At 63.6% G+C, this 113,600-nt stretch carries 107 protein-coding genes, 2 tRNA genes, 3 pseudogenes and 2 riboswitches (2 of these 114 running past the window's edge); of the genes and pseudogenes, 32 read left to right on the top strand and 80 right to left on the bottom strand.

The genetic code is table 11. From position 1 onward, the window contains the following. Positions 1–1,434 carry the 5' portion of a DNA polymerase I gene (gene polA / locus AC1MBU_RS09840; protein WP_479789760.1) on the bottom strand. It extends 1,200 nt beyond the left edge of the window, so the window shows 1,434 of its 2,634 coding nt (coding positions 1–1,434); its start codon is at positions 1,432–1,434; its stop codon lies beyond the left edge, outside the window. 163 nt (positions 1,435–1,597) lie between these two features. On the opposite strand from polA, the gene AC1MBU_RS09835 reads away from it, so the two are divergent. Then, entirely contained in the window at positions 1,598–2,092 is a 495-nt protein-coding gene (locus AC1MBU_RS09835; protein WP_056547511.1) for a PaaI family thioesterase, read from the top strand. Between the two features lie 8 nt (positions 2,093–2,100). On the opposite strand, the gene AC1MBU_RS09830 is transcribed toward AC1MBU_RS09835, so the two are convergent. Together AC1MBU_RS09830 and AC1MBU_RS09825 are read right to left on the bottom strand one after the other, a co-directional pair. Then, complete coding sequence (locus AC1MBU_RS09830) at positions 2,101–2,736, bottom strand: LysE family translocator (protein ID WP_346028300.1); 636 nt, start codon at positions 2,734–2,736, stop codon at positions 2,101–2,103. Positions 2,737–2,807: 71 nt separating this feature from the next. Continuing rightward, positions 2,808–2,889 (bottom strand) — tRNA-Leu (locus AC1MBU_RS09825). Between the two features lie 167 nt (positions 2,890–3,056). Between AC1MBU_RS09825 and AC1MBU_RS09820 the strand changes: the two genes are divergently transcribed. Further along, entirely contained in the window at positions 3,057–3,659 is a 603-nt protein-coding gene (locus AC1MBU_RS09820; RefSeq protein WP_056547505.1) for an ANTAR domain-containing response regulator, read from the top strand. Positions 3,660–3,745: 86 nt separating this feature from the next. Here AC1MBU_RS09820 and pyk read toward each other — a convergent pair whose 3' ends face one another. From pyk to hisI, 11 genes are all read right to left on the bottom strand, one after another. Then, positions 3,746–5,239 (bottom strand): pyruvate kinase, encoded by a 1,494-nt coding sequence (pyk, locus tag AC1MBU_RS09815; RefSeq protein ID WP_277357205.1) that lies wholly within the window; start codon positions 5,237–5,239, stop codon positions 3,746–3,748. Between the two features lie 58 nt (positions 5,240–5,297). Next, on the bottom strand, positions 5,298–6,755 hold the full coding sequence (locus tag AC1MBU_RS09810) for a glutamate synthase subunit beta (RefSeq protein WP_277357206.1): 1,458 nt from the start codon (positions 6,753–6,755) through the stop codon (positions 5,298–5,300). Then, the gene (gene gltB, locus AC1MBU_RS09805) at positions 6,748–11,343 is read right to left on the bottom strand and encodes a glutamate synthase large subunit (protein ID WP_479787114.1); all 4,596 of its coding nucleotides are present in this window, start codon (positions 11,341–11,343) and stop codon (positions 6,748–6,750) included. The genes AC1MBU_RS09810 and gltB overlap by 8 nt, the downstream gene beginning before the upstream one ends. A 268-nt stretch (positions 11,344–11,611) precedes the next feature. Continuing rightward, positions 11,612–12,667 (bottom strand): prolipoprotein diacylglyceryl transferase, encoded by a 1,056-nt coding sequence (gene lgt, locus AC1MBU_RS09800; protein ID WP_277357208.1) that lies wholly within the window; start codon positions 12,665–12,667, stop codon positions 11,612–11,614. Positions 12,668–12,669: 2 nt separating this feature from the next. Beyond that, the gene (trpA, locus tag AC1MBU_RS09795; RefSeq protein WP_277357232.1) at positions 12,670–13,455 is read right to left on the bottom strand and encodes a tryptophan synthase subunit alpha; all 786 of its coding nucleotides are present in this window, start codon (positions 13,453–13,455) and stop codon (positions 12,670–12,672) included. A gap of 11 nt (positions 13,456–13,466) precedes the next feature. Further along, positions 13,467–14,786, bottom strand: a complete 1,320-nt coding sequence (gene trpB / locus AC1MBU_RS09790; RefSeq protein ID WP_479787109.1) for a tryptophan synthase subunit beta — start codon at positions 14,784–14,786, stop codon at positions 13,467–13,469. 70 nt (positions 14,787–14,856) lie between these two features. Continuing rightward, complete coding sequence (trpC, locus tag AC1MBU_RS09785; RefSeq protein WP_479787107.1) at positions 14,857–15,657, bottom strand: indole-3-glycerol phosphate synthase TrpC; 801 nt, start codon at positions 15,655–15,657, stop codon at positions 14,857–14,859. After that, positions 15,658–15,966 carry an HGxxPAAW family protein gene (locus AC1MBU_RS09780; RefSeq protein ID WP_056547493.1) on the bottom strand — a complete coding sequence of 103 codons (309 nt, stop codon included), beginning with the start codon at positions 15,964–15,966 and terminating at the stop codon, positions 15,658–15,660. Positions 15,967–16,072: 106 nt separating this feature from the next. After that, the gene (locus AC1MBU_RS09775) at positions 16,073–16,708 is read right to left on the bottom strand and encodes a Trp biosynthesis-associated membrane protein (protein ID WP_346028305.1); all 636 of its coding nucleotides are present in this window, start codon (positions 16,706–16,708) and stop codon (positions 16,073–16,075) included. After that, positions 16,705–18,267: an anthranilate synthase component I gene (locus tag AC1MBU_RS09770; RefSeq protein ID WP_346028421.1), complete on the bottom strand. Its 1,563-nt coding sequence runs from the start codon at positions 18,265–18,267 to the stop codon at positions 16,705–16,707. The genes AC1MBU_RS09775 and AC1MBU_RS09770 overlap by 4 nt, the downstream gene beginning before the upstream one ends. A gap of 76 nt (positions 18,268–18,343) precedes the next feature. Next, on the bottom strand, positions 18,344–18,745 hold the full coding sequence (hisI, locus tag AC1MBU_RS09765; protein WP_346028306.1) for a phosphoribosyl-AMP cyclohydrolase: 402 nt from the start codon (positions 18,743–18,745) through the stop codon (positions 18,344–18,346). An 83-nt stretch (positions 18,746–18,828) separates the two neighbouring features. Here hisI and AC1MBU_RS09760 point away from each other — a divergent pair, with 83 nt between their 5' ends. Next, complete coding sequence (locus tag AC1MBU_RS09760) at positions 18,829–19,473, top strand: TIGR03085 family metal-binding protein (protein WP_277357233.1); 645 nt, start codon at positions 18,829–18,831, stop codon at positions 19,471–19,473. A 36-nt stretch (positions 19,474–19,509) separates the two neighbouring features. Here the strand turns inward: AC1MBU_RS09760 and hisF are convergent, their stop codons facing one another. The 10 genes and pseudogenes from hisF to aspS all read right to left on the bottom strand — a co-directional run bounded on the left by hisF (position 19,510) and on the right by aspS (position 27,867). Beyond that, the gene (gene hisF / locus AC1MBU_RS09755) at positions 19,510–20,280 is read right to left on the bottom strand and encodes an imidazole glycerol phosphate synthase subunit HisF (protein WP_479787104.1); all 771 of its coding nucleotides are present in this window, start codon (positions 20,278–20,280) and stop codon (positions 19,510–19,512) included. Positions 20,281–20,295: 15 nt separating this feature from the next. Next, positions 20,296–21,138 (bottom strand): ATP phosphoribosyltransferase, encoded by an 843-nt coding sequence (gene hisG / locus AC1MBU_RS09750; RefSeq protein ID WP_056547474.1) that lies wholly within the window; start codon positions 21,136–21,138, stop codon positions 20,296–20,298. Between the two features lie 94 nt (positions 21,139–21,232). Continuing rightward, positions 21,233–21,496, bottom strand: coding sequence for a phosphoribosyl-ATP diphosphatase (locus tag AC1MBU_RS09745; RefSeq protein ID WP_277357215.1), 264 nt, complete (start codon positions 21,494–21,496; stop codon positions 21,233–21,235). Positions 21,497–21,583: 87 nt separating this feature from the next. After that, on the bottom strand, positions 21,584–22,069 hold the full coding sequence (ribH, locus tag AC1MBU_RS09740) for a 6,7-dimethyl-8-ribityllumazine synthase (RefSeq protein ID WP_277357216.1): 486 nt from the start codon (positions 22,067–22,069) through the stop codon (positions 21,584–21,586). Between the two features lie 42 nt (positions 22,070–22,111). Continuing rightward, positions 22,112–22,759 (bottom strand): GTP cyclohydrolase II, encoded by a 648-nt coding sequence (ribA, locus tag AC1MBU_RS09735; protein ID WP_479787100.1) that lies wholly within the window; start codon positions 22,757–22,759, stop codon positions 22,112–22,114. Next, positions 22,756–23,345: pseudogene (gene ribB / locus AC1MBU_RS09730) on the bottom strand (3,4-dihydroxy-2-butanone-4-phosphate synthase). Before ribB ends, ribA begins: the two are co-directional and overlap by 4 nt. A gap of 89 nt (positions 23,346–23,434) precedes the next feature. After that, positions 23,435–24,064, bottom strand: a complete 630-nt coding sequence (locus tag AC1MBU_RS09725) for a riboflavin synthase (protein WP_479787098.1) — start codon at positions 24,062–24,064, stop codon at positions 23,435–23,437. Next, positions 24,065–25,141 carry a bifunctional diaminohydroxyphosphoribosylaminopyrimidine deaminase/5-amino-6-(5-phosphoribosylamino)uracil reductase RibD gene (gene ribD, locus AC1MBU_RS09720; protein ID WP_479787096.1) on the bottom strand — a complete coding sequence of 359 codons (1,077 nt, stop codon included), beginning with the start codon at positions 25,139–25,141 and terminating at the stop codon, positions 24,065–24,067. Further along, a complete protein-coding gene (pnuC, locus tag AC1MBU_RS09715; protein ID WP_471673484.1) occupies positions 25,138–25,827 on the bottom strand; it encodes a nicotinamide riboside transporter PnuC in 690 nt (229 codons plus the stop codon). Before pnuC ends, ribD begins: the two co-directional genes overlap by 4 nt. Before the next feature lie 104 nt (positions 25,828–25,931). Then, positions 25,932–26,068: riboswitch (FMN riboswitch) on the bottom strand. An 8-nt stretch (positions 26,069–26,076) separates the two neighbouring features. Then, complete coding sequence (aspS, locus tag AC1MBU_RS09710; RefSeq protein WP_479787095.1) at positions 26,077–27,867, bottom strand: aspartate--tRNA ligase; 1,791 nt, start codon at positions 27,865–27,867, stop codon at positions 26,077–26,079. A 123-nt stretch (positions 27,868–27,990) separates the two neighbouring features. Between aspS and AC1MBU_RS09705 the strand changes: the two genes are divergently transcribed. After that, positions 27,991–29,223: an APC family permease gene (locus tag AC1MBU_RS09705; protein WP_479787094.1), complete on the top strand. Its 1,233-nt coding sequence runs from the start codon at positions 27,991–27,993 to the stop codon at positions 29,221–29,223. Between the two features lie 28 nt (positions 29,224–29,251). Here AC1MBU_RS09705 and hisS read toward each other — a convergent pair whose 3' ends face one another. Beyond that, a complete protein-coding gene (gene hisS / locus AC1MBU_RS09700; RefSeq protein WP_479787093.1) occupies positions 29,252–30,586 on the bottom strand; it encodes a histidine--tRNA ligase in 1,335 nt (444 codons plus the stop codon). 206 nt (positions 30,587–30,792) lie between these two features. Here hisS and AC1MBU_RS09695 point away from each other — a divergent pair, with 206 nt between their 5' ends. The 3 genes from AC1MBU_RS09695 to AC1MBU_RS09685 all read left to right on the top strand — a co-directional run bounded on the left by AC1MBU_RS09695 (position 30,793) and on the right by AC1MBU_RS09685 (position 33,864). Beyond that, positions 30,793–31,578 (top strand): peptidylprolyl isomerase, encoded by a 786-nt coding sequence (locus AC1MBU_RS09695; RefSeq protein WP_318532995.1) that lies wholly within the window; start codon positions 30,793–30,795, stop codon positions 31,576–31,578. Between the two features lie 51 nt (positions 31,579–31,629). Next, complete coding sequence (locus tag AC1MBU_RS09690; RefSeq protein ID WP_471673480.1) at positions 31,630–33,129, top strand: DUF349 domain-containing protein; 1,500 nt, start codon at positions 31,630–31,632, stop codon at positions 33,127–33,129. Between the two features lie 99 nt (positions 33,130–33,228). After that, positions 33,229–33,864, top strand: coding sequence for a hypothetical protein (locus AC1MBU_RS09685; protein WP_277358372.1), 636 nt, complete (start codon positions 33,229–33,231; stop codon positions 33,862–33,864). Here the strand turns inward: AC1MBU_RS09685 and AC1MBU_RS09680 are convergent. From AC1MBU_RS09680 to pdxT, 9 genes are all read right to left on the bottom strand, one after another. Then, positions 33,861–36,179: a RelA/SpoT family protein gene (locus AC1MBU_RS09680; protein ID WP_277358413.1), complete on the bottom strand. Its 2,319-nt coding sequence runs from the start codon at positions 36,177–36,179 to the stop codon at positions 33,861–33,863. The genes AC1MBU_RS09685 and AC1MBU_RS09680 overlap by 4 nt on opposite strands. Before the next feature lie 320 nt (positions 36,180–36,499). Further along, a complete protein-coding gene (gene secF, locus AC1MBU_RS09675; RefSeq protein ID WP_056547443.1) occupies positions 36,500–37,513 on the bottom strand; it encodes a protein translocase subunit SecF in 1,014 nt (337 codons plus the stop codon). Continuing rightward, positions 37,510–39,270 (bottom strand): protein translocase subunit SecD, encoded by a 1,761-nt coding sequence (secD, locus tag AC1MBU_RS09670; protein ID WP_056547440.1) that lies wholly within the window; start codon positions 39,268–39,270, stop codon positions 37,510–37,512. Before secD ends, secF begins: the two co-directional genes overlap by 4 nt. Positions 39,271–39,339: 69 nt before the next feature. Continuing rightward, complete coding sequence (locus AC1MBU_RS09665; protein ID WP_479787092.1) at positions 39,340–39,807, bottom strand: preprotein translocase subunit YajC; 468 nt, start codon at positions 39,805–39,807, stop codon at positions 39,340–39,342. A gap of 194 nt (positions 39,808–40,001) precedes the next feature. Continuing rightward, a complete protein-coding gene (gene ruvB / locus AC1MBU_RS09660) occupies positions 40,002–41,120 on the bottom strand; it encodes a Holliday junction branch migration DNA helicase RuvB (RefSeq protein WP_277358374.1) in 1,119 nt (372 codons plus the stop codon). After that, entirely contained in the window at positions 41,120–41,749 is a 630-nt protein-coding gene (gene ruvA / locus AC1MBU_RS09655) for a Holliday junction branch migration protein RuvA (protein WP_277358375.1), read from the bottom strand. Before ruvA ends, ruvB begins: the two co-directional genes overlap by 1 nt. 134 nt (positions 41,750–41,883) lie before the next feature. Further along, on the bottom strand, positions 41,884–42,456 hold the full coding sequence (gene ruvC / locus AC1MBU_RS09650; protein ID WP_277358376.1) for a crossover junction endodeoxyribonuclease RuvC: 573 nt from the start codon (positions 42,454–42,456) through the stop codon (positions 41,884–41,886). A gap of 30 nt (positions 42,457–42,486) precedes the next feature. Continuing rightward, on the bottom strand, positions 42,487–43,245 hold the full coding sequence (locus tag AC1MBU_RS09645; RefSeq protein ID WP_056547429.1) for a YebC/PmpR family DNA-binding transcriptional regulator: 759 nt from the start codon (positions 43,243–43,245) through the stop codon (positions 42,487–42,489). Continuing rightward, on the bottom strand, positions 43,229–43,954 hold the full coding sequence (pdxT, locus tag AC1MBU_RS09640; RefSeq protein WP_277358377.1) for a pyridoxal 5'-phosphate synthase glutaminase subunit PdxT: 726 nt from the start codon (positions 43,952–43,954) through the stop codon (positions 43,229–43,231). Before pdxT ends, AC1MBU_RS09645 begins: the two co-directional genes overlap by 17 nt. Before the next feature lie 86 nt (positions 43,955–44,040). On the opposite strand from pdxT, the gene AC1MBU_RS09635 reads away from it, so the two are divergent. Together AC1MBU_RS09635 and AC1MBU_RS09630 are read left to right on the top strand one after the other, a co-directional pair. Next, the gene (locus tag AC1MBU_RS09635; protein ID WP_346028423.1) at positions 44,041–45,312 is read left to right on the top strand and encodes a MurT ligase domain-containing protein; all 1,272 of its coding nucleotides are present in this window, start codon (positions 44,041–44,043) and stop codon (positions 45,310–45,312) included. After that, entirely contained in the window at positions 45,309–46,073 is a 765-nt protein-coding gene (locus tag AC1MBU_RS09630; protein WP_277358378.1) for a type 1 glutamine amidotransferase, read from the top strand. The genes AC1MBU_RS09635 and AC1MBU_RS09630 overlap by 4 nt, the downstream gene beginning before the upstream one ends. Before the next feature lie 11 nt (positions 46,074–46,084). Here the strand turns inward: AC1MBU_RS09630 and AC1MBU_RS09625 are convergent, their stop codons facing one another. Further along, positions 46,085–47,359 carry a CapA family protein gene (locus tag AC1MBU_RS09625; protein WP_479787091.1) on the bottom strand — a complete coding sequence of 425 codons (1,275 nt, stop codon included), beginning with the start codon at positions 47,357–47,359 and terminating at the stop codon, positions 46,085–46,087. Positions 47,360–47,499: 140 nt separating this feature from the next. Between AC1MBU_RS09625 and AC1MBU_RS09620 the strand changes: the two genes are divergently transcribed. After that, on the top strand, positions 47,500–49,518 hold the full coding sequence (locus tag AC1MBU_RS09620) for a M3 family metallopeptidase (RefSeq protein WP_479787090.1): 2,019 nt from the start codon (positions 47,500–47,502) through the stop codon (positions 49,516–49,518). Beyond that, positions 49,515–50,228, top strand: coding sequence for a GNAT family N-acetyltransferase (locus AC1MBU_RS09615; RefSeq protein WP_277358381.1), 714 nt, complete (start codon positions 49,515–49,517; stop codon positions 50,226–50,228). Before AC1MBU_RS09620 ends, AC1MBU_RS09615 begins: the two co-directional genes overlap by 4 nt. A gap of 12 nt (positions 50,229–50,240) precedes the next feature. On the opposite strand, the gene AC1MBU_RS09610 is transcribed toward AC1MBU_RS09615, so the two are convergent. Next, positions 50,241–51,509: a CapA family protein gene (locus AC1MBU_RS09610; protein WP_346028316.1), complete on the bottom strand. Its 1,269-nt coding sequence runs from the start codon at positions 51,507–51,509 to the stop codon at positions 50,241–50,243. Between the two features lie 96 nt (positions 51,510–51,605). After that, positions 51,606–52,454: a pyridoxal 5'-phosphate synthase lyase subunit PdxS gene (pdxS, locus tag AC1MBU_RS09605; protein WP_239548760.1), complete on the bottom strand. Its 849-nt coding sequence runs from the start codon at positions 52,452–52,454 to the stop codon at positions 51,606–51,608. Positions 52,455–52,690: 236 nt separating this feature from the next. On the opposite strand from pdxS, the pseudogene AC1MBU_RS09600 reads away from it, so the two are divergent. Continuing rightward, a pseudogene (locus tag AC1MBU_RS09600) lies at positions 52,691–53,414 on the top strand (transposase); the annotation flags it as partial. Here the strand turns inward: AC1MBU_RS09600 and AC1MBU_RS09595 are convergent. The 10 genes and pseudogenes from AC1MBU_RS09595 to AC1MBU_RS09550 all read right to left on the bottom strand — a co-directional run. Beyond that, positions 53,325–53,558, bottom strand: a pseudogene (locus tag AC1MBU_RS09595) (P-loop nucleotide/nucleoside kinase family protein); the annotation flags it as partial. The pseudogenes AC1MBU_RS09600 and AC1MBU_RS09595 overlap by 90 nt on opposite strands. Positions 53,559–53,596: 38 nt before the next feature. Further along, on the bottom strand, positions 53,597–53,737 hold the full coding sequence (locus AC1MBU_RS09590) for a hypothetical protein (protein WP_277358383.1): 141 nt from the start codon (positions 53,735–53,737) through the stop codon (positions 53,597–53,599). A 192-nt stretch (positions 53,738–53,929) separates the two neighbouring features. Next, entirely contained in the window at positions 53,930–54,928 is a 999-nt protein-coding gene (locus AC1MBU_RS09585; protein ID WP_479787089.1) for a S41 family peptidase, read from the bottom strand. Positions 54,929–54,952: 24 nt separating this feature from the next. Beyond that, a complete protein-coding gene (locus AC1MBU_RS09580) occupies positions 54,953–55,243 on the bottom strand; it encodes a hypothetical protein (RefSeq protein WP_277358385.1) in 291 nt (96 codons plus the stop codon). 673 nt (positions 55,244–55,916) lie between these two features. Beyond that, a complete protein-coding gene (locus AC1MBU_RS09575; protein WP_479787087.1) occupies positions 55,917–56,267 on the bottom strand; it encodes a hypothetical protein in 351 nt (116 codons plus the stop codon). 609 nt (positions 56,268–56,876) lie between these two features. Further along, positions 56,877–57,722, bottom strand: coding sequence for a hypothetical protein (locus tag AC1MBU_RS09570; RefSeq protein ID WP_479787085.1), 846 nt, complete (start codon positions 57,720–57,722; stop codon positions 56,877–56,879). A gap of 136 nt (positions 57,723–57,858) precedes the next feature. Further along, complete coding sequence (gene pgsA, locus AC1MBU_RS09565; protein ID WP_277358389.1) at positions 57,859–58,467, bottom strand: phosphatidylinositol phosphate synthase; 609 nt, start codon at positions 58,465–58,467, stop codon at positions 57,859–57,861. Then, positions 58,457–59,077, bottom strand: a complete 621-nt coding sequence (locus AC1MBU_RS09560) for an HIT family protein (protein WP_277358390.1) — start codon at positions 59,075–59,077, stop codon at positions 58,457–58,459. The genes pgsA and AC1MBU_RS09560 overlap by 11 nt, the downstream gene beginning before the upstream one ends. Positions 59,078–59,083: 6 nt before the next feature. Beyond that, on the bottom strand, positions 59,084–61,099 hold the full coding sequence (gene thrS, locus AC1MBU_RS09555) for a threonine--tRNA ligase (protein WP_277358391.1): 2,016 nt from the start codon (positions 61,097–61,099) through the stop codon (positions 59,084–59,086). Between the two features lie 183 nt (positions 61,100–61,282). Beyond that, complete coding sequence (locus tag AC1MBU_RS09550; RefSeq protein ID WP_082565998.1) at positions 61,283–61,606, bottom strand: chorismate mutase; 324 nt, start codon at positions 61,604–61,606, stop codon at positions 61,283–61,285. A 149-nt stretch (positions 61,607–61,755) separates the two neighbouring features. Between AC1MBU_RS09550 and AC1MBU_RS09545 the strand changes: the two genes are divergently transcribed. From AC1MBU_RS09545 to AC1MBU_RS09535, 3 genes are all read left to right on the top strand, one after another. Then, positions 61,756–62,013 carry a mycoredoxin gene (locus tag AC1MBU_RS09545; RefSeq protein WP_056547398.1) on the top strand — a complete coding sequence of 86 codons (258 nt, stop codon included), beginning with the start codon at positions 61,756–61,758 and terminating at the stop codon, positions 62,011–62,013. 118 nt (positions 62,014–62,131) lie between these two features. Continuing rightward, on the top strand, positions 62,132–63,217 hold the full coding sequence (locus tag AC1MBU_RS09540) for an S-(hydroxymethyl)mycothiol dehydrogenase (RefSeq protein ID WP_479787082.1): 1,086 nt from the start codon (positions 62,132–62,134) through the stop codon (positions 63,215–63,217). Further along, positions 63,217–63,846 (top strand): MBL fold metallo-hydrolase, encoded by a 630-nt coding sequence (locus AC1MBU_RS09535; protein ID WP_479787081.1) that lies wholly within the window; start codon positions 63,217–63,219, stop codon positions 63,844–63,846. The genes AC1MBU_RS09540 and AC1MBU_RS09535 overlap by 1 nt, the downstream gene beginning before the upstream one ends. A 73-nt stretch (positions 63,847–63,919) precedes the next feature. On the opposite strand, the gene AC1MBU_RS09530 is transcribed toward AC1MBU_RS09535, so the two are convergent. The 6 genes from AC1MBU_RS09530 to AC1MBU_RS09505 all read right to left on the bottom strand — a co-directional run bounded on the left by AC1MBU_RS09530 (position 63,920) and on the right by AC1MBU_RS09505 (position 70,207). Then, a complete protein-coding gene (locus AC1MBU_RS09530; RefSeq protein ID WP_471673471.1) occupies positions 63,920–64,633 on the bottom strand; it encodes a lipoate--protein ligase family protein in 714 nt (237 codons plus the stop codon). 14 nt (positions 64,634–64,647) lie between these two features. Further along, positions 64,648–65,676 (bottom strand): aldo/keto reductase, encoded by a 1,029-nt coding sequence (locus tag AC1MBU_RS09525; RefSeq protein WP_277358395.1) that lies wholly within the window; start codon positions 65,674–65,676, stop codon positions 64,648–64,650. Between the two features lie 38 nt (positions 65,677–65,714). Next, entirely contained in the window at positions 65,715–65,999 is a 285-nt protein-coding gene (locus AC1MBU_RS09520) for a DUF427 domain-containing protein (protein ID WP_277358396.1), read from the bottom strand. 102 nt (positions 66,000–66,101) lie between these two features. After that, positions 66,102–66,878 (bottom strand): thioesterase family protein, encoded by a 777-nt coding sequence (locus AC1MBU_RS09515; RefSeq protein ID WP_277358397.1) that lies wholly within the window; start codon positions 66,876–66,878, stop codon positions 66,102–66,104. A 33-nt stretch (positions 66,879–66,911) separates the two neighbouring features. Then, positions 66,912–68,813, bottom strand: coding sequence for a glycoside hydrolase family 15 protein (locus tag AC1MBU_RS09510; protein WP_479787079.1), 1,902 nt, complete (start codon positions 68,811–68,813; stop codon positions 66,912–66,914). Positions 68,814–68,821: 8 nt separating this feature from the next. After that, entirely contained in the window at positions 68,822–70,207 is a 1,386-nt protein-coding gene (locus AC1MBU_RS09505; RefSeq protein WP_471673466.1) for an FAD-dependent oxidoreductase, read from the bottom strand. Positions 70,208–70,354: 147 nt separating this feature from the next. Between AC1MBU_RS09505 and AC1MBU_RS09500 the strand changes: the two genes are divergently transcribed. The 3 genes from AC1MBU_RS09500 (at position 70,355) to ypfJ (ending at position 72,932) form a co-directional block, all read left to right on the top strand. Beyond that, a complete protein-coding gene (locus AC1MBU_RS09500) occupies positions 70,355–71,650 on the top strand; it encodes an MFS transporter (protein WP_346028322.1) in 1,296 nt (431 codons plus the stop codon). After that, complete coding sequence (locus AC1MBU_RS09495; RefSeq protein WP_056547375.1) at positions 71,565–71,954, top strand: ArsR/SmtB family transcription factor; 390 nt, start codon at positions 71,565–71,567, stop codon at positions 71,952–71,954. The genes AC1MBU_RS09500 and AC1MBU_RS09495 overlap by 86 nt, the downstream gene beginning before the upstream one ends. 66 nt (positions 71,955–72,020) lie before the next feature. Further along, complete coding sequence (gene ypfJ, locus AC1MBU_RS09490; protein ID WP_479787077.1) at positions 72,021–72,932, top strand: KPN_02809 family neutral zinc metallopeptidase; 912 nt, start codon at positions 72,021–72,023, stop codon at positions 72,930–72,932. 9 nt (positions 72,933–72,941) lie between these two features. Here ypfJ and AC1MBU_RS09485 read toward each other — a convergent pair whose 3' ends face one another. Next, a complete protein-coding gene (locus tag AC1MBU_RS09485; RefSeq protein ID WP_479787075.1) occupies positions 72,942–74,396 on the bottom strand; it encodes a protein adenylyltransferase SelO in 1,455 nt (484 codons plus the stop codon). 154 nt (positions 74,397–74,550) lie between these two features. Here AC1MBU_RS09485 and AC1MBU_RS09480 point away from each other — a divergent pair, with 154 nt between their 5' ends. After that, positions 74,551–74,751 (top strand): hypothetical protein, encoded by a 201-nt coding sequence (locus AC1MBU_RS09480; RefSeq protein ID WP_277358402.1) that lies wholly within the window; start codon positions 74,551–74,553, stop codon positions 74,749–74,751. A gap of 18 nt (positions 74,752–74,769) precedes the next feature. Here the strand turns inward: AC1MBU_RS09480 and AC1MBU_RS09475 are convergent, their stop codons facing one another. Beyond that, on the bottom strand, positions 74,770–75,033 hold the full coding sequence (locus AC1MBU_RS09475; protein ID WP_479787074.1) for a hypothetical protein: 264 nt from the start codon (positions 75,031–75,033) through the stop codon (positions 74,770–74,772). 83 nt (positions 75,034–75,116) lie between these two features. On the opposite strand from AC1MBU_RS09475, the gene AC1MBU_RS09470 reads away from it, so the two are divergent. The 7 genes from AC1MBU_RS09470 (at position 75,117) to AC1MBU_RS09440 (ending at position 79,289) form a co-directional block, all read left to right on the top strand. Further along, positions 75,117–75,350, top strand: a complete 234-nt coding sequence (locus AC1MBU_RS09470; protein WP_479787073.1) for a hypothetical protein — start codon at positions 75,117–75,119, stop codon at positions 75,348–75,350. Between the two features lie 79 nt (positions 75,351–75,429). After that, positions 75,430–76,143: a histidine phosphatase family protein gene (locus AC1MBU_RS09465; RefSeq protein WP_479787072.1), complete on the top strand. Its 714-nt coding sequence runs from the start codon at positions 75,430–75,432 to the stop codon at positions 76,141–76,143. A gap of 15 nt (positions 76,144–76,158) precedes the next feature. Then, positions 76,159–76,710: a DUF3090 domain-containing protein gene (locus AC1MBU_RS09460; protein ID WP_277358406.1), complete on the top strand. Its 552-nt coding sequence runs from the start codon at positions 76,159–76,161 to the stop codon at positions 76,708–76,710. Further along, positions 76,710–77,477: an SCO1664 family protein gene (locus tag AC1MBU_RS09455; protein ID WP_479787070.1), complete on the top strand. Its 768-nt coding sequence runs from the start codon at positions 76,710–76,712 to the stop codon at positions 77,475–77,477. Before AC1MBU_RS09460 ends, AC1MBU_RS09455 begins: the two co-directional genes overlap by 1 nt. Before the next feature lie 76 nt (positions 77,478–77,553). Beyond that, positions 77,554–78,285: a DinB family protein gene (locus AC1MBU_RS09450; protein WP_277358408.1), complete on the top strand. Its 732-nt coding sequence runs from the start codon at positions 77,554–77,556 to the stop codon at positions 78,283–78,285. Between the two features lie 110 nt (positions 78,286–78,395). Beyond that, positions 78,396–78,737 (top strand): hypothetical protein, encoded by a 342-nt coding sequence (locus tag AC1MBU_RS09445; RefSeq protein WP_479787069.1) that lies wholly within the window; start codon positions 78,396–78,398, stop codon positions 78,735–78,737. A gap of 120 nt (positions 78,738–78,857) precedes the next feature. After that, positions 78,858–79,289: a hypothetical protein gene (locus tag AC1MBU_RS09440; RefSeq protein ID WP_479787068.1), complete on the top strand. Its 432-nt coding sequence runs from the start codon at positions 78,858–78,860 to the stop codon at positions 79,287–79,289. 36 nt (positions 79,290–79,325) lie between these two features. Here the strand turns inward: AC1MBU_RS09440 and AC1MBU_RS09435 are convergent, their stop codons facing one another. Continuing rightward, a complete protein-coding gene (locus AC1MBU_RS09435) occupies positions 79,326–80,276 on the bottom strand; it encodes a LysR family transcriptional regulator (protein WP_479789756.1) in 951 nt (316 codons plus the stop codon). Between the two features lie 71 nt (positions 80,277–80,347). On the opposite strand from AC1MBU_RS09435, the gene AC1MBU_RS09430 reads away from it, so the two are divergent. Then, positions 80,348–82,096 carry an FAD-binding protein gene (locus AC1MBU_RS09430; protein ID WP_479787067.1) on the top strand — a complete coding sequence of 583 codons (1,749 nt, stop codon included), beginning with the start codon at positions 80,348–80,350 and terminating at the stop codon, positions 82,094–82,096. Positions 82,097–82,121: 25 nt separating this feature from the next. On the opposite strand, the gene AC1MBU_RS09425 is transcribed toward AC1MBU_RS09430, so the two are convergent. The 5 genes from AC1MBU_RS09425 to nrdH all read right to left on the bottom strand — a co-directional run bounded on the left by AC1MBU_RS09425 (position 82,122) and on the right by nrdH (position 86,713). Further along, positions 82,122–82,553: a hypothetical protein gene (locus AC1MBU_RS09425; protein ID WP_479787066.1), complete on the bottom strand. Its 432-nt coding sequence runs from the start codon at positions 82,551–82,553 to the stop codon at positions 82,122–82,124. A 157-nt stretch (positions 82,554–82,710) separates the two neighbouring features. Beyond that, entirely contained in the window at positions 82,711–83,685 is a 975-nt protein-coding gene (gene nrdF, locus AC1MBU_RS09420) for a class 1b ribonucleoside-diphosphate reductase subunit beta (RefSeq protein ID WP_056547799.1), read from the bottom strand. A gap of 134 nt (positions 83,686–83,819) precedes the next feature. Next, positions 83,820–85,970: a class 1b ribonucleoside-diphosphate reductase subunit alpha gene (gene nrdE, locus AC1MBU_RS09415; RefSeq protein ID WP_479787065.1), complete on the bottom strand. Its 2,151-nt coding sequence runs from the start codon at positions 85,968–85,970 to the stop codon at positions 83,820–83,822. Continuing rightward, a complete protein-coding gene (nrdI, locus tag AC1MBU_RS09410; protein WP_277358878.1) occupies positions 85,967–86,425 on the bottom strand; it encodes a class Ib ribonucleoside-diphosphate reductase assembly flavoprotein NrdI in 459 nt (152 codons plus the stop codon). Before nrdI ends, nrdE begins: the two co-directional genes overlap by 4 nt. 42 nt (positions 86,426–86,467) lie before the next feature. After that, on the bottom strand, positions 86,468–86,713 hold the full coding sequence (gene nrdH, locus AC1MBU_RS09405) for a glutaredoxin-like protein NrdH (protein ID WP_056547337.1): 246 nt from the start codon (positions 86,711–86,713) through the stop codon (positions 86,468–86,470). Between the two features lie 357 nt (positions 86,714–87,070). Here nrdH and AC1MBU_RS09400 point away from each other — a divergent pair, with 357 nt between their 5' ends. After that, positions 87,071–88,006: a LysR family transcriptional regulator gene (locus tag AC1MBU_RS09400; RefSeq protein WP_471673456.1), complete on the top strand. Its 936-nt coding sequence runs from the start codon at positions 87,071–87,073 to the stop codon at positions 88,004–88,006. Positions 88,007–88,105: 99 nt separating this feature from the next. Here AC1MBU_RS09400 and metE read toward each other — a convergent pair whose 3' ends face one another. Both metE and AC1MBU_RS09390 read right to left on the bottom strand, forming a co-directional pair. Next, positions 88,106–90,433: a 5-methyltetrahydropteroyltriglutamate--homocysteine S-methyltransferase gene (gene metE / locus AC1MBU_RS09395; RefSeq protein ID WP_479787064.1), complete on the bottom strand. Its 2,328-nt coding sequence runs from the start codon at positions 90,431–90,433 to the stop codon at positions 88,106–88,108. Positions 90,434–90,468: 35 nt separating this feature from the next. Further along, entirely contained in the window at positions 90,469–91,413 is a 945-nt protein-coding gene (locus AC1MBU_RS09390) for a methylenetetrahydrofolate reductase (protein WP_277358880.1), read from the bottom strand. Positions 91,414–91,750: 337 nt separating this feature from the next. Between AC1MBU_RS09390 and AC1MBU_RS09385 the strand changes: the two genes are divergently transcribed. Then, a complete protein-coding gene (locus AC1MBU_RS09385; protein WP_346028336.1) occupies positions 91,751–92,866 on the top strand; it encodes an FUSC family protein in 1,116 nt (371 codons plus the stop codon). Here the strand turns inward: AC1MBU_RS09385 and AC1MBU_RS09380 are convergent. Further along, complete coding sequence (locus AC1MBU_RS09380) at positions 92,863–93,993, bottom strand: App1 family protein (protein ID WP_479787063.1); 1,131 nt, start codon at positions 93,991–93,993, stop codon at positions 92,863–92,865. The genes AC1MBU_RS09385 and AC1MBU_RS09380 overlap by 4 nt on opposite strands. 381 nt (positions 93,994–94,374) lie before the next feature. On the opposite strand from AC1MBU_RS09380, the gene AC1MBU_RS09375 reads away from it, so the two are divergent. After that, entirely contained in the window at positions 94,375–95,304 is a 930-nt protein-coding gene (locus AC1MBU_RS09375) for a 5'-3' exonuclease (RefSeq protein ID WP_479787062.1), read from the top strand. Here the strand turns inward: AC1MBU_RS09375 and AC1MBU_RS09370 are convergent. After that, on the bottom strand, positions 95,301–96,503 hold the full coding sequence (locus AC1MBU_RS09370; RefSeq protein WP_479787061.1) for a MalY/PatB family protein: 1,203 nt from the start codon (positions 96,501–96,503) through the stop codon (positions 95,301–95,303). The two genes, AC1MBU_RS09375 and AC1MBU_RS09370, sit on opposite strands and share 4 nt — an antisense overlap. 195 nt (positions 96,504–96,698) lie before the next feature. Then, positions 96,699–97,025 (bottom strand): hypothetical protein, encoded by a 327-nt coding sequence (locus AC1MBU_RS09365; RefSeq protein ID WP_479787059.1) that lies wholly within the window; start codon positions 97,023–97,025, stop codon positions 96,699–96,701. 162 nt (positions 97,026–97,187) lie between these two features. Between AC1MBU_RS09365 and AC1MBU_RS09360 the strand changes: the two genes are divergently transcribed. Continuing rightward, positions 97,188–97,400 (top strand): hypothetical protein, encoded by a 213-nt coding sequence (locus tag AC1MBU_RS09360; protein ID WP_277358885.1) that lies wholly within the window; start codon positions 97,188–97,190, stop codon positions 97,398–97,400. 62 nt (positions 97,401–97,462) lie between these two features. Here AC1MBU_RS09360 and AC1MBU_RS09355 read toward each other — a convergent pair. From AC1MBU_RS09355 to AC1MBU_RS09295, 13 genes are all read right to left on the bottom strand, one after another. Continuing rightward, positions 97,463–97,538: transfer RNA gene (locus AC1MBU_RS09355), tRNA-Ala, on the bottom strand. Between the two features lie 92 nt (positions 97,539–97,630). Then, positions 97,631–98,332: a histidine phosphatase family protein gene (locus AC1MBU_RS09350; protein WP_479787057.1), complete on the bottom strand. Its 702-nt coding sequence runs from the start codon at positions 98,330–98,332 to the stop codon at positions 97,631–97,633. Further along, complete coding sequence (gene rsfS / locus AC1MBU_RS09345; RefSeq protein WP_277358886.1) at positions 98,329–98,736, bottom strand: ribosome silencing factor; 408 nt, start codon at positions 98,734–98,736, stop codon at positions 98,329–98,331. The genes AC1MBU_RS09350 and rsfS overlap by 4 nt, the downstream gene beginning before the upstream one ends. Positions 98,737–98,761: 25 nt before the next feature. Then, positions 98,762–99,742, bottom strand: coding sequence for a hypothetical protein (locus tag AC1MBU_RS09340; RefSeq protein ID WP_346028340.1), 981 nt, complete (start codon positions 99,740–99,742; stop codon positions 98,762–98,764). A gap of 129 nt (positions 99,743–99,871) precedes the next feature. Then, positions 99,872–100,477: a nicotinate-nucleotide adenylyltransferase gene (gene nadD / locus AC1MBU_RS09335; RefSeq protein WP_056547306.1), complete on the bottom strand. Its 606-nt coding sequence runs from the start codon at positions 100,475–100,477 to the stop codon at positions 99,872–99,874. Between the two features lie 95 nt (positions 100,478–100,572). Next, positions 100,573–100,809, bottom strand: a complete 237-nt coding sequence (locus AC1MBU_RS09330) for a hypothetical protein (RefSeq protein ID WP_479787056.1) — start codon at positions 100,807–100,809, stop codon at positions 100,573–100,575. 91 nt (positions 100,810–100,900) lie between these two features. Continuing rightward, complete coding sequence (locus tag AC1MBU_RS09325) at positions 100,901–102,238, bottom strand: glutamate-5-semialdehyde dehydrogenase (RefSeq protein ID WP_479787055.1); 1,338 nt, start codon at positions 102,236–102,238, stop codon at positions 100,901–100,903. A 42-nt stretch (positions 102,239–102,280) separates the two neighbouring features. After that, positions 102,281–103,429 carry a glutamate 5-kinase gene (gene proB / locus AC1MBU_RS09320; protein ID WP_479787053.1) on the bottom strand — a complete coding sequence of 383 codons (1,149 nt, stop codon included), beginning with the start codon at positions 103,427–103,429 and terminating at the stop codon, positions 102,281–102,283. 43 nt (positions 103,430–103,472) lie between these two features. Continuing rightward, a complete protein-coding gene (gene obgE / locus AC1MBU_RS09315) occupies positions 103,473–105,080 on the bottom strand; it encodes a GTPase ObgE (protein ID WP_479787052.1) in 1,608 nt (535 codons plus the stop codon). Positions 105,081–105,211: 131 nt separating this feature from the next. Continuing rightward, complete coding sequence (gene rpmA / locus AC1MBU_RS09310) at positions 105,212–105,472, bottom strand: 50S ribosomal protein L27 (RefSeq protein WP_026545518.1); 261 nt, start codon at positions 105,470–105,472, stop codon at positions 105,212–105,214. Between the two features lie 56 nt (positions 105,473–105,528). Further along, on the bottom strand, positions 105,529–105,837 hold the full coding sequence (gene rplU, locus AC1MBU_RS09305; protein ID WP_056547291.1) for a 50S ribosomal protein L21: 309 nt from the start codon (positions 105,835–105,837) through the stop codon (positions 105,529–105,531). A 153-nt stretch (positions 105,838–105,990) separates the two neighbouring features. After that, positions 105,991–107,571, bottom strand: a complete 1,581-nt coding sequence (locus AC1MBU_RS09300) for a bifunctional hydroxymethylpyrimidine kinase/phosphomethylpyrimidine kinase (RefSeq protein ID WP_479787050.1) — start codon at positions 107,569–107,571, stop codon at positions 105,991–105,993. After that, positions 107,563–107,678: riboswitch (TPP riboswitch) on the bottom strand. It overlaps the preceding gene by 9 nt. Before the next feature lie 93 nt (positions 107,679–107,771). Beyond that, on the bottom strand, positions 107,772–111,149 hold the full coding sequence (locus tag AC1MBU_RS09295; protein ID WP_479787048.1) for an Rne/Rng family ribonuclease: 3,378 nt from the start codon (positions 111,147–111,149) through the stop codon (positions 107,772–107,774). 412 nt (positions 111,150–111,561) lie between these two features. Here AC1MBU_RS09295 and AC1MBU_RS09290 point away from each other — a divergent pair, with 412 nt between their 5' ends. Further along, complete coding sequence (locus AC1MBU_RS09290) at positions 111,562–112,191, top strand: vitamin K epoxide reductase family protein (RefSeq protein WP_277359709.1); 630 nt, start codon at positions 111,562–111,564, stop codon at positions 112,189–112,191. 15 nt (positions 112,192–112,206) lie between these two features. On the opposite strand, the gene dxs is transcribed toward AC1MBU_RS09290, so the two are convergent. Further along, a protein-coding gene (gene dxs / locus AC1MBU_RS09285; protein WP_471673337.1) for a 1-deoxy-D-xylulose-5-phosphate synthase crosses the window boundary here: on the bottom strand, positions 112,207–113,600 show its 3' portion. Its footprint extends 580 nt past the window's final position; 1,394 of the gene's 1,974 nt are visible here — the last part of the coding sequence; its start codon lies beyond the right edge, outside the window — the gene reads right to left on this strand; it ends in the stop codon at positions 112,207–112,209.

Below are 113,600 nucleotides of genomic sequence, written 5' to 3'. Positions count from 1 at the left end.
TTCCAGTCCCGCGAGCAATTGGTTGGCTCCGCGCTCCACCAGCTGGCCCGCGAAATGCCTGCTCAGCTCGAGAGCGGCGTAGGCAGCGGCAACGGCAGGAGTGGCGACGTCCTCTTCCTCAAGCGCCAGCGCCTGCTGACCGCCGGCGGCAGCTGCCGCCGTCGGGAGGGTGAGCTTCAGATGGACCTGGCTGAGGTCAGCGAGTTCGTAGCTTCGTCGGTCGGGCTGGATGAGGTATCCGGAAATCGCAGTGTCATCGACCTCACCCGCAAGGGTGAAACCGCGGGCATGGAGCAGCTTGTAAGCCGCTTTGAAATCATGGACCACCTTGGGTGCATCCAGGTCCTGGAGCCACTGCGCGATGACGTGCTCCGCGTCAGCACCCAGTTCCTCGAACGGAACGTACACGGCTGCCGACGCCGTCACGAGCGCCACCCCGATAGCTTCCTCTCCCCCGCTCGTGGACCGCGTGACAACCTGCACTGCCGCTGTTGCCTGATTGGTTCCGTTGAACCACCCGGTCAGTTCAGCGGCCGCTGTGATGATCTGGTGCTCCGGCGGTGCCATATCATCCCTGGCGATGTCCGGCTCTTCCTCTCCGAAGAGATCGAACAGACGCTTCCTGAGCACATTGAACTGCAGCGCGTCGAACAGATCCTCGACGGCATCACGGTCAGGCCGCTGAGCGGCCGTGGCCTGCAGATCGACAGGGAGTTCCAGATCTGTCAGGAGGCGGTTCAGACGCCGGTTGCGCTTGACGTTCTCGATGTTCTCGCGGAGCGCATCGCCTACCTTGCCTCCGATGGCGTCGAGGTTCTCGATGATGCCCTCGAGGCCGCCATACTTCAGGATCCACTTGGCGGCTGTCTTCGGGCCTACTCCCGGAACGCCGGGGAGGTTGTCCGCCGTCTCCCCCACGAGCGCAGCGAGATCCGAGTACAGGTGAGGGGGAACGAAGTACTTCTCCTCCACGGCCTTGGCATCCATCTGCGGGATGTTGGTAACGCCCTGCTTGGGGTACAGGACCGTGACGCGGTCATTCACCAGCTGGAAAACATCGCGGTCCCCGCTGACTACCTGAACATCCCAGCCCCGCTCGGCCGCGCCGACTGCCAGAGTGGCCAGGACGTCATCAGCCTCGAAGCCTTCCATGGAGAGCGTGGGAATGCGCATGGTCTCAAGCACTTTGATGATGAGGTCAATCTGGCCGTGGAACTCCTCCGGCGTCCGCGAACGTCCGCCCTTGTACTCGGAGTATTCGGTATCCCGAAAGGTTGGCGTGTCGAGGTCGAAGGCAACGGCTACGTGCGTGGGCTCCTGGTCGCGCAACAGATTGATCAGCATGGCAGTGAACCCGTACACCGCGTTGGTGTGCTGGCCGGTGTCCGTGGAAAAGTTCTCGGCAGGCAGCGCGTAGAACGCCCGGAAAGCCATGGAATGGCCGTCAACGACCAGCAGGCGGGATCGCTCCAGCGTATTGACGGCAGCCGGCGCGGCGCCGGTCCCGACATCTGGTTGCACGCTGCCCTGCACGCCGGTGCGCTCGTCAGTCTGGACGGTTTGGTTTGTTTGGCTCACAGGTGCCAGCCTAGTTCCCATGGATGACAAATTCACTCCGGACGCAGGACCCGAGCGCTCCCACCCGTTCCTCGAGGAACTTACTGCCGCCGGCGTGCCGACGCACATGCACGACTGGCTGCGGGGACATGGCATTGGCCGGCTCGCTGCCAAGATGGGCATTGTTTTCCAGGAGATGAGTGCGGAGCGGATGGTCGCCACCATGCCTGTCGAGGGAAATCAGCAGGTAGCGGGCATCCTGCATGGCGGGGCGCACCTCGTCCTGGCCGAAACGCTCGGCTCCTTCGCAGCAGGAATCCATGCCGGGCCAGACCGGCAGGCAGTCGGCATCGAAATCGGCGCCACGCACCACCGGTCCGCCTCTGCCGGGCTGGTCACCGGCACCGCCGTCGCCATCCACCTGGGACGCACCCTTGCTACGCATGAGGTGGTTATGACGGATGAGGAGGGGAAGCGGCTTTCCACTGCCCGTATCACCAATCTGATCAGGGACGTGCGCCAGCCAAACGGGTGAAGCGGCGCTCAGGCGTAGGCTGCGGACGCGGCGGTTCCGATGCCCAGCACCCCGAGGACGCCCCCGGATGAAATCTCCAGATTCCGGGTGACGCGCGGCCGGTTCAGCCAGGCGTTTGCCTTGGCCGCAACGAGGCACAGACCTGCCAGATAGACCAGCACGATGAGTCCGAGGGTTGCCCCAAGCAGCATGGTGACAGCGAAGACTGAACCGTCCTTGGGGAGGAACTGCGGCACCACGGCGAGGAAGAACAGTCCCACCTTCGGATTCAGCATTGTGGAGGTCAGCCCGGCTGCACACGAACTCCAGGCCCGCGCACCTGCCATCTCCGCGCCGTCCGGAACGACAGCCGAAGATTTCTTCCCGTCTCCCCGGATGGCTTTGATTCCCAGATAAACAAGGTAGATGCCGCCGAGCACTTTCAGCCCCCGAAACGCGACCGCTGACTGTTCGATGAGGGCCGCAAGACCGACGGCGACCAAACCGGCCCAGGCAAGGTAGCCGACGGCGGAGCCGAAGGAAGCGGCGACACCGGAGGACAGCTTCCGGAGACTGAAGCGAAGAATGAGGAAGCTATCAGGGCCGGGCGTCACAGCCAGCACCACGCACAATCCGCAAAACGCCAGGTAGGAGGACATCGACATGTCTCCATTAGAAAGCATGTGGCGCCGTGATACCGCAATGAGTCGGAAGAACGACATTTTTAACCCGGCGGTGCCCGAAGTGGGACTCGAACCCACACACCTTTCGATACTGCATTTTGAGTGCAGCGCGTCTGCCAATTCCGCCATTCGGGCCGTTCAATGCACCCAACGTGAGTTCCATGACTCATGAACCCCCGGGTGCGCGAATCTACTCTACATGCCGATAGGCTGTTCCAGTGAACCGGTGCACCGTGCCTTTTCGGCTGCGCTGCTGCACTCGGAAAACGCAGAATCATTGAACGCATACCTAGGAGCCACCAGTGTCTCAAAACCGCGACTCAGCTAACTCGAGCCCGGCGCGGCGCGTGATTGTCGCTGAGGACGAAACCCTCATACGCCTCGACATCGTGGAGATCCTGCGCGGCGAGGGCTATGACGTTGTCGCCGAGGCGGATAACGGCGAGAAGGCCGTTGAGCTGGCCAAGGAACATAAGCCGGACCTTGTGCTGATGGATGTGAAGATGCCGGTCATGGACGGAATCACCGCCGCTGAGCAGATCGTGAAGGCCCGCATAGCGCCGGTAGTCCTTCTGACTGCCTTCAGCCAGAAGGAGCTCGTGGAGCGCGCCCGTGACGCCGGCGCAATGGCCTACGTGGTCAAGCCCTTCACGCCTGCTGATCTGGTTCCTGCTATCGAAATCGCTCTCTCCCGCCACGAGGAAATCAAGGCCCTGGAGAACGAGGTCTCCGACCTCCAGGAGCAGTTCGCCACGCGCAAGCTTGTCGAGCGCGCAAAGAGCCTGCTCACCACGAAGATGGGGCTTACCGAGCCTGAGGCCTTCCGCTGGATCCAGAAGACGTCCATGGACCGCCGTCTGAGCATGCGTGAAGTTGCAGAAACCATCATCAACCAGGTCAATTAGGCTCTCCACAACGCAGAGAAGGGACCTTGCCGCTGAGGCAAGGTCCCTTCTTCAGTCTGTGCCGGATTCAGTTCCTGGGCAGAGAGTTACTTGTGCTTGTTCTTGACCGGCCAGGGACCGACCTTCTCCTTGCTGGGCGAGTAGTGGTCAGGCAATTGTCCAGCGTCCGCGATGTCGCCGACCTTGTGAACCTTGATGGAGTTCGTTGAGCCGGACTGGCCGGGAGGCGACCCGGCAGCGATGACCACGAGGTCATTCAGGTCCACCAGCTTCTGCTCGAAAAGCACCCGGTCCACCTGGGCGGTCATCTGGTCGGTGTGTTCCGCGTACTCAACGAGCATCGGCTGCACACCCCAGATCAGCGACATCGTGTTGAGAGTTGACTGCGACGGAGTGAAGGCGAAGACAGGCTTCGTCGGGCGAAGGCGGGACAGGCGGCGTGCGGAGTCGCCTGACTGGGTGAAGGTACAGATGTACTTCGCATCCAGCTGGTCGGCGATTTCCACGGCTGCGCGCGTAATGGCGCCACCGCGGGTCTTGGGCTTGCTGCCCAGCGGGGGTACGCGGTCAAGTCCATGCTTCTCGGTGGACTCGATGATGTCCGCCATGGTGCGCACCGTCTCGATCGGGTACTTTCCAACGCTGGTCTCTCCGGACAGCATGACCGCGTCAGCGCCGTCGAGCACTGCATTGGCGCAGTCCGAAGCTTCGGCGCGGGTAGGACGGGGATTGTCGATCATTGACTCGAGCACCTGGGTGGCGACGATGACCGGCTTGGCCCAGCGGCGGGCGAGCTCAACGGCTCGCTTCTGCACAATGGGGACGTCCTGAAGCGGCAGCTCCACACCGAGATCGCCTCGCGCCACCATGATGGCGTCGAAGGCATCGATGATCTCTTCTATCGCGTCGACAGCCTGCGGCTTCTCGATTTTGGCGATGACCGGAACGCGCCGGCCCTCCTCATCCATGATCTCGTGGACGCGGTCGACGTCGGCTGCATTCCGTACGAAGGACAGCGCCACCATGTCGACGCCACGCTGGATCGCCCAACGGAGGTCTTCCTCGTCCTTGTCGCTCAACGCCGGAACATTGACTGCCACACCGGGCAGGTTGATGCCCTTGTTGTTGGAGACTGCGCCGCCCACGGTGACCTCGGCGGTTACCTTGGTGTCGTCGACCGCAACGGCGACCATCGCTACCTTGCCGTCGTCGATCAGCAGGGTGTCGCCGACGTTGACGTCCTGCGGCAGTCCCTTGTGGGTGGTCGAGCAGATCTCGGCGGTGCCCTCGACGTCCTCGGTGGTGATGGTGAACGTGTCACCCGGAAGCAGCACGTGGGGTCCGTCAACGAAGCGGCCCAGCCGGATCTTAGGGCCCTGCAGATCCGCGAAAATTCCAACGGGGCGGCCGAGTTCCTCAGCCGCCTTCCGTACAAATTCGTAGGTCTGGTTGTGCACGGTGTGGTCACCGTGACTCATGTTCATACGGGCGACATCCACCCCGGCCTCAAGTACTGCGAGGGTGTTCTCATAGCTCGCGATTGCCGGGCCGAAGGTGGCCACTATCTTTGCGCGTCTCATAAACCTTGCCTGTCGTGTCGTGTTCGTGGATTGCTGTGCGCTCTAGGCGTCCTGGGAACTACAGGACGTTGAGCGCGCGGTCTGTCGGTGCTACCGGCGCGGGCAGCTTGGTCTGGCCCATCAGCCACTGATCAACCGCAGCCGCGCACGCACGCCCCTCAGCGATAGCCCAGACGATGAGGGATTGTCCGCGTCCCGCATCGCCTGCAACGAAGATTCCAGGCGTGTTGGTCATGTAGTACCCATCGCGCTCAACGTTACCGCGCCCGTCAAAAGCCGCGTCGAGCTGGTCAGCGATTCCGGCAGGTTCCGGGCCCGTGAACCCCAGTGCGAGGAACACCAGGTCCGCGGGGATATCCCGCTCGCTTCCGGGCTTCGGGAGCCTCTTCCCGTTGCTGAATTCGGTTTCGGCGACACGCACGGCGGTGAGCTTGCCGTTCTCACCGACAAATTCGACCGTTGACGCCAGATAGGTACGCTCACCGCCCTCCTCGTGCGCGCTTGCTACCTCGAACAACGTGGGGAAAGTAGGCCAGGGCTGGTTGGCCATGCGCTCAATCGGCGGCTGCTGCCCGATTGCCAGAGTGGTGACCGAGGCTGCCTTATGCCGGTGAGCGGTGCCGATGCAGTCGGCGCCGGTGTCACCGCCGCCGAGAATGACGACGTGCTTGCCCTCGGCATGAATCTGGTCCTCGATTTCCTCCCCCGCGACAACCCGGTTCGATTCAACGAGGTACTCCATGGCGAAATGCACGCCGTCAAGATCGCGGCCGGGAATCGGCAGATCGCGCGGTACCGTTGCACCGGTTGAGATTACGACGGCGTCATAGCGGCGGCGCAGCTGGTCCCAACTGATGTCACGGCCTACCTCGACACCCGCCCGGAAGCGCGTCCCCTCGGCCTTCATCTGGTCAAGTCGCCGGTCGAGCTGGATCTTCTCCATCTTGAAGTCCGGGATCCCGTAGCGCAGGAGACCGCCGATGCGATCATCGCGCTCGTAGACCGCGACTGTGTGCCCCGCCCGGGTGAGCTGCTGCGCTGCGGCAAGGCCCGCCGGGCCCGAGCCGACGACGGCGATGGTCTTGCCCGTCAGCCGCTCCGGCGGGTGGGGGTGGACCCAATCGTTGTCGAACGCCTCGTCGATGATCGAAACCTCGACCTGCTTGATCGTGACCGGAGGCTGGTTGATCCCGAGAACGCAGGACGCCTCACAGGGAGCGGGGCACAGCCGTCCGGTGAACTCCGGGAAATTGTTGGTGGCGTGCAACCGGTCGATTGCCTCGCGGCCCTTGTCCCGCCACATCAGGTCATTCCACTCCGGAATGAGGTTCCCCAGCGGGCAGCCCTGGTGACAGAACGGGATGCCGCAGTCCATGCACCGGCCGGCCTGGCTCTTCAGCACACCCTTTTCCTGGGCCTCATACACTTCCTTCCAGTCCATGATCCGGACCGGAACGGGCCTGCGCGGCTGCGTCTGCCGCTCGCGTACCTTCATGAATCCGCGTGGGTCAGCCACCGGTAACCTCCAAAATTCTGTTCCAGACCTCTTCCCCGTCGGGGTCGAGCCCCTCTTCGATGGCAGCGGCGCGGGCGTCGAGGACACGTGCGAAGTCACGCGGCAGCACCTTGGTCAGGCGGGGCACGGTGCTCTCGAAATCCTCAAGCAGCTTCGCTGCGAGAGGCGACCCGGTCTCCTCCTGGTGACGGAGCAGCAACTGGCGGACAATCTCGATATCCTCGGCGTCCAGTTCCTCCAGCTTCAGTTCGCCGCTGTTCAGCGCCTGCACATTCAGGCGGGATTCATCGAGGTCGAGGACGTAGGCGGTGCCTCCGGACATACCGGCGCCGAAGTTCCGCCCGGTGCGCCCAAGGATCAGTGTCTGCCCACCGGTCATGTACTCGCATCCGTGGTCGCCGATTCCCTCGACAACGGCTGTGGCGCCGGAGTTGCGCACCAGGAAACGCTCCCCCACCTGGCCGCGGAGGAAGATCTCGCCGCTTGTCGCGCCGTAGCCGATGACGTTCCCTGCAATAACATTGCGTTCCGCCGCAAAGACGTTCGCGCGATCCGGACGCACAATGATGCGCCCGCCGGACAGGCCCTTGCCGACGTAGTCATTCGAGTCGCCCAGCAGCCGCAAGGTGATGCCGGCCGGAAGGAAGGCTCCAAGTGACTGGCCCGCCTGGCCGGTCAGCGTGACATCGATGGTGTCCGTTGCGAGGGTCTCCGTACCGAACCGGCGGGTGACCTCGTAGCCCAGCATGGTGCCGACCGAGCGGTCGGTGTTGACAACGTCGAGTGTGATGCGCACCGGCGCGCGGTGGTTCAGCGCGTCGCTGCTCATATCAATCAGCTTGTTGTCGAAGTGCTGGTCCAGCTCGTGGTTCTGCACGATCAGATTCCGGCGCGGTGCATCCTCACCGAATTCGTTTCCGCGCAGGATGGGATCGAGATCCAGCCCGTCGGCCTTCCAGTGCCGAACGGCACGCTGAACGTCAAGCACTTCATTGTGGCCGATCGCCTCAGCCACCGTCCTGAAACCGAGTTCGGCGAGCAGTTCGCGGACTTCCTCGGCGATGAACTCGAAGAAGTTCACCACGAACTCCGGCTTGCCGGTGAAGCGGCTTCGCAGTTCCGGATTCTGCGTTGCCACGCCTACCGGGCAGGTGTCCAGATGGCACACGCGCATCATGATGCAGCCCGAAACCACGAGCGGTGCGGTTGCGAAACCGAACTCCTCGCCGCCGAGCAACGCTGCGATCAGGACGTCACGACCGGTCTTGAGCTGCCCGTCAACCTGGACCACCACGCGCTCGCGCAGGCCGTTGAGCATCAGCGTCTGCTGAGTCTCAGCCACGCCGAGCTCCCAGGGGACGCCCGCATGCTTCAGCGAGTTGAGCGGGCTGGCACCCGTTCCGCCATCATGCCCGGAAATGAGTACGACGTCGGCCTTCGCCTTTGTGACGCCGGCAGCCACTGTGCCGATCCCGACCTCTGAAACCAGCTTCACGTGGACCCGCGCTGAGGTGTTGGCGCGCTTCAGGTCATAGATCAGCTGCGCGAGATCCTCGATCGAGTAGATGTCGTGATGCGGGGGCGGTGAGATCAACGCGACCCCGGGTGTGGAGTGCCTCGTCCGGGCAACCCACGGATAGACCTTCTGGCTCATCAGCTGGCCGCCCTCGCCGGGCTTGGCTCCCTGCGCCATCTTGATCTGGATGTCGTCGGCGTTGGTCAGGTAGAGGCTGGTGACGCCGAACCGTCCCGATGCAACCTGCTTGATCGCCGAGCGACGCTCAGGATCCAGCAGCCGCTCCACGTCCTCGCCGCCTTCACCGGTGTTGGACTTTGCGCCCAGGCGGTTCATGGCGATGGCAAGCGTCTCGTGGGCCTCCTGGGAGATGGACCCGTAGCTCATGGCGCCGGTGGAGAAACGCTTGACGATGCTCGATACCGGCTCTACTTCATCGAGCGGTACCGGCGGCCGCAGCCCTTCTTTGAAACCGAGCAGGCCGCGCAGGGTCATCAGCTCGCGGGACTGGTCGTCAACACCCTTGGTGTACGACTTGAAAATGTCGTAGCGGCGTTCACGCGTGGCGTGCTGCAGTCGGAACACCGTTTCGGGATTGAACAGGTGCGGCGGGCCTTCCCGGCGCCACTGGTATTCGCCGCCACTGTCCAGGCTGCGGTACGGGTCTTCGATCCCGTCCTGCGGGTACGCGAACTCGTGACGCGCCGCTGCCTCGGCAGCAACCACGTCCAGCCCGACGCCGCCCAACTGCGTCTGCGTGCCGTGGAAGTATTCGTCCACCAACTCCTGCGCGAGCCCGAGGGCTTCGAAGGTCTGCGCGCCGCAGTAGGAGCTGACGGTGGAGATACCCATCTTGGACATGATCTTCAGCACGCCCTTGCCGAGGCCCTTGATCAGGTTCGCGACAGCCTGCTCCGCGGTGACGCCGGTGATGTCCCCATTGCGGACGAGTTCCTCGCAGCTTTCCATGGCGAGGTAGGGGTTGATGGCGGACGCACCGTAACCGATGAGCACCGCAACATGGTGCACTTCCCGAACGTCGCCGGCTTCGACTACCAGGGACGTCTTGGTCCGCGTGGCGCTCTTCAGCAGGTGGTGGTGAACGGCGCTGGTCAGCAGCAGCGACGGGATCGGAGCCCACTGCGCGTTGGAGTCGCGGTCCGAGAGCACCACATATTGGATGCCGCGGTTGATTGCGCTGGAAACCTGCTCACAGATTTCCGCAAGCCGGGCGCGCAGGGATGCTTCGCCGCCGTCGACCCTGTACAGACCGCGCACGCGGACCGTGAGGCGGTCGCCGTCGTCGGATTCAAGGTTGGCGATCTTCGCCAGCTCATCATTGTTGATGACCGGAAAGGTCAGCGCGATCTGTTTGGAGCGCACCTGCCTGGCGGAGAGCAGGTTTCCGTCCGGCCCGATGGTCACGCCCATTGAGGTGACCAGTTCCTCGCGGATCGCATCCAGCGGCGGGTTGGTGACCTGCGCGAAGGACTGCACAAAGTAGTCGAACAGAAGGCGCGGCCGCTTGGACAGGACAGCGATCGGCGTGTCCGAACCCATTGCGCCCAGCGGCTCCGCACCAGCCTTCGCCATGGGTCCGAGCAGGATGCGCAGTTCCTCCTGCGTGTAGCCGAAGGTACGCTGCCGGCGGTTGATCGAAGCCTTGGTGTGTACAACGTGCTCGCGCTCAGGCAGGTCCTTCAGGTCGATCAGGTTTTCCTTCACCCACTCGCCCCACGGGTTGGCCGCTGCGACCTCGGCTTTGACCTCCTGGTCCTCAATGATGCGGCCGTCCTCCGTGTCAACGAGGAACATCTTGCCGGGTGATACGCGCCCCTTGCGCACGATCTTGGAGGGTTTGACGTCGATGACGCCGACTTCGGAGGCAAGGACGACAAGACCGTCTTCCATCACCCAATACCGGGCGGGGCGAAGGCCGTTGCGGTCCAGCACCGCCCCGACAAGCCGTCCGTCCGTGAAGGAAACCGCTGCCGGGCCGTCCCAGGGCTCCATGAGCATCGAGTGGTACTGGTAGAAGGCGCGCCGGGCCGGGTCCATGGACGTGTGGTTTTCCCACGCCTCCGGAATCATCATCATGATTGCGTGCGTGATGGGGCGTCCGGCCAGGGTCAGCAGTTCCGCTACCTCATCGAAGGACGCGGAGTCTGAGGCGCCCGGGGTGCAAATGGGGAACAGTTCCTCGGGCGAATCGCCCAACAGGGGGTTGGCAAGCTGCGATTGCCGCGCACGCATCCAGTTCCGGTTGCCCTTGACGGTGTTGATTTCCCCGTTGTGCGCAATGGCGCGGAAGGGCTGCGCCAGCGGCCACGAAGGAAAGGTGTTCGTAGAAAAGCGCGAGTGGACAATGCCGAGCTTGGTTTTGAAGCGCGGGTCTGACAGGTCCGGGTAGAAAGGCTCGAGTTGCGCCGTGGTCAGCATTCCCTTGTAGACCATGGTCCTGGACGACAGCGAGGGAAAATACACGCCGTACTTGTTCTGGGCGCGCTTGCGCAGACGGAAGGCCCTGGCATCAAGATCCTGGGCTGTGCCGGCAACGGGTGCGATGAACAACTGCACGAAGTGCGGCATGCAGGCCCTGGCCATGGATCCGACGAGGTCAACGGTGATGGGAACCTCTCGCCAACCGAGAACCAAAAGGCCTTCGGACTCGGCAAGGCTCTCGATCCCGGCACGGGCAGTTGCCTCTTCGCCGGCCTCGGCTGGAAGGAAGGCGGTGCCGACGGCGTAGGTACCGGCGGCGGGAAGCTCGAAGTCAACGACCGCGCGGAAGAATTCGTCAGGAACCTGGGTGAGGAGGCCCGCGCCGTCGCCCGTTCCCTCGTCAGCCCCTACGGCGCCGCGATGTTCGAGGTTGCGCAGGGCGGTGAGCGCTGCATCAACGATGTCGTGGCCCGGCTCCCCGCGGAGCGTGGCAATGACGGCCAGACCGCAGGCGTCCTTCTCGTTTTCCGGGTTGTAAAGTCCGGATGCGTTCGGGTATGACGCGAACCGCGTGAACGGCGATTCGCTGTGGGTCGCCTTCGGAGGCAAACCAGTGATGGGTGCAGTCATAGATAGAGTCCTTCCCCCATGATGGAGCGTCGGGAGGGGACAGCTTCGGCCCCGGGCGTGCCTTCCCCTGCAGGGAAGCGCTTCATTTCCTTGTGCACATTGTAGAACCGGCACGCCTCACGCCGGCAGAGATTGCGGGCATGAATTGACGGCGGTACGGCCTGGTCAAGCGCGGTACGGGGCGGAAGCCTGTGAGCCAGCTGGTATACCGAGCAGAGCCACGACGCTGTGACAGTGTCTTGAGCTAGGGCGGTGGCCCAGCTGGACGCTAGTTTCGGGGATCTGATTCCCGGGGTTCCTCGGGGGCAAGTCCAGCGGAGGCAGGCGTACCCGAGGCGTCTTTTGTTTCTGGAAGATTAGCACGCCCCGGCTCTGTCCCAGCCGATGTGTCCGAACTCTGGACGTCTGTGCCCGATCCGTTATCTGCCGCTGCGTGCACGGTTTCGTCGTTGTCCGTGCCGACTGGAGCGCGTCCGGGCAGGTAGACGGAGTGCTCGGTTACGCCCCGCTGCTTCACTGACAGGTACGCGAAAATGGCGAGCGAGACGACCAGCACGAGTACGCTCGTCCACACGTTCAGACGCTGGGTCACCCCGAGAATGGTGATCATTTCGGCGTCGTCGATCCGCAGGGCTTCAATCCAGACCCGGCCCGCCGTGTAGTAGGCGGCGTACAGCCAGAACATGAGCCCGCCGCGCAGCTTGAATTTGCGGTCCAGGAGCAGCAGGAGTGCAACGCCTGCCAGGTTCCAGAGCGATTCATACAGGAAGGTGGGGTGGAACAGCGTTCCCGGATCCGCACCCGCGGGGAAGTTGGGGTTGTCGGCGTCGATCTCGAGTCCCCACGGCAGATCGGTTGGCGCACCGAACAGTTCCTGGTTGAACCAGTTACCCCAACGGCCGATTGCCTGCGCGAGCAGGACTCCGGGCGCAGCAGCGTCCGCAAAGGCGGCGAGTCTGACGCCGGCGCGGCGGCAGCCTATCCAGGCCCCGACCGCTCCGAGGGCAACGGCACCCCAGATTCCCAGGCCGCCTTCCCAGATCCGGGGTATGCGCGAGAGATCTCCGTCAGGCCCGAAATACGCGTCCGGTGAGGAAAAGACGTGGTAGAGGCGCCCGCCGATCAGCCCGAAAGGAACAGCCCAGATGGCAACATCCCAGACGACGTCGGGGTTGCCGCCGTAGCGCTTCCAACGCGCCGAGGTGAGGAGCAGCGCAACGATGATGCCGGTGAGGATGCAGAGCGCGTACGCATGGATAGTGGCTGGACCGATCGAGAAGCTGGCCCATTCTGCGGGCGGGCTGGGGATGCTGGCGGGGATCATGGTCAGCCCTTTCCGGTTCCGGTGCTCAGGTCTTTCGCCAGTGCGGCCACGGCGGGAACGCCGCCATCACGCAGGGCTGCAACGAGGGCGGTGCCGACAATCACCCCGTCCGCATAAGCCCCGATCTCCCGGACATGTTCAGCAGTGGACACTCCGAGTCCCACACAGGCCCGCTCAGCACCGGCTTGGTGGGCCGCTGCAACAACCTCGCGCGCAGCCGAGCTGACCGAGGAACGGGCGCCTGTAATGCCCATGATGGACACGGCGTAGACAAATCCCCGCGTTGAATCGACCGTGGACTGCATGCGTTCAGGAGAGCTTGAGGGAGCGACCAGGAACACGCGGTCGAGCCCGAACTCTTCCGAGACAGCCATCCACTCGGCTGCCTCGTCCGGAACGAGGTCAGGCGTGATGAGTCCGGCTCCTCCGGCTGCGGCCAGGCGGCCGGCGAACTCACGGACTCCCATGCGCATGACGGGGTTCCAGTAGGTCATCACGAGGACTGCCGCATCTGTTCGTCTGGTGATTCCCTCGACAACGTCGAAGATCTGACGCACGGTGAAGCCGTTCTGCAGCGCCTCGACAGTCGCCTGCTGAATGACTGCACCGTCCATCACGGGGTCCGAGTAGGGAATCCCGATCTCGATCAGGTCCACGCCGTTTTCCGCGAGTGCGACTGCGGCGTCAATTGTGGTCTGCACGTCGGGGAACCCGGCCGGAAGGTAGCCGATGAGGGCTGTGCGTCCCTCAGCACGGGCACGCTCGATTGCGGCGGCTGACTTGCTCATGGTTCCGGTGCTCACAGTTGTTCGCCTTCCGCGCCGATCTCGGCTTCCGCGCTGTCCTCGGGCAACAGGTCAAACCATTCCGCGGCTGTGGCCACATCCTTGTCGCCACGGCCGGAGAGGTTCACGATAATAATCTTCTCCCGCGGATCCCCACCCTCCGCAGCCAGGCGCCGGCCCACTTTCAGTGTCCCCGCGAGCGCATGCGCAGACTCGATGGCGGGGATGATGCCCTCGGTGCGGCACAGCAGGCGGAAGGCTTCCATGGCTTCAGCGTCTGTGATCGGTTCATAACTGGCTCTGCCGATGTCTGCAAGGAACGCGTGCTCCGGGCCGACTCCCGGGTAGTCCAGGCCGGCGGAGATGGAGTGCGACTCGACGGTTTGCCCATCATCATCCTGCATCAGGTACGAGCGCGCACCATGAAGCACGCCCGGCCGTCCGAGCGTGATCGTGGCAGCATGGCGTCCGGTGTCAACGCCGTCCCCGCCTGCCTCGAATCCGTAGAGGGCAACTTCGCGATCATCGAGGAAGCCGTGGAAAATTCCGATGGCATTGGAGCCGCCGCCGATGCAGGCACAGACGGCATCCGGCAGGCGGCCCGCGAGATCGAGGATCTGCTCGCGTGCTTCTTCTCCGATAACCTCATGGAAATAGCGCACCATTGCCGGGAAGGGGTGGGCGCCGGCAGCAGTTCCGAGGAGGTAGTGCGTAGTCTGAACGTTGGCCACCCAGTCACGCAGTGCGTCGTTGATGGCGTCTTTCAGCGTCTGCGAGCCGTTGGTGACGGGAATGACTTCCGCTCCCAGAAGCTGCATGCGTGCGACGTTGAGCGCCTGCCTCCGGCAGTCCTCCGCACCCATATAGACAACACATTCGAGGCCGAGCAGGGCGGCGGCGGTGGCGCTGGCCACTCCATGCTGGCCGGCACCCGTTTCAGCGATGACGCGGGTCTTTCCCATCCGCTTGGCCAGCAGGGCCTGACCCAACACGTTGTTGATCTTGTGCGATCCGGTGTGGTTGAGGTCCTCACGCTTGAGGAATACCCGTACGCCGCCCGCGTGCTCTGCAAAACGGTGCGCTTCCGTCAGCAGGGACGGCCTGCCGGAGTAGGACCGGTTGAGTTCGGCTATCTGGGCCAGGAAGTCCGGATCAGCTTTGGCCTTGTCGAAGGTCTCTTCCAGTTCATCCAGGGCGGCGATCAGCGACTCGGGCATCCAGCGCCCGCCGTACGCGCCGAAGTACGGGCCCTGCGCATGGCGCAGCGATCCCCCGGCGAGAAACGCGTCTGCAGCGCCGTCAGTTGCAGCCTGCGGTGGTGGGGTTTCAGTCATGAACCTGTCGTCCTGTCGTGATGGGGTGCGGCCGTCCGCGCTGGCGGGAACTGCCTCAGTGATGCAAATCTCAGCGGCGTAATGCCGCGCCTGCGCGGGTGAACTCGCCAACCGTGGCCTCCGGGTTGGAGTGGCTGACCAGCGCCTCGCCGACGAGCACTGCACGCGCGCCCTGCGCTACATAGCTTTCGACGTCGGAGATGTCCCGGACGCCTGATTCGGCAACTACAACCGCACCGGAAGGAATGAGCCCGGCAAGTACCGGGAAGACGGAGCGGTCAATATCCAGCGTCTTCAGGTTGCGCACATTCACGCCGATGATGCGGGCACCAACGGCCACCGCGCGTTGCACTTCCTCAGCGGTATGCGTTTCGACGAGAGCGTGCATGCCTAGCTCTTCGGTGAGTTCGAGGAAGGAGGCGAGTGTGGCGTCGTCGAGCGCAGCAACGATCAGCAGGATCAGATCCGCGCCATGCGCGCGTGCTTCCCAGATCTGGTACTCGTCCACCGTGAAATCCTTGCGCAGGATCGGCAGGTTCACGGCTGCACGGACGGCGTCGAGATCTGCCAGCGATCCGCCGAAGCGCCGCTCCTCGGTCAGGACACTGATCACCGATGCGCCGCCCCGCTCATAGGCGGCAGCAAGCTCAGCTGGATCCTGGATTGCTGACAGTTCGCCTTTGGACGGACTCTTCCGCTTCACCTCGGCGATGACGCTGACACCCTCGGCCTGCGCGGCCAACGCGGCATACGCGTTCCGGGGCGCAGGTGCCTGCTCGGCGAGGATACGAACCTCTTCAAGCGGAAGAAGCATCTTGCGTGCATCGAGATCCTCCCGGACCCCGAGGATGATGTCGTCGAGAACGCTCACTTAGTGCCCGGTGTTCTTGAGCCTGTGGCCGCCGACCCCGAACCCTGCCTTCTTGAGGATGATTCCGAGCGCGAGGCCGATCACCATAATGAGGATGCCGATCCAGAACAGGATGGTTCCGGCATCCAGGTTGCCCTCGGTGCTTGCGAAGATGTAGGCGAACGCGGACAGTGCCGCGCCGGCAAGCATCACGAAGACACAGGTCCACGCCGCCGGGCTGTTGCCGTGTCCGATGGTCTCATCGTGGACGGAGGAATGCTCAGCCATCGGGGTTTGGTTGGAACGGGTCTCGGGCGCGGTCTTAGCCATGGCGTGTCTCCTTGTGCTGTGGTCTGTGTCCATTCTGCCATTGATTCAGCAGGCCGTTGATTCAGCACGGCACTGATTCAGAGCCGCGCTGAATCCTCAAGGGCACTCAGCCTGTCGGATCCTCACCCCGGCTGAGGCTGTCCCAGCTGTCTATCTCGTCAGCATTGGTGTCCGCCTTCGCCTGCGGGTTCCGGGTGGGCGAGGAATCCTGCCGGTTTTCGTAGCGACGGGCCGTTCGCCAGCCGCGGCCGGCGATGAGCAGCCAGACAGCACAGAGCACCAGCAACAGCCCCGCCACGGCGGCCAGCCACGGCATGGCGGTGGCCGTGACGGAGGCGCCGTCCTGGCTGGTGACGCCGAGAGATTCTCCGATTGCCGGTGCCGCGGCGCTTCCTGGATCGGTGGCGACAGCCAAACTGCTGAGGGCAATGCCGGCACCGGCAACGGTCAGAATCCCTGCGATGATCCACCGCGCGATCCGGCCGGCGATCGATGCTGCCAGCGCCGCGGCCAGACCCACCAGTGCGAATGCGGTCACAGCTGTGGCTGCATCTGAGCCTGCCACTTCAATGGAAGGGGTTTGCACCCCGGATTGCGGCAGGGCCACCGACAGCCAGGTCTGGGTGGTACTGCCGAAGGCGGCCAGTGCCGAGGCGACCGTCGCGAGGACGAGAAAGCCCCTGCGACGCAGGGCGGGTGTGCGGGAGACGGCAGGAGCACCTGACTGGGAGGACGGGCTCACGGAGTGCCCGCCCCCGTACCGGTTACCGGATGAAGGCTCGAGGCGATCAGCGCGGCGCGCAGCGGAGCTGCGGCCTTGTTAACCGTTTCCTGTGCCTCGGCCTCAAGGCTGGAATCGGCAACAATCCCACCGCCGGCCTGAACATAGGCGCGGTTGTCGCGCAGCAGTGCTGAGCGGATGGCGATGGCCATGTCCATGTCACCGGCGAAATCGAAGTAGCCCACAACTCCCCCATAGATGCCCCGCTTGTGCGGTTCAAGTTCATCAAGCAGCCGGAGCGCGCGCGGTTTGGGCGCTCCGGACAGGGTCCCGGCTGGAAAAGTCGCTGCGAGCACGTCATAGGCGGACCGCTCCGGGGCCAGTTCCCCGACGACGGTGGACACCAGATGCATGATGTGGCTGAACCGCTCCACCTCCATGAACTGAGTGACGTCCACTGTTCCCGGCCGGCATACCTTCGAGATGTCATTGCGTGCCAGGTCCACCAGCATGAGATGTTCCGCACGCTCCTTCTCATCAGCGAGGAGTTCCTCCGCGAGGGCACGGTCCTGTTCGGCTGTCCTACCGCGCGGCCGGGACCCGGCGATGGGGTGGGTGATGACTTCCGAGCCGTTGACGGTGACGAGCGCTTCGGGTGAAGAACCGACGATTGAATACGGCCGTCCAGCCGGATCCTCAAGGCTGAACAGGTACATATACGGGCTGGGGTTGGTGGTCCGCAGCACCCGATAGACATCCAGCGCTGATGCATCGCAGTCCAGTTCAAACCGGCGCGAGATGACAACCTGGAATACCTCGCCGTCCACGATGGCTTCCTTGCCGCGCTCGATCGCCGCCAGGTACCGGTCGCGATCCCAGCGTTCACGCACGCGGGACATCAGCGCTGCGCTGTCGGTTGCGCCGCCGGCCAGGACTGACACCGGCTGATCCGATGCGGAGGCGAGTCGCTGCAGCATGCCGCGGAGGCGTGCAACGGCGTCGTGCCAGGCTTCGTCAACGCGGTCCGGGGAATTGTCATAGTTGATGGCATTGGCCACCAGCGTCACCTTGCCGCCTGCATTGTCGTGAATGGCCATGTCGGTGACGAGGTTCATGGCCAGTTCGGGCAGATCGAGGTCGTCTTCGGGCGGAGAGGTGAGCCGTTCCCAGTGACGGACCGATTCCCAGCCGATGAAGCCGACCATGCCGGAGGTGAAGGGCGGAAGTCCGTCGAAGCGTGCGGTCTGGAGTTCCTCGACGGTGCGGCGGAGTGCCTCGACCGGGTTGCCATCCACAGGAACTCCCGCGGGGGGCTCGCCAAGCCAGCAGGCCTCACCGTCCCTGGTGGTGAGAGTTGCCCGCGAGTTCACGCCGATGAACGAGTACCGGGACCACACTCCGCCCTCGGCAGCGGATTCCATCAGGAACGTACCGGGGTGCCCGTCTGCCAGTTTGCGGTAGATCCCGATCGGCGTGTGCGCGTCGTCAAGCACCATCAGGCGGACAGGAATCACCCGCCGGTCCCGGGCAAGGGCGCGGAACTCCTCCAGGCCTGGGCTGATTACTCCGAGCTCGTCCATGACATGCGCTTCCTGAATCTCGCGTCCATCCGCAACGGCGGGCGGACTGTTGGTCTCCTGATGCAAACGGTATGGCTCACGCGGAGCCGACGACGGCGGCAAGCTCCCTACCGTCGAAACAGGTCCGCGTGCCGGTATGGCATGCTGCGCCGACCTGGTGCACCCGCACCAGCAGGGCATCGCCGTCGCAGTCCAGCGAAACCGACTTCACATACTGGACGTGGCCGGAAGTGTCGCCCTTGCGCCAGTATTCCTGCCGCGACCGCGAGTAGAAGGTGACGCGGCCGCTGGTCAGGGTTCGCCGCAGCGCTTCTTCATCCATCCAGCCCAGCATCAGGACATCCCCGGTGTCGTGTTCCTGGACGATGGCCGCAACGAGACCGGAGGCGTCTTTCTTGAGTGCGTGGGCCACCGCGGGATCGAGCCCGGGTGTTTCACCGGCGACGGAAGGAGGATCGGGTTCGGGGTGTTGTGACATCGCAACTGATTCTAGTCGTGTCGCAGGGGACGAGCGCCCACCGGCGGGCATGGGGAGCGTCCATCATGCTATTTTCAACAGTGATGCATTTCGTTGATCCTTCCCGTGAAGTCCTCGCCGAAACCCTCCTCGCGGCCGGGCCTCACTCCCCCACGCTCTGCGACGGGTGGCAAACGAAGGAACTCGCCGCCCACCTGTATCTGCGCGGGCACAGACCCAGCGTCGGCATCGGGGCCCTCATCAAGCCGCTGTCCGTTGTTTCGGAAAAGGCCACCCGCACACTAGCGGCGAAATCCGCCTCAACGCCGGCTTACGAAGCCCTTGTCAACGACTTCCGCAAGGGGCATCCGTTTCACTCACCCATGCGAGTGCGGTCGATTGACACCAGCACCAACCTGATCGAGTACTTCGTGCATACCGAGGACGTCCGGCGGGCAACCAGTAGGTGGGCGCCGCGCGCGCTGGACGAGGAGTACTCGAACGCGCTGTGGGACGAGCTGATCAAGCGCGCCGCGATCCTGTACCGCGGCGTGGATCTTGGCATTGTGCTGGTCCGGCCGGACGGTCCCAGGCATGTAGCGAAACGAGCCCCCGTCTCGGTGGCCATTGTGGGCGAACCCGGGGAACTGCTCATGCATGCTCACGGCCGCACACGCCATGCACTGGTCACTTTCGAAGGACAACCTGACGCCGTGGCGCTCCTTGAGAGCGCCGAGGTTGGGCTCTAGGGAGGCCAGGCTCTGGCCAACCCCCGGGGTTAGGTTCTAACGAACCGGAAAGCCTGCGTCCCGGATAGCCCGCTTCACCTCGGCTATCGCGTCAACTGGACCGAAGTGGAACACCGATGCCGCCAATACCGCATCGGCGCCCGCTGCAACGGCCGGTGGAAAATGATCCGGCCTACCCGCTCCCCCGGAGGCGATCAGAGGCACCTTCACTGCCGCCCGCACAGCCCGGATCATCTCAAGATCGAAGCCTTCGCGGGTGCCGTCAGCATCGATGGAGTTCAGTAGGATCTCGCCGACGCCGCGCTCAGCTGCTTCCCGTGCCCAGGCGACCGCGTCGATCCCGGTCCCCTTGCGGCCGCCGTGCGTGGTCACTTCGAAGCCTGAGCGAGCCGCCGGATTGTCCGTCCGGCGCGCATCCAGGCTGAGTACCAGGACCTGCGAGCCGAAATGGGACGTGATCTCATCGATGACCTGTGGGCGGGCGACCGCTGCGGTATTGATGGATGCTTTGTCGGCGCCCGCGCGCAGCAGCCGGTCGACGTCGGAAATCTCCCGGACGCCGCCGCCCACCGTCAGTGGGATGAACACTTCCTCAGCAGTCTTTGCAACCACGTCGAAAGTGGTGGCGCGGTTGCCGGAGGACGCGGTGACGTCAAGGAATGTCAGTTCGTCGGCTCCCGCGCGGTCATAACGGTGTGCCAGTTCCACCGGATCCCCGGCGTCGCGGAGATCTTCGAAATTGATTCCCTTGACCACGCGTCCGGCGTCGACATCAAGGCAGGGTATGACGCGGATGGCCACGCTCATGAATGGTCTCCGCCCCTAGATCCGGCACGCGTGGATAGTGCTCACCAGGATGGCGCGCGCGCCGAGGTCGTAGAGCTCATCCATGATCCGGTTGGTGCTGTGGCGCTTCACCATGGACCGGACGGCAACCCAGTCGGAATCACGCAGCGGCGAGACAGTGGGCGATTCAAGACCCGGAGTCAGCGCCGCGGCCTGATCCACCAGTTCCTTGCGGATGTCGTAATCGAGCAGCACATACTGGCGCGCGACAAGCACCCCCTGCAGCCTACGGATCAGGATGTCCAACCCGACAGGCGCTGCGCCTTTGCGCCCGATGAGGACTGCCTCGCTTTTCAGGATGGGTTCGCCGAAGATCTCCATGCCGGCGGCCTTCAGGGTGTTTCCCGTTTCGACGACATCCGCGATCGCGTCTGCGACGCCGAGGCGCACTGACGATTCCACAGCGCCGTCAAGCCGGACAACCGTGGCGCTGACGCCCTGCTCAGCCAGGAAGTCGCGCAGGAGCCCGTCATAACTGGTGGCCAGGCGCCGCCCCTCAAGTTCGGCGACGGAGCTGAAGTTTCCGACCGGGCCGGCGAAGCGGAACGTCGACGCACCAAAGCCCAAAGGCAGAAGCTCTTCGGCTTCCACCTGGGCGTCAAGGAAGAGATCGCGGCCGGTGATTCCGACGTCGAGGGTTCCGGAACCGACATAGACGGCTATGTCCCGCGGCCGGAGGAAGAAGAATTCAATCTCGTTCTCGGGGTCCACCATCACCAGTTCACGGGTGTCGCGACGCTGGCGGTAGCCCGCCTCGCTGAGCATTGCGGAGGCGGATTCGGACAGGGATCCCTTGTTGGGGACTGCAACTCGAAGCATGGGGTTCCTTTGGGAAGGAGGGTTTTGCGGGAGACGTTGCCTGAAAGCAGGCTCTGGGCCGCGCGCGAGTTCTGCGAAGATTGTCGCCGCGCGGCTACAGATGCTTGTAAACGTCTTCCAGCGTGAGTCCCTTGGCGATCATCATGACCTGGAGGTGGTACAGCAGCTGGGAAATTTCCTCTGCAGCAGCTTCATTCGACTCATACTCGGCGGCCATCCACACTTCGGCGGCCTCCTCGACTACTTTCTTGCCGATGCCGTGCACGCCTGACTCCAGCTCGGTCACGGTGCGTGACCCCGATGGACGGGCGGCAGCTTTCTCGCTCAGCTCGGCGAAGAGGGTGTCGAAGGATTTCACTCTGTCTAGGTTACTGGGTTCCATGAGATACGCCGTACCGGGGCCGTTCTGTGTGACGAAACTCCCGACGCGAGGCCTCCCTGAGGTTCACGTGCCCCAGGGCCCCAGTACAGCAGCTGTTGCCAATGCTGCGGCGGTGGCTTCATATCCCTTGTCCTCGCTCGATCCGGCGAGCCCGGCGCGGTCAAGGCCCTGCTCTTCGGTATCGCAGGTCAACACGCCAAAGCCCACAGGCACACCCGTGCGCACGCTGACTTCGGTGAGTCCCGACGTCGCAGCCTGGCATACGTAGTCGAAGTGCGGTGTGCCGCCGCGGATGACTACACCGAGAGCGACGACGGCGTCATAGTGGGGCGCCAACCTCGCCGCTGCGACCGGCAACTCAAAACTGCCCGGTACGCGAATCACCACGGGTTCGATGCCGGCATCCGCGGCGGCCCGGCGGGCGCCGTCAAGGAGCCCGTCCATGATGGCGGTGTGCCAACTGGCGGCAATGACGGCGAGCCGGACGGGCTCCTGCTGTTGGTGCGCAATGCTGGTGACGTCGATGGTGGGGGCGCCGTGTCCGGCCATGGTTCTCCTTGGGATGGGGGGGTGGATTGGCGGAAGGAACTGTCAGCTCTGCTGAACGATCTTTTCCTGGGGACGCTGGTGGAACCGCTCCTCCAGATGGGACAGCTGGTGGTTGAGGCGGTCCCGCTTCGTCTCGAGGTACTGCTGATTTTCCAGTCGCGATGGAATCTCGGAAGGCACCATCGACACCACGGTGATGCCGTACCGCTCAAGGTGTTCCCGCTTGACGGGATTGTTGCTCAGCAGGCGGATCTTTGTGATGCCCAAAGCGGTGAGGATTCCTGCCGCGGCCTGGTAATCGCGCGCATCGACCGGAAGACCAAGCTGCTCGTTTGCCTCGACCGTGTCGGCGCCGTTCTCCTGCAGCGCATACGCGCGCAGCTTGTTGGCAAGGCCGATCCCGCGACCTTCCTGGCCCCGCAGATAGACAACCGACCCGCCTTGTTCCTGAACCAGCCCGAGCGCCTGCTCAAGCTGCTCACCGCAGTCACAGCGGTAGGAGCCGAACACATCGCCGGTGAGGCACTCCGAGTGTATCCGGACCAGCGGGGCACCGTCATCGATGTCCGTGCCGGGCGCGGACATTGTCAGGTGCTCCACGCCGGAGGCCGCATCCGTCCAGGCCTGCGCGGTGAACGGTCCGTACGCCGTCGGAATAGTGACTACGGGACCGCCGGTAACCGCGCTCATCCAGCGGCTCCCGTGTCGCCTGCGGCAAGGTACTCCACCAGGTCCTCGATCGAAATCAGCGGCGCCTGGAAGCGGGTGGCGAACTCACGCAGCGCCGGCAGGCGCATCATGCCGCCGTCGTCGTGCGTGACTTCCGCAATAACGGCGGCCAACTCCACACCGGCCAGCCGGCACAGGTCAATTGCAGCTTCGGTGTGACCGCGCCGCTCCCGCACTCCGCCCTCCACCGCCCGCAGGGGGAACATGTGACCCGGCCGCGTGAGGTCAGCGGGAACCGCCGACGACGACGCCAGCGTCCTGGCGGTCAGTGCCCTGTCCGCGGCGCTGATACCGGTGCTCACGCCGACGGCGGCGTCGCAGGACACGGTGTAAGCCGTTTGCTTGGCGTCCTGGTTGTTGATCACCATGGCGGGCAACTCCAGCCGGTCCGCGGTTCTCCCGGTCATCGGAACGCACAGCACGCCCGAGGTGTACCGGATGGTCCAGGCGGTCAGTTCCGTTGTGGCGAACTGGGCAGCGAAGATGATGTCGCCCTCGTTTTCCCGGTTGGCGTCGTCAACAACGACGACGGCGCGGCCGCCGCCATTGCGGCAACGGCCGTGTCCACCGGGTCAAGCACAATCTCAAGCACCGCACCGCTCTGCGGGTCCGGGGCACTGCCCGCGCCGCTGCGAATCATGCCCGGCCTTCCTTTCCCGTGAACGCGAGCAGCCGCTCAGCGTATTTGGCCAGGACATCCATCTCCAGGTTCACAGGATCTCCGATGTTCTTGGCTCCCAGGCCCGTCTCGGTGAGGGTTGTGGGGATCAGGCCGACCTCGAACCAGGGCTCGGGTGTTCCGGCGTTGCTCACGGCCGTCACCGTCAGTGAGACACCGTCCACGGCGATGGACCCCTTTTCAGCGGCATAACGGTCCAGAGGGACGGGCAGACTGAAACGCAAGCGCTCCCAATCGCCGAGATTCTCACGCTCGAGGAGCGTACCGACGCCGTCGACGTGACCCTGCACAACGTGGCCGTCCAAACGGCCGTTCGCCGGTACGCAACGCTCAAGGTTGACCCTGCGGCCCTCCGTCAGGCCCCCGATTGTCGTACGCCTCAGCGTCTCCCCCATCACATCCACGCTGATTCGGCCGTCGTCGATAACGGTCGCGGTCAGGCATACCCCGTCCACAGCGATGGACCCGCCGGGCTCGAGCCCGGCCCCTGTGGAACCGGCCTCGAACACAAGCACCGCGCTGCCGCCGTCCGGCGAGGTGCGGAGGGCGGTGACGTTGCCCCGCCCGGAAACAATTCCTGTGAACACTTAGAGGCCTTTCGTGATGGGCGCCGGAGGCGGCGCAATGGGTTTGAGGTGCAGCCGCACGTCGTCGCCGAGCTGCGTGAGACCCGCGGCCCCGTCCGGGTCCAGACGCCACACATGGGCGTCAGTAAGCGTTGCCACACCGAGCCGTTGGAAGGCGGGTACACCGGCGCCAAGGAGCATCGGCGCGACATATGCGAAGAGTTCATCGGCAAGATCAGCCATGAGGAAGACTCCGACCAGTTGCGGGCCGCCCTCTACGAGAACGTGCCGGACGCCCCGGCTGAACAATTCAGTCAACACGGCCAGCGGATCACGGGTTTCCAGGTGCACAAATCCGCTTCCACGCACCGCGGCATCCCCGGGGATGCCCCGTAGCCCGACGGCAACCCGCAGCGGCTGGCGGCTGGCATCGGATCCGTCCAGGGCCCGCGCGGTGAGGCGGGGATTGTCGGCAAGGACGGTGCCGGTGCCCACCAGGACGGCGTCGACGCGGGCACGGATAGTGTGCCCGTCTGCGCGCGCGTGCGGGCCGGTGATCCACTGGCTTGAGCCGTCCGCTGGCGCGGATTGTGCATCCAGGCTCTGCGCCACTTTGACTGTAACGAAAGGGCGCCGGGCCTGCACGGCAACGAGCCAGCGGCGGTTCAGCTCCGTTGCGGCATCTTCGAGGAGCCCGCCCGCCACATCGATTCCGTGGTTGGCGAGCCGTGCGGCACCGCCGGCGGCATCAGGAGTGGGATCGGCAGCCGCGTACACAACGCGCGTGATGCCGGCTTCCATGATCGCCTCGGTACAGGGACCTGTGCGACCGGTGTGATTGCAGGGCTCCAGCGTCACCACCATGGTGCAACCGGCGGGATCCACCCCCTGCAGGGCCGCACTCTTCAGCGCGGCTACTTCCGCATGGTCAGTGCCGGCGCCCAGGTGGAAACCGGTGGTTACCATTGCGCCGTCCCTATCCAGAACAACAGCGCCCACCAGAGGGTTGGCGCCGCGAACGCCCTGGCCGGCGAGCAGGAGCGCGTGCTCCATGGCCATCATTTCGGGTGCGGTGAAGCCGGCGGATCCGGTTGTCATGGCAGGCTCGGCTCAGGACTGGGTGCGTGATCAACCGGGTGCGCGGCGGCCTGCCGCTGCGCCCGGGCCCACACAACAAAGCCTACGAGGGTGAAGATCCCGTAAAACAGGTACATGAAAGCTGAAGCGTAGTAGCCGGCGCTGAACAGGAGCGGGACGCCAACGACATCGACTGCCACCCAGATGAGCCAGAATTCCACCCAGCCCTTGGCCATTCCGAACGTGGCCAGCAGAGATCCGACGAAGGTCCAGGCGTCCGCCCAGACCGGCTCGTACGAACCGAGGGCCCGGAAGAGCGGGGTCACGGCCACAGTGCCGAGGACCAGGGCGGCAACGAGCCCCAGACGTGTTCGGTTTGTTGCCCAACGCGGGGTAATTGCCGCGCCGGCATCCGATTGTGCCTGCCGCCACCGGCGCCATCCGTAGACTGCGACAGCGATGAACATGACCTGGCGGGCAGCCTGTCCGAGGAGATTCGCCGTGGAAGCTACACCGAACACCGAACCGAGAAAGACGGTGAGCAGGAGCAGGTTACCGGCGATGCCGACAGGCCAGGCCCAGACCTTGCGGCGCATTCCCCCGAGCGCGCTCAGGAGACCGAAGACATTGCCGAGCACTTCCCGAAGCAGCAATGGACTGCCGCCGATGAAAAGTTGGGCTTCGAAGAGCCACCTCAGTAGATCCATACTGTTCCCTTTAGAACTCGCGATGACGGCTCCGGGGAACGACAGGCAGGGCCGGCGCTGCCGACGGCGCATGAGGCACCGACGACAGAGCACAGCCAAAGCTGCACGTGCTTCTCCCATCCAGACTCTAACTGTCGGTGCCGGAATTTCACCGGCTCAACCGTTTGCTGCCCCAGGGGGCTGCGCGCGGGTCGCGGACTATAACCGCCGGTTCGGAATTACACCGACCCCGGAGCACGTTGTACGAGCTTATTCTTTCACATTTTTGGGCGCGTCGGACTTTCCTGCCGGCTTTGCGTCCACGCCTGCTTCCTTCCGCTGTTGAGGCGTGATCGGTGCAGGAGCAGCCGTGAGCGGGTCATAGCCGCCGCCGGATTTCGGGAAGGCGATGACGTCGCGGATGGAGTCGCTGCCGGCAAGCAGTGCGACAACCCGGTCCCAACCGAACGCGATGCCGCCGTGGGGCGGTGCGCCGTACTTGAAACCCTCCAGCAGGAAGCCGAACTTCTCCTGGGCGTCCTCGGGGCTGATTCCCATAACAGCGAAGACCCGTTGCTGAACATCCCGCTGGTGAATACGGATCGAGCCGCCGCCAATCTCATTGCCGTTGCAGACAATGTCGTAGGCATACGCGAGGGCACTGCCCGGATCGGTGTCGAAAGAGTCCAGGTACTCCGGCTTCGGTGAGGTGAAGGCGTGGTGAACCGCCGTCCACGCACCGGTCCCCACGGCGACGTCACCGGCGGCGACGGCGTCCGACGCCGGCTCGAACATGGGCGCATCAACGACCCACACGAATGCCCACGCCGCCGGATCGATCAGCCCGGTGCGGTGACCGATCTCCACCCGTGCAGCACCAAGCAAGGCACGCGAGGAGGACTTCTCGCCGGCGGCAAAGAAGATGCAGTCCCCCGGCTTCGCACCGACAGTGCCGGCCAGCCCATCCCGCTCGGCGTCCGTCAGGTTTTTGGCGACGGGACCACGGAGGCTGCCGTCGTCGTCGATGAGGACGTACGCAAGCCCCTTCGCTCCGCGCTGCTTGGCCCATTCCTGCCAGGCATCCAGCTGACGGCGCGGCTGGGAGGCTCCGCCGGGCATGACGACGGCGCCCACATACGCAGCCTTGAACACGCCGAATCCGGTGTCCTTGAAGTACTCGGTCAGCTCGGTCAGCTCGAGACCGAACCGAAGGTCCGGCTTGTCAGAGCCGTAACGCGCCATGGCATCGGCGTAGGTCATGCGCTGGATCGGAGTGGGGATCTCGACGTCGATCAGCTTCCACAGCGCCGTCACCAGCTCCTCGCCGAGCGCGATGATGTCATCCTGCTCGACGAAGCTCGCCTCGATGTCCAGCTGGGTGAACTCGGGCTGCCGGTCGGCACGGAAGTCCTCGTCCCGGTAACAGCGGGCGATCTGGTAGTACTTCTCGAAGCCGCCCACCTGGAGAAGTTGCTTGAACAGCTGCGGTGACTGCGGCAGTGCGTACCAGGACCCTGGGGCCAGACGGGCCGGAACCAGGAAGTCACGGGCGCCCTCAGGCGTCGAACGGGTGAGGGTGGGTGTCTCAATCTCCACATAGCCGTCTGTGTGCAGAAGCTCGCGGGCCACCCGGTTCGCCTCGGAGCGCAGGCGGAGGTTGGCGTTCGGCGTTGGGCGGCGGAGGTCCAGGTAACGGTGCTTCAGACGCGCCTCCTCGCCCACCTCGACATGCTCGTCGATCTGGAACGGCAGCGGGTCCGAGGTGTTGAGAATTGTCACCTTCTCGGCGATGACCTCGATCTCACCGGTTGCAAGCGCCGGGTTCTCGTTGCCCTCGGGGCGCTGCTCGACGGTGCCGATGATCTGCAGCACGTACTCATTGCGCAGGCCATGGAAGACGTCCTCCTCGCGCACCACTACCTGGGCGACGCCGGATGCGTCACGAAGATCGAGGAATGCCACGCCGCCGTGATCACGCCGACGGGCCACCCATCCGGCGAGAGTGACGGTCTGTCCAATGTGCCCGGTCCGTAGTGAACCCAGGTCATGTGTGCGCAGCACAGCATTCCTTCCGGTGGAATTAAATCCAGTCTGTGAATCGTGGTTGAATCTCAGTGTTCGAGTTTACCGCCGGATGAGATGCATTCCCGGCCACACTTATCACCGGACGGGGACCATCGCTAAATGCCGCAGGCATTGAACAGACAACTCGGCGGGTTCGACGCCACCACCGTCGGCATCGGATCCATCATTGGAGCCGGCGTTTTCGTTGTCTTCTCCCCGGCAGCCGCAGCCGCCGGCTCCCTGCTGCCGCTCGCAGTCGGCCTGGCCGCCGTCGTTGCCTATGCCAACGCCGCAGCATCCGCCCAGCTGGCGACCGTGCATCCGGTGAGCGGCGGTACCTATACCTACGGGCGGCGCCAGCTCGGCGAATGGCCGGGCTTCCTGGCCGGGTGGAGCTTCATCACCGGGAAACTTGCCTCGTGTGCAGCGATGGCGCTCACCTTCGGGCTGTACGCCGCTCCGGGCTTTGAGAAAGCTGCAGGGGTGGCAGCCGTAGTGGCCCTGACTTCCGTTAACCTGTTAGGCATCACGCGCACCGCGCTGTTGACGCGGATCATCGTTGCGCTGGTGGTGCCTGTCCTCTCCTTCGTCATTGTTGTGGCCTTTGCCCAGCCTGCCGACGCCCCCGGCGCCGTGCCGGTTGGACCCACCGGCGTCCTGCAGGCGGCCGGGCTCATGTTCTTCGCGTTCGCCGGCTATGCACGTATTGCCACGATGGGCGAGGAGGTCCGCGAGCCCGCGCGCAACATTCCGCGGGCTATCTTCGGCGCACTCGGTTTCACCCTGGCCCTGTACCTCCTGCTCGCGTTCGGCCTGCTTCGCGCGGTGGGGCCGGACGCCCTCGCTGACTCGCAGGCGCCTCTCACCGAAGTATTCCTGCCGAATGGGTCCTTACCTGGGCTGGCAATGGCGATTGCGGCGGCACTGGCGAGTCTCGGCGCACTGCTCGCGCTGATCAGCGGGATCGCCCGCACAACCCTGGCTATGGCGCGAGAGGGTGATCTGCCGCGGGTTTTCGGCGCGGTGTCAGCCCGCCGTGCCACACCGTTCGCAGCGGAGCTGGCGACTGCCGTCGTCGTCATTGCACTGCTGCTGGGAACCGATGTCCTGACGGTGGTGGGCTTCTCCAGCTTCGGTGTGCTGCTCTACTACGCGGTGGCGAACCTCTCCGCGCTCACCCTGGCCTCGCGTCCCTGGTACGCTCCGCGGGCGCTGAATGTACTCGGCCTGACGGGATGCCTGGTGCTCGCGTTCACGCTTCCGGTGCGGTCGGTCCTGACCATGACCGTCATTCTGCTGGTGGGGCTGCTTGGCCGCGCCGCTATGCTCCTCGTACAACGACGACGGCACTGACGGCGGCACTACAGGGCAGCGCGCCGGCTCAGCCCTGAGGCAGGACGGCCGGCCAGCGGTCCTCAACGGGAGGGGTCCACGACGAGGGATCAGCGACGCTCTGCTCCCCTGATCGAATGTCCTTGACCTCATGGGTGCCGTCTTCCGAGGTGAACCAGACGAAGGGAATGCCCCGGCGGTCCGCGAACTTGATCTGCTTGCCGAACTTCTCGGCCGTTGCCGCAACCTCCACGGGAATCCCGCGACCGCGCAACGCGGCGGCAACATCCTGGGCGGCGGACCAGGAGTCGTCATTCGCGAGGGTGACCAGGACCGCCGTCGGTACCTGGCGGGAGGCAGCCGCGAAGTCCTGGCTCAGAATGCGCGTCACTAGGCGCGTAACACCGATGGAAAGCCCGACGCCGGGGAAGGTCAGGTTGCCCTTGCTCGCCAGCGCATCGTAGCGGCCGCCGGAGCAGATGGAGCCGAGTGCCTCATGACCGACCAGCACCGTCTCGTAGACCGTGCCGGTGTAGTAATCGAGACCGCGCGCGATGCTCAGATCGGCGATCACCTTCCCCGGTGCGCGTTTCGATGCCTCTGCGATGACTTGCTCGAGTTCGGCAAGTCCTTCCTCAAGCAGCGGGTCTTCAACGCCAAGGGCGCGCACCCGGTCAACGAAGGAGGTGTCTTCCGTGCGGATCCCGGCGAGGCTGAGGGCGGCTTCCGCCTGCTCGGCCGTGGCGCCCAGCTCGGTTTTCAGCAGCTCCGCCACTTTCGCGGGGCCGATCTTCTCCAGCTTGTCGATGCTGCGCAGCACCCCGGGAGTGTCCGTCAGACCGATTCCCCGATAGAAGCCTTCAGCCAGTTTCCGGTTGTTGATGCGCAGCTGGAAGTCGGGAATCGGCAAGGCGCTGAGCGCCTCGGCGATCACGAGGGCAAGCTCGATGTCGTAGCGGAACGGGAGTGCGCCGTCACCCACCACATCGATATCCGCCTGGGTGAACTCCCGTGCCCGTCCCTCCTGGGGACGCTCCCCCCGCCAGACCTTCTGGATCTGGTAGCGGCGGAACGGGAAGGCAAGGTGGCCGGCGTTTTCAACCACATAGCGTGCAAAGGGAACAGTCAGGTCAAAGTGCAGCGCCAGCGAGTCGTCGCCGGCGGCGCCGGTGTCCTCATCCTGGAGGCGCGATACCGCGTAGACTTCCTTGTCGATCTCCCCCTTGCGCAGCAACTGACCCACTGTTTCAACCGCGCGGGTTTCGACGCTGGAGAATCCGTGAAGCTCGAACGTCCGTCGCAGGGTGTCCAGAACGTGCAGCTCCACCAGACGTTCCTGGGGCAGCCATTCGGGAAATCCGGACAACGAGGACTTTCGTGCCATACGGCAACTCTCCTTGGGAAATGATGCTGGTGTCCCCAACCGGGCGGTTCGGGATGCTGGGGAAGCCGAGAGGTAAGCGGTCAGCTGTGCCTACACTGTCTGCGGCATTCATTTTAGTGGTTCGTGCCGGACCGGACTAACCGGACCGGGAGTGCCAGGGTAAAAGTGGGCAGCACCCGAAACAACCGCCGGACACAGGAGGTCGCGTGGCCGTTGATCGTCGCGGACGCGAAATGCGCCGTCATATCAGTCAGATCGAGGCCCGGCGGGAGCTTGAGCGCGCTCAGGAGAAACGGCGGCGGAAAGACAGCACGACGGCGGGGATAGCGGCCGCGGCGGTCCTCGCCATTGCTTTCGCCCTGCAGGTGTTCTGGTTCAGCTCGAATCCCACGGCCGCGCAGATGGACGTTCTTGACGAGGCACCCGGTGTTGTGGAGACCGCGCCGGCGGAGCCGACGGCGAATAGCTCGAACATTCCGGATCCGTCGAGTGCAGCGGGGAAAGTGTTCACGGGGACCCTTGCCACCAGCGTCGGCGACATCGGTGTCCAGCTGGACGGAAGCAAGGCCCCTCAGGCGGTAGCCGTCTTCACCTCGCTCGCCCAGGAGGGGTTCTTCGAAGGCAAGACGTGCCACCGGTTGACTACCGCGGAGACCATGGGCGTGCTGCAGTGCGGGTCCCTCAACGGCGATGGTGCGGGTGATCCGAACTACCAGTGGGGTCCGGTGGAGAACACTCCTGAAGACGGCGTCTACCCTGCCGGCACCATTGCCGTGGCCCGCGGTGCTGCGACGGACAGCAATGGGACACAGTTCTTCATTGTGTACAGGGATTCCCGGATTCCACAGAACACCGGCGGATACACCATCATGGGTTCGGTGACCTCCGGTCTGGACCTTGTCCGGCAGGTTGCCGAGGCCGGAGTGCAAGGCGGCGGCGAGGACGGAGCCCCGGCAACGCCTGTGACGATAGACTCATTAACCTTGCAGTAATCAACGGGACACGGCCATGTGGGCCGTCCATCGAGCGAAAGACTTTTAGCGGTGACAAACAGTCAGCAATCCGACGAAATGCCTGTAACCGAAGCGACCGGGATCGAGCAACCTGAGGCTGCAGCAGAACCTTCTGCTACTGAGCAGCCCACGGCGCCGGCTCCTGAGCAACCGGCCGCGCCGGTGCCGGGAGCCGCAAACGCTGCGCGTCCCCGCCCCACCCCTGCCGCGATGGCACCGCGGCCCAACGGTCCCGCCGCGCCCGCCGTCGTTGCTGCTCCCCCGATTCACAGCACCCCGCTGGCGGAGGCGGAGAAGTTCGCCCGCGTGGAGGAAGACGGTCATGTCTTCCTGCTCGTGGACGGCGAGGAGTTCCCCGTAGGCCAGTACCCGGATGCCCCGCGCGAGGAAGCGCTGGGCTACTTCGTGCGCAAGTACGACGACGTCGCCGGCCAAGTCACACTGCTGGAGCAGCGGGTCCACGCAAAAGCACCCACCACGGACATGAGGAAGACCGCCGCCCATCTTGCCGAGCAGGTCTCCGAGCGGAAGATGGTCGGCGATGTCCGTGCCCTGGAGGCCCGGCTTGAAGCACTGGTCAGCCTCGTCACGGAGCTTGAGTCCGCGGAGAAGGCCGAGCAGGACGCCGCCCGCGCCCGCGAAAGGGAAGCACGGGAGGCGATCGTTGCCGAGGCCGAGGAGATCGCCGGCCGCGATCCGTCCACCGTGCAGTGGAAGGCCAGCAGCAACCGGATGAACGAATTGTTTGAGCAGTGGAAAGCTGCTCAGAAGTCCGGGCTTCGGCTCGGGCGGGGCACCGAGGACGCACTGTGGAAGCGGTTCCGCTCGGCCCGCACTATCTTCGATCGTCACCGCAGGGCGTACTTCTCGCAGCTCGACAATGACAACGCAGAGGCAAAACAGGCAAAGGAAGCACTGATCCGCCGCGCCGAGGAGCTTTCCGCCTCGACCGACTGGGGTCACACTGCAGCCGAGTACCGGCAGCTCATGGACGAGTGGAAGGGGTCGAAGCGGGCGAGCCGCAAGGACGACGACGCCCTCTGGACCCGTTTCCGGGCTGCACAAGACGTGTTCTTTGCTGCCCGCAAAGCTGCAAACGAGGCCATTGATGAGGAATACGGTTCAAACCTCGTGGTAAAGGAAGCCCTCATCGCGGAAGCGCGTCAGCTTCTGCCAGTCAAGGACGCCACCGCGGCCCGGAAGGCACTGCAGTCGATTCGGGACCGCTGGGAAGAAGCCGGGAAGGTTCCCCGGGCGGACATGGGGCGCGTCGAAGCGCGCCTGCGTGAAGTGGAAGATGCAGTGCAGGCCGCGGAGCAGGAGCACTGGCAGCGCACCAACCCGGAGACCAAGGCACGCACCAACAGCGCGCTCAGCCAGCTCGAGAGCACCATCGCGTCCCTCGAGGAAGACCTGGCAGCAGCGGAGAAGAACGGGGATGCCCGCCGGATCTCCGAGGCACGTGAGGCACTCGAGGCGCGCAGGCAGTGGCTGGACATGCTGCAGAAATCGGCGCAAGACTTCTCGTAGGCACGTACGGCCCTCCAGGCATGAAGTCCCGGTCCACCGTTATCCACAGCGGGTAGGCCGGGACTTTCCCTTTTCCTGCCGGTTGGGGAAGCTTGAGGCATGCCATATTCGCAAGGACCTCCTGTGCAGGGCCGCGGGCTTGCCCATCGGGACCTTGCCATCAACTCCACGGGCGGAGTGCTGTTCCACGGCGGAAGCCTGTTCAGTTCCGTCGAGTTGCAGGCCATGCGGATGGACGGCTTGATGGCGCATGTCTGCGGGGAGTCCTACGTGCGCACAGATCAGCCGTCAACTCCGGCGATTCGCGCCCAGTCAGCCATCAACACGGTTCCGCGCTCTCTCCACGCGCGGGTTGCGCTCGCCCGCCAGAGCGCGGCCTGGGTGTACGGCTGCGCCCCTGCTCCAGCTGTCGTCAGCTTGGTCACCGATCATCGCCGGCGCACAACGGCGCTTCCCGCCTTCTGTGATGCGGTGATGCATCAGGTCACCCTAGGGCCCTGCGATCTTTCCACAATCGGCGGTGTGCCAGTGACCTCTCCATTGCGGACTGCGCTCGACGTCGCAATTCACGGTCAGGATTTCTGGGCTGTTGAGACGCTCAAAAGCATTGCCGCAGCACCTGGACTGCGCTGCCCGCTGCACCTGGTGATCCTCTCGCTGGAGAGTTCCGTGCGGGTGCCCGGAAAAGCACGTGCGTTGAGTCGCTTGCGCGAGGCCCTGCGTGTCAGCCGCTAGATGCGCCGCTGGGATCCGGTGGTCCGGTAAACGTCAAACACGCCGTCAATCCTTCTCACCGCGCTGAGGATGTGGCTCAGGTACTTGGGATCGCCCATCTCGAAAGCGAACCGCGACATAGCCACCCGGTCGGTCGACGTGTTCACGCTCGCTGCCAGGATGTTCACATGGTTCTCGGACAACACCCTGGTCACATCCGAGAGAAGGCTCTTGCGGTCCAACGCCTCTACCTGAATCTCCACCAGGAACACACTGGACTGCGTGGGAGCCCATTCCACGTCCACGATCCGGCCCGGTTGGTCCCGCAGCTCCTGGACGTTCCGGCAGTCGTTACGGTGCACCGAGACCCCAGACCCCCGCGTGACGAACCCGACGATCGGATCGGGAGGGACCGGTGTGCAGCAGCGGGCCAGCTTGACCCAGACGTCACCCACACCGCGCACGGTGACGCCTGAATCCGAGAACTTGGGGCGCCGCGGCTGCGTTGCGACCGTCGCCTCAGCGATGTCTTCCTCAGCGCCGGCATGGCCGCCCATCTGGGTGACAAGGTGCTCGATGACGTTCTGGGCCGAGGAATGTCCGTCTCCAACAGCGGCGTAGAGCGCTGAAATGTCCGCATGACGCAGTTCCTGGGCCACCGCCAGCAGGGCGTCGTGCGTCATCATCCGCTGCAAAGGAAGATTCTGCTTCCGCATAGTGCGCGTCAGCTGGTCCTTGCCCTTCTCAATCGCTTCTTCGCGGCGTTCCTTGGTGAACCACTGACGGATCTTGTTCCGCGCCCGAGGACTCTTGACGAATCCCTGCCAGTCCTGGCTTGGCCCGGCTCCCTCCGCCTTTGAAGTGAAAATTTCCACCCAGTCGCCGTGGTTAAGCTCGCTGTTGAGCGGCACAAGCTTGCCGTTGACCCGGGCTCCAATGGTGCGATGACCAACCTCGGTATGCACGGCGTAGGCGAAGTCGACCGGCGTCGATCCGGCGGGCAACGCCATGACCTCACCCTTGGGCGTGAACACGAATACTTCACGGGCGTTGATCTCAAACCGCAGCGAGTCGAGGAACTCGTCGGGATCGGATGTCTCCTGCTGCCAATCCACGAGGCTGCGAAGCCATCCCATATCACTGTTGTCCGGAACACCGCTGGTGCCGGCCCCGCCCTGATTCTTGTACTTCCAGTGCGCTGCCACACCGTACTCGGCACGCCGATGCATATCATGTGTGCGGATCTGGATCTCAACGGGACGCCCGCCGGGGCCGATCACCGTCGTGTGCAGCGATTGGTACATGTTGAACTTGGGCATCGCGATGTAGTCCTTGAACCTGCCCGGGAGCGGGTTCCACCTCGCATGCAGTTGCCCCAGGGTTGCATAGCAGTCGCGCACCGAGTCAACGAGCACGCGTACACCCATCAGGTCGTGGATGTCGTCGAAGTCCTTACCCCGCACGATCATCTTCTGGTAGATCGAGTAGTAGTGCTTAGGGCGTCCTGTGATGGTGGACTTGATCTTCACCGAGCGCAGGTCCTCGCCGATCTGATCCCGGACGAGGTTCAGGTGCTTTTCGCGCTCCGGAGTGCGGTCCCCCACCATCCGCACAATCTCCTCGTAGACCTTGGGATGCAGCGCCGCGAAGGAGAGATCCTCAAGTTCCCACTTAATGGTGTTCATGCCCAGGCGGTGCGCGAGGGGTGCGAAGATCTCGAGGGTTTCCCGTGCTTTTCGAGCGGAGGATTCGGCTGATACGAAGCGCCACGTCCGCGCGTTGTGCAGCCTGTCAGCCAGCTTGATCACGAGGACCCGGATGTCCTTGGCCATAGCGACAACCATCTTGCGGACGGTCTCCGCTTGGGCTGCGTCGCCGAAGGATACCTTGTCCAGCTTGGTGACTCCGTCAACGAGCATTGCCACTTCCTGGCCGAAGTCACGCCGGATGTCATCAAGGGTGCAACTGGTGTCCTCGACGGTGTCATGCAGGAGAGCGGCGGCAAGGGTTGTCCCGGTCATGCCGAGCTCAGCGAGAATGGTGGCTACCGCAACCGGGTGGGTGATGTAAGGATCACCACTTTTGCGCTTCTGGCCCTCGTGACTGCGCTCAGCCACTTCATAAGCCCGCTTGATGAACTCAAGATCCTCTTTCGGATTGTTCGCGCGGGCGGTGCGCAACAGCGGTTCGAGGACCGGAGAATAATCTGTGGTTCCCCGTCCGGCAAGGCGTGCGAGGCGGGCACGGGTTCGTTCCCTGCGGCCAGGCGCGACGGCCCCTTCAGTAGCAACCGGGGACCCGGATCCGGTCGCGGGGCGCTCCGGCGGCGGAGCCACCGTACGGGTTGGTTGTGTACGTGCTTCGGTGCCCGGACCTGTGGACGGTCCGGTTCCGGACGGGCGTCCGGGACCACTGGCTTCAGCCACCCATTACCCCACTTCCGTTGGACTTCCGTCATCCCCACCGCGGACGGGTAAGGCTACAACATCCCACACTCACGGCTGCCTCTCCAAGTTTATCCGCCGTCCGCGGCATCCCGTGCACGTTTTGCCGTCCGCGTAGAGATCAGTGCCGCTTCCGGAAGATGGAACGCCAACGGCCCGGCACCTCGCAGGTACCGGGCCGTTGTCTCGGTGTGCGCCGCAACGCAGCGAGGTCACGCCGGAGCGGTATCAGCTTCCTTGGCTTCGAGGGAGCGGCGGTGCATTACGCGCTTCTCCTGCTTGCGGATGTCAGGCTCGTTCATCCGAAGCATCGCGTACATGGGAGCAGCAACGAACACGGTGGTCAGCGTGCCGATGATGATACCGACGAAAAGCGCCAGTGAAAGGTCCCGCAGGGTGCCCGCGCCGAGCAGCATCGCGCCGATGAAAAGAATTGCAGCGACTGGCAGGACGGCAACAACGGAGGTGTTGATCGACCTGACAAGTGTCTGGTTGACCGCCAGGTTGACCTGCTCTCCGAAGGTCCGCTTGCTGGACACCTCCAGATCTGCCGTATTCTCCCGAATCTTGTCAAAGACCACGACTGTGTCATACAGCGAATAGCTCAGGATCGTCAGGAAGCCGATGACTGCCGATGGAGTGACTTCGAAGTCACTGAGCGAGTAGATGCCGGCAGAAGTCACCATCACCACCACCAGCGCCGCCATTGCCGCAACCGACATCTTCCAGGTGCGGAAGTAGATCGCCATCAGCGCCGCGGCGAGAGCCACAAAGACAACCAGACCGATGATCGCCTGGCGGCTGACATCCTCTCCCCAGGTGGGCCCCACGAAGTTGGACGTGACGTCTTCCTCCGTGACGTTATAGGCGCCGATCAGCCCATCACGCACGCTCAGGGTTTGGTCATCGCTGAGTCGTTCCGTCTGGATACGCATGGTTTCCGGGGCAATGTTGGTTACCCGCGGAACCGCTTCCGGCACCACCTCGGTGACGGCTTGTTCGCCCGCGGCGACGGAAGTGTCCTGCACATTCGAGACGGTGAATTCTGACCCACCGCGGAAGTCGATGCCCAGGTTGAACCCACCCTTGATCACCGGAACCAGCAGCGAGAGCAAGATCGCCACACCGGCGATCATGAACCACAGGTTGCGCTTTCCAACGAAGGGATAGGACCGCTTGCCGGAATACAGTTCGTTTCCGAATTCGGCAAAACTGAACCGGCTCATCGGTTGTCCCCTTCCTTGGTTCCGCGTGCTTGCGCACTGACGGTCTTTTGTTCTTCAACGGCCTTCTGCTGTTCAGCCAGGCGCCGTTCAGCAATAGTCATGCGCCGCTCAGCTTCACCCGCAGCGGCCTTGTTCCGGCCGCGCAGTTCTACTGCGGGCCGCTCTACCGGCTTGTGCCGCACCCGGCCGGCTCCGCGGTACAGCGGAAGCACGCCGAGTCGCGAGGGATCAAGCCCGGACCAGCGGTGACCCTCGCCGAAGAACCGGGTCATGGCGAGCAGTCGCATTACCGGGTGGGTGAACAGGAACACGACAACGAGGTCGGCGATTGCCGTCAATCCAAGCGTGAACGCGAAACCGCGCACGTTTCCGACGGCCACGAAATACAGCACGACGGCGGCGAGAAGGTTCATGGCCTTGGACGCCAGTACGGTTCGCTTGGCACGCCGCCACCCGTTCTCGACAGCCGGGACCAGACCACGGCCGTCACGGAGCTCATCCCTGATGCGTTCGAAGTACACAATGAATGAGTCTGCTGTCTGACCGATTGCGACAATCAGCCCCGCTACACCGGCGAGGGATAGCCGATAGTTTTCTGTCCAGCCGAGGATGCAGATTGCCAGGTAGGTAAGCACCCCGGCCACCACGAGCGAGGCGATCGTCACCAGGCCGAGCATCCGGTACTGGAAGAGCGAGTACACAGCGACGAGAACCAGCCCGATCACGCCGGCGATCAGACCGAGTCGCAATTGGTCGGCTCCGAGCGTGGCGGAGATCTGCTGTTCACTCTGAATTTCGAAGCTGATGGGCAACGCACCGTACTTCAGCTGCTCTGCGAGAGCTGCTGCCGATTCCTCCGTGAAGCTGCCGCTGATCTGCGGACGCCCGTCAGGAATCACTGCGTTGGTGGTGGGAGCTGAAACAATAACGCCGTCCAGCACGATGGCGAACTGGTTCCGTGGATCTCCCGGACCGATGGCGAACAACCGCTCGGTTACTTCGCGGAAGGTCTCGGTACCCTCATCGTTGAAGTCGATGTTGACGACCCACTCATTCAGGGTCTGGCCCTGGGCACTGCGCGCCATGCCGTAATCGGCTGACTCGATCTCAGTGCCGCGAACCTCGACCGGACCGAGGATGTACTTCCCCTGTGTGTCCGGCTCGCAGGCAACCATCGGCTGGTCGGCGGGAGCCGGCTCGACTGCAGGCTCAAGTGCCTCCGGACTGGTGCAGTCAGTCGACTCGAACTCCTGCAGAAGCTCGGGGGTTATCCAGTTGGGATCGCTGGCACCAGTCGGTTCGGCACTCGGAGTGGGAAGCTGGTCTTCGGGCGTCGGCGTCTCAGCCGCCGGGGCAAGCCCAGGGCCTCCGAAAAGCACGGGCCGGAACTCCATCTGGGCCGATGCCTGGATCAGTTCCCGCGTCTCCGGTTCAGGGATGCCCGGGAGCGCGACAATGACGTTCTGTCCCGACTGCGTGCTGATCTCGGCCTCGGCGACACCGCTGCCGTCGACGCGCTGCCGGATGATCTCGACCGCCTGGTCAAGCTGTTCGGGGGTTATTTCCTCGCTGCTGCCCTGTACCTCGGGTGCGAGGATCATCTGGGTACCGCCCTCGAGGTCGAGGGCGAGCTTCGGTGCCCAGCTGGCGTTACTCCACAGCGAGCCTCCGCCGAGCAGCAAGGCGAGGAGTGCAAAGACTACGCCGAGCCATACGAGGGTACGTTTGGCGGCGGAGCCTGGGCCGGTTCGTGCCATGGTGCGTGAATCCTTTGGGTGTTGGAATTCGAGACGTGACGGGCCGAAGGAGTACGGCCGTGTCGCAGGTTACTGGTCTTTGTCGTTTCGGTCGCGCGCGTTTTCCCTGTTCAGCCGCTCGGTTGACTCTTCCGGTGTCTCTTCGCGAAGCGGGCGGTCAGCATCGCTGAGCGGGTCCGTCAGTGAGGAGGCGTCGTCGGGAACGCTGTGCTCTTCCTCGACCACCGGTTCCGGGGCGACCACCTTGCTCAGGGTCTGGGAGTGAACGGTCGCGGTAACACCCGGGGAAAGCTCGATAAGGGCCTTGTTGTTGTCCTCGTCGAGGGAAACGATGGTGCCGAAGAGACCGAAGTTGGTCATGACCTCGGTACCCGGGACCATCTGGGTGCGCTGCTCCGCGACCTGCTTTTTCATCTTCCGCTGCTTGCGGAACATGGTGAAGATCAGAAAGGCGAGAGCCAACGGGAGGAGCAGGCTGAAGATGTCAAACCCGCCACCCGTCTGCTCGGTGGTCTGGGCAACTACATTTGCGAGCACAGAGAAGATCCGTTCCTATATTTGGTCAGCACAGTCGGCTGCGGTGCAGGTGATTCCGACGCTGAAGTTCCGCGGCTGCGCGCGGTCCGCGGGAGCACTGCCTGACTATTAAGCCAGCAGTGTTTCCAAAGCTTTGACCGTGCGCTGCGCCACACGTCAGAACAGTCTACGGGGAATGGGCCTCAACTTTCGCACTAGCCGCTGTTGCGGCTCCATTCCGTTTCGCTCCCGAGCGCCATTTCGACCCCGGAAACGGGATCATCCTCGTATACCGGGAAAAGTCCTTCGGGCATGGCTGCTGCGATTGATGCAGGCATGACCAGACCCAGATGTTCCCACGCAGCTGCTGTGGCGATTCGCCCGCGCGGCGTTCTGCCGAGCATCCCCTCGCGCACGAGATACGGCTCGGCGACCGTTTCCACGGTCTCGGGTTCTTCCCCTACTGCAATGGCCAGAGTGGACAGTCCCACCGGCCCTCCATTGAACTTTGTCACAAGCGCCGTCAGCACAGACCGGTCGAGGCGGTCGAGTCCTTTGGCGTCAACCTCGTACATATCCAGAGCGGATCCGGCGCACCGTGCATCGATGACGTCCACGCCGTTCACAAGTGCCCAGTCACGAACGCGCCGGAGGAGGCGGTTCGCGATTCTGGGGGTGCCGCGGGAACGTCCGGCTACCTCAGCAAAGGCTGCGGAGTTGACCCGCATGTCCATCATCATGGCCGAGCGCCGGAGAACGAGCTCAAGCTCCGCCGTGGAGTAGAACTCGAGATGGCCGGTGAATCCAAACCGGTCGCGCAGCGGACCCGGCAGCAGCCCGGCGCGGGTGGTGGCGCCGACCAGGGTGAAAGGTGGCAGATCCAGCGGAATCGCTGTTGCGCCCGGCCCTTTGCCCACGATGATGTCTACCCGGAAGTCCTCCATTGCCATGTACAGCATTTCTTCCGCAGGGCGCGACATGCGGTGGATCTCGTCGAGAAAGAGCACCTCCCCCTCGGTCAGCGAGGACAAGATAGCGGCGAGGTCTCCGGCATGCTGGATGGCGGGGCCTGAACTGATGCGGAGGGGCGCATTCATCTCCGCGGCGATGATCATCGCCAGGGTGGTCTTTCCGAGCCCGGGAGGTCCGGAAAGGAGAACATGGTCCGCGCTGCGGCCACGCATCCGGGATGCTTCGAGGACGAGGGACAGCTGGCGGCGCACTCTTGCCTGACCGACGAAATCATCCAGGTTCTTCGGCCGCAGGGCTGCCTCGACCGCCCGGTCCTCCGGATCCACGGCCGGCGAGACAAGGGGCTGTTCCTGATCTGTCATCAGTTCACCGAAGCCCGTGCCGAGCTGCGGGCGCCATCCTGGCCCAGCCTGCGCAGTGTGAGCTTCAGGATGGAACCGACATCCCCAGATGCCGCAATCTCTGGAGAATCCTTCACTGCGGCGTCGATGGCTGAGCCGGCGTCCTTTTCCGACCAGCCCAGACCCATCATCGCGGCGAGAACCTGTGACTGCCAGGCGCCGGAAGCTGTAGTTGGGGTATCCGTCTCAAGCGGAATGAGTTTGTCAGCGAGTTCAAGCACAATGCGTCGCGCGCCCTTGGGGCCGATCCCCGGCACCTTGCTGAATGCTTTGTCATCCCCGGACGATGCGGCGGTGCGGATGGCCGCCGGGGCGTACACCGCGAGCACCGCCAGCGCCAACCGTGGGCCTACGCCGCTGACGCCCAGCAGTGTCTCGAACACCTCACGCTCGTCGGCATCCGTGAATCCGAACAGGGTCATGGAATCCTCGCGGACTATCAGCGAGGTGTTGAGCCTGGCCTGGTTGCCAAGCCGGAGGGTGGAAAGAGTCTGGGGCGTTGCCTGTACCTGCATTCCGAACCCGTTGACGTCGAGTACGGCCGAGTGCAGGCCCACATGGCTTACGGTCCCGGTCAGAGAACTGATCATGCGCTGGGCTCCAGATGCTGAGAATCGAAACGAATATCACCGAACATATCTACGAATCAGCGTACGTCCCGGCGCGGACTATCCGGCGCCGCCACACCGATGTACTCCGGCACGCAGACTACCCGGGAGTAGGTTCATCGCCGTTGACGCGCCTTCGCTTCCGCTTCCGCCCACAGCCGTTGGGCTGCGGTCTGGCCAACCCCACCCTGGCTTCGGGCTGAGGACGTAGTTCCGGTTCGCCAGGCGTGCGTGATGGCAAGTGCCAGTGCATCAGCGGCGTCGGCAGGGGTGGGCGGCGTTGCGAGGCGAAGGATTTTCGTCACCATCTTGGTCACTGCGGCCTTGTCAGACTGGCCGTTACCCGTCACTGCCGCCTTGACCTCGGTCGGTGTGTGAAGCGCTACCGGAATGCCCCGCCTCGCCGCCGCCGCTATCACCACGCCCGAAGCCTGAGCGGTACCCATGACGGTGCTGACGTTGAGCTGGCTGAAAACGCGTTCGACGGCGAGCACCGCCGGTGAGTGCGTGTCCAGCCACACATCCACTGACTCGGCGATCATCAGCAGGCGGCGATCGAGGCTGTGGTCAGCCGGCGTACCGACCACACCGACCGCCACCAGAGTGGCGCGCCGGTTCGGTTCGACATCGACCACGGCAAGTCCGCAGCGGGTCAACCCCGGGTCAACACCCATGACCCGCAGTGTCACGGGTGTCCCCCAAGATGGGCGGAGCGGAAACTAATCGTCGCTCTCCAGCTCAGCGAGCACGTCATCGCCGAGCTCCGCATTCGAGTACACGTTCTGGACGTCGTCGAGCTCTTCGAGCGCGTCCACGAGCTTGAGGAACTTGCGTGCGGCGTCCGCATCGAGTTCAACCTGCATCGACGGGACAAACTCGACCTCGTCGGTCTCGTATTCGATACCGGCTTCTTCGAGACCCGCGACGACCGCGCGGAGGTCTGTGGGCTCGGAGTGAACGTCGAATGATTCACCCGACTCCTTCACCTCTTCAGCGCCTGCGTCCAGGACTGCCATCAGGACATCATCCTCCGACAAGTCTTTCTTCGGCAGGGAGACTACGCCTTTGCGCGCGAACAGGTAGGCGACCGATCCGGGATCAGCAATTGATCCACCGTTTCGGGTAATGGCGACCCGGACCTCCGAGGCTGCACGGTTCTTGTTGTCCGTGAGGCATTCGATGAGCAGCGCCGAACCCTGGGGTCCGCGCGCTTCATAAATGATCTCCGAGTAGTCGACGACTTCGCCGGTGAGCCCAGCGCCGCGCTTGACCGCCCGGTTGATGTTGTCGATGGGAACGGACGTCTTCTTGGCCTTCTGCACGGCAAGCTCGAGGGCCGGATTGCCCGCCAGGTCAGCGCCGCCGGCGCGGGCCGCCACCTCGATATTCTTGATCAGCTTCGCGAAAGACTTGGCGCGCTTGGCGTCAATCACGGCCTTCTTGTGTTTGGTGGTAGCCCATTTAGAGTGCCCCGACATGCTCTGCCCTTCTTTGTGCGATCAACGATAGGAAAAGCTCATGGATGCGATGCTCACCGGTCACTTCCGGGTGGAAGCTCGTGGCGAGCAGGTTTCCTGAGCGAACTGCAACAATCCTAGCGACCGGCTGTGCCCTGGCACTGTCACGCCCAGTGTGGGCACCGTGCTCGGCGGGCGGCGTATCCGGCGCCTCGACCTGTGCGAGGACCTTCACCGACTCCCCTACCTTCTCCACCCACGGGGCCCTGATGAACACCGCGTGGACGTCGGAGCCGTTCCCAGGCAGTTCCTCAAACGGGAGGTCCGTCTCGAAGGACTCGCGTTGCCTGCCGAAGGCGTTGCGGCGGACCACGATATCCAGGCCCCCGATGGTCTGCTGGGGATTGCCCGCCAGGTCAACGGAGGGATCAGCAATGGTGTCCGCGAGCATGATCATTCCCGCACAGGACCCGTAGACCGGGAACCCTTCGCGGATGAGTTCGCGCAGCGGTTCGGCGAGCCCGAACGCGCGGGTCAGCTTGTCCATGGTGGTCGACTCCCCGCCGGGGATGATAACGCCCTCGACCTGCTCCAGCTCGCTGGGGCGCCGGACGGCTGACGCCTCTCCGCCCAAGGATTTGATCACCCGGATGTGCTCGCGTACGTCGCCCTGCACTGCGAGAACGCCAACGCGCAGGGCGGCACCGCCAAGGGAAATGGTGGAAGTCACCGACCCAGTCTAGTTTGGCGCTGGGACTGTCGGGCGCCATACCGGGTAGGCAACGAAAGCGCGATAAGTTAGACACCATGTCTGGTCTGTCTACCTTGAGCGTGCCCCTGGGCAAAACAGTTCGGGCGCTCACGCGTCTGCGCGGCGGTGGTTCGGCGTTTCCCGGTCTGGTCGTCGAACGAATCGATCCAGGCTTCATGGCGCGGGCGCTGCGAAACCTGCCCAAGGGCATCATCGTCGTCAGCGGCACCAACGGGAAGACCACCACCACCAAGATGGTGGTCGAACTCCTTGAGGGCCAGGGGCTGAAAGTCTTCACCAACCGGACGGGAAGCAACTTCACCAGGGGCGTTGCCGCCGCGCTGCTCGGCGAGGTGGACTGGCGCGGACGGCTGAGAGCCGACGTCGCCGTCCTGGAACTGGACGAAGCCCACGCCGTCCACTTTGTGAATCTGGTCCCTCCGACCCATTCTCTGCTGCTCAATGTCCTCCGGGATCAGCTTGACCGCTTCGGTGAGATCGACAAGACCACCAAGCTGCTCGAGCACATCGCAGTAAAGACCACCGGCACGGTGGTATTGAACCGGGAAGATCCGCGGGTCGCTTCAATTGCACCATCGGTCCGCAACGCCGCGGTGGCTTATTTCGGGCTGGCTGAATCTCTCCGGGACACCTTTCCCAGCGATGATGACCTTCGCGGCGCCACAGGAACAGCACCAGCCTCTTCCCTGCCCGCCGACGTCGTGCTTGAAACGGTCGAATCCAATACCGCTACGTTCAGCATGGACGGCGAGGCAAGCACCGTCGACCTGAGCCTCCGCGGCGTCTACAACATCTTCAACGCCGCCGCGGCGCTCGCAATGGCGAGGATCATCCTGGGCGGTGAGGCACAACGCGACGCGATGCTGCGCTCGCTCGCAGCGGTTGAGCCGGCCTTCGGACGCGGGGAATCCCTGCTGGTGGACGGCCAGCCCCTGGAGCTTGTCCTGGTGAAGAATCCGAGCGGCTTCCGCCTGGGCCTGAAGTCCTTCGATGCTGCAGGCTACGCAACCATGATCGCGATCAATGACAATTACGCCGATGGACGGGACATGTCATGGCTCTGGGACGTTGATTTCGACAGCCTGCGGGCCGGCGGCGTGGACATGGTCAGCGGCGTCCGCGCGTATGACATGGCACTGCGACTGCAGTACGACGACGTCGCCGTTCAGGACATCGATCCTGACACCGGATCAGCACTCCGCAGGTTCATCCGCGGTGCGAAGGACCGCCCGAAGCGGATCTTCTGCACCTATACCGCGATGCTCGCGATCCGCAGGGACCTGTCCAAAATTACCGATGTGAAGGTGGTTTCATGAGTTCCGGCACTCCTGCGGGCTCTCCCGCTAACCCGCCCGCGAGTAAGGGCGCCGTTCGGATCCTGCAGCTCTATCCGCGGGACATGAACATCTATGGCGACTGGGGCAATGTGCTGGTGCTCAAGCAGCGCCTCGCCTGGCACGGGTATGAGGCGGTGATCCTCGAACACAATGCCGGGGACACCTTCCCTTCAGACGTGGACATCCTCATCGGCGGCGGCGGACAGGACAGCGGGCAGGTTGTAATCCAGCAGGACCTGCAGTCCAATGCAGCCCATCTTCGCTCGCTTGCCGGGGACGGTACGCCCATGCTCGCGATCTGCGGTCTTTACCAGCTTTTCGGAAACTTCTTCAAGACCCATGACGGCACAGTGATACCCGGGATCGGAATCCTGGACATCGAAACGCATGGCGGGTCGGAGCGGCTGATCGGGAACGTGGTCGCCCGGAGCGAGGAGTTCGGCGACATCCACGGCTATGAGAACCACAGCGGTCAGACCTTCCTCGGTCCAAACGTCCGTCCGCTCGCCACCGTGACCAAGGGTGAAGGCAATAACTCGAAGGAGGACCATGAAGGAGCCCGGCACCTCAACATCGTCGCCAGTTACCTCCATGGCTCACTGTTGCCGAAGAATCCCGCGGTTGCCGACTTCCTGATCCGTGAGGCGGTGACTCGCAAGTACGGCTCCTTCGAGCCGGGCGATGTCGATGACAGCCTTGCCGAGCTGGCGCGCCGCCACGCTGCTGCCCGGCCGCGCTGAGTCGGTTCCGCTTAGTCTTCCTCGGTCACCAGCCACTGGTGCGCGCCGTCTTCGGACGCGCCGTAAGTCTCCACCGTTGCCAGCGTTCTGGCCTTGACCGCCGCTTCATGCTCCGGGGTTGAGCAGGAGCCCGGCTCCTGGTCTGGAGCCAGCGAACACCAGCGGTACGGATCCCGGACGATCACCGACGGCACCCAGGCCAAATCGCTGACTGTCCACTGACCCGACTCATCGGCGGCGAACTGCGCCCGGATGGTCAGCCCCTCATTGTTGACGTCATATACCGGTGACAGCTCGGTGACGCCGTTACCCAGGCCATAGACGATCCAGGTGTCGTTGTAATACTCGATCGGCAGCACCGAGTGCGTGTGGTGACCGTAGATGAAATCGACGGCGCCGCTGTCTGCCAGCGCGTGGGCGAGGTCGATCTGCTGCTGGTTGGGCAGCGAGGCGTACTCATCGCCGGCATGGATAGCCGCGATAACGACGTCGGCTCCCTCCTCGCGCGCCCTCTCCGCCTTTGCGATCATGGTGGGCGCGTCGAGCATGTCCACCTGCCACGGGAATTCCGGAATCAGGCCGTTCAGACCGTAGGTGGCTTCGATGACTGCAACCTGCGCGGCCGGCGTCTCGAGGATCATCAACTCCTGGGCGTCCGCTTCGGTGCGGTAGGAGCCGGTGTGTTCGAGTCCGAGCCGGTCCAGGGTGTCCAGGGTGCGCACCAACCCTTCCGTACCGGCGTCGATTGTGTGGTTGCTGGCCGTGGTGCACGCCTGGTATCCAACGGCCTTCGCGGCGTCGAGGATCTGCGGTGGGACGTTGAACTGGGGGTAGCCGCTGAAGGGACCTTCAGGCGTCGCTACCGGCGTTTCCATATGGCACATGGCGAGATCACTCGCCTCGATGTAGGGACGCTGTCCAGCCAGAAGCGGCTCGAAATCAAGAGTGCCCTTGCCGGTTTGCCGCGCATCGACGGCTGCCTGGTCCCACAGTTGGGGGTGCACCAGAAGATCGCCGGAGGCCATGAAGGAGAAGCAGCGGTCCGTCGGGCAGTCCGGCCCCTTCCCGGGCGTCGGCTCGGGGGTAGGTTCCGGAGCCTCGGAGGAATTTGAGGTGGCCGGCGCAGAGGAGGCGGCGGGCGCAGAGGAGGCGGCAGGCGCCGTCGTCGTTGGTTCTGAGCCCTGGGTGGTGCGCCCCTCGCCTGCTCCCATGCAGCCCGAGCAGGCAAGCGTGAGGGCCAGTCCCAGCGCTCCCCACGTGCTCCGAATTCGCGTCTGTCCCGACACAACGACCTCCCTTGATGATGACTTCCAATGATAGGTGCGACCGGAGGGGAACCTGAGGATGAACCCACCGAAGCGAACACGGGATGCAAACGGGCTTGCCTGCTGGAGCGGTGCCGCTCGTTATGCCAAGGTTGGTTACCATGAGCAACCCTTTTCAGAATCCGAGCACCCTGCCGTTCCAGTTGCCTCCCTTCGCGCAGATCCGCGAGGAAGACTTCCTGCCGGCGTTTGAAACCGGTATCCGGGAGCACCTCGCTGAGATCGAGGCGATCATCGCCGAGCCTGAGCCCGCATCCTTCGACAACACGATCGTGGCAATGGAGCGCGCCGGGCAAGCGCTTCGCCGCGTCGCGCTGGTGTTCTTCAATAACTCATCCGCTCACTCCACTGAGGGAATCCAGGCGGTGGAGACGGAGATCGCCCCGCGCCTTGCCGCGCATGAGGACAACATCTACCTCAACGCTGCGCTCTTCGCGCGCGTGAATGCAGTTGAGACATCCGGGCTCGACGCTGAGTCCGCACGTCTGGCCGACGAGTACCGGCAGCGCTTCGTTCGCGCCGGCGCCCAGCTCGACGACGCCGCGCAGCACCGCCTGCGCGAACTGAATGGCGAGCTCTCCCGGCTCAGCACCGAGTTCGGGCAGCGGCTGCTCCGTGACACGAATGCGTCTGCCCTGCTTGTCGACGACGCTTCAGAACTCGACGGATTGTCCGCGGACGACATCGCCTCTGCAGCAGACGCCGCCGGTGCCGCCGGCCACCCGGGCCAGTATCTCCTGACGCTGATCCTGCCGACCTCCCAGCCTGCACTGGAGTCCCTGACCAACCGGGAAACCCGCCGCCGCCTGCATGAAGCGTCCGTCAATCGCGGGTCCCGCGACAACGCGGACAACACCATCCGCGTCGCCGCGGAAATGGCGGCGCTGCGGGCTGAGCGGGCGTCCCTGCTGGGTTTCACCAATCACGCCGAGCTGGCCACTGATGACCAGACTGCGCCGTCACTGGATGCTATCCACGAAATGCTCGAACGCCTTGCACAGCCGGCTGTCCGGAATGCACGCGCGGAAGCTGAGCAGCTCGAGGACGTGGCAGGTCACCCGGTCGAGGCCTGGGACTGGTCGTTCTACTCCGAGAAGGTCCGCTCCGAGCGGTACGACGTGGACCTCGCCGCACTGCGCCCCTACTTCGAGCTCGACCGGGTACTGAATGACGGCGTTTTCTTCGCGGCGAATAAGCTCTACGGGCTCACTTTCCATGAACGGGAAGATCTTCAGGGGTACCACCCCGAGGTACGGATCTGGGAGGTCCGGGAAGAGGACGGCTCCGAGTTGGGGCTCTTCCTCGGCGACTACTACACACGGGACACCAAGAACGGCGGCGCGTGGATGAACTCCTTCGTGGAGCAGTCGCGCCTTGGCGGAACCCGGGCCGTCGTGGTGAACAACCTGAACGTGTCCAGGCCACCCGCGGGTGAACCCACACTGCTGACCTTCGACGAGGTGCGGACCACGTTCCACGAGTTCGGTCACGCACTGCATGGGCTCTTCTCGGATGTCACGTACCCGTTGTTTTCCGGAACGAGCGTTCCGCGGGACTTCGTGGAATATCCTTCACAGGTCAACGAAATGTGGATGCTCTGGCCGGAAGTGGTCAGCAACTATGCGCGCCACCATCAGACCGGTGAGGCGCTCCCACAGGAGATGATCGACAAGCTCGTAGCCGCCAGGAAATGGGGTGAGGGTTTCGCCACCACCGAATACCTGGGTGCTGCTCTTCTCGACCTCGCGTGGCATGAGCTGCCGCCGGGCACCACGGTGGAGGACCCGCTTGCTTTTGAGAAGCAGGCACTGCACGACGCCGGCGTGGACTATGCGCCCGTCCCGCCGCGGTACCGCACCGGATACTTCAAACACATTTTCGCGGGCGGCTACTCAGCGGCTTACTACGCCTACATCTGGAGCGAGGTTCTGGACGCGGACAGCGTCGAGTGGTTCAAGGAATCGGGCGGGCTGACGCGGGAGAACGGAGAACATTTCCGCAGGGAACTGCTTTCACGCGGATACAGCGTTGACCCGCTGGATGCCTTCGCTGCCTTCCGTGGCCGCGCAGCCAGCATCGATCCCCTCCTCGAGCGTCGAGGGCTGGCTGAGCAGTCATGACCACCATCGCCGGTTGCCAGCGCCTGCAGCGCGCCTGGTTCGCTGCCATGGCGCAGGCAACCGGCGGCCGCACCTTCTCCACGCACGAATGCGACTGGATCTGGCTGCCTGCTAGGCGTGAGCTCATGCTGATGTTTCCCACCACGTTGTCCCCGGCAGGGTTGCGGCCGGGGCTGGCTGAGGGCGTCCGGTTGGGTGCCCGCACAGTGGGCGTGTGGCTCAACGGGGCAGTTCGGGGCAAGGAGCTAGCCGACTTCGGGTTTGAATCCGGCTGGCAGCCTTGGTGGATGAGCGCGCCGGTCGAGGCGCTCGCCGGCCTTGACCCGGCAGGAGCCGCGATCACCACGCGCGTGCCCGAGTACTCCGGTCCGCTCGCTGCGGAACTGGCCATTACCCGCGCCGAACCGGCGAAGGCCTGGCATGCGCTCGCGCGTGTGGGTGAGATGCCCGTCGGCGCCGCCTATTCCTTCTATGACGGAGCGGCCGCTGACGCAAGAGCCGTCGGTGGGATCTTCAACATGGAGGTGCTCCCCCAGTTCCGTCGCAGCGGCCTCGGCACGGCGCTCCTTTCAGCGGTGGCGCAGGAGGCTACGGCTGCGGGGGCGCAGGAACTGGCGTTGAACGCCACGCCTGAGGGGTATGAGCTATATTCCCGCCGCGGATTCGAACTCATTGGCCGCGGACAAACGTGGTGGCTGCACCTCCGTTGAAGCTTGGTGGATTTACTGCCCCTGCCACTCGACGGCACCGGCATCTGCCGCCCCCATCGACTCGACGGTTACCTTGCTGCGCTGCCTGCTCGCCGCGTCCGCCTCGGTGGAGACGCAAGACGTACCCAACGCGGCCATCTCCTCGAGATTGACGGCGGCCACCGGGCACCAGCGGTGGGCCGGCCCGTTCCAGGTGGCCGGAAGCCAGCGGATTCCTGCACCCTGCCAGCCGCCGTCGTCGTCCTGCTCGAAGGAAACTTCCACCAGCAGTCCCTCGGTGTTGCGGATGTCCGGCGTGAGGTGTGCGGCGATGGTGTTCCCGAGTCCATAGACGATCCAGACGCCGTTGTACTTCTCGATGGGCAGCACCGAATGGCTGTGGTGGCCGTAAACCAGGTCGAAGCGGCCGCTGTCCACGAGTGCGTGCGCTACTTCCTGCTGCTGAGCGTTGGCATAGTCGGCATATTCGTCGCCGGCGTGCACCGCTGCAAGTACGACGTCGGCGCCCGCCTCGCGCGCTTCGTCCGCCTTGGCGATCATCACTGCCGGATCCAGCTGATCCACCTGCCAGCCGAACTCAGGCACGATCCCGTTGAGCGCATAGGTTCCGGTGATTACGGCGATTCGCGCTTCGCCGGTATCCACGATGAGCGGCTCAGCTGCCTCCGCGGCTGTGCGGTAGGAGCCGGTGTGTTCGAGCCCTGCCGTATCCAGCGTGTCCAGGGTGCGGTTCAGTCCCGCAGTGCCGGCGTCGAGGGTATGGTTGCTGGCTGTTGTGCAGGCGTCGTAACCCAAATTCGCGACGGCGTCTGCAATCTGGGGAGGGACGTTGAAGGCTGGAAAGCCGGAATATGGGCCGCCCGGCTCAGCCAGCGGAGTTTCCTGGTGACAGATAGCGAGGTCAGCCGGCGCGATGTACTCCTCCTGCGCCGCAAGCATCGGTCCGAAGTCCAACTGACCGCCGCCGTCGACTGCTGCCTGTTCCCACAGACCTTCGTGTAGCAGCAGGTCACCGGTGAGCACCACGGTGAGGCATTCCCCGCCCGGGCAGGTAGCGGTCTTGGCGGCGGTGGTGCGAAGCGGCGTCGGGCTCGGTGATTCAGGCTTAGGCCGCGCCGTAGCGGACGTTCCAGGCGATGGAGCGCCCGGCGGAGGTGAGGTTGTGTCCGCTATGTCCGGGGGTCCCGTAGGAGACACGCTCCCGGATCCGGAGCACCCGGGTAGCAGCAGCAGTACGGACAGCGCTGCTGCTCGAACGATTGATGTGCTGCTACGGTTCACACCGACAGCGTAGCCCCGAGTGAGCGCCAGGATCCCAACGGCAAAGGGCCGGACATAGTGTCCGGCCCTTCGCGCTATTCAATGCTGTCTGCAGTCCTACCAGCCGCGCTCGGCGAGGCGGTGCGGCTGCGGGATCTCGTCCACGTTGATGCCGACCATTGCTTCACCGAGGCCGCGGGAGACCTTGGCGATCATGTCCGGATCGTCGTGGAAGGTGGTTGCCTTGACGATGGCGGCGGCGCGCTCGGCCGGGTTGCCGGACTTGAAGATGCCGGAGCCTACGAAGACGCCGTCAGCACCGAGCTGCATCATCATGGCGGCATCGGCCGGTGTGGCAATGCCGCCGGCGGTGAACAAGACGACCGGAAGCTTGCCTGCCGCGGCAACTTCCTTGACGAGCTCGTACGGTGCCTGGAGTTCCTTGGCTGCAACGTATAGCTCGTCGTCGGCCATGGAAGTGAGGCGGGCAATTTCCGAGCGGATCTTGCGCATATGCATGGTGGCGTTGGAGACGTCCCCGGTGCCGGCCTCGCCCTTGGAGCGGATCATGGCCGCACCTTCGTTGAGGCGGCGCAAAGCCTCACCGAGGTTGGTTGCACCGCAGACGAAGGGAACGGTGAACTTCCACTTGTCGATGTGGTTGGTGAAGTCCGCAGGAGTCAGCACCTCGGACTCGTCGATGTAGTCCACACCGAGGGACTGCAGCACCTGCGCCTCGACGAAATGACCGATGCGGGCTTTTGCCATGACCGGGATGGAGACGGCCTCGACGATGCTGTCAATCATGTCAGGGTCCGACATGCGCGACACCCCGCCCTGGGCACGGATGTCGGCGGGTACGCGCTCGAGCGCCATGACGGCAACGGCACCGGCGTCCTCGGCGATACGGGCCTGCTCTGCGGTGACGACATCCATGATGACGCCGCCCTTGAGCATCTCCGCCATTCCGCGCTTGACGCGGCTGCTGCCGGTCACGGGCGCAGTGGTGGAAGCTTCTTCAACAGTGGACACAGTATGGCCCCTCGGGTAGAGAAAAGATGACAATCCATGATACGCCCGGCGGCTGCTCCGAATCGCCGGTCAGCAACTGTACGTAACGGCGGATTTGTTGTGCACGCGAACAGCGCACCATCGGGCATACGTTCAACAAAACGTGTACCTCACAGCCCCGCGATGCATGTATTGACAGACAATGCTTGCAATACAGACAATGCTCGGTCGCCAACCGGCCTATCTACGCCGCGATCGGAGTGACCCTGGCGCGGGAGAAGGACATCCTGGGGCTCTGGGCCGGCACCGGCGGGGAGGGCGCGAAGTTCTGGATGAGTGTGCTGACCGACATCAAGAACCGCGGCGTCAAAGACAGCTTCTTCCTGGTTTGCGACAGGCTCAAAGGCCTACCCGAAGTGGTCTCCAACGTCTGGACTACGACGTAGAGATCCGGCGAGTGATCTGCTCAACCAACGCGATCGAATCCCTCAATGCCAGGTACCGGCGCGCCGTGAAGGCCCGCGGTCATTTCCCCACCGAGCAGGCTGCGCTAAAGTGCCTCCATCTGGTCACGCGATCCCTCGATCCGACCGGTGCCGGCAAGACCCGATGGGCAGTGCGTTGGAAGCCCGCTTTGAACGCCTTCGCATCACTTTCAGCGACCGATTCCCGGCAGCTGAAACTACTAAACAAACCGCCGGATACACCGTAAATGAGACAGTCCCTGCTCGCTTGAAAGATGACCTTGAGTCCGTTCCAGCCGGAATCGATTTTCACCTTGGTCTTCCAGCCTCCCCGCTTCCAGGTTCCGTCTTCCAAAATGACACTCTGCCCTCGTTCGAGCAGTTCTTTCCAAAGTCGATTCAGCCGCAACTGCAGCCCGTCGCGCAACCCATCGAAGTAGTCGACGCCTAGATCTGCCATCCATTCATCGGTACTGAAGCGGATGGCACCCGTCTCCCGTTCTCGCTCACACCCGGCAGTGGTCTTGCCGGATTCGGGAAGACCACAAAAGAGGATCAATACCGGTCGCCGTACAATTTTGCCTCCGGGTGCCATATCCCTCCAAGGGCTCCATAATCCTAAGGTCGAGGCGTTCACGGGAGGTTGGTTTCCTGCTGCCGTGTGGTCATCGTAGTTGGGCGGTCCCGTCCGCCGGAGAGCACGGCGAGGGCGTTCCTGTCATCGATGACCTGCCCTCGGAAAGTCGGTCGAAAAATCACCGAGCTGTCGATCATTTACTGCACGATGTCCCGTCGACGACGGGATGCTCAACCTCGAAGACTACGGTGACAAAGTCATGGTCCGGCTCACCGCGACGCGCGACCTGAACCTCGCGTCTTTCATGGGAACTGCCGCGCCTGGCTCTCCAACTTATGCGCGCCACTTCACGTAAACGTCTCCTGATCACCGAGCGCTGAATGGTCGCATCAGCAGACGCTGTTCAGCCATGCCACCGCGGTTTGTTCAGGGTCGTCTGTAGCGACGTCTGGTTCGATGGCCCCGGTGTACCCGGTCCCATCAGCGGTGGCCATCCGGGACTGGGTGACGCCGATAATCGAGCCGTCGGGAAGCCGCGAAGAGACATTCCCCGTGGCGTAGCCTGCACTCGGGCTTCCGAATGTTCGGACACCCTCCCGCGACAACAGCGAAATAAGCGTAGCTTCCCCCGAGCTGGCTGTGTCTCCCGACTGCAGGACCGCCAACGGCAGGTCAGCGAGCTCAGGCGCGCTGCCCGTAGTGCTAGTGACGTGCTCTTCACCGGAGAACACACTGTCAGCCTCGACAGAGACAACAGACCGCTCTCCTACCCCGTCGACGAAAGACATCACTGGTCCGTCTGGGAGGAATGGGGTGAGCGAAGCAATCCTCGGCCACATATTGCCGCCCGTGTTGTCTCGCAGGTCGACGATCCAGCCGCACGTTGCCTCCCCTTGATTGGCATTGATTGCGTCGACAGCTGCGTCTGCGTACCGTGTGGCAAGCCCGCCCGCAGTTTCGTTGAAGGCCGGAATTTCTAGGGATACAACGCCGTCGCCGAGGACGGATCCTGACGGGTGCACTGGATCCTCTGTACCAGTTTCGGCCAGGTCCTCGGGTGTGAGAAAGAAACTGTGGTCTCCGCTGGCTTCCAGCAGTACATCGTCGATGACTGCATGAGTCCCTTCGACGGTCTGGGCATTGGCCGTGTCTTCGATTGCACCAGCCTTGAGCTGTTTCCAGTCCAAAGACTCGTCAGTGGCAACTTTGTACGAATTCTCCTCGATGAAGGTGAGCGCCTGACTCACATACTTCCGTACGTTCTCGTCGGGGGCGTTGGAGGACTCTGCCTCCGGAGTGCCCGGGGATGCACTAGATGCGCAACTAGTCATCAGGGCAAGTGCAAAGAGATAGGCAGCCGTCGACCGGACTGCTCGCCGTAAAGACATCGCTTGCTCCCTCAATCGCTATCACTAGGCTACGTCGTCATAAGTCAGTGTCTGCCGCGCGTCTTTCCTCCGCCTGAAGTATCCAATACAGGACAGCAGAACACCCGCAAGCAGTAAGACGAGCGCCGCTCCGGTAAGGAAGAGGGCCATGCCAACTCCTCCGGCACTATCCTTGTAGACCACCTCGACATATTGGCTGATGCCTGGGATGAGCAGGCATACACCGATCAGTGTGACGATGGACCCGGCGAGCATCTGCCGCTTCCCAGCCACCTGATGGTGCTTTCGCCACGAATTGGAGACAGAGTGCGACATTCTCTGATCGAAGTTTTTGTACCACTCTTGGGTCATTAGGGCCTTCTCTAGATGAATGCTTGGTCGGAGAGGCGACGGCCCCGAAGCTGTGACGCCCGGGGCCGTCATACTCCTAGGTCAGCTGTTCAGAACAGGCGCGACTGCACACGTCGCCGATTCCACCTTGGGCCCCGCCCCAGCCTCCGCCACCACACTGGACTGACTCGGATCCGGACACGGTCGTGCCATCACCGCAAATCATGTACTTGGCGTTTGCTGGCATCGCAGCCATCAGCATCAGCGTGCACAGCGAGACGAGACCAAACAGGCCCGAATGAATTTCTTCATGTTCTCCCCTTAGTTGAGACTTGTGCTGGTTTGCAACACTCACCCACAGTAAGCACGAAAAACGACGCATCAGTCACAGAATCGTTTGATTTGATCGAAATTCAGCGGAACTGGTCCTCGCCCCTAGCCAAGTGGAAGCCGCCGGGTTACCGTGCCCCAAAAGCTGATAATTCCCCCTCGCAGCCCATACCATCCCATCGAATACCTCCGAGAAGTCCGGGCCACCGACCTCTTGAGCGCGGAAGCATCGAGAGCACCCAGATTGAGACACTTCGCACTTGGTGGAGCATGCTCGGAGGAAGCCGCTGGCCGCCGCCTGTTTCCCGGGTGTGCCCCTCGTTCAACATCAACACGATTCGTGTGTAGGACGAACTCTCCCTGGCGGGTATTGAGCCTGGTCGCCGACTCTGGCAGCACGAATGGTTTCGGCTCCCCTGTACGCAAGCAGCTTCGTCAGCTGCTCGGTGTTCGAATCGTTCAGCAGGTCGTAGGCTTTGCCGCGGGCTGATGCGGTGCCGGCGGTCTCCTTGAACTCGACGATGAACTGATCCGTGGGCTTCTGCTCAGGCGTCGCGCGGACGGTGTCGTCCACCTTCGGCTTGGGCGCTTCAGCCGATGCCGGCATTGCGAAAAGAGTGGAGCCGAGCAGCGCAACAATCGTGGCGGCAGCGGCGGATACGAGACGGGGGCGACCCATGAGCGTCCTTGAGGTGAAGGCCCGATGTGGCGGGCGGGGGGAGCGCCCAATTGCATCCCCCCGTGTATTTTATACGAGGGAAGGTTTTGCCCGTACCACTGTGATCGGTGCGCTCTGCACCGACTGAGCGCCGGCAACGACACGACGACGGTTGACTCCTCATGCTCCGAATAAGGAGTCGCAACTGATCGGCAGCCGGCCATGAAACGGCTGCACAGATGGCAAACAGTCCTGCTGCCACAATGCCGCCAGCGATTCGTGTGGAAATGAAAAATCCCAGGGCCGCCAAACAGACGGGACTACCCCGGTTCTGTTGACACCCTCACCCGGTGAGCTGGCGTTCAGGGATGAAGGCCGCTTACGCTCGGGCTGGCTTGGGGCGGAGTTCCCGCCGGGACATTATCAATGTGACCCTGCATCACAGCATCCACGCTCCGTCGACCGCTACAGCTAGCGGGCACCAGCACTCCGGCGTGCTGGGACTGCCTCCCTCGCCCGGGATCGCTCTCGCGAATGTTCACGTCTTTTGAGAAGTGCCGCATCGGTAATGAAGATGGTTAGTAGTTTGACCGAGCATCTTCACGTCGGTTTCCACGCATCGCGGCCACGTTAGCCGTTACTCGTTGCTCGGCACAGTCCGTCCGGATCTTCGATAACGTGTGTGACCTCGGATGGTTCCGGCCAACTCTGGAGAATTCCGTCGACGTAACCGCTGTCATCCGGGTCCGCTGCATCAACAGTCAACATGTCAAGCTCGCCGTCGTAGATATGCAGCAGGATCTGCAGCAGGGTGCCGTCCGGACCGGTGAACTGCGCACGAACCGGGAACACCTGGTTGTGGGGCACGGCGCGGGGAAATTCATCTGGAACCCGAAAGTGCGCGGTGGAGGTAAACTCCTCGTCCCAGTAGACCTCCCGAGCTGAGGCGAGTTGCGCCAGAAGCTCCGGCGCCCCCGAGATGTCCCGGGCACGCAGGATGCCTTCGGCGATGGTTCGAACTCCAGGGTCCAGCACCCTCTCATGCTCAGGTGGGTGGCCGAGCACCGCCTCGAACCGGCTCTTCCGGGCGGCGGTTCGGTCACTCAGGTAGCCGGCGAACGTCGTTCCTGCCGCCGCCACAGCCATCCAGCGGCGTGGATGTTTCGCCCCGGCCTCGCGCAGCTTCTCCTGAAAGCGCAGGTCGATCGTGTCGCCGGCGTCGGCGAAGCGAAGGGCGATACCGGTTGCGGCGATCCCGGCCGTCGTCTTCAGCGGAACCAACCCCCTCTTGCTGCCGGCGATTGTAGCGGCGACGTAGAAACCGGTCAGGACTGCTGTTACGGCATGCACGGCGCGGCGCTGCGGTGCATCCAGTTTGGACGCGTCAATGAGAGACAAACCGCCCGCGACTACTGTCGCGACAACGCCGAAAACCGGCGACGCGTTCATCGGCTGATGCTGCTGGTCAAAACCCATAAGCGATCCTCTCTGAGTAGCCGCTTTGGCGCTAGACTTGATTGCTCCGTGCGGTCCTGCGATCTTTGCGAAGCTTATCCTCAGGCCTAAGGAAAAGCACGACCAGCATCCGGCGCCTTCTGCAGATGCATCGCGCTCAGGAAGCTGCAGCCTGGACCCGCACCGTCAGAATGCGCTGCACGATGGTGACGACGCTTGCCAGTGCCAGCAGGATCAGGACTGCCAGCAGAACTACCTCAGGAAGCCCGAGTCCGGTCAGACCTGTCACGACCAGCACCGACACCAGACGCTCGGCGCGCTCCGCGATACCAACGTTCGCAGTGAACCCGAGTGACTCGGCTTTGGCACGCGCGTAGGAGACAATCATGCCGAGCACCAGGCAGGCGAGAGCAGCGACGGCGATCGCGCTGTTGCTGCCGCCGAGGAAAAACCAGACCGCGACGCCGGCAAACAGTGCACCGTCCGCGATGCGGTCGAGGGTGGAATCGAGAAAACTGCCCCAGGAGCCGCTGCGGCCCTGCATGCGCGCCATGATTCCGTCGACGACGTCCGAAAAGACGAACAGGGTGATGAAGACGGTGCCCCAGAACAGCTCCCCCAGGGGGTAGAAGACGAGCGCTCCTCCTGCCACACCGAGTGTGCCCACCACGGTGACCGTGTCCGGCGATATTTTCCACTTGAGGAGCAGGGTAGCCAGCGGTGTAAACAGCGAGGTGAAGAATGACCGCGCGTATTTATTCAGCATCGCCCGCTCCGGCATCGGTGGGGGTAGCGGAGGCTTCTTCCCATGCTGCGGCGAGTTGCGCCCTCACCTCGTCGAGGGTCTGCGTGATTGCCTTGGTCTGCGCGATGATCGGGAAGAAATTGCCGTCGCCGCTCCACCGGGGAACAACATGCTGGTGCAGGTGGGATGCGATGCCGGCACCCCCGGTGACTCCCTGGTTCATGCCGAGGTTGAAACCCGTGGGCCGGGCTACGCTGCGCAGCGCATGCATGGCGGTCTGCGTCAGCTGCGCTATTTCGACTGTCTCCTCGGCGGTGATGTCGGTGTAGTCGGGTACGTGTCGGTACGGGCACACCAGCAGGTGGCCTGGGTTGTAGGGGAACAGGTTCAGGACGACGTATGCGCTTGTGCCGCGGTGGACAATCAGCGATTCCTGATCGGACCGTGCAGGAGCGGCGCAGAAAGGGCAGTCCTCCTGCTTGTTGAACTGCCCCTGCCCGCCCTTGATGTATGCGAGGCGGTGTGGAGTCCACAGGCGCTGGAAGGCGTCGGGGACACCGGGCAGCTCAAAGCTGTCCGTTACGTTCGTGTCCTCGTGGATCTGACCGTCAACGCCCGACTCGTGGTGCATATGCCGCTACTGTTCCCGGTTGCGGACGGCTTCCACGATCCGCTTCACGGCCTGGTCGACCGGCACCTGGTTCTCCTGGCTTCCGTCCCGGAACCTGAAGGAAACGGCACCGGCGTCGGCGTCGTCCCCACCGGCGATCAGGACGAAGGGCACCTTCTCCTTGCTCGCGGTACGAATCTTCTTCGGGAAGCGGTCAGAGCTGATGTCGACTTCGGCACGGATCCCCTCGGCCTTGAGCTTGTCGACGACGTCAAACAGGTAGTCGTTGAAGGCGTCGGCAACGGGGATGGCGAGGACCTGGACGGGAGCCAGCCAGGCTGGGAAGGCACCCGCGTAGTGCTCGGTCAGCACACCGAGGAACCGCTCAATGGAGCCGAACAGCGCCCGGTGGATCATGACGGGCCGCTGGCGCGTTCCATCCGCCGCCTGGTACTCAAGCTCGAAGCGCTCGGGCAGGTTGAAATCCAGCTGGATGGTTGACATCTGCCACGTGCGGCCGATCGCGTCCCGCGCCTGCACTGAGATCTTCGGCCCATAGAACGCAGCTCCGCCCGGATCGGGAACCAATTCCAGGCCCGATGCCTCTGCGACCTCGGCGAGAGTCCGAGTTGCTTCCTCCCAGGCCTCGTCCTCGCCGACGTACTTCTCGGGGTCCTTGGTGGACAGTTCCAGGTAGAAGTCGTTGAGGCCGTAATCCTTCAGTAGTCCGAGGACGAAGTTGAGCGTACCGGTGAGCTCATCCTTCATCTGCTCGCGGGTGCAGTAGATGTGCGCATCATCCTGGGTCATGCCGCGCACGCGGGTCAGTCCGTGCACCACGCCCGACTTCTCGTACCGGTAAACCGACCCAAACTCGAAGAGCCGCAACGGCAGTTCACGGTAGGACCGCCCGCGGGAGCGGAAGATCAGGTTGTGCATCGGGCAGTTCATCGGCTTCAGGTAGTAGTCCTGGCCAGGCTTGCGGACCTTGCCGTCGGCGTCGAGCTCCGCGTCCACGTGCATGGGAGGGAACATGCCGTCGCGGTACCAGTCCAGGTGCCCGGAAACCTCGTACAGGTGGCCCTTGGTGATGTGCGGTGTGTAGACAAACTCGTAGCCGGCCTCGACGTGCCGCTGCCGTGAGTAATCCTCCATCGCCTTGCGGATGATGCCGCCACGGGGGTGGAACACCGGCAGGCCTGAACCCAGCTCGTCCGGGAAGGAGAACAGGTCCAGTTCAGTGCCGAGCTTGCGGTGGTCGCGGCGCTCGGCTTCGGCCAGGCGCTCCTGGTAGGCCTTGAGGTCTTCCTTGGTGGGCCAGGCAGTGCCATAGATGCGCTGCAGCTGCTTGTTCTTCTCACTGCCGCGCCAGTACGCCGCGGCCGAACGCGTCAGCGCATACGCGTTGGAAATCAGTTTGGTGTTCGGCAGATGCGGGCCCCGGCAGAGGTCCTTCCAGACCACGTCACCGGATTTGCGGTCCACGTTGTCGTAGATGGTCAGCTCGCCGGCACCGACCTCAACGGAAGCGCCGTCGTCGTCAGTAATATCGCCGTTGCCGCCCTTCAAACCGATCAGTTCGAGCTTGTAGGGCTCGTCCTTCATCGCTTCGCGGGCTTCGTCTTCACTCGCGACGCGGCGCTGGAAGAACTGGTTCGCGTTGACGATCTTCAGCATCATCTTTTCGACCTGCTTCAGGTCTTCGGGAGTGAAGGGCTCGTTGACATCGAAGTCGAAGTAGAAGCCGTCGGTGATGTACGGGCCTATGCCGAGTTTCGCATCAGGCCGCAACTGCTGGACGGCCTGCGCCATCACGTGCGCGGCGGAGTGGCGAAGAACGTTCAGCCCATCCGCAGAATCAACGGTAACCGGTTCCACCTGCGAGCCGTCCTCCAGCGCGCGGCTCAGGTCCCACAGCTCGCCATTTACACGGACGACGACGACGTCGCGCTGCTCCCTGAAGAGGTCCGCTCCCGTAGTCCCGGTGGTCACCCGCTGCTCTTCGCCGTTGACGATGAGGGTGATTGATGGGGGCGCTGACACTGAGGTCTCCTCTTGATAAGGGTGAAGTGCACGGATACTGATCGATCAACCGTACCCGCGGATGTTGGCCAACCCAGGCCCAACACTCCTGCGGCGGTATTTCGATGGTATCCGTTGCGTGCGCGGCCAACCAACCAGCGCGTACCTATGCGATTGCCGGGTGCGCTCTGGGGTGATCCGGGCTCAGGACGTGCGCCGGACCTTCAGTTCAAACTCGATGAAGGCCTCGATCATGGCCCGGTATGTCCGTTCGACCACAGCGGGATCCACGTCGAGCTTTTCGGCGTAACCTCGAACGTTCGAAATGACCTGTTCGACCCGCGCCGGCGCGCGCACGGACTCGTCGTCGTCCTTGAGTGAACCCGCCCTCCGCACCAGCCGCTCACGTCGGGAGATCAACCCGACCATCTGCTCATCGACCTCGTTGATCGCGATACGGACGGCCTTCAGCTGTTCGGCCTGGACCGAACCGGGCTTCGGACGCTCGGGCGTTAGGGGGTTTGGCATACGGCGACACTACGCGAGGTGCCACTGAGCGCCACGGTTGATGACGCGCATACCGGGAATGGTCCGCGCAGCGCAGACGTTACATTTGCTGACAGAAACCGCAATAATCCGCGGACTCGACGAGTCCGCTATTTCTCCAGAGGAGCACCGTGGATTACACACCCGCTGCCGGCACCATCACCATGTTCAGCACCACCTGGTGCGGCTACTGCCGCAGGCTCAAGTCGCAGCTCGACGCGCAGGGTATCGGCTACCAGGAGATCAACATTGAGGAAGTGGAAGGCACTGCGGAACTCGTCGCCTCGCTCAACGGCGGAAACCAGACCGTGCCTACGGTCATCTTCCCCGACGGCAGCACGGCCACCAACCCCTCCGCAGCCGAGGTGAAAGCGCGCGTCGCCGCCTAGGCACCCTCGTAATTTCGCAGGACACGCCCTTTATCCGCCCGGATAACGGGCGTGTCCTGCTTTTCAATGTCGATAAGCTGGAGACGTTCCCCCACCCTCGAGGAAAAGGACTGTCTCAATGGCACACAGCGTCAAGGGCGTCGTCGTTATGGAGAAGGATGCGCCCGCTACCGTCGTCACCATCAAGGTTCCCGATCCGGGACCGGGTGAGGCGCTTGTCGACATCCTGACCTGCGGCGTGTGCCATACGGACCTTCACTACAAGCAGGGAGGCATCAGCGATGATTACCCCTTCCTGCTCGGCCACGAGGCAACCGGCGTTGTGAGCGCCGTCGGGTCTGACGTGACCAACGTCCAGCCCGGCGACCGCGTCATCCTCAATTGGCGGGCTGTCTGCGGGCAATGCCGTGCGTGCCTGCGCGGAGAGCCGCAGTACTGTTTCAACACCCACAACGCGGCGCAGAAGATGACCCTCGAAGACGGCACGGAACTGTCGCCCGCCCTCGGTATCGGAGCCTTCGCCGAGAAGACCCTCGTAGCGTCCGGGCAGTGCACCAAGGTCGATCCCGATGCGGATGCAGCCGCCGTCGGCCTTCTGGGTTGCGGAATCATGGCGGGCATCGGTGCAGCGATCAACACCGGCAACGTCCGGCGCGGAGACTCCGTAGCCGTGATCGGCTGCGGCGGAGTGGGTATAGCTGCCATCGCCGGATCAAAACTGGCCGGCGCAACCCGGATCATCGCGGTGGACATCGACAACCGCAAACTGGAACTCGCCAAGGGATTGGGCGCCACCGATCTGGTGAACTCCAAGGAAACCGATCCGGTCGAGGAAATCCGCAGGTTGACCGGCGGCAACGGAGCCAACGTGGTGATCGACGCCGTCGGCCGTCCTGAGACTTACAAGCAGGCGTTTTACGCCCGTGACCTCGCCGGCACCGTGGTGCTCGTAGGGGTACCTACGCCGGACATGACGCTCGAACTTCCCCTGCTGGACGTCTTCGGCCGGGGAGGTGCGCTGAAATCCTCCTGGTACGGCGACTGCCTCCCGTCACGTGACTTCCCGATGCTCGTGGATCATTACCGGCAGGGCAATCTGGACCTCGACGCGTTCGTCACCGAGCGCATAGCGCTTGACCAGGTCGAGGATGCCTTCACCAAAATGCACGACGGCGTAGTGCTGCGTTCGGTGGTGGAGCTCTGATGGGCGCGCGTATCGACCAGCTGGTCACCTCCGGCACGTTCTCCCTGGACGGCGGCACGTGGGAGGTGGACAACAATGTCTGGATCATCGGCGACGACTCCGAATGTATTGTCATCGACGCCCCGCACGACGCCGGCGCGATCGTGGACCAGATCAACGGGCGCCAGGTCCGCGCGATCCTGCTGACCCACGGCCATGACGATCACATTCGCGCTGTCGGGGAGCTCTTCGACACAGTACGAGCGCCAATCCACCTTCACGCCGAAGACCGCATGCTGTGGGACGCGGTATACCCGGATACCGTTCCGGGAGCCACCATTGCCGACGGCGATACCTTCAGCGTCGCCGGAGTCACCCTCCACGCGATTCACACGCCCGGCCACTCCCCCGGCTCGGTCTGCTTTTACCTGCCCGACGCCGGCACCCTGTTCAGCGGCGACACCCTGTTCCGGGGCGGGCCGGGAGCAACCGGACGGTCCTACAGCGATTTCCCCACGATCATCGAATCCATCCGCACCAGGCTGTTCACCCTCCCCGCGGACACCGTGGTGAGAACCGGGCACGGCGACTCGACCAGCATCGGCGAAGAAGCACCGAACCTCGACGAGTGGATCGCCCGCGGGCACTGAACCCGACTGCCGGCCGGCTCGATCTTCAGAACGACCGGCCGGCAGCAGGCCTCAGAAGGACCAGCCTGAGCAGCTACGGCACCGGGGCCGCGACATCCTCGTAAGCGGCGACGACGGCGCTTGCCACCGCGTCCACGGTGAGACCGGGCACGAGGTCTTCCGCGGCCCCCGCCGTCGACGGCTGCCACGGAAGTTCCAGCGCCGAGTACGTCGCTTCAAGGACTGACCGAATCGATGCAGAGTCCTCCACCACGATCACCGAGGAAAAAAGCCATGCACCGGAGATGACTCGCTGCGCGGTGCCGACCAGCTTCACGGCCTGGGTGCCGTCCACGCCGTGCACGCTGAACTCGCCCGGGCAGTATTCACCGGGAATCTGTCCCATCCGGGCATCAACGCCGACCCGCCACAGCGATTTTGCAAGGATCTCACCGAGCAGTCGGAACCGGGCATGCGATCCGGCGACCGCGTCATGGTGGGGCTCGATGTGGTCCACGATCAGACACCCGTGGTGGTAGGCCGCAGCCCGTCCGCCCGCCTTTCGGACCAGTGGCTCGAACCCATGCGTCCGGGCGGCGTCCGAAGCCGTCCCGAAACCGGGCAGACGGGTGTCCCGCTGCCCGAAGGCAACAGTGGGCTGGGGGCGGTAGAGCCGTAGCGTGGGCCCGAGGTCCCCAGCTGCCGCTGCGCGTAAAAGGGTAAGCCCGCGCTCCATGTCCGCTGCCGCACCCGAGGACAATTCGTGTAGGACCTGCAGGCGCCCTTCAGACCAGGCACGAGGAATCATGTGTCACAGGCTCCTCAGCGGCCGCCGTCAATAGATCGGCTCCGCTGCTCGACGCCCGGGGTTCCGTAAGGATAATCAGCCAAGCCCGGCGCGCTGGCCTGGGACAGCCGTTCAACCTCATCGCTGCTCAGCGTCAGGGCAGCTGCCCCAAGGTTGTCTTCAAGCTGCTCGCGAGTACGGGCACCGAGAATGACCGACGTGACAGCTGGCTGCTGCGCAACCCATGCCAGCGCTACCTGGGACGCGCTGACTCCGCGCGCCTCAGCAATACCGAGGACGACGTCAATGATCGCCCAGGTCCGCTCCTGCGCGTTGCGCTTTTCCCACGCTTCCATTCCGCGTTCCGGATTCTCGCCGAGACGGGTTGCGCCCTTGGGCGCAGTATCCCGCTTGTACTTTCCGGTGAGCCACCCCCCGCCAAGCGGTGACCACGGCAGTAAGCCCATACCGGCGTCGAGCGCTGCAGGCACAATTTCTGCCTCGATCCCCCGCACCAGAAGGCTGTACTGCGGCTGGAGGGTGGCCGGCAGGTCCCACCCTCGCGCCTTCGCAATGCCGGCGGCCTTGGTCAGCTGCCATCCGGTGTAGTTCGAGAAGCCGTAGTAGCTGATCTTGCCGGCGCTCACGGCGTCGTGGAGGAAGCCGAGCGTCTCCTCCAGAGGAGTGAGCGGGTCCCAGGAGTGCATCTGGTACAGGTCGATGTGGTCGACGTTGAGCCGCTTCAGCGAGGCATCGAGCGCCAGCCGAAGGTGCCGCCGGGAGAGGCCCAGATCATTGGGGCCCTTACCCATCGGGAACCGACCCTTCGTAGCCAGGATCATGCCGGAAGCGGACGGGCTCTTCGCCAGCCAGCGCCCAATGATCTCCTCGGACGCTCCCGCGGTGTAGACATCAGCGGTGTCGATGAGGTTGCCACCGGCGTCGGCATAGTCATCGAGGATCGCATGTGACGTCGCTTCATCGGCTTCGGCACCAAACGTCATGGTGCCTAACGCATAAGCCGAAACCGATGCGCCGCTGCTTCCGAGGTTCCTGTATTCCATCAACTCTCCTGGGTAGGTGATAGTGCGTGCACTGCTCTTCAGTCGGTCACGGTCACGCCGCGCCAGAACGCCACGTGGTCCTTGATGTTCGCGGCGGCTTCCTTCGGCTCCGGGTAGGTCCATGCGGCGTCCGGATTGCTCTCACCGTCAACCTCCAGGCTGAAGTAGCTGGCGTCACCCTTCCAGGGACATGTGGTGTGCATGTCACTCGATCGGAGGAACTCCTGCTTGACGCTTTCCTTCGGGAAGTAGTGGTTCCCCTCAACCATCTCGGTGGAGTCAGACTCCGCAATGACCTGGTTGTTCCAGACTGCCTTGGCCATGATGTCCTCAATCCTCTGAACGGCTCAGCGCCGGTTGCGCTGTGAGCGCGATTACACAATCTGCCAACGACGACGCTGCTCGCTGCATTCCCCCGCCTGGAGTTAGAGCTTGCGCAGCGTAAGGATCTGCTCACTCCGGCCGAACGGCCCGTCGAGGTCGTGCAAGACGGACGAGGTCAGCCCGATTCCTTCCCGCCCGAAACTCACTCGGGTATCGAGGCCGAGCCACTGGCCCGAGGGCTGGCGGTGAAGGTGCACCTGCAGGTCGACGTTGGGAAACGCCCAGCTGCCGGGTCCGGGAGGAACCCGCGTGGCGATTCCGTTTGCGGTGTCGATGAGCCCGATCAGCCGGGCCGAGTCCGACGACGCTTCACCCTCCACCAGCGGGTGGGGCGTCCGCAACCAGACCCTGCCCCGGCCGGGCCTGTGGCCTTCGATCTTGCGGACATCAATCGACTGGATGTAGCCGCCGGGCCACTCCGCCACGGCGTCGTGCTCCTCACCCTGATCCGGTCCCGGCATGGACTCGTCCTCAAGCGCCGCGACGGACGAGGTATCGCTCGAAGCCAACCGCCAGGCGCGGGCGCGGATAGCTGTCCGCCCGCCATGGTTCATCTCCGCTTCCAGCAACTCGATGGTCCTCCCTGGGCGCACCATCCGGGTGGTCACCTCGACGGTCTCCAGCGGTATGAGGCCCAGGATCTCGAACGAGATGCGCGCCATCTGCAGCTCTGCGCGTGGCTGGAACTGTTCAAGGCAATGTGCGAGCAGACCGGATGCGGGCGCCATGTGCTGCTCGTGTGCGTTCCAGGCACCCTGTGCATGAATTGTGGCCTCGAACCGGCCCCCGCCCGCCGGACGGTAGTAGGAATCTGCCATGGTGGGAAAACACGCTCCTGAGGGAAAGCTCGGTTAAGGCTGGACTCGTGCCCTGTTGACGGCGTCCGAGGCACGAATAAAGCCTAGGTGACTGAAGGCCTGCGGGAAGTTGCCTGCCAGCCGGCCGCTCACCGGATCGTACTCTTCCGCGTACAGTCCGAGGTCATTCGCGTAACCGGTGAGCCGGTCAAGCAACGCCGTGGCATCGTCGGTGCGGCGGCTGTTTGCATACTGTTCCACAAGCCAGAACGTGCAGATCAGGAATGGGTATTCGTGGCCCTCCAAACCATCGAGGCCGGATGCTGTGCGGTAACGGTGCAGGAGCCCATGGGCATCCTGCAATTGCTCCTCAATGCGGGCCACGGTGCCAAGCATCTTCGGGTCATCGCTGGCCACAAAGCCTGTGTGGGGCAGTTGCAGCAGGGACGCATCGACTTCATCGTTCGAGTATGTCTGCGTGAACGAGTTGAGCTGGGCGTTGAATCCGCGCTCCATGATCTCCTCCCGGAGCCGGTCCCGGATCTCCTCCCATCGATCGGCCGGCCCTTCCAGCCCGTGCTCACGCACTGCCCGGACCCCCTGATCGAAGGCAGCCCACATCATCACTCGTCCATGAACGAAGAACTCTGCTTCCCCGCGCATTTCCCAGATGCCGTGACCCTTCCGGTCCAGGTTCTGCTCACAGAACCGAAGGAGGTTCTTTTGCAGCCCCCAGGAGTACTCGCCCTCGGCTGCCCCTGTATCCCTCAGCGCCGCGAGGGCGAGCATGACTTCCCCGACGACGTCGGCCTGGTATTGGCCCACAGCCCCGTTACCGATTCTTACCGGCTTTGAATTCTCGTAGCCGGCCAGGTGGTCCAGCTCGCTTTCGGGGAGCTGGCGTTCGCCGGCGATGCCGTACATGATCTGCACCTGATCCGGATCCCCGGCTACCGCACGCAACAGCCAGTTGCGCCAGTGCAGCGCACCTTCGGTGAAGTCATGCGCAATGAGCGCCTCGATGGTGAGTGCGGCGTCGCGCAGCCAGGTGTAGCGGTAGTCCCAGTTGCGAGAGCCGCCGAACTCCTCCGGCAACGACGTGGTGGCTGCGGCCACGATGCCGCCGGTTCTGCCATGGGTAAGGGCACGGAGCACCATCAGCGAGCGCAATACGGCCTCATCGTGTCGATCATGAACCTCCACCCGGGAGGACCACTGAGTCCAGTAGGCGATAGTCGCTTCCAGGGCTCTGTCCGGGTCTGCTGCAGTTGGAAGCCCCTCGTGAGACTGGTGCCAGGTAAGTACCCAGCTTTCGGATTCGCCGGCTACAAGCGGAAAGGCACCGCTCAGCCGCTTCGAGACAGCGCCCTGGTAATCGTCCGCATGGCCCTCGGCGGAGGCTTCGTGGCGGTCTTCCATGCCGGTCTGTGGTTCTGCCCGCTGGGACTCGTGAGGGTGCAGCAACGGTCCGGTCAGCAGCAGCGCATCCGGACCTGCAACCGACAGCAGTCCGCACGAGCCGACTTTCTTGAGGTCGACCCGCCGCGTCCAGGGCTTCGCCCGGGCATAGTCGAACCGTATGCGCAGGTCGTGCTCCACTTCAACGGTTCCCTCGACGCACTCCACCCGGCGCACCAGATCCGACTGCGCGTCGCCAGGCGGCAGGAAGTCGGTGACCACCATCTTTCCGTTGGGCGTGCTCCAGGTCGTTTCCAGGACGAACGTTCGTGGAAGATACCGCCGGGAAACCACCTCGCCGTCAGAGGCGGAAACTTTCCATCGTCCGTCTTCCGGGGACCCCAGCAGGGCCGCGAAGACGGAGGGAGAATCGAAGCGCGGAAAGCAAAGCCAGTCGATACTGCCGTCCCGGGATACCAGTGGCCCCGTACTCAGATCAGACAGGAGGGCGTAGTCCTCCAGCGGCGTGGACGCGTGCTCTGCATGCTCAGCTGTCATCCTCCCATTCAATCAGCAAGCATCCTGCCGTGCAGGAGCCCGGTGGGAACGCCGAGGCTGACCGGTTCCGGTTGACCACAGCAACCGGACTGCGAAACCATCTCGCCACCGGAGGATGCAGTGTCGCAGCTTCCCCCGAGGTCGGTGCTGCAGACCCCCGTTTCGGGGAGATCGAGGTGAACTGACGCAGCGGCGTCGTCATCGCCGGCAACGGCGGCGACGACTGACCGCACCTGCTCATATCCGGTGGCCAGCAGGAAGGTGGGGGCGCGGCCGTAACTCTTCATACCTACGAGGTAGAAGTCCTTGTCCGGGTGCGCGAGGACAGCTGCCCCGTGCGCCGGGACGGTCCCGCAGGAGTGGAATTCAGGGTCGATCAGTGGCCCCAACGCGCGCGGCGCTTCAACAGCGGGATCGAGCTCGAGCCGCAGTTCGCGGAGCATCCGCAGGTCCGGACGGAACCCCGTGGCCGGAACGAGCACATCCACTTCGACCTCACGTGCGCCCTCCGGGCTCGAGGCATGAACGAGGAGCGCGCCGTCGCCGGCCTCCAGTTCAGTGATGGTGAATGAGGTCAGGAGCTCCACCACGCCGTCCTCCACCAGCGAGCGCAGGCGGCTTCCGAGCGCTCCGCGGGCCGGCAACCCGTCGAGGTCTCCGCCGCCGTAGAGCCGCTGTGCTGATCCGGATCCGCGCACACCCCAGATCAGGCGGGTTCCCGGCTCAGCTTTGGCAACCTGTCCGAGACTTAGCAGGGTGTTCGCTGCGGAGTGCCCTGCGCCGACTACCATCACGCGCTTGCCGGCGAAGCGGGCGCGGTCCTTGCCTGCAGCATCGGGAAGGGGCTGCGTGATGAAGGGGTGCACAGCGCTCTCTCCCGGGGCAGGCAGCCCGGCCTGGCCCAGCGGATTGGGCTGGCTCCAGGTGCCGGATGCATCGAGAACGGCCTGCACCAGGTGATCCTCAAGTCCTCGCGGGCCGAGCACACGGACAAGGAACGGCTGGTCCTCGCGATGCAAGGTCCTCGTCTTGTCCATCCCCTGCCGCGTCACTGCGAGCACCTCGGTGTTGAGGTGCAGGGCTGCTGCGATGCCGGGTAGCGCCGCGAGCGGTTCAAGGTAGGCCTCAACCAGTTCATTACCGAAGGGAAGCGCTGAGCCGCGCGGCGCCTGCCAACCGGTCGGCTTCAAAAGCCGGCGGGCGGCGTCGTCGATGTTGTACTGCCAGGGAGAGAACAGGCGGATGTGGCCCCATTGGCGGATGGCAGCCCCGACGGCGTCGCCCTTCTCGAGAATCAAGGGTGTCAGCCCTCGTTCGAGGAGATGGGCGGCGGCTGCGAGGCCGATCGGGCCGGCCCCGATGATGGCGACGGGCAAGTGACGCTGTTCCGGCATCGCTATTCCTTCCGTTCTATGGCCCACTGGTCTAGTTACATTGATATTCATCGATATGAGTATCTGCGAGCTATCGATAAATGTCAATGTTCGAGCAACCTGGGGAATGAGTGCACAAATGCGCACGTATGTACTATGTTGAGCAGTGTGCTGACAGTCCTCCGCAATGTTGCGTATCGCAAACTCTTCTCTGCGCAGGTGATTGCGCTGCTTGGTACAGGCCTGCTCACCGTGGCACTGGGTCTCCTCGCGTTCGATCTTGCGGCGGGCCAAGCAGGAGCCGTCCTCGGTACTGCCCTCACCATCAAGATGCTGGCCTACGTCTTCGTGGCTCCCCTGATGGCGGCACTGGTGGAACACCTTCCCAGGAAAGCCGTCCTGATTGCAGCTGACCTCGTCCGCGCGGCCGTTGCCCTAATGCTGCCGTTCGTGGATCAGGTGTGGCAGGTCTACGTTCTGGTATTCGTGCTGCAGTCGGCCTCGGCTACCTTCACCCCGGCGTTCCAGTCGGTGATTCCTGTGATTCTGCCGCGGGAGCGCGACTACACGAAGGCGCTATCCCTCTCGCGGCTCGCCTACGATCTTGAGTCGCTCCTGAGCCCCGTCATCGCAGCCGCGCTGCTGGTGATTATGAGCTATTCCAGTCTCTTTGTCGGCACCGTCATTGGGTTCCTGATTTCCGCTCTGCTCGTCGGAACCACCCGGTTGCCCGCTCCCCCGCCACCCGCGCGCGGGAGTTCCCTCCTGCACCGCACCACCCTGGGGGCCCGGATCTTCCTGCAGGTGCCGTCTCTTCGTGGTCTCTTCGCACTGAACCTGGTGGTTGCCTGCGGTACCGCGCTCGTCCTGGTGAATACCGTCGTTTATGTCCGAGAACTTTATGGCGGAACCAACGCTGAGGTGGCAATCGCCCTCGCCTGCTACGGCGCCGGATCAATGACTGTGGCACTGACGACGCCGGCACTGCTGGAGCGCTTTCCGGACCGGGCCTTCATGGTGAGTGGAAGCGCGGTGATCGCAGCGGGCGTGGGTGCGGCCGGCGTCATCGCGTTACTGCAGCCCGCCTGGGTACTGATGCTCCTGCTGTGGGCGCTGCTGGGTGCCGGTACTTCGATGATCAATACGCCGTCTGCGCGCCTGCTGCGCCGCGCGGCCACGGATGCAACGCGGTCCTACCTGTTCACGGCGCAGTTCTCCCTCTCGCACGCCTGCTTCATTCTCAGTTACCCGATTGCGGGATGGGCTGGAGCCGCCGCCGGGCAGCCTGCGGCCGCGTTCATCCTTGCAACGCTCGCTACACTGGGCGCTGTGGCAGCATTGCGGCTTTGGACGGCCGAGCCTCCGGCTACCGGGGCAGATGAGTCACCTGTCAGCAAGGAGTGGACTGTTGAGCGAAGAACCGGTCGGCTCGCGGCCCAGCCTGAATCATCCGAACGATCCTGATGAAGCACGCCTCGACGTCGGCGCATCCCTGTTCAGGATGCTCGCCGACCCTACGCGGCTGCACATTCTGTGGCTGCTCTCCGAGGAATCCGGCGACGTCAGTTCCCTGGTGGAACGCACGGGAGCAACCCGCACATCAGTCAGCCAGCATCTGGCCAAGCTCCGTTTCTCGGGATTAGTAACCACGCGGAAAAGCGGCCGCAATGTCATCTACAGCATTGCGGACGGGCACCTCGCACGCCTGGTACGGGAGGGCCTGAACCACGCCGACCACCGCGTTACCGGGGAGCCTGCACACGACTGATCCTCCTGCTCCTCGGAACCGGCGCCTACCGAATGCACAGCAGGCTTCCTAGTTTAGAGTTCTGGCATGAGCTTCAATGACAATGCCCAGTTCGATCCCTCCCGGGTGAGTGACCGGCGCGGCCGCGGCCGCGGCCGCGGCGTCGCTATCGGCGGCGGCCTCGGCGGCGGCCTGATCCTGCTGCTGTCACTGTTCTTCGGCCCGGGTGTGGTGGACCAGTTAGGACTTGACGGCGGCACCGACACGGATACCGGTATCGGTGCGGACTCTGATCCCGCCATCAACGCGTGCCAGACCGGCGCGGACGCCAACGAGCGGCTCGACTGCCGCATCCTTGGCACCGCTGAAAGCCTGGATAGCTTCTGGTCCCCTTACCTGGAGCCCTTCGGCATTCAGTACACGCCGCCCGGGGTGGTCCTGTTCAGCGGCCAGACCAACACGGGCTGCGGCGCGGCGAGCAGCGCCGTCGGGCCCTTCTATTGCCCGGCGGACGAGCAGACGTACTATGACACCGCCTTCTTCAACGATCTGGTGACCCGCTTCGGTGCGTCCGCTGGGCCGCTGGCTCAGGAGTACGTAATTGCCCATGAGTTCGGGCACCACATCCAGAACCTGACGGGCGCACTGAGCGCATCCCAGCAGGACCCCCGCGGTGCAGAGTCCGGAGCAGTCCGGGTGGAGTTGCAGGCCGACTGCTACGCCGGCATGTGGGCGGCGCATGCCACAACGGTCCCTGATCCAGAATCCGGGGTTCCCTTCCTGCGCGAGTTCACTCGAACCGACCTGCAGGACGCGCTGTCAGCGGCGTCGGCGGTCGGCGACGACCGCATCCAGGAATCGACCACCGGTCAGGTCAACCCCGAGGCGTGGACCCACGGTTCCAGTGAGCAGCGTCAGGCGTGGTTCCTGCGGGGACTAGAAACGGGAGACATCGAAGCGTGCGACACATTCGCCGCTGAGGATCTCGACAATCCCTAGCCCGCTTTCTCAGGTCCCGCAGAAGGTCCGGTACGAGCCAAAGTCCTCAGGCGCTCCAGCGGCATAGCGCTCGAAGCCGTCACGCTCCTGAAACGGCGCCGTCACAGCAGCGAGCAGCGTGCCCAGCGGTTCGAGGTCATCCTCAACGGCAGCAGCGAGAGCTTCTTCCACGCGGTGATTCCGCGGGATGTACACGGGGTTAACCCTGTCCATGGCGTCTGCTGACGGGTTCAGGGTGAGCCACTGCGCCAACCAGGTATCAAAACGTGCGGGGTCAGCGAAGTAGCTGCGGGACACTTCAACGTTCCCGCGCGCGGCAGCGCTCAGGCTCCGCAGGAAGGACGTGTAGTCCACATGGTCCTCCTCCAACAGCGTCAGGAGCTTTCCTGCGATGTCTGCCGCATCGACGCCGTCCGGCAGGCCCAGCTTGATGCGCATTCCCGCGGACCAGGCACCGCTGTAGAAAGCGGGGAATTCTGCCAGCGCTTGCTCTGCCAGCTTCACGGCGTCGTCCTGGTTTTCATCGAGCAGGGGCAGCAGCGTTTCGGCGAAGCGGGTGAGGTTCCAGTGGGCGGCGGCCGGCTGGTTCGCATAGGCATAGCGGCCCATGGTGTCGATTGAACTGTAGACCGCTGAGGGGTTGAAGGCGTCCAGAAAGGCGCACGGACCGTAGTCGATGGTCTCACCGGAAATGGTCATGTTGTCCGTGTTCATGACGCCATGGACGAAGCCCACCAGCATCCACTGCGCGACAAGCTCCGCCTGGGCACGGATGACCGATTCAAGCAAGGCGAGGTAGGGGTTGGGTGCCTGTGCTGCCTCGGGAAAGTGGCGGGTGATGGCGTAATCCGCTACGCGGCGGAGCAGTTCGATGTCACCGGTGGCACGGGCGTACTGGAAGGTACCGACGCGCAGGTGGCTGGCGGCGATTCTGGTCAGCAGGGCGCCCGGCAGCAGTTCCTCGCGCTGCACTGGACGTCCCGTGGCCACGACGGCGAGCGAACGGGTGGTAGGGATGCGAAGTGCGTTCATCGCTTCGCTGACGATGTATTCACGCAGCATGGGGCCAATGGCGGCGAGTCCGTCGCCACCCCTTCCGAACGGTGTGCGGCCGGAGCCCTTGAGGTGGATATCCCGCAGGGTGCCGTCCGGGTTTGCAACCTCTCCGAGCAACAGCGCGCGTCCATCACCGAGGCGGGGGCTGTACCCGCCGAACTGGTGGCCGGCGTAGGCCTGCGCAACCGGGGTTGCACCTTCGGGTACGCGTGCGCCGGTGAGGAGACGGACGCCGTCGGGAGCCCGCAGGAAAGCCGGATCAAGCCCGAGCTCGGCCGCGAGCTGCTCGTTGAGCACCAGCAGGTGCGGTTCGGCCGGCTCTGCTGCTTGCCAGGGCGTGCCCATTTCCGGCAGGTGGCGGGCGAAGTGGTTGTCGAGGGTGACGGTCGGCGCCGTAGAAACACTCACGTATATGTCAACAGACGTGGCGTTCGGGTTGTTCCCCGCGAACGGCCCCCTTTCGTTATCGCTTTCCCTGAGGACCGGGCGTATGTTGGAGGTATGTCGGCAATGGGCCGTCCGCCCGGCGCCGTAGCTATGCGGCACGGGAAAGGAGCCGGACATGTTTAGCTTCCGACGAAAGGGCGCCGCCTTCGAGCGCAAGAAGGCCGCCGCTGCATCTGCCCATCAAAAGGACTTCCGCGAGGGGTACGTCCACATCCATGGGAACGAGGAAAAGGCTAACGACCTCGCCATGAGGGCGTATGGCGACAAGGACGGTGACGGCAAACCGGACGTTCCGTTCATGCCGTTCCCGGGGTGACGGGGCCCAGAGCGTTCGCTACATGACCCGCTCACCCAGGGTGATGTTCCTGCCGAAATCGGAGTAGAAGGGCGGGAAGACTGTGACGGATTCAGCGACCGGCTTACCCGTCAACTCGGTCAACAACTCGCGCACCCGCGCAGGTTCCTGGTAGAGGCCGTTCAGCTCGCCAGTGATGCGCAGGGCCTGTTGGCTGGTCCGATGCATCACTTCGTGCAGTGGGGAGTCCCCTGTGATGGTGTGGCCGGCGTTCAGCGCGTCAAGTAGTTCGTTGAGTTCCATGGTGTCCTTTCGGTCTGACGGAAGTTCCGAGGCAGCCAATGAACCGCAGCCTGGTGACAACTCTTCATGACAGGATGCCCCTTATGGGGAATACGTTGAAAGTTCTCGTCACTACAGTCGCCATTTCTGCCACGCTGATTGCCCTCGCCGTCTGGGTCCTATCCGGGATAACGGCTCTGGACGCGTTCGCGGTAGTGGCGCTGTCGCTGCTGATCGCTCTTGCCCTGCGCCATCTCCGGGAGAAACACGTGAAGCTCAGGGCTGACGACGAGGGACAGCGCCATCACCGCGGACGCGGTGGAGGCGGGCTGATGTGACAGTCCGCCTCGGCGCAGGTGAACCATGGACACCAGTCCCCTGAGGGTTCACCGTCGCGCGGATGGTTACGCTGGGTGAATGGCGACAGTTCTTCTCGTGCGGCACGGCCGCACCACAGCGAATGCTTCAGGGCTTCTGGCGGGCAGGGCCGACGGCGTCAGCCTGGACCAGGTCGGCCGGGAGCAGGCGGCCCTGACCGCTGACCGGCTTGCAGCCGTCCAGGTTGCCGGAGTCGTATCGAGCCCGCTTGAGAGATGTCAGCAGACCGCCCAGTTCATCCTCGATCGCCAGTCCGGTGCCTCGCGTGCACCCGTCGAAATGAATCTCGATGCCTGTCTGACGGAATGTGATTACGGCCAGTGGCAGGGCCGCATGCTCAATGATCTCGCCACCGAGGACCTGTGGTCGGCAGTGCAATCGCAACCGTCCGCCGTCACTTTTCCCGGCGGCGAATCCATGGCCGCGATGCAGGCCCGGTCGGTGGCGGCGATTCGACGCCACGACGCCTCCTTCGAATCCCTCCACGGGCCGGGAGCAGTGTGGGTGGCAGTGAGCCACGGTGACATCATCAAGTCGATCCTCGCCGACGCCCTCGGCATGCACCTCGACCTATTCCAACGCATCAACGTGGGACCGGCCTCCGTGTCGATCGTGCGTTACGGAGCCAATCGGCCGACCGTTCATGCAACCAATACCGACGCCGGCGATCTGTCTTGGCTGTCCACCAGCGTCACTTCCGACGACGCACCGGTGGGCGGTGGCGCAGGACACACGGCGTCATCAGCGCGATGAGCCTAAAATAGCAACATGCCCACAACTGTTCACGAGTTTGTCTGGCCTGACCGCGTCGTCGTCGGCACCATCGGGCTTCCGGGGGCCCGCACGTTCTACCTGCAGGTACGTGCAGGAAAGCAGATAGTCAGCATCGCCCTCGAGAAGCAGCAGTCGGCGCAACTCGCCGAAAAAATCGATGAGATCCTCGATCAGCTCATCAACCTCGAGGGCAACCCCTTCAGCGTGCCCACGAGCACTCCCATCGAACTCGTCGACAATGACCAGCTTGAGGCGGTAGAGGAACAGTTCCGCACCGGCGTCATGAGTTTGGGGTGGGACCCGACCACGGCGCAGATCGTCGTCGAGGCGTACCCGCTCAGTGACGCTGAGAGCGAAGACGAAACCTTCCCCGATGACGACGACGCCGATGCGTCCGAAGTGCTGCGGGTCAGCATGCCTGTTGGTACCGCCCGCGCCTTCGCCAAGCGCACCCGCGAGGTTGTAGGCGCCGGGCGTCCGATCTGCGTGCTGTGCGGTCAGCCAATCGACGCTGATGGGCACATCTGCGCCCTGCCCGAAGCCTGATGCCGACGCCGGACCTGTTGACCGCCGAGCTGACGCTCACCGGCCGCATCACGACGGCGTCGAACGCGACCTTCCTGGGCAGCATTGGCGATGCAGCAGTCATCTATAAGCCAGTAGCAGGCGAGCGTCCGCTCTGGGATTTCCCCGACGGTGTTCTTGCGCACCGGGAGATGGCCGCCTACCTCGTCTCGGAGATACTGGGCTGGAATGTCGTTCCTCGCACCTGGCTACGCGACGGTCCACTGGGTGAAGGGATGGTGCAGCTCTGGCAGGAGACGGATCTAGCCCAGAACGCGGTGGATCTGGTTGCGACGGGCGAGGTGCCGAAGACCGGCTGGAAGCAGGTCCTCGAAGGTCAGGACGAGAACGGCTCGATGGTAGCTCTCATCCACGAGGACTCCCCCGCGCTGAGACGTATGGCGGTGTTTGACGTACTGGTCAACAACGCCGACCGCAAGGGCGACCACATTCTTGCAATGGAGGACGGGCATCGGCACGGTGTGGACCATGGGCTGACCTTCCACAGCGACCACAAACTGCGCACGGTGCTGTGGGGATGGCTCGGTGACCCACTCACGAGCGAAGAGCTCGACGGCGTCGATCGCCTCAGCGAAGCCCTGCACGGTGAGCTGGGCCATGAACTGACGGACCTTTTGTCCGCGGACGAAATCGCTGCGCTCGCGGCGCGTTGCACCCGGATGCGCTCATCCGGGCGGTTCCCAGCTCCGAGCGGTGAAATGCCCGCGGTGCCCTGGCCATTGTTCTAGGAACGGACGCAATCCTTCCGTGAAGAATCGTCCTCTACCGTAGCTTTCAGCGCCCCTTCACCGGAGAATGAGGGCCATGACGACCTACACCAGCACGAAGGAATTCGAGGGCGCAACCTTCGTCAGGGCAAGTTTCAAAGGCGCCACCCTGCGATTCTCCGATGTCAGCGGCGTGTCGATGCGCGGCGTCGACGTGGACGGACTCGACATCGACAGCCACGACCTATTCTTCGGCAGTCTTCTCGTCAACGGGGTCGACGTGGTGCCGCTTGTGGATGCCGAACTCAACCGGCAGTTCCCGGGCCGCGAACTGCAGAAGGCGCAGACGCCCGAAGGCCTGCGGGAGGGGTGGCTCGCGGTGCAGTCCGCGTGGCAGGAGACTGTGGATGGCACGCCGACGAACTTGGTGGACAGGCAGGTAGCGGACGAATGGTCTCTGGCTCAAACCCTGAGGCACCTCATTCTGGCGACCGACGCCTGGCTCGGCAGCGGGATCCTGCGGAAGGAGCAGCCGTTCCACGAGATCGGACTGATTTTCACCGGCGCCGGCGAGATGGGTTTCGACATGTCGATCTTCCGGGTGGAGCTGCCGGCGTACGAGGAGATTCTCGCTGTTCGGGCAGAGCGCCAACAGCAGGTCACCGATTTTCTGGCCACGGCAACGCCGGATCTTCTCGCAGAGGAACGCGAGAACCCCTGGGGCGGCGGCGACTGGCATCCAAGCGTCGGCGACTGCATTCGCGTGATCCTCGAGGAGGAGTGGGCACACCTCCGCTACGTCAGACGGGATCTCGCTCGTATTGGTTAGGGCCCGAGAAAACCAGCCGGGCCGGGTCCGCCTGGGGGACTCGTTAGCATGGGCTCATGGGACGAGTCAGGAATGTCAGGATAGAACCGCTGATAGGAAGTCTTGTTCTGATGCTTATCGTCGGATACTTCTCGCAGACGTCTCCATCTGCATGGGTGGCGCTCCTGATAACACTGGTCACCGTAGCGTTCGGCATACAGATCGCTACTGCTGTCCTCAGGAACTCATCCGAGCAGGTCGAGGGTGCTAAACCTGCACCCCGACGGCGTACCGTGATGGCACTCGCATCAGTGGTCGGTCTCATCGCGGTGGCGCTATTCGCGTACGCGTCCTACACGTTGCTCGCATTCGCGCATTACTTCTCGCTGGCTGCCATCGGTGCGGCGCTCTGTAGCGTGATTGTCGCTTGCATTTCGATCCGAGCCGCCAATTACGCAGCCTTGCAGAACTGACGACAGGCACCCGGCTATCCCGTCTCCCGGCGGTAGTGACAACCAACTCAGGAAAGCACGGGAACGGCGAATTCCAGCTGGTCAGCTCAACCACTACTCCGATGAGATTTACAGTAAAGGATGCGCCTGACCCGAAACCGCGACCGGCGGCCGTTTGAGCAATGGTCGGCCGTCGTCCTGATTGCCCTCCTGTCAGCAGCGCTCTGGTTCGGCTGGTTCGCCTGGGATACCGAGTACCAGTACGACGCCGCCACGGGTGAACTGACTGGACCGTATGAAGTATGGCAGGGAGTGGCAGCGCTTCTGTGCGGCATCGTGGTGATAGGGCTCGCCTACCGGCTCTTGCATTTCATCGTTGCTCTGCTGGTACTTCCTGCTTCCTTCACGCTTGCATGGATCAGCACTGCCTCTGCCATAGATTCGGGCGGCCTGTGGGCGGTCGGGGCGATACTTCTCGCCTTCGGTACTACTTTCGGTACAGCCGTCTTGCTTGGCATCGCCGCAGCAATCGAAGCCGTAGGCAACAGACAACGGGCCCCGATATCCGAGTGAGCAAACACCGGGCATGTCCAGCAGTCGTGGGGTGATCTAATTCTCTGAGTCCCGTGGAGCTGGCGTAACCAGACGCGCCAGGTCGGTGCCCGGCGCCGCAAGTCGGTCCACGATGTCAAAGACGAACTGCTGCATGGCAGCAGCGGCGGCCGAGGGCCCGACGTCGTTGCGCCGGGCCAAGTTGACGGTCCGCGTCAGCGAAGGACTCACCAAGCGAGCGCTCCGCAGTCCGGGGCGGTCATGGACCACCATCGCCGGCACCACGGCCACGCCGAGCCCTCTTTCAACAAACCGCAGCACTGCGTCCATTTCGGCGCCCTCCACGGCCACCACCGTTTCCAGACCAGCGGCGGAGAACGCAGCATCGGTGGCGACCCGCAGGTCGTAACTGCGGTTGAACGCCACCTGAGGGATGTGAGCCAGCTCTTTCAATGTGAGCTCTTCCGGCATCGCCGATCCGGCGGCGGAAACGACCACAAGCTCTTCTGCGAGCAGTGGAATTAATTCGGTGCCCGGAACCGTCGGGTTCACTGCGCGGGTGACCACCAGGGCCAGATCCAGTGCACCTTCGGTGAGGGCCTCCACCAGGAAACGCGAGCCGCCCTCCGTGATGTGTAGTTCCACCCCGGGATGCGCACTGCGGAAGGCGGCCAGCACATCGGCGACCAGCGAGACGCACAGAGTCGGTGGAGCGCCCAGCCGAACTCGACCGCGGTGTAATCCTGACAGTTCGTCCATCTTCTCGCGAGCGGTCTGCGCGTCGCCGAGCATGCGCCGAGCGATGGGCAGCAACAGCTCGCCCGCGTTCGTCAGCGTTGCTCCTGAGGAGCCCCGGTGGAACAGTTCAGCACCAAGATCGGCCTCAAGCGCGGCGATCTGACGGCTCAGGGACGGCTGGGCGAGATACAACTCGTCGGCCGCGCGTGTGAAATGCCCCACTCGAGCTACCGCTTCAAAAGAGCGCAATTGGTCTAACTTCACCTGTATAGCCTAAACGCATCATGGTGAGCCAAATAATTCATTGGAAACATGGAGCGCACAAACCTACCGTTGTCGATATGAATCTCCACCACACTTCCGAACGTCTCATGTCCACGTCCGTGCTGGTGATCGGTACCGGAGGCGCCGGGTTGCGCGCTTCGATCGAACTCGCTCAGCGTGGGGTGCAGGTGCTTGCAGTGGGCAAGCGCCGCAAGCATGATGCGCACACCTCTCTGGCGGCTGGCGGGATCAACGCCGCCCTGGGCACCATGGACCCGGAGGACAGCTGGCAGCAGCATGCCGCCGATACCCTTCGCGAGTCTTACTTCCTGGCCGACCCGAGCATCGTAGAGACCGTAGCGCGCAATGCGGCCCGCGGCATTGCGGACCTCGAACAGTGGGGGATGCCGTTCGCCCGGGAGGAAGACGGACGAATCTCGCAGCGCTTCTTCGGTGCCCATAAGTACCGCCGTACCGCCTACGCCGGGGACTACACCGGTCTTGAAATCCAGCGCACCCTGATGCGCCGGGCAGCAGAGCTGAACGTGCCGATCATCGACACGGTCTACATCACCCGCCTGCTCGTCGCCGACGGCACGATCTTCGGCGCCTACGGCTTCGACATCGTGGACGGCACCCCGGTGCAGATCCACGCCGACGCAGTCATCCTGGCCGCAGGCGGGCACACCCGCATCTGGCGCCACACCTCCTCCCGTCGCAACGAGAACACCGGTGACTCCTTCAGGCTGGCAGCGCTGGCCGGTGCCCGTATTCGCGACGCGGAACTTGTTCAGTTCCACCCGTCGGGCCTCCTGGAGCCCGACGACGCCGCCGGCACCCTCGTCTCCGAAGCCGCGCGTGGAGAGGGCGGTATCCTCACGAACGCTCTCGGTGAACGTTTCATGGAACGCTATGATCCCGCGCGTATGGAACTCTCCACCCGGGACCGGGTGGCCCTTGCCGCATTCACCGAGGTTGCCGAGGGCCGCGGGACCGAGAAAGGAGGCGTCTATCTGGACGTCTCACACCTGGCGCGCGAGACCATCCTGGAGAAGCTGCCGCGGGTCTACCGCACCCTGATCGACCTGCAGATGGTGGACATCACCACCACCAAAATGGAAATCGCACCCACCGCCCATTACTCGATGGGCGGGGTGTGGGTAGCACCGGAGGACCATAGCACCGGCGTGAACGGGCTGTTTGCAATCGGCGAGGCTTCCTCAGGTCTGCATGGGGCCAACCGGTTGGGTGGCAATTCACTGATCGAACTGCTTGTCTACGGGCGCATCACCGGAGAGCATGTCGCTTCGTACGTGGGCTCCCGCACCGAGATAAGCAGGGATCCGGCCGCCGTCGGACTGGCCCGCACCGAGATGCAGTCTCTGTTGCGCGAGAACGGGACCGAGTCAGTACGGCGCCTACAGCGCGAGCTGCGCAACCTGATGACCGAGCATGCCGGTGTGGTGCGTACCGAGCAGGGGCTCCAGGAAGGGCTGGACAAGCTAGCGGCCCTGGAGGAGCGTGCTCAGAACGTCACCGCACATCCGGACATCGCCGGCTTCGACGACCTGGCCCATGCCTACGACCTGCTTGGCTCGCTGCTGGCCGCACGTGCCACCCTGGAGTGCGCGCTCGAACGGCGCGAAACGCGTGGGGCCCATAACCGAGCGGATTTCCCTGCGATGGATCCCTCCCTCAAGGGGAACTTCATCTGGTCGCCGGCAGAGGGAGTCAGCTTCGAAGCGCTGCCGCCGGCTCCCGACTCGTTCCGGGCCCTCGCTGAAACCACCGCGGACGACTCCGTCGCCGGCAAGCTTTTGGAGTGAATACTGAATCTCCAGCTGCGGACATTCAGCTCGAGCTGTTTCTCGTGATCAGGTTCGGATGAGGAGTGCTCCATCCGTTGTCCACATAGTCCTGAAGGTTTGCGTCGTCGGTTACGAGCCGAGCCTCAACGCCAAAGGCGATATACGATGCGCCGACTTCCTCGCCAATGTTTAGGTCGCACCCACCGGTCGTCTGGCCGGGCCCCTGTGACACGACGACGAGACAGGTGTTGGAACCCGCGTTAGACGTTTCCACCCCCGCGTAAAAATGCAAACCGTCCTGCTCGGCGAGGAAACGTGAAGAGTTCTCATCGAGGTAGGAAACGTCCGCTTCCGCCGAAATCGTGTCCTCTTGACCGGCCGTTGTCTGTAGGACATCGAGGTCCGCGTGAGTTAGAGGTGCGTCCGGCTGCGCGCCGATGAGCGATTCACTGCTACAACCTGTCATGGTGAACAAGAGCGCCGTTACTCCAACGACTAGCCGCCCCTTAAGCATCGTTTCTCGTTTCGTCGATGGGCTGACAATACGTGTAGCACCACCCTCAGCTCCGAAGACATGGTCGTAAAACCAGATTCAGACGGCAGCGAGCAACGCCGTGTGGCCGCACACGACGCTAGAAGTCCCAGTCCTCGTCTTCGGTGTTGACTGCCTTGCCGATCACGTAAGACGACCCCGACCCGGAGAAGAAGTCGTGGTTCTCATCCGCATTCGGTGACAGCGCCGACAGGATCGCCGGATTCACATCCGTGACCGAGGACGGGAACATCGCCTCGTAGCCCAGGTTCATCAGAGCTTTGTTGGCGTTGTAGTGCAGGAACTTCTTGACGTCCTCAGCAAGGCCAACGCCGTCGTACAGGTCATGCGTGTACTGAACTTCGTTCTCGTACAGCTCGAAAAGCAGCTCGAACGTGTAGTCCTTGATCTCCTGGCGCTTCTCCTCGGAAACCTTCTCCAGGCCCTTCTGGAATTTGTACCCGATGTAGTACCCGTGAACGGCCTCATCGCGGATGATCAGGCGGATCAGGTCGGCAGTGTTCGTCAGCTTGGCGCGCGAAGACCAGTACATGGGCAGGTAGAAGCCCGAGTAGAACAGGAAGCTCTCCAGCAGCGTGGAGGCCACCTTGCGCTTCAATGGGTCATCGCCCTGGTAGTAATCCATGACGATGCTGGCCTTCTTCTGAAGGTTGACGTTCTCGGTGGACCACCGGAATGCCTCGTCAATCTCCTTCGTGGAAGCCAGCGTGGAGAAGATGGAGGAGTAGCTCTTGGCATGCACCGATTCCATGAACGCGATGTTCGTGTACACGGCTTCCTCATGCGGAGTGATCGCATCGGGGATCAGCGAGACGGCGCCAACGGTGCCCTGAATGGTATCCAGGAGCGTCAGGCCGGTAAACACCCGCATGGTGAGCTGTTGCTCCGCCGGCGTCAACGTGTTCCACGACTGGACGTCGTTGGACAGGGGTACCTTCTCGGGCAGCCAAAAGTTGTTGACCAGGCGGTTCCAGACATCGACGTCTTTGTCGTCCTGGATACGGTTCCAGTTGATCGCTTCAACGTGCGACAGCAACTTAACCTTTTCGGTCATCGTGACCCCTTGTCCCATTCGCTTGAACTGCCCGCTAGGGCGGTGAATTTCCTCTAATATATGTACGACGGCGGCGGGCCGGCTTCTGCTGCCGGCCCACCGGCGTCGTCGTTTGCTTTAGTTGCCCTTGTCAACTACAGCATGCAGCTGACGCAACCCTCCACCTCAGTGCCCTCCAGCGCCAGCTGGCGGAGACGGATGTAGTAGACCGTCTTGATGCCCTTTTTCCAGGCATAAATCTGCGCCTTGTTGATGTCACGCGTGGTCGCGGTGTCCTTGAAGAACAGCGTCAGCGACAGGCCCTGGTCCACGTGCTGAGTAGCAGCGGCGTAGGTGTCGATGACCTTCTCGTAGCCGATCTCATACGCATCCTGGTAGTACTCCAGGTTGTCGTTGGTCAGGTACGGCGCCGGGTAGTACACGCGTCCCAGCTTGCCCTCCTTGCGGATCTCGACCTTCGACGCCACAGGGTGGATGGACGAGGTTGAGTTGTTGATGTAGCTGATCGAGCCGGTCGGCGGCACGGCCTGCAGGTTCTGGTTGTAGATTCCGTGCTCCATGACCGAGGCCTTAAGCCCACGCCAATCTTCCTGCGTGGGGATATGCACCCTGGCGAACAGTTCCTTGACCCGCGCGGTCTGTGGGGCCCATTCCTGATCGGTGTACTTGTCGAAAAACTCTCCGGACGCGTACTTGGACTTCTCGAAGCCGCCGAAGGTCTGCCCGGTCTCAATCGCCAGCAGGTTCGAAGCCCGCACAGCGTGGTAGACAACCGAGTAGAAGTAGATATTGGTGAAGTCGAGGCCCTCTTCAGAGCCGTAGTGCACCCGCTCGCGTGCCAGGTAGCCATGGAGGTTCATCTGCCCGAGCCCAATGGCATGCGAGGAATCGTTACCGCGAGCAATCGATGGAACGGAGGTGATGTTAGACATGTCCGAGACAGCCGAGAGTGCACGGATGGACGTCTCGATGGTGCTGCCGAAGTCAGGGGAATCCATCGTCTTTGCGATGTTCAGCGAACCCAGGTTGCACGAGATGTCCTTGCCGGTGTCAGCGTAGGAGAGGTCATCGTTGTACGTGGTGGGCTGTGAAACCTGCAGGATTTCCGAGCACAGGTTGGACATGATGATCTTGCCGTCGATCGGGTTAGCCCGGTTCACGGTGTCCTCGAACATGATGTACGGGTAGCCGGACTCGAACTGGATTTCCGCGAGTGTCTGGAAGAACTCACGGGCCTTGATCTTGGTCTTCTTGATCCGGGAATCGTCAACCATCTCGTAGTACTTTTCGGTGACCGAGATATCGGAGAACGGCATGCCGTAGACGCGCTCGACATCATAGGGCGAGAACAGGTACATGTCCTCGTCCTTCTTCGCCAGCTCGAAAGTGATGTCCGGAACGACAACACCCAGCGAGAGAGTCTTGATGCGGATCTTCTCATCGGCGTTCTCACGCTTGGTGTCGAGGAAGCGGTTGATGTCCGGGTGGTGCGCATGCAGGTACACGGCGCCGGCGCCCTGACGTGCGCCCAGCTGGTTGGCGTAGGAGAAGCTGTCTTCGAGAAGCTTCATCACGGGGATGACACCGGAGGACTGGTTCTCGATCTGCTTGATCGGCGCGCCGACCTCGCGGATGTTGGTGAGCGCGAAAGCGACGCCGCCGCCGCGCTTGGACAGCTGGAGTGCCGAGTTGATCGAGCGGCCGATCGATTCCATGTTGTCTTCGATGCGCAGCAGGAAGCAGGACACCAGCTCGCCGCGCTGCCGCTTGCCGGCGTTGAGGAAGGTCGGTGTTGCCGGCTGGAACCTGCCCTCGATTATTTCATCAACCATGCGGTTAGCGAGGTCTTCATTGCCCCGCGCGAGGTGCATGGCAACCATGCAGACCCGATCCTCGTACCGCTCCAGGTAGCGCTTGCCGTCGAAAGTCTTCAGTGTGTACGAGGTGTAGAACTTGAACGCGCCAAGGAAAGTTTCGAACCGGAACTTCTTCTCGTAGGCCCGCTTGTACAGGTCACGGATGAAGTTCATTGTGTACTGATCGAGGGTTTCCCGCTCGTAGTACTCATTCTTCACGAGGTAGTCGAGCTTCTCCTCGAGGTCATGAAAGAAGACGGTGTTGTTGTTGACGTGCTGAAGGAAATACTGGTGCGCGGCCTCCCGGTCAGCCTCGAACTGGATCTCGCCGTTCGGGCCGTAAAGGTTCAGCATGGCGTTGAGCTCGTGATAGCCCAGGCCCTTGAAGCGCTCCGGAAGTGCGGGTGCTTCTGTTTCAGCGACTGTCATGTCCAAAACTCATCCAATCCTTGGGTTACCCGGTCAACGTCCTCGGACGTGCCCATTAGTTCAAATCGATATAAAACGGGAACGCTGCACTTGGCCGCGACAATATCCGCCGCCAGGCAGTACGTGTCCCCGAAGTTGGTATTGCCCGCGCCGATCACGCCGCGAAGCAGCAGGCGGTTGTCCTCGACATTGAGGAACTTGATCACCTGCCGGGGCACTGCCCCTTGACCGCTGATTCCGCCGTAGGTCGGAAGGACCAGCACGAACGGACTCAGCGCGTGCAGCGTGTCGTCTTTGGTGAGGAGCGGAATCCGCGCCGAACGAACTGGCAACTTGGTGACGAACCGGTGGGTATTATCCGACGCCGACGAAAAGTAGATGAGCGGCGCGTCAGTTTCCAACGGTTCCCCAACTGCCCGTCCACGGGCACTTCGACTGATGGTTGGTGTTGTCATCCCGACTACATCCGCCCCTCGCGAGTGGGTGAAACGAAAGGCCTAGGCTACGGAAGTGACCGATCCCAGGGCGAGTTCATTGATCTTGTCCGGACGGAACCCGGACCAGTGGTCCTTCTCGGTGATGACAACAGGCGCCTGCATGTAACCGAGCGAACGAACCCGCTCCAGCGCCGCCGGATCCTGAGAGATGTCAACGCTCTGGTAAGCGATGCCCTTCTTGTCCAGGGCCCGATACGTGGCGTTGCACTGTACGCATGCTGGCTTGGTGTAAACCGTGACGGTCATGTCCCTGACTCCCCTTGTGAAGTGCTGTTATTCGGCCAATGTTGGTGGGCTTCATGCCGCTCTTCAGACCGCCCAAACGGTTGATACGGAACGTGCCACGCCAGCAGGTAATTCGATATCTAGATACTACATCTAGTGCAACGCAGTGGCGCCGACCCCAAGATGATGTATTACAAGTATGTCATTTGCTGTCCGATTAGTCCACAGGGAATCCACATGCGGAGGGTCCAGGAAACGGCTCAAACGCACGGCTTCTCCTCCGTCGGTCCACAGCCTGTGGACTGCTGTCCACACAGGCAAAGTCATGTGCGTGTCGTGTCGGCTCGGCGTGTCGGCCGACCGTGAGAAGATGACGACGTGGTCAACCCAGTTCACCTGCGGACGCTGCTGGAGGTCATCCGGCATGGTTCCTTTGCGTCCGCCGCAACCCGCCTCGGTTACACCGCCTCGGCAGTGTCGCAGCAGATGTCCGCCCTTGAACGGGATACCGGCGTCACCCTGTTCACCCGGTCCGCGCGGAGCGCGGTTCCCACGGAAGCCGCCGTCGTCATGGCGCGCCACGCTACCAAAGTGCTGACCGACATCGACACCCTCATGGCGTCCACTGCAAAGGCCGGAGCTGCGGTGACGCAGGAACTGCGGCTCGGGATCTTTCCCAGTCTTGCCACCTTTGCACTCCCCCGCCTCGTCCACACACCGCAGTGGAAACAGCTGGGCATCAATTTGAAGGTTTTCGTGGGCGAGCCATCGCAGACCATCCACGGTCTGCGGAACGGTGGCGAACTGGATCTCGCACTGGTCTTCCAGGTGGGGCAGGGCGGGTTGGCCTGGCCGTCTTCGGTGAGCAGGCAGTGGATCGGTGATGATAATTTCCGCGTGGTCCTGCCGGCGGCGTGGGGAATCGCGGAAGGGTCTGCCGTGTCCGCAGGGCAGCTGGCGGACATGCCATGGATCATGCACCACCCCGGAACCTCGGACGCCACGGTCATTGAAAGGTTGTTCGCCAGCTGCAACCTGCACCCGCATATCGCGGCCTACTGCGACGACTTCAATGCCAGCCTCGCCATGGCCGCGGCGGGTATGGGTGCTGCACTGGTTCCTGAGCTGGCAATGCTGCGCGCCCCGGAAGGTATCGTCGCTCTCGATGTTCCCGAGATTCGCCTCGCCCGCAGCATCTTCGCGCTCCAGATCGCCGGGAAGCAGACCACGCAGGTACGTCTCTTCATGGACCAGCTCGCCGACGTCCTGAAGGACCGGCGGATCGCCCCGCGGACGAGCAGCCGCCCGGCTTAGGTATGGATTCAGGCGTTAAACGCCGCTGAGTGCGCGGATGAACACGAATACCTTGCGGCACAACGTGGTCCTCCGCGCACTCAGCGTGTGTGAGGGCGTCTAGGAGACCGAAGCCTCAAGCTGGGAACGAACGGCAACCGTGGCGTTGACGAGGTTCCGCAGGGATTCCTCGGTCTCGGTGTAGCCGCGAGTCTTCAAACCGCAGTCCGGGTTGACCCAGAGCTGGCGCGCCGGCACGTGCTGCACAGCCTTTTCCAGCAACTCGGCGACCTCCTCCTGACCCGGCACGCGCGGGGAGTGGATGTCGTAGACACCGGGCCCGACGCCGCGCTGGAAGCCGTGCGCCTCCAGGTCATGCACCACCTCCATGCGGGACCGCGCCGCCTCGATCGAGGTGACGTCGGCATCCAACCCGTCAATCGCGTCAATGATCGCTCCGAACTCGGAGTAGCACAGATGCGTGTGGATCTGCGTTGCGGGAGCAGCGGACGCCGTAGAGAGCTTGAAGGAGTTGACCGACCATTCGAGATAGCCGGACTGATCCTCCGTGCGCAGCGGCAGGAGTTCGCGCAGCGCCGGTTCATCCACCTGGATCACCTTGATGCCGGCGGCCTCCAGATCAGTCACCTCATCACGGAGCGCCAGCGCCACCTGGTTTGCGGTGTCGCCCAGCGGCTGGTCGTCGCGGACGAAGGACCACGCGAGGATCGTCACGGGACCGGTCAGCATGCCCTTGACCGGCTTGTCGGTCAGCGACTGGGCGTACTCCGTCCAGGGAACGGTGATCGGCGCCGGCCGGCTGACGTCGCCCCACAGGATCGACGGCCGGGTGCAGCGCGAACCATACGACTGAACCCAGCCATGGACCGTCACGTCGAAGCCGTCGAGGTTCTCAGCGAAGTATTGCACCATGTCGTTGCGCTCCGGCTCGCCATGCACCAGTACATCGAAGCCGAGCTCTTCCTGCAGGTCGATGACGCGGTTGATCTCGTCCTTCATGAGCTGCTCGTACTGCTCCGCAGTCAGGTCGCCCTTGTTGGCACGTGCGCGGGCGGACCGGACCTCCGAGGTCTGCGGGAAGGATCCAATGGTGGTGGTCGGGAGGGCGGGCAGGTTCAGCGCGTCCTCCTGGGCGGCGAGCCTCACCGCATAGTCCCCACGGGAGAAGTCCGACGGCGTCAGGGCGGCAGCGCGGTTCCGCACTTCGGCGCGGTTCACGCCGGCGGCTCCGGCACGGGATGCCAGAACCTCGTCCGTTGCAGCGATTTCAGCGTCAATGGCTCCCGGGTTACCGATCGCCCGCGCGAGGGTGACAACTTCGGTGACCTTCTGGTCCGCGAAAGCCAGCCAGCTCCGCAACTGGGCGTCAAGCTGCTGCTCATCGCCGACGTCGTGCGGTACGTGCTGCAGCGACGTGGAGGTGGACACGGCCAGCGCGGGCACTGAGGCTTCCAGCTCGGCCAGCTTGTAGGCAGCGGCGCCGAGGTCGGCCTTCCAGATGTTGTGTCCGTCCACCAGGCCGGCGACAAGCGTGGTCGATACGAACTTGGCAAGATCCTCCCCCGCGGGCACGGCGCCCTTGAAGACGTCGATGTGCAGCGCGTCGATGTCGGTTCCGGCAATTACCGGAAGCAACGAACCGAGCGACCCGTACTGGCTGGTAACCAGGATGGCCGGGCGCTTCGCCGCGTTTGTGGCCAACGCTGCGTAGGCACGCTCCACGGCGGCCGCCACCTCACGCTCGGGAATTGCCTGGTCCGCCACCAGGGACGGCTCCTCGAGCTGGACCCACTCAACGCCGGCATCCGCAAGCTTGCCGAGCAGCTCCACGTACAGCGGAAGCAGGTCATCCAGGCGGCTCAGCGGACTGAACCCTGCGGGAGCCTCGTCCGCGGCCTTGCTGAGCAACAGGAACGTGACAGGGCCGATAAGCGTCGGCCGTACCGAATAGCCTGCCGCAGCGGCTTCCGCGACGTCCCGCAGGATCCAGTCATTCGCCAGGGAGAAAACAGTGTCGGGACCGATCTCGGGGACCAGGTAGTGATAGTTGGTGTCGAACCACTTGGTCATTTCGAGCGGCTGGCGCTCCTTGTCACCGCGGGCAAGCGTGAAGTAAGCGTCGAGACCAAGCGAACCGTCGGCGTCGTACAGGTCCTTGAAACGGTTTGACACGGCACCAAAGGTGACCGCGGTGTCCAGCACCTGGTCATACAGGGAGAACGACGCCGGAATGGAGTAATTGCCTGTCTCCAGGCCCAGCTCGGTCAGGCGGGCGTAGGACGCAACCCGCAACTCGGCCGCGGTTGTCTCGAGCTCAGCCGCTGAGGTGCGGCCGGCCCAATAGGCTTCAACCGCCTTCTTCAGCTCGCGGCGGCGGCCAATGCGCGGGTAGCCAATGATGGTGGCTTTCGGAAATGCGGTGCTCATGGATATGTCCTTTGTCTAACGTTTCTTGACGTTTGCTAAGCGGATCGGCTGAGTCCACCCGGAACGGGAGGACGGCGAAGCTGAAGGTTTTCGAGCACGTCCAGCGCTGCGGCGTGCTCGTTGAAGGTGTAGAGGTGAATTCCCGGTGCGCCGGCGTCGAGAGCAGCATTGGCGAGGTTCACCGTTGCCTGAACGCCGATGCGGCGTCGGGCGGCGTCGTCGGTGGCTGCCGCCAGTCGGTTCCGCAGTTGGTGATCCATCTCAATGCCCGCGAGCTCGGCCAGTCGATCAAGCCGGCGCACGCTCGTGAGGGGCATGACGCCGGGGATGATCGGGATGTCGACGCCGGCACGACGGGCAGCGGACACCAGCCGCTGATAGTGGTCGGGGAAGAAAAACACCTGAGTAATTGCGAAATCGGCGCCTGCCGTCTGCTTGGCAAGCAAGGCCTCAATGTCGTGGCCAAAACTGGGCGACTCCGGATGTCTGGTGGCGTACGCCGCTACGCCGACGGCCAGTCTGCCCGCGCAGAGGTGGGCGGTTCGGCGTCGCTCGGCCTCGCGGACGAGTTTCACCAGGTCGCTGGCATAGGGCAGGTCCCCCGCGCCCACACTGGGGTCTTTCGGGGTGTCGCCGCGGAGGGCGAGGATACCCCGGACGCCCAGGGTGATGAGTTCATCCACGAGGTCCAGCAGATACTCTCGGGAATTGCCTACGCAGGTCAGGTGGGCCAGTGGGCGAAGTGATGAATCCGACAGGAGTCGGGAGAGCAACTCGACGGCCGTATCCCGGTTTGAACCGGAGGCGCCGTAGGTCACCGACACGTAATCCGGACTGGTCTGCTCCAGTTCACGGATGGTGCGCCAGAGGGTTTCAGCCGCAGCGGTACTGCGGGGAGGATAAAGCTCATAGGACAGGGCGGGGTAAGGCTGCGAAGCCGGGGGACCTACGGAATAGGCGGACTTGGACGGTGGTGACATTCGTATCCTCGGTCGTTAGGACATCCGGTTACCGCTGCTCAAAGCTTGAGCGCGGATGAGACCGAAATGAAATAAGGGAAAGGAAGCAGGAGAAAGTCCACACAACAGCGCGGCCGCGCTGAAGGGAACTCCTGCGAAACAAATGTCAGGCCCACATGGGGGCACCCACACTCCCTCGATGGGGAGTCGCTGACCCGTTACGGAAGTAACTTGACCTGAACGTTACGGCACCGGCAGGCACGCCTTCAAGAATGTTGCAGACCCGCGAAACATTTCTTTCCGGCCGCGGTAAGCGTGCGCTCATTGGACTCTCATAATCGGTTGTCATACTTGAGAAATGCTAAGCTCACTTACCGGTTCGCCGGCCGGAACCCGCGCGAGAAAGCTGATCACCCATGAGAGGGTGCTTCTGGCAATCAAGACAGCCCTCGCTGCCGCCATCGCCTGGTGGATCGCGCTGCGGGTGCCCGGTGTAGCTGCCCAATACCCGTACTACGCCCCGCTCGGCGCGGTGGCCTGCATGTACCCGACGGTCGCCGGCTCGGCCCGTCAGGGCTTACAGACCCTCATCGGTTTGACCGTCGGCTTTGCTCTGGCGTTTCCGATCATCCTCATCGGTGACGTCTCGGTGGTATCCGTCGCCATCGTCGTCGGCGTGGGCGTCCTTGCCGCCGGGCTGCCGAAATTGGGCGCAGGGCGTGACTGGATTCCGATCGCCTCGCTGTTTGTCCTCCTCGTCGGTGGCGATAGCCCGGAGGAGTATTCCTTCGGATACCTCATTCAGATGCTGGTAGGCGTGGTCGTGGGCTTGTCGGTGAACATGCTGGTGTTTCCGCCGCTTCACCTGGACGGCGCGCTCCGTGGGCTCCGGAATTTCCGGGAACTGCTTGCGCAGCAGCTCTCGGACATGGCTGCGGCCCTGGGCGAGTCCTGGCCGCCTGAGCACGAGGAGTGGGCGGAGCGCGAGAGCAGCATGTCGAACCTGGGCCAGGAGGTGCGTTCCGCGGTCCAGCTGGCGGATAGCAGCCGGCGCGGAAACCCGCGGCGGTTGCGCCACAAGCGGGATCTGAGTGCTGATTACCAGCGCCTTCAGGCGATGGAACGGATCGCGTTCCACGTCCAGGACATGACGGAGGTGCTGGCGGGGGTCATCTGGCACACCCCGGAATCCACTCCCCTGCCGCCGGCGCTTGTCGACCCCCTTCGTGATGCAATTGTGCGCACGGCGGAGGCGTTGAATGCCTGGGATCCGGATGGACCCACCATGACAGAGGCGGAGGCCGCTGTAGAACGCTTGATGCAGGAGATCGCCTCCGGCGCAGCAGCGGAACAGCGAATCCAGGCAACGGCTGCGCTAGGCATGGATTTGCGGCGCATTCTGCTGACAGTGCGTGCAGAATCAACGTCGCCGTATGAGGAAGCCGTGCCGGATTCCGAGCAGAGCCAGAGCTAGGCTTCGTCCTCGGGATCAATGCGCACAGCGCCTTCGACAATCCCCAGCTTGCTCAGCTGCTCGGACATGCCCGCGCCGTCCCTGGCGTAAACCCACGGAATCCCGGGGGTGGATCCGGCCGGGCTCTTCTTCGACCGGCCGCCGGCCAGTACCGCCTCGCTTGGTGAGAGTTGGCGGATGGCAATCGCCCGGACGTTCCCCGGATGATTCCGGGCAAATTCGGCGTAGATCGCCTCGTCGTGTTGACCGTCATCGCCGACCAGGAGCCACTTCACTGACGGAAACTCCTCCGCGAGCCGCTCGAGCGAGGATCGCTTGTGTTCCTGGCCGCTCCGGAACCAGCGATCCCGGGTGGGGCCCCAGTCCGTCAGCAGTTTGGGCCCGGCCGGATAGAGGTTTCTCGACAGAAAACGGGTCAGCGCCGGAGCCACGTTCCAGGCGCCCGTGGAGAGGTACAGGACCGGCGCTGCGGGATTCTGCCGCACGATCCTTTCCATGAGCACCGACATTCCGGGAGTCGGCGTGCGGGCATGCTCGTCGAGAACAAATGTGTTCCAGGCCGCCAGGAACGGCCGTGGCAGCGCAGTCACCATCACGGTGTCGTCGATATCGGAGACAACGCCGAACGTCGCGTCGTCTTCAACAACACGGACTGGAGCGTCTGCGACAACTGAGTCACCCGACTTGATCCGGACGGTATGCCACCCCGGTGTCAGTGAGGCTTCTACGTGAACGTCGATGACTCCGCCGCGGTCCGCATGCACGACGGCGCTGGTTCCGTCGATTTCGAGTGTCACTTCGGCGTAGCGCACCGGGGCACTGACGAAGTTGCGCCACCCCCGCAGCCCCTCCTTGATGGGTTTCATCATCTCCTTGCCTTCGAGCGGCTGGAGATCGCGGGGATTGGAGAGCACAACGCGTGCCAGAATGCGGACCCAGCTTGTGGTGCCGTAACCGGTGTACGGGATGATCGTCTCCACGCGGCCCCGTTGCTCCGCGATGCGGGTCTGCAGCGCATGCCAGGTGTCGCCGATCATCAAACCGAGGTGGGTTCGCTCCCGCACCTCGTCCTCATGCGGAGGGAGCGCGGGCGCGGGAGGCTCGGGTGATGCCTTGTCGGATGCCATGCGACCAGTCTTGCACGGTCAGAGGCGTCCCTACAGGAGGAATCCCTCAGGCGCTCACTTCGGCATGCTGCTCCACCCGTTTCCAGACCGTGACCGTTCTATGCCCCGGATTGAGGAAGGCGTGATTCTGGGAAGTGACTGTTTCAGCAGTCTTGCTTTCGACAAGCCAGGTCCTCTGACACTGGCGGCATCGCATTAGTCCGCTCATGATCGCCCCATGCTTCGTTCGTGCTTTGAGTTGCCGTTTCCAGTGTGAACTTCATCACTCCAACCTTCAAGAGGTTTCGTCAACCAAATGGATTTATCTGGCCAGCTGTCGTTCATAGCCGGACGGCGCACCGGCGTCGTCAATCTTCTGCCTGACCGTGGCAGTATCGATGTGTGGCCGAACGACTGATGCTCCTGGATACTCCGTCCCTATACTTCCGCGCCTTCTACGGGCTGCCGGACAGTCTCAAAGCAGCCGACGGGATGCCCGTCAACGCCGTGCGCGGGCTGCTCGACATGATTTCCCGGCTGGTGACCGATTACGAACCCACGCACCTCGTCGCGTGCTGGGATGATGACTGGCGGCCGAAATGGCGCGTGGAGCTGATCCCGAGTTATAAGGAGCACCGGGTCGCCAGGAATGTGTCCGACGGTCCTGATGTCGAGGAGACGCCGGAGGGACTGGTTGCCCAGCTGCCCCTGATCCGCGAAGTCCTGGCTTCGCTCGACCTCCCGATCATCGGCGCGGCTGACCACGAAGCAGACGATGTCATCGGCAGCCTTGCCAGCCAGGCAGCCGCGCCGGTGGATATCGTCACCGGTGACCGCGATCTTTTCCAGCTTATCGACGACGCCACCGGCGTCCGCGTCCTGTACACCGCTCGCGGCATGAGCAAACTTGAAGCAGTGACCGATGTGACGGTGGTAAGCAAGTACGCAGTGCTCCCCGGCCAGTACGCCGACTTCGCTGCCTTGCGGGGCGATGCTTCGGACGGGCTGCCCGGAGTTTCCGGCATCGGAGATAAGACAGCGGCCAGCCTGCTCAAGGAGTTTGTTGACCTGGACGGCATCATGGAAGCGGCCTCGAACCCCTCCAGCTCGATCTCTGCGTCGATACGCCGGAAGCTCACAGCTGCAGCAGATTACCTCGCTGTCGCCCCAACCGTGGTGAATGTGGTCAGGGACCTCGACCTCGGAACATTCGAGTCACGGATCAGGCCGCTCGATACCGATCACGAACAAAAGTTGAAGAAACTGGCTGACCAGTGGAATCTCGGCGGAGCGGCGGACCGCGTGCTGAAGGCGTACGCCGCCCGCGGCTAGTTGGCCGGCCGTTCCCGGAGCGCGCGGCCCATGCGCTGGACGGCTTCGGTGAGGATGTCCGGGTGGGTGGCGTAGTTGATGCGCGCGTGACCCGCTCCGCCGCTTCCGAAGACGTGCCCTGAGCTGAGCGCAACGCGGGCGGTGTCGAGAAAAAACCGTGCCGGTCCCGCAAGGTCGGTCACGACGGCTAGACCGCCGCTTCCCGCACCCTCCTCGAATCCGAGCTCGCGAAGGTCGAGCCATGCCAGGTACGTCCCTTCCGGCCTGGTCAACGCCGCCCCGGGGAGATGCCCTACGATGAGGTCTCCCAGCAGCGCCCGGTTATAGTCGAGGCCCGTGAGGAGTGAATCAAGCCACGAGCCACCCTCCCGGAAGGCGGCCGTGTGAGCAAGCACACCGAGGTGGCTCGCCCCGTGGCCGACTTCTTCGGGAAGCCGGGCCAGGTCCGATGCTGCGGCTGGACCGGCGAGCAGCAGCGCCGCTTTGAGCCCGGCAAGGTTCCAGGCCTTCGAGGCGGAAACAAGTGAAAACGCGTCTTCACTTCCGGCGACGCTCAAGTACGGTGTGAAGCTGGCGCCCGAGAGTACAAGCGGGGCGTGGATTTCATCGGAGATGACCCGCACACCGTGCCGTTGAGCAAGGACGGCGACTCCTTCGAGTTCCTGGCGTGTGTGGACAGTTCCGGTGGGGTTGTGCGGGTTGCACAGGAGAAACACGGCGTGCTCGGACTGGGAGCTTGCCCTCCGGAATGCATCATCGAGAGCGACCGGATCCAACCGTCCATCCTCACCGAGAGGTGCTGCAAGGACCTTCCGGTCCGCATGCTCGATGAACGCAAAGAACGGCGCGTAAACGGGTGGAGTGACTACCACCGGATCCCCCGGACCGGTGATCAACCGAAGGGTTTCCACTATTCCCAGCATGACGTCCGGAACCAGCGCAACGCGGTCCGGATCGACACCGTCCCACGACCACCGGGCAGCGGCGAACTCCCGAAACGCTTCTGCGTATTCGTTTCCCGCAGGATAGCCGGTGTCTCCGAGATCGATGGCACGCTTCAATCGGGCGTGGACCGGCGGTGCCAGGGAAACATCCATTTCGGCGACCCACAGCGGCAGAACATCAGCTGCGTAGGTGCGCCACTTCACGCTGGTCCGCTGCTGCAGCTGTGCAAGGGAGAGCTCGGAAAGCGGGTTCATGGAGCCAATCTATACAAGATCACCAGGAGGGATATGAGCGTCGCCTCGGCTGAGCTGGCTGTGTCACCTGATTGAAGGACCGCCAACGGTTGGTTCGAAAGGTCGGGAGCAGCTGTTGCTGAACTCAACTGTGTCTCGCCGTCGAGCAGAACGCTCATGCCTGCAAGAGAGACCTTTGTCTCCTCACCTGCGCCGTCAAGGAAGGACATAACCTGCCCGTCCGGCAGGAAGGGCGCTACAGAAAGCAGCATAGGCAACATGTTTGTCTTGCCCCACCATGATGGATGACGGAGTTTCCCGTTCCCCTGACTTCGTGGCCGCTATCTCATCAGGGGTGAGGAGGAAGCTGTGATCGCCGGTAGCCTTCCGCAGAACGTCCGCGATGACGGGATAGGTATCCTGCGTGGTCTGTGCCTCGGAAGTCCGTTCCAGCGCGGATTGCTCGACTTGTTCCCAATCCGGATGCAACGAAGTTGCCACGTCGTAGGAGTTCTCCTCAATGAAGGACAGTGCCTGCAACATGTAGGCACGGACGTGTTCCTTTGGCTCCGGCGGTGGTGAATCGGCCTGGACGGAACCGCAGCCTGCTGAAGACAAGACTAAACACACCGATGCTGCCACAACCCTGATAACCGGCGCCCCGGCGGTCTGGTTCAATCCCGGTGCTGGCCGTAGTTGTCGCACATGTGGTTCGCTGGCCTGTCCATCCAGGCGGGCCTATCCCCGAACATCGACGGTCGTGCGCTTGCCACCTCAGGCTCTGTCCTTGACGCCCAGGTCTGTACGGTGTTCATGTACTTGCTTCTGCACCGCTCCCCCAACGCCGTCGTTGATTCAGCCTACATCGCCGATGCTGGTGGCGCCTTTGAGTGGCCAACTGCTGAGTGCGAGCACTGAAAGGCGTCGAAGAACAAAAATCCGCTGAAACCAGGCTACTTCCCTGTGTTCCAGCGGATTGTTGGTGGAGCTGAGGGGACTCGAACCCCTGACCCCCTGCATGCCATGCAGGTGCGCTACCAGCTGCGCCACAGCCCCAAACCCATTGATCCCGCCCTGATCGGGCCGAAGCAACTTGTTCAGTTTAGACAATTTTCCTGCCCCCGCAAAATCGGCGCGACGGCGTCGATTCAACCTTCCAGCGGCGACGACGGCATGGATGCCAGCCCGACGTTATGCTCGGTCAACTGCCATCTGAGCGGCACCGCCGACGACGACGGATTCAGCTCCTCCAGAACCGACCAGTGACAGTTGGCCACACCAGCCAGCGATCCCCAGAGGTTCGCCGGGATACCCATCAGGGCGGCAACGCCTGCGCGGATCGCTCCGCCGTGGCTGACCACGACGAGCGTCTGTCCCGGCGCCAACTGAGCGACGGCCGCTAGCGTCCCCGCCTTCATGCGCCCGCCGACGTCCGACCGGCTCTCTCCACCGCCGGCAGCAACAAAGGGATCACCTTCATGCCACGCCTGCTGCTCCTCGGGAAACCTCGCGCCGATCTCCGCGAACGCAAGTCCCTGCCACTGGCCGGCATAGGTCTCCCGGAAGCGTGGGTCCGTACCCACAGGCACTCCCGTGGCTACGCTCAATGCCGCTGCAGTATCCCGCGCCCGTTCCAGATCCGAGGACACAATGAGCGACGGCGACAGGTGCTTCAGCTCGTGCGCTGCCTGTGCAGCCTGCTGCCTGCCAAGATCATCGAGCGCGATGTCCTCCTGGCCCTGGAACAGGCCGCGGGCGTTCCACTCAGTCCGACCGTGCCGCCAGAAAACGATCCGCCGACCCTCTGGTGCGGAGTCCCCAGCTGCGCTGTCTACGGCGCGCGGACTCACTCGGCGTCGGCGGACGCGGTGTCTGCGGGAGCAGCGCCCGACGCGCCCTCCAGCTGCAGGTCAACCTTGGGGCAGTCGCCCCACAGCCGCTCCAGGGCGTAGAAAACGCGGTCTTCCTGGTGCTGCACGTGAATGACCACCTCAGCGTAATCAAGCAGCACCCAGCGGCCCTCGCTCCGGCCCTCGCGGCGTACGGGTTTCAGGTCCTGCTTTGAGAGTTCTTCTTCGATGCCGTCAACAATGGCGTTGACCTGGCGCTCGCTGGGGGCCGAGGCCACAAGGAAGACGTCAGTGATCGCCAGGCGTTCACTGACGTCGATGGCCACGATGTCCTCTGCAATTTTGTCCGTCGCCGCGCGTGCTGCGGTGCGGGCAATCGCAATAGACGATTCCGATGCGCTCACTAATCTCCTAGGGTGTGGTCGGCTGCTAAAAGCGGCCGACGATCATCATGATTCCGGTGATGAGCGCCAGAGCGCCCAAACCTACTACCGAATACTGCGCGATTCGCATTCGCTGGACACGTGCCAGTCCTGCCGTCATCGCATCAAGGGGCTCCAATCCGTGGGCGCTGCGCGCACGGATGGGAGTGGCGCCGTCGGAACCCGGACGGCGCTGTTCACGGACCATTGCCTCCGCCTGCGCTAGCACCTGCGAGCGTCCCGCAGAGTCCGGAGACAACGCCGACGACGGCGGCCTGCTCGGCACAGCGGGCGCAGTCACAACCGGGATGTGGGAGGTCGAGGGCTCAGCGCCCTCCGGAATTTCCGTCGGAGCCCGAACGAACTCGACCGGGGAAACGATCGAGAGATTGTGCGCCGTTGTCGGGTCATTAAGCAGCGGCTTGCGCTGCCGGTTCTCCTGCGTGAGCTGCTGGATTTTCTGCGCACGCGTGTTGAGCACGGCTGCACGCTCGGCAAGTGCCTTCTGCTGGGCGAGGATCTCCAGGTCAACCGAGAAGGGATCGTCCTTCGCCGCCGCTTCCATGACCGCCACCTGGTTTTGCGCTTGGTGAGCAATTGCTTCACGCGCAGCCAGAGCTTGCTCCACCGTCATCCCGTCCGGATGAGCAACGTCAGATGGGCTTACCTCGGCGGGCGACGTGAGAGGAGTGCCTTCAGCCTGCAGCGCCTTCTCGCGGGCTGCCTGCTGCTGGAGACGAAGTTGGCGTCGGGTGGGGATACCTGCGGGCTGGTCAACTTGCTGGTCAGCCAGCGCACGGTAGCTGCGCAGCATTTCGCGGTCACGGGCACGGACCTGCGACAGACGTTCCGTGGACGGAGCCGACACGGCCGACGGCGCGTCCACAGGAGCGTTTGCTGCCCGCCGGCTGCGCCGTTCGCGGGGCGCAGGTTCAAGGCTGACAGCCGCCGGCTTGCCGGACTGCGCCGGCGGCCGGTGCCCGGGCATCAGTGCCCCCTCGGAACTTCCCTGCGACGGCAAGTGGTCCCCGGCGGAGGCTGCGCTCGCTTGTCGGAGCGACCTCCGGCTCTGCGGGGACTCGTGACCGTTACTCATTACTTCTTCACCCAGTGATTGTCATGTTGTTGTGGACACTTCAGGTTGGACCGGCGTTCCCGTCTCAGGGGCACCTTTCCGGTAGAGCCCATGCTTTGCGATGTACTGCACGACGCCGTCCGGAACCAGGTACCAGACCGGCTCTCCACCCGAGACTCGGCGACGGCAGTCTGTCGAAGAAATCGACATAGCCGGAACTTCCATCAGGCTGACGTCCTTGCGTTGCGTGCTCAGTTCATGACCAGGCCTGGTGACACCGACGAAGTGCGCCAGAGACCACAGCTCATCCACGTTCTTCCAGGAGAGAATCTGCGCCATGGCGTCCGCGCCCGTGATGAAGAACAACTCCGCTTCCGGCCGTGTAGCTCGCAGGTCCCGGAGTGTGTCGATCGTGTAGGTAGGGCCCGGGCGGTCGATATCCACCCTGCTCACCGTGAACCGCGGGTTTGATGCCGTGGCCACTACGGTCATGAGGTAGCGGTGCTCGGCCGGGCTGACTTCCTGGGCATTTTTCTGCCAGGGTTGGCCCGTCGGAACAAAGACGACTTCGTCGAGGTCGAAGGCTGCCGCAACTTCACTGGCCGCAACGAGGTGACCGTGGTGGATCGGATCGAAGGTTCCACCCATGACTCCCAGACGCCAGCGGGCAGGGCCATCGGAAGGGCGAGCGTTCGGGAGTATCCCTTGCTCAGGGGTGGACGCGGGCGGAGCGGTCAACGAGATCAGTAGGCCGATTCGCCGTGATCATGCTTGTTCGGATGCTGGCGATGGGGATCGGCGTGCTCCTGCACTGCCTCATGCCGGTGCCCCAGGCTGGTGAACGCGATAGTGACGAACATCAGCAACAACAGCAACCCCATGATGATGGCGCCGTACGCGATGGCAGGCATCGGAAGCTCGTTGTGGTGCTCGGCAGTCTCGCCTGCAACAACAGCAACGTTGAGGATTTGTGTCAGCATTCTTCTCCCCTTGGGAACGAGGTGTCCGCCCGCCGCCGGGCGCGGGTCAGCGCGTACTTTCAGTACTGTTTCGGTACTATCCTACGCGTTACTACCGCCGGATCTGTCCGTCGCCCTGGATGATCCACTTCGTGGTGGTCAGTTCGCGCAAGCCCATTGGTCCCCGGGCATGCATCTTCTGAGTGGAGATGCCGACCTCGGCGCCCAGGCCGAGCTCGCCGCCGTCGGTGAATCGCGTGGAAGCATTGACAATGACGGCCGCCGAATCCACACCGGCAATGAACTCTTCAGACCGTGCCAGGTTATTGGTGATGATGGCTTCGGTGTGGCCGGTGCTCCAGGTACGGATGTGCTCCAGCGCTTCATCCACGGTGTCCACCATTGCAACGGCGATGTCGAGATCCATGTATTCACGCGCCCAGTCATCCTCGCTGGCTGTATCAGCGCTTACGCCCTGCGGGAGGATACCCTGTATCCGGGCGTCTGCGTGGATACGCACACCGGCAGCGGACAGTGCTTCCAGAACTGCCGCGGCAGCCTTCGCGTCCTTGTGCACGAGGAGGGTCTCTACCGTGTTGCAGACACTGGGGCGCTGTGTCTTGGCATTGAGCAGGATGTCTACCGCCATCTCCTCGTCCGCGCTCTCATCGAGGAAGATGTGAACGTTGCCTTCGCCCGTCTCAATGACGGGCACGGCTGCATTGCTGACTACCGTCTGGATCAGGTCATGGCCACCGCGGGGAATCAGTACATCCACCCGTCCGCGTGCCTTCATCAGGACGTTGGCTCCTTCGCGGCCGAACTCGTCCACAGTCTGCACGGCATCCGCAGGCAGCCCCGTGCGGTCCAGTGCATCCCGGATAATGCCAAGAAGCGCAGCATTGGTATGAGCGGCGGCGCTGCCACCACGCAGGATAACGGCGTTGCCGCTCTTCAGTGCGAGGCCGGCGATGTCCACCGTCACATTGGGCCGGGCCTCGTAGATGGCTGCGACCACACCGAGGGGAACGTGGACCTGCCGGAGACGGACGCCATTAGGCAGAGTTTGCCCGCGGTCGATGGTACCTACGGGATCCGGCAGGCCGGCAAGGTTCTCCAGCGCTGCGGCCAAACCCGCAATCCTTTCTTCGCTCAGGCTCAACCGGTCAAGCAGGGCAGCTGAGGTGCCTTTGGCACGCCCCGACTCCAGGTCCTTCTGGTTGGCCCGAAGAATGGCGCCCTGATTGGCTACGAGTGCCTCACCGATGGCTTCGAGCGCCTTGTCCTTATGGGACCGGTTGGCTCGGGCAACGATCCGCGATGCGGTTCTGGCGCGGTCCGCTATGGCGTGCACAGCCTGCTCGACGTTCACCGGCGTGGCCGGCTGCTCGCCGTCGGCGGATTCGGTGGTTGTCTGATGGGCAGTCTGCTGTGTAGTCACGTCAGTCATCACTCCAGTCTAACGAGCGCGTCCTCCCAACCCCAGCCGGGGTCAGGAAGGTGCGACCGTATTGAGCACGACCAGGTCGTTGACGTGCACCACTGAACGCTCGTATTCCCTGCCGAGTTCCTTCGACAGCTCGCGGGTGGTCCTGCCGAGCATCCGCGGCAACTCGAATGAGCTATAGTTCACAAGCCCCCGGGCAATGACCGAACCGGTTCGGTCCACCATCTCGACGGGATCCCCTGCCTCAAACTCTCCGCCGACTGAAACGATTCCCGCCGACAGGAGCGACCGCCGCCGCTCCCCCACGGCTTTGGCCGCGCCGTCGTCAAGCGTGAGCGTTCCCTGAATCCGGGCCAGGTGGGCCAGCCAGAGCAGGCGGATCGGCTGGCGGCGGCCATTGGTGCTGAACCAGGTTCCCACGTCCTCTCCAGCCAATGCCGGTCCGGCATTATCCGCCGATGTGACCAGTGCTGGAATGCCGGAGGAAGCGGCGATCGTGGCGGCTTCGACCTTCGTCACCATACCGCCCGTACCGACCCCGGCCTTCCCGGTCTTGCCGATGCTCACCCCTTCGAGGTCCTGAGGTCCACCGACTTCGGGGATGCGCTTTGCTCCGTCCTTGGGTGGACCGTCATAGAGGGAGTCGACATCAGAAAGCAGGATCAGCGCATCAGCCTTGACCAGGTGGGCAACCAGGGCAGCCAGGCGGTCATTGTCCCCGAAGCGGATCTCGGAGCTTGCCACGGTGTCGTTCTCGTTGACGATGGGGACCACGCCGAAGTTCAGGAGCCGCTCCATTGCGCGGTGCGCATTCGCGTAGTGGCTTCGCCGTATCAGGTCATCGAGGGTCAGCAGGACCTGGCTGACGGTGACCCCGTGAGCGCCGAATGCGTGGGTGTAGCGCGCCATGAGCAGGCCCTGCCCCACACTGGCAGCCGCCTGCTGCGACGAGAGCTGGTTCGGTCGCCGTGGGAGTCCAAGCGGAGCGAGGCCCGCTGCAATTGCGCCCGAGGAGACAAGGATGACCTCGGTTCCTTCGTTATGGCGGGCAGCGAGCACATCGGACAGGGCGAACAGCGCTTCATCGGAGAGTCCTCCGGAGAGCGACGTGAGGGAAGATGAACCTACCTTGACAACAATTCTCTTGGCCTTCGCCAGTCCGGAGCGGGTTTTGATCGGGCGCTTTACTGTCATCTATTCCTTCTGTTGATTGCGGACTTTCTGGTGCTCGGCGAAATCAGTCCTCGCCAGCGTCACCGCCGGAGCCGGTGTCGGTGGCGCCGTCGTTCTTCGCTGCCTTCGGACCGGAGTGCTTGTAGTTGACCGACTCCGTCCAGATGCCGGCCCTCCGCTCTGCCTCGAGTTCTTCGCGCGCTGCGGCCCGCGCATCCTTCCGGTTCTGGTGGTCCTCACGCTTCTGGTCACGCGTGGGGCGCACGTACTCGGCCAAACGGATGTCGGTACCGCGCGGAGAAGCGAGAAGTTCAGCACCGCCCATCATGGTTGGCTCCCAGTCGAAGACGACGCCGTCGCCCTCGCCGATCACCACGGTGTCCCCCGGCTTCGCTCCGCTCCTAAAGAGCTGTTCCTCAACACCCAACTTAGCGAGCCTGTCCGCAAGGTAGCCAACAGCCTCGTCATTTGTGAAGTCGGTCTGCTTCACCCAGCGCTCGGGCTTCTCACCCAACACCCGAAAGAGGGGTTCGAGGTTTTTCTCCTCGCGCCGGATGACGAATCCCTTTTCGTTGACTGCGCGCGGACGGAGCACCGGAGGAGCCACAACCGGAGGTGCGGTTTTGAGCAGCTCGCGGGCCTCGCGCACAATCTCCGCCATCGCGAACCCGAGCTGCCGGAGCCCTTCATGGCTTGTAGCTGACACCTCGAAGACACGGTAACCGCGGGCTTCAAGTTCCGGACGCACAAACTCTGCCATGTCACGGCCGTCTGGCACATCCACCTTATTGAGTGCCACCAGGCGCGGACGCTCATTGAGCGGCACAACCTCACCGCCGGGACCGGCGTAACTCATGTCAACGGCGTAGCGATCAAGCTCGCTCTCAATGATTTCAAGGTCCTTCAGCGGATCCCTGTCAGTCTCAAGCGCGGCGCAGTCAAGCACATGGACGAGGGCGGCGCACCGTTCGACGTGTCGAAGGAAGTCATGGCCCAGTCCCCTGCCCTCGCTTGCGCCCTCAATAAGTCCGGGGACATCCGCGATGGTGAAGCGGACCTCGCCGGCCTGTACGACTCCAAGGTTGGGACGCAGAGTGGTGAACGGGTAGTCAGCAATCTTGGGGCGGGCCGCAGACATGGCGGCAATGAGGCTGGACTTGCCGGCCGAGGGGAACCCGACCAGGGCGATGTCAGCGATGGATTTGAGTTCCAGCACCACATCCCGGGCATCACCCGGAATACCCAGGAGTGCAAACCCGGGTGCCTTGCGTTTCTGCGACGATAGTGAGGAGTTACCGAGACCACCCTGTCCACCGGCTGCTGCCACATACTCGGTACCGGCGCCGACAAGGTCAGCCAGCACTTCGCCGTCGCGCGTCTTCACTACCGTGCCGTCCGGAACGGGAAGGATGAGCGTCTCGCCCCTCTTTCCCTCGCGCCAGTCACCCATGCCGTTTCCACCGTTGGTGGCATGGCGGTGCGGGGCATGATGGTAGTCCAGCAGGGTTGTGGTCTGCGGTTCCACACGAAGGATGACGGCTCCGCCGTCGCCGCCGTTCCCACCGTCAGGCCCGCCCAGCGGCTTGAACTTCTCCCGCTTGACCGAGACGCACCCGTGCCCGCCGGTGCCGCCCGAGACGTGCAGAACTACCCGGTCAACGAAGCTTGCCACGGTGTACTCCTCTTGAGAAACTTCTCATTTTTGCCGAGTTTATCGGCTTAAAAGAAAATGGGGTGAGCCTGATTGGCTCACCCCACCCTAGTGCTCTTGTATAACGCTGCTATGGTGTGCGGTTGCGAGTACTACTCGGCAGCCGCACCCACGATGTTGACAACGCGACGTCCACGGCGGGTACCGAACTCAACGGCACCGGCTTCCAGGGCGAACAGCGTGTCATCGCCGCCACGACCGACGTTGGCGCCGGGGTGGAAGTGGGTTCCGCGCTGGCGGACGATGATTTCGCCTGCCTTGACGACCTGTCCGCCGAAGCGCTTCACGCCGAGGTACTGCGCATTGGAGTCGCGACCGTTGCGAGTGGAACTCGCACCCTTCTTATGTGCCATCTGTTATGCCTGCCCTTTTCTGAAACAGAATCTTTGGATCAAGGAACCTGCAGCGGTTACTTGATACCCGTGATCTTGACCTTGGTGAGCTCTGAACGGTGACCCTGGCGCTTCTTGTAGCCGGTCTTGTTCTTGAACTTCTGGATAACAATCTTCGGGCCCCGAAGATTCTCGACGATTTCGGCAGTGACACTGACCTTTGCCAGGTCCTGTGCTGCTGAAGTCACCTTGTCGCCGTCTACCAGAAGGAGAGCAGGCAGCTGGAAGCTGCTGCCGGCCTCACCGGGGACGCGGTCAAGGGTTACGAGGTCTCCCACGGAAACCTTTTCTTGGCGGCCGCCTGCGCGGACAATCGCGTACACCACTTGGGAACTCACTTCTCTCGACGATCAAACTGTTTGCATACTGTTTCCGGGACCGTACGCTGTTGTCAGCGCAGCCGGAGGGGTGCTAGTGCACTCACGATGCATCCACGCCCCGAAAATAGCCATACGAGGGCGCCGCACCGAAGATCTAGATTACGGCAATTTCGCGGAATCCCGCAAATCAAGGCGTGTCGGCGCGTCAAAAAACTCATGTTCATACCAGGCAGATGCTTCGAACGCCTCGACCATTGCCTCCCTGTCTGCGGGCGGGGCAGCAGCGAAACACGAATCTGCGATGGAAATTGCACGTGCGGTGGCCTCCGCGAACGCTGGATCGGCGTACGTTTCCAGCCAGTTTGCGTACGGGTGGTCCGGGCTGGCTCCGTTGCCGATCCACTGCGAGTGCAGGGCATTGCCCACGTGTGCGTAAAGCCAGTAGCACGGCAGGACCGCCGCCACCAGGACGGCGTAGCCTGCGTTGGCAGAGGCTGCCAGCAGATGGTCAACGTAGGCCCTCGTCACCGGCCCCTGGGCCGGTGACTGCCCGCGTCCGGTCAGCCACGTCCGGTGGAGCTCGGATTCCACCTCAAGGCAACTGAGTGCCGACTTCGCCCAGAAGAGTTGCTCAGCCTCGCTGGGTGCAAGAGCGCTTGCCCTGGACAGCACGCGCGAGTAGCCCCTCAGATACATGGCGTCCTGTGCCAGATAATACGCAAACTGTTCAGGCGACAGGCTACCGTCGCCGAGCGCCCGTACGAACCCGAGCGTCTCGATCGCCAGACGGTGGCTTGTGGTGAGCTCCCAGACCTGCTCGCTGAACGGGCGCTCCTCTGGCGGGGGCGCCGGGATCGGCCTGGGTACGAACTCATGGAAGTGATGGATCGGTCCGTTTCCCTGCCCCACGTTGAGCTCGTCGGCTCGTTCGAGCGCGCCCCGAAGCCATTTCTTCACGATCAGCAGCGACTGGTGCCAGTTCCCGGTGCGGGTCTGGACGGTCGCCAGGGCCGCCGAAAGGGAGCAGCCGGTACCGTGCGTGTTCCGTGTATCGATGCGAGTACCGCCCACCACGGAGACTGTGCCGGCGTCGCCGGACGCGTCTACGAGCGCGTCCGGGCATTCCAGGGCACCTTCCAGATGGCCGCCCTTGACCAGCACCGAGGTACCCGTTGAAGCTGCAAGCCGTTTGCCCTGCTCCACAGCCGCTTCCCAGCCTGTCGCAACCGGCTCGCCGAGCAGTACCGCGAGCTCCGGCAGGTTCGGCGTCACGAGGTCAGCGAGCGGCACCAGGGCGCGCAACTCGTCCTCCGCGTCGGAGGCCAGCAGCCTGTCCCCGCTGGTTGCAACCATGACCGGATCGAGGACGATGACGGCCCCGGTCGCTCGCGGCAGCCATCGCCTGACTGTGCGGATGGTTTCCGCGTCTCCGAGCATCCCGATCTTCACCGCATCAATGGTGACGTCATCACTGACCGCCTGCAGCTGTTCATCGAGGAACGTCGACGGCGGTGTATGCACGCTGCGCACCCCGCGGGTGTTCTGCGCAACAAGGGAAGTGACTACCGCCATACCGTAGCCACCCTGCGCCCCGATGCTTTTCAGGTCAGCCTGAAGACCAGCCCCGCCGGTGGGGTCTGTTCCCGCAATGCTCAGCACGTGCGGAATAGTCCGCGCCCGCGCTGGAACCGATAGGGCTTCTGTGTGCTCCACTGTGTCTACGAGCGTGCGAATACTCATCCGCGACATCCCTCCGCTAGGCCAAAGGCCGCCTATTGACGGCCATCTCTAGATCAGGTTCAACGCGTTTCATCTCAGCCCGGAACCGGGCACCGCGTGTCACTGTGGCCTACCCTACCGTGCAGGGGGCTCACCGCCCGCAATCAGAACACGCCGCCCCCTTCAGACCGGGAACGGCGCGTTCCGTCGAGCGACGATTGCTACAGCTCGGAGGCCGGCACCCCGACTCCCAGGATCATGGGCTCGTCCGACTGCTGCGGTTTGGGCGCAGCTTTGCCGGCACGTGCAACATACTGTGTTCCGGCTGCCGGTGCGTCCGCCACGGTAGCGGCACGCTCGATCGTGGCGTTCTCAGCCGAGCCCTGGGCGCTGCTGGCGGCTCGGTGCCGCCGCTTACGGTGACCGGACGATGGGGCCGCACCGGAGCCGTCCGCGGACATGCCCTGCCTCGCCGCCTCCTGGCCCGCCGGGGCCCGACGCGCCGGTTCGTCCTCCGCAGGCGCCATGGTCCCGCTGGCCGGGCTCGCAGGATCCTCGCGCGCCGGGCTGCCGGAATCCGCCCCACCCGCCGTAGGGAAGCGGTTGAAGGCCTCCGTCAGACTCTCCAGGGTCAGGGCCGGCTCCGGACGGACGGAAGCAGGCGCGTTCTCCGCTTTGGGGAGCGTCACCTGCTCCCCATTGATCGTCAGCACAGCGGCCGACGACGGCGCTTCCGCCACCGGCGAGACTCCTTGCCCGTGATCGTGCTCATGCGCCGCATGAGTGGCAGCGGCGATGCTGGCCAGGGCAGCCCGCGCGGCTTCGGCACGAGCCTGGCGTTCGGCGTCGTCGGCCCTCGGTTCCGGCGGGGAAACGTGCTCCTCCTCCACCGGCGGAGTCTTCGCCCGGCGCTTGCGTTCGCTGCGGGACATCTTCTCCTGGCGCAGGTGCTGCTGGTGGTTCTCCGTCGACACAGCGTGCCTGCGGTGCTCAACAGGTTCGTCATGGGTGACGACACCGCGACCCGCACAGTGCTCGCAGTTCTCGCCGAACACCTCCAGCAGCCCGGTTCCCATCCGCTTGCGGGTCATTTGGACGAGGCCCAGCGAGGTGACCTCAGCGACCTGATGCTTGGTCCGGTCCCGTCCGAGGCATTCGACGAGCCGCCGCAGCACGAGGTCGCGGTTCGCCTCGAGCACCATGTCGATGAAGTCGATGACGATGATGCCGCCGATGTCGCGCAGGCGAAGCTGCCGGACGACTTCCTCAGCCGCTTCAAGGTTGTTCTTGGTGACGGTTTCCTCGAGATTGCCGCCGCTGCCGGTGAACTTGCCTGTGTTCACATCGACCACGGTCATGGCTTCGGTCCGGTCGATCACCAGCGAGCCGCCGGAAGGCAGGAACACCTTGCGGTCCAGTGCCTTGTGGATCTGCTCGTCGATGCGCCGGGCCGTGAAGATGTCCTCGTCCTTCGTCCACTTCTCGAGCCTGCCCACGAGATCCGGGGCGACGTACATGACGTACGCCTCTATTGTGTCCCAGGCTTCCTCGCCGGAGACGATCAACTTGGAGAAGTCCTCGTTGAAGACGTCCCGGACCACCTTGATGGTCAGGTCCGGTTCACCGTAGAGCAGTTCCGGCGCGAGCGTCTTGGTTGACTTCGCCTTGCCCTCAATTGTCTCCCACTGGGAGCGGAGGCGGTTGATGTCGTGGGTCAGTTCCTCTTCGCTGGCCCCCTCTGCCGCGGTGCGCACGATGACGCCTGCGTTCTCCGGGAGCCGGTCCTTGAGGATCCGCTTGAGGCGATTGCGCTCAACGTCGGGAAGCTTGCGGGAGATTCCGGTCATGGAGCCGCCCGGCACGTACACCAGGTACCGCCCGGGAAGGGAGATCTGGCTGGTCAGCCGTGCGCCCTTGTGGCCCACCGGATCCTTGGTGACCTGCACCAGCACCGGGTCGCCCGACTTCAGCGCAAGCTCGATGCGGCGCGGCTGGCCGTCCAGTCCGGCCGCGTCCCAGTTGACCTCGCCGGCATACAGTACGGCGTTGCGTCCCCGCCCGATATCGATGAACGCAGCTTCCATGCTGGGCAGGACGTTCTGGACCTTGCCGAGGTAGACGTTCCCGATCAACGAATCCTGCTGGGTCTTGGACACGAAGTGCTCCGCGAGCACTCCGTCCTCCATGACACCGATCTGGATCCTGTCGTCGCGCTGGCGGACCACCATCTGGCGGTCAACGGATTCACGACGTGCAAGGAACTCCGCCTCGGTGATGACCTGGCGGCGCCTGCCCGAATCCCTCGACTCACGACGGCGCTGCTTCTTGGCTTCCAGCCGGGTGGATCCCTTCACGCTGGTCACCTGGTCCGACGGCGCTTCCTGGCTCTGCCGCGGCGCACGGACACGCGTGATCGTGTTCGGCGGATCATCATCCTGCCCGCCGGTAAGTTCGAGGTCCTCATCACCGCGGCGGCGGCGACGGCGACGGCGGGAGGTCACCGGCTCGCTCTCCTCACCGGATTCCGCCGGCCCCTGGTTCCGGGCCTCCGGCCCGGATTCGGAGGCCTCAGACTCCGTCGCCCGGCTGCGGCTCCTGCTGCGCCTGCTCCGGCGGCGTCCGCGCCCGTCGTCGTCGCCCTCGGTATTGTCTTCGGCGTCTTCGGTAACAGCCTTCGGAGCGGTCTTCGGCGGCGTCCGCGGCACAACCGCGGTGAGGTCCGGAGCGTGGAAGAGCAGGGATACCGGCGAATCCGGAACGGCGAAGGGGTCCAGGCCGGCACGGTCATCCGCTTCGGCGCCCCCGGAAGCGACGTCCTCGTCGGCCGCAGCGTCTGGTGCCGGCGCAGCCTCCGGTGCGCCGGCAGCAGTCTGAGCGTCCTGGCTTACGCCCGTTCCAGCGCTCCCGGAATCGGCGAAGTCATCTGCAGGCCCCGCGCTGCGTGTTGCTCGACGGCTGCGCGTCGGGCGGGATCGGCGGGGAGCTTCTTCGGCCGCCGGCACTTCGGGAGCACCGGCAGACTGAACATCCGGCGCAACAGTTTCCGTGGCAGCAGGCTCAACTGCTGCTGGGGGTTCTACTGCCGACCCTCCGGTAGCCCCCTCCACGGTGGCTGCCTTCGTTGCCACACGACGACGGCGGACGGGCCGCTCCGGCGAGGAACCGGCCTCATCCGGCGCCTCCGCTGAGGCCTCGGACGGCTCAGGACTCACATCGGTCGCGGATTTGCGGGTACGCCGGGTGCGCGCGGGCTTCTTTTCTGCTGCGGGTGCATCGCTCGAAAACTGGCCCTCTTCGACGACAGCTTCGCCGGTCGGGGCGTCAGTAGAAGTTCCGGAAGCACCGGCGTTTGAACCGACCGACGGCGGCTGGGATGGGGACTCGGGCAGGCTGACCTCAGGCTGTGACGCCCGCCGGGAAGTCCGGCGGCGCGCGGGTTGCGCGGCCTCTTCACCGTCAGCGGCCGCCGGTACGGCTTCCGGACGCTCAGCTACGTCCTCATTTTTCCTGCGTCGGGTACGCGGCGCCTTGAGCGCCGGCGCTTCCTGCTCAGCTGTGTCCGTCAGGACCTCTGAGGTGTCTGATGCGTTTGTATCCATATTCGGCTGTGCTCCACCCCCGCGAACGGCGTCCACATTCCGTCGCCGCGAGGCGCTTGGTCGGGTGTCCGCGGCGTGAGTGCACGCGCCACCCGGAAGTCGTTATTGTGTCGTTCGAGGTCGCGCCAACCATGGGGCGCGGCATCACTCGAAGACCAGTGGCGCTTTTCCTGCCCGATCGCTGAAAACCAGCGCGGGTCCTGCCCGGCGGATTCTGCGGGGTTCACCATCAAGTGCCAAATCCGCAGGAGCGTCGCCGGCAGAACCGGAAGCCTGTCACTGGACCGGCACCGGAATGTGGTTCCCGCACCAGCCACGTTCATTGTCTCACACGCCCATCACCACCGCCTGTACCGGCCGCTAGACTCGCTGGTGGCAAACAAGCCGGCACAGCGATACCGAGGAGGGGCGCATGCCCGAGGACGCCCGGACAGAGCCGGCGGGTTGGAGCGGAAGCACTCAACCTGCGTTGGCCGGCGACCGCGGTATGGCGTGGTTGATGGCCGTGTGCGGCGTCGTCGGCTTTCTGGCCTCGGGGCAACTGGTCCTGGAACGGATCGCGCTGTACGAGAATCCGAACTACGTGACGTCCTGCGACATCAGCCCGTTTGTCTCCTGCGGCGAGGTGTTCCGCACCTGGCAGGCGGCGTTGTTCGGGTTTCCCAATCCGCTGATCGGCCTTGTTGCCTTCACGATCATCCTCACGACGGCGATGGTCCTGTTCTCGGGTGCGCGTCCGGCCCGCTGGTACTGGCGCGGCCTGCAGATCGGAGTCAGCCTCGGGTTCATTTTTGTCGTCTGGCTTTGGAGCCAGGCGCTGTTCGTGATCCACATCCTGTGCCTGTACTGTATGGCGGTGTGGGCAGTTCTGATCGTCCTGACTGTCCTGCTGACGGCGCGGAACATCATCCGTGGAGATCTTCCGGCGCCCGGAGGCATACGGCGGTTCCTTGCCGAATGGGCCTGGCCGCTCACCGTGCTGCTGCTCGTAGCGACCGCGGCCTCTGTGTTCTTCAGTTTCTCCCGGGCATTCCTCGGCTGAGCTGTGTCCGGCGGGTTAGAGCTTAGGCAGCTGACCCGTGGCCGAAGGCACCTCACCGGGCAACGGACGCGCCACGGGCACCTTGGTTCCGAGCACCTGCTCCACTGTGTCCTGTGCAACCTTCCGGGCAGTCAGCCCGACACGCTCCAGAACCTCGCTGCGTGAGCCATGGTCAAGGAATTCCACCGGCAGGCCAACCTCGTTGAGTGCCGTATCCACGCCGGCAGAGCGCATCTCCTGCCGAATGCGCGAACCGACGCCGCCGGCACGCACCCCGTCCTCGATGACGACGACGATGCGGTGCTCGGCAGCAAGCTCAATGACTGAACGGGCCACCGGCAATACCCACCGCGGATCGATGACGGTGGAACTGATCCCCTGGGCCCCCAACCGGTTGGATACATCAAGCGCGAGTTCGCTCATGGCTCCGACGCTGACAATCAGGACATCATTCTGGCGGGAACCGGCCGGTCTGCGGCAAAGGACGTCCACCCCGTCGGAGAGCCGTTCAACAGCCTCAACCTCGACACCGACGTTACCCTTCGAGTAACGCACCACCGAGGGTGCATCGCCGATGGCCACCGCCTCGCGGAGTTCCTCCCGAAGCCGGGTGGCATCACGCGGCGCCGCCAGATGCAGCCCCGGTACGATCTGCAGCATCGAGAGATCCCACATACCATGGTGGCTCGCGCCGTCGGGCCCGGTAACTCCGGAGCGGTCCAGCACAATGGTCACGCCCGCCTTATGGAGGGCGACATCCATCAGAAGCTGATCGAAAGCACGGTTCAGGAAGGTGGCGTACAGCCCGATCACCGGATGGAGGCCGCCAAAAGCCATGCCGGCTGCACTGGTGAGAGCATGCTGTTCCGCAATGCCGACGTCGAACACCCGGTCCGGATGGTTCGCGGCAAACTTGTGGAGCCCGACCGGAATGAGCATGGCGCCGGTAATGCCGACGATGTCCTGCCGCTCATCGGCTATGGCCGCAATTTCCTCGGCGAAAACCGAGGTCCATGACTGTACTCCCCCGGCGCCGATCGGCTCGCCGGTTTCAGGATCAATGATTCCGACGGCGTGGAACTGGTCTGCTTCATCGGCACGTGCGGGCGCGTAGCCGTGGCCTTTCTCGGTAATGGCATGGACGATGACCGGACCACCATAGTTTTTGGCCTGGGTCAGTGCGTGCTCTACCGCAGCGAGGTCATGACCGTTGATGGGGCCAATGTATTTCATGCCCAGATCCTCGAAGAGGCCCTGGGGCGCCCACCAGTCCTTCACGCCCTTCTTGGTGGCGTGCAGGCTCTTGTAGGCGAAGCGGCCGACTGTACCGCCGTTCTGCAGCTTGCGCTTCCACCAGTCGAGGGTGCCCTCATACACGCGGTGGGTACGCACCGTGTCAAGGGTTGGCC

This window comes from Arthrobacter sp. PTI12 (assembly GCF_056679915.1).
This window is presented reverse-complemented; position numbering and strand designations above follow the sequence as displayed.

Coding starts and splice junctions, on each gene's coding strand:
- nrdF (WP_056547799.1), bottom strand. CDS start 83,685: ATGACCGAAAAGGTTAAGTTGCTGTCGCACGTTGAAGCGATCAACTGG.
- hisF (WP_479787104.1), bottom strand. CDS start 20,280: ATGAGCGTGGCCATCCGCGTCATACCCTGCCTTGATGTCGACGCCGGA.
- lgt (WP_277357208.1), bottom strand. CDS start 12,667: ATGATCCCCGCCAGCATCCCCAGCCCGCCCGCAGAATGGGCCAGCTTC.
- secD (WP_056547440.1), bottom strand. CDS start 39,270: ATGGCACGAACCGGCCCAGGCTCCGCCGCCAAACGTACCCTCGTATGG.
- pgsA (WP_277358389.1), bottom strand. CDS start 58,467: ATGCTGAATAAATACGCGCGGTCATTCTTCACCTCGCTGTTTACACCG.
- AC1MBU_RS09505 (WP_471673466.1), bottom strand. CDS start 70,207: ATGCCGGAACAGCGTCACTTGCCCGTCGCCATCATCGGGGCCGGCCCG.
- AC1MBU_RS09300 (WP_479787050.1), bottom strand. CDS start 107,571: ATGAGTATTCGCACGCTCGTAGACACAGTGGAGCACACAGAAGCCCTA.
- AC1MBU_RS09530 (WP_471673471.1), bottom strand. CDS start 64,633: ATGATTCCTCGTGCCTGGTCTGAAGGGCGCCTGCAGGTCCTACACGAA.
- AC1MBU_RS09470 (WP_479787073.1), top strand. CDS start 75,117: ATGGGGAATACGTTGAAAGTTCTCGTCACTACAGTCGCCATTTCTGCC.
- AC1MBU_RS09290 (WP_277359709.1), top strand. CDS start 111,562: ATGCCCGAGGACGCCCGGACAGAGCCGGCGGGTTGGAGCGGAAGCACT.
- AC1MBU_RS09365 (WP_479787059.1), bottom strand. CDS start 97,025: ATGTTGCAGGCACTGTCCTTCATTGAGGAGAACTCCTACGACGTGGCA.
- AC1MBU_RS09645 (WP_056547429.1), bottom strand. CDS start 43,245: ATGTCGGGGCACTCTAAATGGGCTACCACCAAACACAAGAAGGCCGTG.
- hisS (WP_479787093.1), bottom strand. CDS start 30,586: ATGGCACGAAAGTCCTCGTTGTCCGGATTTCCCGAATGGCTGCCCCAG.
- AC1MBU_RS09770 (WP_346028421.1), bottom strand. CDS start 18,267: ATGGACGAGCTCGGAGTAATCAGCCCAGGCCTGGAGGAGTTCCGCGCC.
- nrdI (WP_277358878.1), bottom strand. CDS start 86,425: ATGACAACACCAACCATCAGTCGAAGTGCCCGTGGACGGGCAGTTGGG.
- pnuC (WP_471673484.1), bottom strand. CDS start 25,827: ATGGATCTACTGAGGTGGCTCTTCGAAGCCCAACTTTTCATCGGCGGC.
- ribD (WP_479787096.1), bottom strand. CDS start 25,141: ATGACAACCGGATCCGCCGGCTTCACCGCACCCGAAATGATGGCCATG.
- ypfJ (WP_479787077.1), top strand. CDS start 72,021: ATGAGCTTCAATGACAATGCCCAGTTCGATCCCTCCCGGGTGAGTGAC.
- AC1MBU_RS09515 (WP_277358397.1), bottom strand. CDS start 66,878: ATGGCAGATTCCTACTACCGTCCGGCGGGCGGGGGCCGGTTCGAGGCC.
- AC1MBU_RS09510 (WP_479787079.1), bottom strand. CDS start 68,813: ATGACAGCTGAGCATGCAGAGCACGCGTCCACGCCGCTGGAGGACTAC.
- pyk (WP_277357205.1), bottom strand. CDS start 5,239: ATGAGACGCGCAAAGATAGTGGCCACCTTCGGCCCGGCAATCGCGAGC.
- AC1MBU_RS09465 (WP_479787072.1), top strand. CDS start 75,430: ATGGCGACAGTTCTTCTCGTGCGGCACGGCCGCACCACAGCGAATGCT.
- AC1MBU_RS09380 (WP_479787063.1), bottom strand. CDS start 93,993: ATGGCATCCGACAAGGCATCACCCGAGCCTCCCGCGCCCGCGCTCCCT.
- AC1MBU_RS09385 (WP_346028336.1), top strand. CDS start 91,751: ATGCTAAGCTCACTTACCGGTTCGCCGGCCGGAACCCGCGCGAGAAAG.
- AC1MBU_RS09760 (WP_277357233.1), top strand. CDS start 18,829: ATGCATTTCGTTGATCCTTCCCGTGAAGTCCTCGCCGAAACCCTCCTC.
- AC1MBU_RS09685 (WP_277358372.1), top strand. CDS start 33,229: ATGCCATATTCGCAAGGACCTCCTGTGCAGGGCCGCGGGCTTGCCCAT.
- AC1MBU_RS09615 (WP_277358381.1), top strand. CDS start 49,515: ATGACCACCATCGCCGGTTGCCAGCGCCTGCAGCGCGCCTGGTTCGCT.
- AC1MBU_RS09585 (WP_479787089.1), bottom strand. CDS start 54,928: ATGTCTTTACGGCGAGCAGTCCGGTCGACGGCTGCCTATCTCTTTGCA.
- hisI (WP_346028306.1), bottom strand. CDS start 18,745: ATGTCACAACACCCCGAACCCGATCCTCCTTCCGTCGCCGGTGAAACA.
- AC1MBU_RS09535 (WP_479787081.1), top strand. CDS start 63,217: ATGGGCGCGCGTATCGACCAGCTGGTCACCTCCGGCACGTTCTCCCTG.
- AC1MBU_RS09575 (WP_479787087.1), bottom strand. CDS start 56,267: ATGGGTCGCCCCCGTCTCGTATCCGCCGCTGCCGCCACGATTGTTGCG.
- ribA (WP_479787100.1), bottom strand. CDS start 22,759: ATGAGCGCGGTTACCGGCGGTCCCGTAGTCACTATTCCGACGGCGTAC.
- gltB (WP_479787114.1), bottom strand. CDS start 11,343: ATGACTGCACCCATCACTGGTTTGCCTCCGAAGGCGACCCACAGCGAA.
- AC1MBU_RS09325 (WP_479787055.1), bottom strand. CDS start 102,238: ATGACTGACGTGACTACACAGCAGACTGCCCATCAGACAACCACCGAA.
- AC1MBU_RS09560 (WP_277358390.1), bottom strand. CDS start 59,077: ATGCACCACGAGTCGGGCGTTGACGGTCAGATCCACGAGGACACGAAC.
- AC1MBU_RS09295 (WP_479787048.1), bottom strand. CDS start 111,149: ATGGATACAAACGCATCAGACACCTCAGAGGTCCTGACGGACACAGCT.
- AC1MBU_RS09330 (WP_479787056.1), bottom strand. CDS start 100,809: ATGCTGACACAAATCCTCAACGTTGCTGTTGTTGCAGGCGAGACTGCC.
- nrdE (WP_479787065.1), bottom strand. CDS start 85,970: ATGACAGTCGCTGAAACAGAAGCACCCGCACTTCCGGAGCGCTTCAAG.
- AC1MBU_RS09620 (WP_479787090.1), top strand. CDS start 47,500: ATGAGCAACCCTTTTCAGAATCCGAGCACCCTGCCGTTCCAGTTGCCT.
- ruvA (WP_277358375.1), bottom strand. CDS start 41,749: ATGATCAGTTCTCTGACCGGGACCGTAAGCCATGTGGGCCTGCACTCG.
- AC1MBU_RS09525 (WP_277358395.1), bottom strand. CDS start 65,676: ATGGAATACAGGAACCTCGGAAGCAGCGGCGCATCGGTTTCGGCTTAT.
- AC1MBU_RS09430 (WP_479787067.1), top strand. CDS start 80,348: ATGAATCTCCACCACACTTCCGAACGTCTCATGTCCACGTCCGTGCTG.
- AC1MBU_RS09590 (WP_277358383.1), bottom strand. CDS start 53,737: ATGATCGACAGCTCGGTGATTTTTCGACCGACTTTCCGAGGGCAGGTC.
- AC1MBU_RS09480 (WP_277358402.1), top strand. CDS start 74,551: ATGTTTAGCTTCCGACGAAAGGGCGCCGCCTTCGAGCGCAAGAAGGCC.
- pdxS (WP_239548760.1), bottom strand. CDS start 52,454: ATGGCGGAGATGCTCAAGGGCGGCGTCATCATGGATGTCGTCACCGCA.
- AC1MBU_RS09630 (WP_277358378.1), top strand. CDS start 45,309: ATGAGTTCCGGCACTCCTGCGGGCTCTCCCGCTAACCCGCCCGCGAGT.
- rpmA (WP_026545518.1), bottom strand. CDS start 105,472: ATGGCACATAAGAAGGGTGCGAGTTCCACTCGCAACGGTCGCGACTCC.
- AC1MBU_RS09370 (WP_479787061.1), bottom strand. CDS start 96,503: ATGAACCCGCTTTCCGAGCTCTCCCTTGCACAGCTGCAGCAGCGGACC.
- AC1MBU_RS09390 (WP_277358880.1), bottom strand. CDS start 91,413: ATGTCACCACCGTCCAAGTCCGCCTATTCCGTAGGTCCCCCGGCTTCG.
- AC1MBU_RS09705 (WP_479787094.1), top strand. CDS start 27,991: ATGCCGCAGGCATTGAACAGACAACTCGGCGGGTTCGACGCCACCACC.
- AC1MBU_RS09830 (WP_346028300.1), bottom strand. CDS start 2,736: ATGTCGATGTCCTCCTACCTGGCGTTTTGCGGATTGTGCGTGGTGCTG.
- hisG (WP_056547474.1), bottom strand. CDS start 21,138: ATGCTTCGAGTTGCAGTCCCCAACAAGGGATCCCTGTCCGAATCCGCC.
- AC1MBU_RS09445 (WP_479787069.1), top strand. CDS start 78,396: ATGCTTATCGTCGGATACTTCTCGCAGACGTCTCCATCTGCATGGGTG.
- metE (WP_479787064.1), bottom strand. CDS start 90,433: ATGAGCACCGCATTTCCGAAAGCCACCATCATTGGCTACCCGCGCATT.
- ruvB (WP_277358374.1), bottom strand. CDS start 41,120: ATGACAGATCAGGAACAGCCCCTTGTCTCGCCGGCCGTGGATCCGGAG.
- AC1MBU_RS09580 (WP_277358385.1), bottom strand. CDS start 55,243: ATGTCGCACTCTGTCTCCAATTCGTGGCGAAAGCACCATCAGGTGGCT.
- AC1MBU_RS09455 (WP_479787070.1), top strand. CDS start 76,710: ATGCCGACGCCGGACCTGTTGACCGCCGAGCTGACGCTCACCGGCCGC.
- AC1MBU_RS09450 (WP_277358408.1), top strand. CDS start 77,554: ATGACGACCTACACCAGCACGAAGGAATTCGAGGGCGCAACCTTCGTC.
- AC1MBU_RS09440 (WP_479787068.1), top strand. CDS start 78,858: ATGCGCCTGACCCGAAACCGCGACCGGCGGCCGTTTGAGCAATGGTCG.
- AC1MBU_RS09540 (WP_479787082.1), top strand. CDS start 62,132: ATGGCACACAGCGTCAAGGGCGTCGTCGTTATGGAGAAGGATGCGCCC.
- AC1MBU_RS09780 (WP_056547493.1), bottom strand. CDS start 15,966: ATGGCTAAGACCGCGCCCGAGACCCGTTCCAACCAAACCCCGATGGCT.
- AC1MBU_RS09475 (WP_479787074.1), bottom strand. CDS start 75,033: ATGGAACTCAACGAACTACTTGACGCGCTGAACGCCGGCCACACCATC.
- trpA (WP_277357232.1), bottom strand. CDS start 13,455: ATGAGCAAGTCAGCCGCCGCAATCGAGCGTGCCCGTGCTGAGGGACGC.
- AC1MBU_RS09360 (WP_277358885.1), top strand. CDS start 97,188: ATGTGGTTCGCTGGCCTGTCCATCCAGGCGGGCCTATCCCCGAACATC.
- ribH (WP_277357216.1), bottom strand. CDS start 22,069: ATGGCCGGACACGGCGCCCCCACCATCGACGTCACCAGCATTGCGCAC.
- AC1MBU_RS09460 (WP_277358406.1), top strand. CDS start 76,159: ATGCCCACAACTGTTCACGAGTTTGTCTGGCCTGACCGCGTCGTCGTC.
- nadD (WP_056547306.1), bottom strand. CDS start 100,477: ATGGGTGGAACCTTCGATCCGATCCACCACGGTCACCTCGTTGCGGCC.
- AC1MBU_RS09340 (WP_346028340.1), bottom strand. CDS start 99,742: ATGCCCGGGCACCGGCCGCCGGCGCAGTCCGGCAAGCCGGCGGCTGTC.
- nrdH (WP_056547337.1), bottom strand. CDS start 86,713: ATGACCGTCACGGTTTACACCAAGCCAGCATGCGTACAGTGCAACGCC.
- AC1MBU_RS09520 (WP_277358396.1), bottom strand. CDS start 65,999: ATGGCCAAGGCAGTCTGGAACAACCAGGTCATTGCGGAGTCTGACTCC.
- proB (WP_479787053.1), bottom strand. CDS start 103,429: ATGACAGTAAAGCGCCCGATCAAAACCCGCTCCGGACTGGCGAAGGCC.
- AC1MBU_RS09495 (WP_056547375.1), top strand. CDS start 71,565: ATGAGTCACCTGTCAGCAAGGAGTGGACTGTTGAGCGAAGAACCGGTC.
- secF (WP_056547443.1), bottom strand. CDS start 37,513: ATGAGCCGGTTCAGTTTTGCCGAATTCGGAAACGAACTGTATTCCGGC.
- trpB (WP_479787109.1), bottom strand. CDS start 14,786: ATGACTGAAACCCCACCACCGCAGGCTGCAACTGACGGCGCTGCAGAC.
- AC1MBU_RS09550 (WP_082565998.1), bottom strand. CDS start 61,606: ATGCCAAACCCCCTAACGCCCGAGCGTCCGAAGCCCGGTTCGGTCCAG.
- AC1MBU_RS09835 (WP_056547511.1), top strand. CDS start 1,598: ATGGATGACAAATTCACTCCGGACGCAGGACCCGAGCGCTCCCACCCG.
- AC1MBU_RS09570 (WP_479787085.1), bottom strand. CDS start 57,722: ATGGGTTTTGACCAGCAGCATCAGCCGATGAACGCGTCGCCGGTTTTC.